The organism is Shewanella indica, assembly GCF_002836975.1.
Lineage (GTDB): Bacteria > Pseudomonadota > Gammaproteobacteria > Enterobacterales > Shewanellaceae > Shewanella > Shewanella indica.
Window position 1 is genome coordinate 1 of the sequence record NZ_NIJK01000012.1, and the last position, 102,942, is coordinate 102,942.

Sequence of the window (102,942 nt, forward strand, 5' to 3'; positions counted from 1 at the left end):
ATGTCGAATGTAGGTTTGGTCATTTGAATATCCTTTTGGGTGTATATTACTCAAATGACACAGATTTATGAACACTACCCAGGATTTACTTTCATCAGATAGGTTTTGGTCTGAGTTTTTTGATGAGACGGTTTCTGATTTTGGGCCTGAGTGTTCTCACGTTGGCTTACTTTATCATCATCTTAGAAAAAATGGTCTGAACCATAACCAAGTTGCGGTTGAAGTATTTTTTAACTGTAACAAGTATGGAGATAGACAATATAGGATACCGGATCTTGTTATTTTTGATAGATGCTTTAATGCACAATTTCAACTCTATGGTGATAGTAGGAAGACTATCAAAAATGACCAGTTCAAGCTACCAAGTTTGGTATCAGTTATTGAGTTCAAGGGCGGAATTGCATTCACTTCAAAGTCTATAAAGGAGCGAGAGAGACTGATTGAAGTTGATGTTGACAAGATGTTGAATCACATAATTCCAGATGTCAAATCTGCCTCGAACTCACTTAGGGGAAATTCCGGGAAATCAGAGCCGATATTTATGTTTGTGGTGACTGATTTTGATGAAAGGCTTGAACCTATTATTTTTAACTTAAGACAGCGAGTAGGTGGTAAAATAGATATTCGCTGGATAGGCGAATATTTATAGTGCGATATATTGGAACTTTGGTCTTTAAGGGAAGTTACTAAACCGTTTGCTGAAAATTTGCTTCCCTGTATTTTAATTTACAGATATAGAGTACTTATCAACCGTTTTTGTAAAAATGGTTTTTGGTGTCTGTCTGGTATATTGAGGGTGTTCAAAATTCTGTGTCACGTTAAAAATCACAGATCGATGTGAGCATCCAGTCGTCCTTCAAAATGGATGGACAGCTGAGATAGCGTTAAATTCCAGTTTTGAATCGGGTGTGACCACCGCTCCTGAGCCTTCAATATACCGGCGTAGAGCAGTTTGAGTAAACTGTTCTCGTTGGCAAAACCACCCTTGGTTTTCGTCAGTTTACGAAACTGACGATGTACGGCCTCAACCGCGTTCGTCGTGTAGATAGCCTTACGCACGTATTCCGGGTACTTAAAATAGGTCGATAACAGCGCCCACTTGTTGCGCCAGGACTTGATGACCACAGGANTTAAAATAGGTCGATAACAGCGCCCACTTGTTGCGCCAGGACTTGATGACCACAGCAAAAAAATACAGGACAGCCATATCTTTTTGATGTTTCACACTGATGCTAAACCCGCGAGGTGATCGCCAGCGTGTCAAAGGATTACCGCAGCCCAAAAACGTGGCTGGGCAGTGAAGATGAAAACGTGCTCAAGCTGCTATCTGAACTCATGGAAACGGTAGCCGAGCTGGCAACCATCTGTGCCAGTCATACCCACAGCACCAGCCCGGCACCGAATGAGGCTGGAGACGGCGAGTGCAGCAGCCGCGCAAAAGGCCAGACTAGACCCAATCACCAAGTAAGCCATAGACAACCCAGTATTTACTCGATACCGGCTCAGCTCCCACCAGGAACCTGAGCCGTTTTTCATATCAGCCCACAGTAAAGCCCCACCCAACAATCAAAACTGACGATGCTGCAGCACAGACGCGGCTGGCTATTCTGGCCACGTAAACCACCACCTACGCAATTCTACGTCACGAAATCCGCACTCTTCCTCACCCTCCTGCGCGGTTTGCACCTCAAAATTTTTTCAGTTTTGAATTTGTTCAGTTTATGGCGCCCCCAAGCGCAGACACTGGGCCGGGGAAAGGATCGAAGATCTGAAAAGATCGCGGTTAATTTCACTGTTTTACAGTTCTACTAGGTTGGATTGACCATGGGTGCAGGCGTAAAAGCCGCAGCAGCACGGGGTTTTGCGTGGATTCCGTGAGGGTATGAGAGAAAGCCAGAAAACGGCGGCCATACTAAAGCAGTTGATCAATAAGACGTTAAAAGGATCCAGAACTGAAAAGGATGGATGTGGCAGCACCAGTAATTTCTCTGCTGCCACTTTGCTGCCATTTCTACTAAATTGGCAAAGAAAAAGGGTTAGCATTTCTGCTAACCCTTTGTTTTATTTGGTGGAGGCGGCGGGACTTGAACCCGCGTCCGAAAAACCTACGCTCAAGGCGCTACATGCTTAGTCTCTCTTTTATTTAACCGGTTGAACTCCGAAAGACAGGATTCCAAACGGTGAGCCTGGTACTGTTTCGCGGTTCACCCCCAGACAAGGTTCCCTCGCTAGCACTATGTAAGGTGACCATCAAATCCACTGCCCATGTGCGAGACCTGTGGTAGATGGCTAGCGGCCTTAAGCTGCTAGAGCGTAGTTATCGTCGTTTGCAACTATAACTGTGCGGCTTTTTACGAGGCCAACCGCCCCTCGGCATGCTCCCGGAGTTTCGCGAATCCCGTCGAATCCAGAATCGCCCCCGTGATGTATCGATTGTAACCCCTTTACCACCTGCTTACCAAGGCTTTAATTAGCAAAGGACAATCACTTGCTGGTTATCCGTACAATTGGCGTGCGAAATAACAGCAAATATCAGTTACTTGCTCTTCATGACCCGGGCTTTTTCGATAGCCCAGTCACGTTGTTTAATATCGTCGCGTTTATCGTGGGCTTTCTTGCCCTTACCCAAGCCTATCTCAACCTTGACCCAGGCCCCTTTACGCCAGTACATGGAGATGGGCACTATGGCGTAACCCTGCCTTTCAACCAAGCCGGCCAGACGGTCCAGTTCACGGCGATTAAGCAGCAGTTTACGCATGCGGGTTGGGTCGCAGACCACATGAGTCGATGCCGCGCTGAGTGGGGTGATATTACAGTTGTGCAGGAAGGCTTCGCCATTTTTCAGCATGACAAAGCTTTCCGACAGATTCACCTTGCCGGCGCGGATGGATTTGACCTCCCATCCCATTAGGGACAGACCGGCCTCGAATTTTTCATCGAAGCGATATTCAAAGGTCGCACGCTTGTTCCGGGCAATGGTTGCCGGAGCGTTTGCGGATTTTTTTGCATTCTTCTTAGCCATAGGCTGGCTATTATACGCAGCAGCAGCCAATTTGGAATTGGGCTGGAAGAATATTTTGAGTTGCGGGCAGTAGCTTAGGGTTTTGTTGCTGGCTTTTTGAGCGCTTACAGAGGTAGAACTCATTGCGATGGAACAAAGGATGCGTTTTTTGACCGGCATGCTAAAATCCGGGTCTGTTTTGAGTCAGCCAAGAGTATCAACCAACGGATGCCACAGATTTCCCGCAGTGTTCTGGTGCGTTACAGTGCGATGCAGATGTACCAGCTAGTCAATGATGTCGAGTCCTATAAAGAGTTTCTCCCTGGTTGCGTTGGCGGCAAGGTGTTGGAGTTTGATGGCAAAACCATGCTGGCGTCGGTAGATATCAGTAAAGCCGGGATCAGCAAGACCTTTACCACCCGTAATCAGGTGGTGGAGGGTAAAAGTATTGAGCTGCAACTGGAGAATGGCCCTTTCAAGCATTTGACCGGTCATTGGTATTTTACCGAGTTGGCAGAAGATGCATGTAAGGTGGAGTTTGAGTTGAATTTTGAGTTCTCCAGCGCCTTGGTGGGTATGGCATTCGGCAAGGTATTCAAAGAGCTGGTTACCTCTATGGTTACGGCTTTTACTCAAAGGGCGAAGGAAGTATACAGTGGCAAGTGAACAGGAAAAATTCAGTGTCGATGTTATTTATGCCTTACCGACACAACAGAAAGTGATCAGTGTTTCCGTGACGCCGGGTACCAGTTTTATCGAGGCTGTGCGTCAGAGTAACATCCAGGCTTTTTTCCCTGAGATTGACTTGGAAACGGTGAAACTCGGCACCTTCAGCCGTCAGGTCAAACACGATGACGAAGTTGAACCCGGGCAGAGAATTGAAATCTATCGTCCTTTGATTGCCGACCCTAAAGAGGTACGCCGTAAGCGTGCCGAGAAGGCCGCGGAGGAAGGGCGGATCAATAAAGTGACCGGCGCCAAAATCAACTGAGTTACTTTGCTGAATCCAAGACATTAAAAAAGCGCCAATAGGCGCTTTTTTAATGTCTTGGATTCAAGTTTAGGCGTAAGCCATTACTTACGGTCCTGTTCGTGTTTATTCATTTTGGTTGGATCCTGCTCTTCAACCAAAGGTTTTTCATCGCCGCGTTGCTGTGGGATCTGCGGCGTCAGCTCAGGGCTGTTGGCCATTGGCAGGCTACTTTGTTCCAGCGGGGTATTGAATTCATTACTCAGTTCGTAATCCCCTGTGACCTTGGCCAATTGATCGCCACTAAAGTGCAGGATCAGTTCTTTATGGGTAATGCTGGCATCACGACCACTCTTGTAATGGTAAACATAGTACCAGGTATCATCCTTGAAGCTGTCCCGCAGTACAGGACGCCCAAGCACAAATTCCACCTGCTCCTTGGTCATGTCGATGCGCAGCTTTTCCACCTGCTGAGGCTCCATATAGTTGCCCTGTGGAATATCAGGCTTGTACACCAGCCAGTCAAAGACACTGCAGGCACTGAGTGAGAGGGTGAGCGCACTAACGCTCAGCAGGGTAAGACTTTGCTTTTTAATTGACATTGAATGTGCTACTTCATGAAAAACTGTCGGCCATAATACCCAAGCCCAGCCCGTGCTGACAAGGGCTATTGACTCGGCGCTTGAGGCTTCGACAACATAAAAGTGACTTGGTTCGTCTCGCTGTTGCAAAATTGTTGTTTTGGCTCAAATTAACCTCTGGAAAATAGAATAAATTAACGGGAGGGTTATTTTAGTCGCTTCGGACAAAATCGGTGCCAGATCGACTAACAAGAAATTTTGAACTCGCTTTACCGGCTTGCAATAAGCCTGCTGCAGCATTGAAAACCATTTGTATTTAAAAGACTTATTTTTAAATACGTTCAAAATTTCGGTTATCAAGGCCTATAAAGCTGGCTATACTGAAACTCCCGTGATAGGCCCAAGTAAAAGCTGCTTTGGGTCATTTAAATCATCCATGCCTTTTATCCCTGTATATAAGTGTGGCAAACAACAGCCTTCTATTGCTATTTGTTAAGGAGTCTCGATGGAACAGGCCGGCATCTTTACCTCAGTGCTCATGTTTTTGCTCGCTGCCGTGGTGTTGGTTCCACTTGGCAAGCGCTTTGGTATAGGCCCCATACTTTCTTACCTTGCCGCCGGTGTACTGCTTGGACCGGGCGGTATTGCTGTGGTTTCCGAGCCGGCAGCTGTGCTTCATTTTGCCGAGCTTGGGGTGATCCTCATGCTGTTTGTCATGGGGCTTGAATTGACTCCTGGCAAACTCTGGGAACTTCGCAGTGCCATATTCGGCCTCGGCAGTGGTCAGTTACTGCTGTCCTGGGCAGTGGTCAGCGCTTTGGCATTCGGTGTCGGGCTTTCCATCGAAGCCGCTATTATTGTTGGCGCAGCGCTATCCCTGTCTTCTACAGCATTTGCGGTGCAATTAATGAATGAGCAGCGACTGCTCACCACACCAGTAGGTCGTGACGCCTTTGGGGTGTTGCTGATGCAGGATCTGGCGGTGATCCCCATGATGCTGCTGATTGCCTATCTGTCGCCAAGCGGCGCCGATCCGGCTCATCATGCCGTGCCCTGGTATTGGACCTGTTTGGCGCTCTTGGGATTTTTGCTGGTGGGGAAATACCTGCTTCCCAAAGTATTGCAGTTGGTGGCGGCCAGTGGGGTGCGCGAAGTGCTGACGGCGTTTTCGTTATTGCTGGTGATGGGCAGCGCGGCGCTAATGGCCTGGCTAGGGCTTTCTGCCGGTATGGGGGCGTTTTTGGCCGGTATCATGCTGGCCAACTCGGGTTATCGCCATCAGCTTGAAACCGATATTGAGCCTTTCAAGGGCTTGCTTTTGGGGCTGTTTTTCATGGCTGTAGGCATGACCATGGATCTGGGCTTACTGCTGAAGGAGCCTTTGGCGTTGTTGGGGATCCTCTTTGGCATGCTGGCGGTGAAGACTTTGGTACTTATGTTGCTTGGGAAGTTTAGACACCATACCTGGCGCAGTGCCATGGTGTTGGGGTTGATCTTGGCCGAAGGCGGTGAATTTGCTTTTGTATTGCTTTCCCAGGCACAGTTGTCAGGGCTTTTATCTGAGAAAATCAGCCAGATGTTGGTATTGGCTATAGGCTTGTCGATGGCGATAACGCCTTATTTGCTGAAGTTGTTCAGGTTGCTTGGCAAACCTGTGGAAGCGAGCCGTTTACCTGATGTGATAGAAGGGTCAGAAAGTGAAGTGGTCATCGCCGGTTTTGGCCGTATGGGGCAGATCACCGGCCGTATTTTGGCATCCTCAGGGATCCCGTTTGTGGCGCTGGATAAAGATGCCCGTCATGTGGACGTGGTGCGCCAATTTGGTGGTGAAGTGTATTTTGGTGATGCCAAGCGGCTCGATATGCTGTTTTCGGCCGGTTTGCCCAAGGCGCGGGTGATCCTGGTAGCGGTCAACAATGTGGAAGATTCATTGCAGATAGTGACTCAGGTGAAGACGCACTTTCCTCATGTGGCCGTGGTCGCCAGGGCCCGTGACCGTAACCATGCCTATCGTTTGATGAGTCTTGGGGTGACGTCGGTATTTCGGGAAACCTTCGGTTCGGCCCTCAGTGCCAGTGAGAGTGTGTTGCAAACACTGGGACTCAGTCAGGTTCAAGCCAATGAGCGGGTGAAGATATTTGCCGAGCACGACAAGGCACAGGTTGAGGCCGGGGCCAAGCACAAGGACGATCTTAAGGCGCTTATTCGCTTGTCCAATAAGGGCAGGGCTGAGCTGGAGTCCTTGATGCGGGCTGATAAAGACAAGGGGCTATAATGGAAGGCACGAACAAGTCCTATGTGCGGTCTGGGGTGGCGTACTGACCGGCAAGCTAAGCTTTACAACAGAGACCACCGCGAGGAATTATTCGTATTTTTAAGCGTGGTCGAGTAAATGATAGTTTGTCTTAAGTTTCTTGCTTGGATGCTTGTTTTAAGTTTTGGGCAGTTTTTATTCGGCTTATGGTGAGTTTAGTTTAGTCAGGTTCTATACCCGATCATTACTATCTCAAGCCTTATTGGGGTGACTGTTTCAAGCGCACGGTTGTAGTTTGGCGTGGATAAAGGGCTGATAGATATTAAAGAGGTACAAAAAATCCGATGACCAGAGGTCATCGGATTTGGACTTTTAACCACTTAGATTTAACGCTTGTCCAGTTCCACGAAGTCGCGGGAAGTCGCACCTGTGTAGAGCTGACGTGGACGGCTGATCTTGTGACCAGGCTGATCCAGCATCTCTTTCCAGTGGGCAATCCAGCCAACAGTACGAGCCAGGGCAAAGATAACGGTAAACATGGAGGTTGGAATACCAATCGCCTTCATGATGATACCTGAGTAGAAGTCGACGTTTGGATAGAGCTTCTTGGAGATGAAGTACTCATCTTCCAGGGCGATACGCTCAAGTTCCATGGCAACATCCAGCAGAGGGTCGTTAACCTTGAGTTCGGCCAGCACTTCGTGACAGGTTTCACGCATCACTTTAGCGCGTGGATCGAAGTTCTTGTAAACCCTGTGACCGAAGCCCATCAGACGGAAAGGATCATCCTTGTCTTTGGCGCGTTCGATAAACTCAGGGATGCGATCCACAGTACCGATTTCTTCCAGCATACGCAGACAAGCTTCGTTGGCACCACCATGGGCAGGACCCCACAGCGAAGCGATACCGGCAGCGATACAGGCAAATGGGTTAGCACCCGAAGAGCCCGCCAGACGCACGGTTGAGGTTGAAGCGTTCTGCTCGTGATCGGCGTGCAGGATAAAGATGCGATCCATGGCACGTTCCACAATCGGGTTCACCTTGTATTCTTCACAAGGTACAGCGAACATCATCGACAGGAAGTTACCGGCATAGCTCAAGTCGTTGCGTGGGTACACGAACGGCTGTCCTATGGAGTACTTGTAGCACATGGCGGCAATGGTTGGCATCTTGGAAACCAGGCGGAATGCTGCAATTTCACGATGACGGGCATCGTTGACATCCAAAGAGTCCTGATAGAAAGAAGACAAAGCGCCTGTCACGCCACAAAGCATGGCCATTGGGTGAGCGTCACGACGGAAGCCTCTGAAAAAGAAGGCCAACTGCTCATGCACCATGGTATGAGTTTTAACTGTGTAGGCGAATTTTTCATACTCTGCCTTACTTGGCAGCTCGCCGTACAACAGCAGGTAACAGAGATCCAGGTAGTCGGATTCTGTCGCCAGTTGATCTATCGGATAGCCACGGTGTAACAATACACCCTGCGCACCATCGATATAGGTAATTGCAGATTCACAGGAGGCCGTCGCGAGAAATCCTGGATCAAAGGTAAAGTAGCCTTTACTGCCGAGTTTACTGATATCGATTACGTCGAAACCAGCAGTTCCTTGTTTCACTGGCAGTTCAATCGAGTCGTTCCCTGGTAATTCCAATTTGGCTTTTAAATCAGCCATACCCCGTTCTCCTTACTTCATTCTTATGTGAGTGCGGCATGTCAAACGGCCATTACTTTACAGCCAATCCAGATCACATTTCAATTTAAATAAGCGTTTAAATTCGTTAGACCATGGTATAGGTAAGACCAATTTCCCTGATAACACCAGCACTTATCCTGTAAAAAGGGCAAAAAAACAAAATTTGGATAATGTGATGTTTGTATTTGACATTTACGACGAGTATACTTGCTGCGGCTCGCAAGAGCTACAAACGGCGGGCTTGGTTAGCATATCACTAATTAACTAATTTTGTGTGTTGTCAACAAGTTAGCTTTTTGTTTCAACCTTCTATTGTGAAACCCTTCTCTGTGACTTCAGTCACAGAACTGTGTAAGAGCAAAATCGGTTCACATAACAAAAAAAATGCTCAATGGAGCTGAGTGAGCAGAACGTGAAAAAGCAAAGACCTGTCCATTTAGATCTGCAGACCATTCGCTTCCCGGCGACTGCAATTGTGTCCATTCTGCACCGGGTATCCGGTGTGATCATGCTGTTCGCTGTTGGTATACTTCTCTGGTTGCTGAACGCCTCGCTGGCGTCGGCCGAGAGTTTCCAAGGCGTACAATCTCTGTTAGACAACTTCGTGGTGAAGTTTATCCTGTGGGGCATTCTGACCGCACTGGCTTATCATTTGCTGGGCGGCTTGCGTCACCTGGTAATGGATACCGGTCGTTGGGAAGAGCTACCTTCGGGTAAGGCATCGGCCAAGGCAGTATTTGTCCTGACCGCAGTGTTTTCTGTATTAGCGGGGATCTGGGTATGGTAACCAATGCAGCGAGTTTTGGACGCAGTGGTGTTCATGACTTCATCCTATTACGCGCAAGTGCCGTCATTCTGGCCGTTTACACTATATTCCTGGTCGGATTTGCAGCTTGCAGTTCACCTCTCACCTACGATGTCTGGCATGGGCTGTTTGCTTCACTGCCGATGAAAGTCTTTACTCTGCTGGCGCTTATTGCGCTGCTTATCCATGCCTGGATCGGTATTTGGCAGGTACTGACTGACTACGTCAAAAACGTAGCACTGCGTGGGGTTTTACAGTTTGTCTTTGTCGTGACCGCCTTTGCTTATCTGGCGTCGGGCATAGTAATAGTGTGGGGTGTTTAAGTGGCTATTCCAGTACGCGAGTTTGACGCTGTCGTGATTGGTGCCGGTGGTGCCGGCATGCGCGCAGCACTGCAGATTTCTCAAGAGGGCAAGAGCTGTGCGCTCCTGTCCAAGGTTTTTCCTACACGTTCTCACACGGTTTCGGCCCAGGGCGGGATCACTGTTGCTCTGGGTAATGCCCACGAGGACAACTGGGAACACCATATGTACGACACGGTAAAAGGTTCCGACTTTATCGGCGACCAGGATGCCATCGAGTACATGTGTCAGACCGGCCCTGAAGCGGTTATCGAGCTGGAGCAGATGGGTCTGCCATTCTCCCGCTTTGAAAACGGCACTATTTATCAGCGTCCTTTCGGCGGTCAATCCAAGAATTTCGGTGGTGAGCAGGCGGCCCGTACCGCGGCTGCGGCTGACCGTACCGGCCACGCGCTGCTACACTGCCTGTATCAGCAGAACGTTAAGAACAAGACTCAGGTATTTTCCGAGTGGTATGCCCTGGATCTGGTTAAAAACGAAGACGGTGCCATCGTAGGTTGTACTGCAATCGAAATTGAAACCGGTGAAATCGTTTACTTCAAAGCCAAGGCCACAGTATTGGCTACCGGCGGTGCCGGTCGTATCTTTGCTTCTACTACCAATGCTCACATCAACACAGGTGATGGTGTTGGTATGGCTGCCCGTGCCGGGGTTCAGCTGCAGGACATGGAAATGTGGCAGTTCCACCCAACCGGGATTGCCGGTGCCGGTGTTCTGGTGACTGAAGGTTGTCGTGGTGAGGGTGGTTACCTGCTCAATAAAGACGGCGAACGCTTCATGGAGCGCTATGCGCCCAACGCCAAAGATCTGGCTTCACGCGACGTGGTTGCCCGTTCCATGATGACAGAGATTCGTGAAGGCCGCGGTTGTGAAGGTCCTATGGGCCCACACCTGAAGCTGAAGCTGGACCATCTGGGCAAAGAAACCCTGGAAGCGCGTCTACCTGGTGTATGTGAACTATCTCGTACCTTTGCTCACATAGATCCCGCCGATGGCCCAATTCCGGTTATCCCAACTTGTCACTATATGATGGGTGGTTTGCCAACCAAGGTATCCGGTCAGGTGATCCATAAGAACGCCGATGGTACTGAAGAAGATATCAAGGGTCTGTTCGCCGTGGGCGAAATTGCTTGTGTATCGGTTCACGGTGCTAACCGTCTGGGTGGTAACTCACTACTCGACTTGGTAGTGTTCGGTCGTGCAGCCGGTCAACATCTGGGTAAAGCGCTGGATGAAACCGCAGATCCCAAAGCTGCGACTGAAGCCGACATTCAGAAGTCTCTTGAGCGTCTGAATCGTTGGGAAAGCAATAAAGACGGTGAAGATCCAGCGGTTATCCGTAAAGATCTGCAGATGTGCATGCAACTGAACTTTTCGGTATTCCGTAGCGGTGATGCCATGGCCGAAGGCCTGAAAGAACTGCAGAAAATTCGTGAGCGTCTGGCCAATGCCAAGCTATCTGACAACTCCAGAGAGTTCAACACTCAGCGTATCGAGTGTTTGGAACTGGATAACCTGATGGCAACAGCTATCGCATCTGCTTACGCAGCCAACTTCCGTACCGAGAGCCGTGGTGCTCACAGCCGTGAAGACTTCCCTGAGCGTGATGATGCCAACTGGCTGTGTCACAGCCTGTTTGACCCAGTCAACGAAACCATGTCCACCCGTGAAGTGAACATGGCGCCCAAGACACGTGAAGCCTTCCCGCCGAAGAAGCGTACCTACTAAGGAGTTGCGAAGATGAAATTGGATATTGCAGTTTATCGCTACAATCCTGATGTAGACACTAAACCCTACATGCAGGATTACAGCCTGGAAGTGGCCGAAGGCACCGATATGATGGTATTGGATGCCCTGCTCAAGCTTAAAGAGCAGGACCCAAGCCTGTCTTTCCGTCGCTCTTGTCGCGAAGGGGTTTGTGGTTCCGACGGCATGAATATGAACGGTAAAAACGGTCTGGCCTGTATCACGCCTGTATCTGCATTCAAGGGCAAGAAGATTGAAATCCGTCCTCTGCCCGGTATGCCTGTGGTGCGTGATTTGGTGGTTGACCTGAGTCAGTTTTACAAGCAATACGAGAAGATCAAGCCGTACCTCATCAATGATGAGAAGAAGCCGGCCCGTGAACATCTGCAGTCACCGGAGGAGCGTGCTCACCTGGATGGTCTGTATGAATGTATCATGTGTGCTTGTTGTTCTACGGCTTGCCCGTCATTCTGGTGGAACCCGGATAAGTTTGTTGGCCCCAGTGGTCTGCTGCATGCCTATCGTTTCTTGATAGACAGCCGTGATACTGCGACCGAGGAGCGTCTGAGCGAGCTGGATGATGCATACAGCGTCTTCCGTTGCCACGGCATTATGAACTGTGTGGATGTTTGTCCGAAAGGCTTGAACCCAACCAAGGCCATCGGACACATCAAGTCCATGTTGCTGAAGCGGGCTGTATAAATGCAAGACGACGAGCTTAATCCAATAATTACATAGGCTCGTGGGGAGTCACTTTCTCTGGGCAGAAAGTGGCTCTTTTGTGTGTAAAGGACTACAAAAGGCCGTAACATCCGGATGTCCCAGGGGCGGCTGAGACCCTGCCAAGGCAGGGAAAATATGGCTAAGCACGTGTATCAAGTTTGAAAGGATAAGAAATGCACCAAGGCAGCATGAAAGCCTGGCTCGAATCATCTCACTTGAGTGGGGCGAACTCGACCTACGTTGAAGAGATGTATGAAGCCTACCAAGAAGACCCCACCTCGGTATCTGACGACTGGCGTGCGGTGTTTGAGCAACTCCCTCCCGTGAACGGTGCCTCTGCTGATGTACCCGAAGCTTCTCACTCCAAGATCCGTGACTATTTTCGCTCCCTCGCACAGGAAGGCCGCAGTAAAGGTACCAGCCGCGTGTCCGATCCTGATGTCGATGCCAAGCAGGTAAAAGTTCTGCAATTGATCAATGCCTACCGTTTCCGTGGTCACCAGAGTGCCAATCTGGACCCGTTGGAACTGTGGAAGCGCGACACAGTTGCCGAATTGGATCCGGCGTTCCACGGCTTGACCAGTGAGGACATGGAGCGGGAATTCAACACAGGTTCTTTTGCTTATGGCGGTGACACCCTGAAATTGGGTGAGCTGGTGAAGGCGCTCAAGGCGACCTATTGCGGCTCTATCGGCGCCGAATATATGCATATCACCGACACCGAAGAGAAACGTTGGATCCAGCAACGTCTCGAACCTTCACTGGGTAAGGGCAGCTATGATAAGGCAGTCAAGACCCGGATCCTTGAAGGATTGAACGCCGCCGAAGGCATGGAAAAGTATTTGGGTGCCAAGTTCCCCGGCGCCAAGCGCTTCTCCCTCGAAGGGGGTGATGCACTGGTGCCTATGATGCGCGAAATTATCTATCGTGCCGGTGAAGCGGGTACCAAAGAGATAGTCGTGGGCATGGCTCACCGAGGCCGTCTTAACGTTTTGGTTAACATTCTGGGCAAGCGTCCTGCCGAACTCTTCGATGAGTTTGCCGGCAAGCATCATGAGACGCTGGGTTCAGGGGACGTTAAGTACCATCAGGGCTTCTCTTCCGATTTTGAAACACCAGGTGGCAATGTTCACCTGGCATTGGCATTTAACCCCTCACATCTGGAAATCGTTAACCCGGTCGTGATGGGCTCGGTGCGCGCCAGACTGGATCGCCGCGGCAGTGAAGATGGCTTGCAGGTAATGCCAATTACCATTCATGGTGACTCGGCCATTGCCGGACAGGGTATTGTGCAAGAGACATTTAACATGTCTCAGACCCGCGGCTTTAAAGTCGGCGGCTCTATCCGCATCGTGGTCAACAACCAGGTGGGATTTACCACCTCCAACCACCAGGATGTGCGTTCTACCGAATACTGTACCGATATCGCCAAAATGGTGCAGGCGCCAATTTTTCATGTTAATGCCGACGATCCTGAGGCCGTAGCTTTTGTCTCTCAGTTGGCCGTGGATTACCGCAACACCTTTAAGCGTGATGTGGTTATCGAATTGGTATGTTATCGCCGTCACGGCCACAACGAGGCCGATGAGCCCAGTGCGACTCAGCCACTGATGTACGCCAAGATCAAGAAGCACCCAACGCCACGTAAGATCTACGCCGACAAGCTGATTGCCGAGAACAGCATTGCGGCCGACGATGTTACCGCCATGATCAATAACTATCGTGATGCCCTGGATCAAGGGGATTGTGTGGTCAAAGAGTGGCGTCCAATGACGCTGCACACTGTGGACTGGACTCCTTATTTGAACCGCGAATGGGATGAGTCGTTTGAATCCGGTATGACGCTGGAGCGTCTGCAGAATCTGGCCGACAAGATAAGCTATGTACCTGAGAGTCATAAGCTGCACTCACGGGTTGCCAAGATATACAACGACCGCGTCGCCATGGCCAAAGGCGAGAAGCTGATGGACTGGGGCTTTGCCGAGACGCTGGCCTATGCCAGCCTCCTCGAGGACAAGCAAAGAGTCAGGATCACCGGGCAGGACTCGGGTCGTGGCACCTTCTTCCATCGCCACGCCGTGCTGCACAACCAGAACGATGGCACGACGTACCTGCCGCTGCGCCATGTGGCGAAAGAGCAGGGCCCTATCGACATCACCGACTCAGTGTTGTCTGAAGCCTCAGTGCTGGCGTTCGAGTACGGTTATGCCACAGCTGAGCCGGGTGGCCTGACTATCTGGGAAGCCCAATTCGGTGACTTTGCCAACTGTGCCCAGGTGGTTATTGACCAGTTCCTGTCATCCGGTGAGCAGAAGTGGGGCCGTCTGTGCGGTTTGACTATGTTGCTGCCACACGGTTATGAAGGTCAGGGGCCTGAGCACTCAAGTGCTCGTCTGGAGCGTTTCTTGCAACTGTGCGCCAACCACAATATGCAGGTTTGTGTGCCTTCGACTCCGGCTCAGGTCTACCACATGCTGCGTCGTCAGGTGGTGCGTCCAATGCGTCGTCCGCTGGTGGTAATGTCTCCCAAGTCGCTGCTGCGTCATCCGCTGGCAGTGTCTTCCATGGATGAGCTGGCCAATGGTCAATTCCAGAACGTTATCGGTGAAATCGATACATTGGATGCCGCCAAGGTCGATCGCGTGGTGTTCTGTAGCGGTAAGGTTTACTACGAGCTGCTGGAACGTCGCCGCAAAGAGAATATCGATAACGTCGCTTTGGTGCGGGTCGAGCAGTTGTATCCCTTCCCACACGAAGAGATGGCAACAGCACTGAAAGACTATCAGCATGTGACCGACTTTGTTTGGTGTCAGGAAGAGCCTCAGAACCAAGGTGCCTGGTATTGCAGCCAGCATCATTTCTGGGCAGCCATTCCAAAAGGTGCCCAGCTCAGCTACGCTGGCCGTGACGCCTCTGCAGCGCCGGCTTGTGGCTATCCTGAGTTGCATACGCATCAGCAGGAATCACTGATCACTAGCGCATTAAAACTGAAGTAATAGAAATTTATACAAAAAGGAAAGCTTTCCATGAGTATCGAAATCAAGGTACCTGTACTGCCCGAATCTGTTGCCGACGCGACTATCGCCACTTGGCACGTTAAGCCTGGTGAGCCGGTTTCCCGTGATCAGAACCTGGTTGATATTGAAACAGATAAAGTGGTGTTGGAAGTTGTAGCACCCGAAGATGGTCAGATCAGCGAACTGCTGTTCCAGGAAGGGGATACCGTCCTGGCCGAACAGGTTATCGCCAACTTCGTCGCCGGCGCTGTTGCCGGTCAGGAAGTGAGCAAAGAACAAGCCGAAGCCGCAGCCCCTAAGGCTGAAGAAGCCGCGGCAGAAAACAACGATGCCCTGAGCCCATCAGTACGTCGCCTGATAGCCGAACACAACCTGGATGCCGCTAAAATCAAGGGCACAGGTGTGGGTGGCCGTATCACCAAAGAAGACGTGGAAGCCTTTGTTAAGTCAGGCTCTGCCAAGCCGGCTGCAGCTGCTGCCACAGCACCTGTGACCCTGGCGGGCGATCGCAGCGAGAAACGCGTACCTATGACGCGTCTGCGCAAGACTATCGCCACTCGTCTGCTGGAAGCCAAGAACTCCACCGCCATGCTGACCACCTTCAACGAGGTCAACATGAAGCCTATCATGGACATCCGTAAGAAGTATCAGGAAGTCTTTGAGAAGAAGCACGGCATCCGTCTTGGCTTTATGTCTTTCTACGTGAAAGCAGTAACCGAAGCGCTGAAGCGTTATCCAGAAGTCAACGCTTCTATCGATGGCAGCGACATCCTTTACCACAACTACTTCGATGTCAGCATCGCCGTTTCCACGCCTCGTGGCCTGGTAACGCCTGTGCTGCGCGACACAGATACCATGAGCCTGGCCGATATCGAGAAAGCGGTTCGCGAACTGGCTATTAAAGGTCGTGACGGCAAGCTGACAGTGGAAGATATGACAGGTGGTAACTTCACTGTGACCAACGGCGGTGTGTTTGGCTCTTTGATGTCGACGCCTATTCTGAACCTGCCACAGAGCGCAATCCTCGGCATGCATGCCATCAAGGACCGCCCAATGGCAGTCAATGGTCAGGTGGAAATCCTGCCCATGATGTACCTTGCTCTCTCATATGACCATCGCATCATTGATGGTCGTGAGTCAGTTGGCTTCCTGGTGACTATTAAGGATCTGCTGGAAGACCCAACTCGTCTGCTGCTGGACTTGTAAGCGCCGCCAGACAATAACCTCGTGACTGGCCCCTCGGGGCCGGTTGGATTTAAAACGTAGTATACGGATAGATCATCATGAATTTGCATGAGTATCAGGCAAAAGCCCTATTTGCCGAATATGGTTTACCAGTGTCAGAAGGCTATGCTTGTGACACAGCTCAGGAAGCTGTTGAAGCAGCCGGTCGCATTGGCGGAAACATGTGGGTAGTCAAGTGCCAGGTGCACGCTGGTGGCCGCGGTAAGGCAGGTGGCGTTAAAGTCACTGGCGACAAAGAAGAGATCAGAGCCTTTGCCGAACATTGGCTGGGCAAGAATCTGGTCACTTATCAGACTGATGAAAAAGGTCAGCCGGTTGCCAAGATCCTGGTTGAAAGCTGCACTGATATCGCCAACGAACTCTATCTGGGTGCCGTTGTCGACCGTGGCACTCGCCGCGTCGTGTTTATGGCTTCTACCGAAGGTGGTGTGGAAATCGAAAAGGTGGCCGAAGAGACCCCTGAGCTGATCCACAAAGCCATTATCGACCCTATCACAGGTCCTCAGCCTTTCCAGGCGCGTGACCTTGGCTTTAAGCTGGGTCTGAACCCAACTCAAATCAAGCAGTTCACCAAGATCTTCATGGGTCTGGCGACCATGTTCCTGGAGCATGACTTTGCCCTGCTGGAGATCAACCCTCTGGTGATCACCACAGAAGGCAACCTGCACTGCCTGGACGGCAAGATTGGCGTAGATGGTAACGCTCTGTTCCGTCAGCCAAAGATCAAAGATATGCATGATCCTTCACAAGACGACCCTCGTGAAGCCCATGCCGCCAAGTTTGAACTGAACTATGTGGCTCTGGACGGTAACGTAGGTTGCATGGTCAACGGTGCCGGCCTGGCCATGGGTACCATGGATATCGTGAACCTGCACGGCGGCAAGCCAGCCAACTTCCTCGACGTAGGTGGCGGTGCGACCAAAGAACGTGTTGCCGAAGCCTTCAAGATCATTCTGTCTGACAGCAATGTGAAGGCGGTTCTGGTGAACATTTTCGGTGGTATCGTGCGTTGTGACATGATCGCTGAAGGTATTATCGGTGCAGTGAAAGAAGTCGGTGTGAAAGTGCCTGTTGTTGTGCGTCTGGAAGGTACCAACGCCGAGCTGGGCTCTAAAGTACTGGCCGAATCAGGTTTGGATATCATTGCTGCGACAAGTCTGACCGACGCTGCTCAGCAAGTAGTTAAAGCTGCGGAGGGCAAATAATGTCTGTTTTAATCAACAAAGATACCAAGGTTATCTGCCAGGGTTTCACCGGTGGTCAGGGTACTTTCCATTCTGAGCAGGCGATTGCCTACGGTACTCAGATGGTCGGCGGTGTGTCTCCTGGTAAAGGCGGCACCACTCACTTGGGCTTGCCAGTATTCAACACAGTGAAAGACGCTGTTGCCGCCACCGGCGCCACTGCATCTGTTATCTATGTTCCTGCGCCTTTCTGTAAAGATGCTATCCTGGAAGCCATAGATGGCGGTATCGAGCTTATCGTTTGTATTACCGAAGGTATTCCGACGCTGGATATGCTGCAGGTAAAAGTGAAGCTGGAAGAAACCGGCGTGCGCATGATAGGTCCTAACTGCCCAGGTGTTATCACCCCCGGCGAATGTAAAATAGGCATCATGCCAGGTCACATCCACAAGCCAGGTAAAGTGGGTATCGTTTCCCGCAGCGGTACTCTGACTTACGAAGCCGTTAAGCAGACTACTGACGAAGGTTTCGGCCAGTCTACCTGTGTGGGCATTGGTGGTGACCCGATCCCTGGTACCAACTTCATCGACGTACTGGAAATGTTCCAGAACGATCCTCAGACCGAGGCCATAGTGATGATAGGTGAAATCGGCGGTACTGCCGAAGAAGAAGCGGCGGCTTACATCAAGGCCAACGTTACCAAGCCAGTGGTCTCTTATATTGCCGGTGTGACTGCGCCAGCAGGTAAGCGTATGGGCCATGCAGGCGCCATCATTGCCGGTGGTAAGGGTACTGCTGCCGACAAGTTCGCCGCTCTGGAAGCAGCGGGCGTGACTACCGTACGCTCGCTGGCCGAAATCGGCAGCGCGCTGCGTGAGAAAACCGGCTGGTAAGCACAGTCGTTAAGCTCACAAAAGGCGCCGCGAGGCGCCTTTTTTATTGGCTGCTGTGATGAAGCTCTGATGCCTCCGGCTGGATATTTGATTGGGAAAAGGTTAGATTGGGGCTTGGCTATTCCTTCGGGGAGTCTTGGTGCATTAATGTGCTAAAAATATAAAAAATTCAAATTGTTATTAATCATCTCTCTTGGGGTTGTCGCTTTGTTGTTATCCGGAGCCGAGTCGTGGGTTGCGCCAAGACAGCCACTGACGCGGGTATCCGAGTCAACTCAGAGGGTTTGATTTAGTGTTAACACCATTTCAGCGCCGTATTGGTTCGCCCGATGCGGCGCTGAAGTGCAATTCGGGGGCGAAAGCGTTCGAAGATCAAGCTGAATTTGTCTGAAACGCCTGTCAGGCGATTTTCAGCGATTGGGTATTGGCGTCAACCCTCAATGGGGGAAGGGATGACCCGATGTGGGGCCGCTCAGGCGGCTTTTCTGAAAAGTAGAGGATTGCTGTGAGTACACAACCTAATATAGTAATTTCTGAAGTGGATATGGATCGCCTGGAGCGTTTGCTGGAGTCATTGCCGGCGAATGCCTTTCCCGGCCATCAAGCACTCGAGGCTGAACTGGAGCGGGCAGAAATCAGGCCATCCAAGGAGATGCCGGATAATGTAGTAACCATGAACTCTGAAGTCCGTTTTCGTATGTCTTCCTCAAATGAAGAGTTCACCTTGCGCCTGGTTTATCCAAAAGATGCCGATGGCAGCGCCGGTAAAATTTCGATTCTGGCACCTGTTGGCGGCGCCTTGTTGGGCTTGGCCCAGGGAGATGAAATCGAATGGCCGGGTCCCGGTGGTGGCATGGTGAAAGTGCGGATTGAAGAGATCATCTATCAACCGGAACGTTCTGGTGATTTTCACCGCTAGGCACCGGAGCCGGTAAGGCTTTGGATGGATATGAGAGTGATAGTTCTTCAGGTCACTCGGAATGTACCAACGACAGGGAAAGGAGATAAAGATGAAGCAGTACTTTGTCCACAATGGTTTTTCTGCCGGCAGCGGTAAATTACCGGCGGATCCACAGTTGATCAGTGAACATGATGCCGACAAGCTGATGCAGTTTGCCGGTCTGGAGCCCAAGCATGTGGGTAATCTGACGCCTCCGGCGCAGTTCGCCGAAGAGGGAGACTGGTTATTCCGGCTTTTCGCCAATAACCGTTTTCTTTGTTATGCGGACCCGATGCTTTTCAGTCATGCCTGCCCAAGGAAGAAGGGTGAGCCTTTGGCTTTGAATTGGTAATTTCAAGATTACCGACAATAAAAAACCAGCGCTTGGCGCTGGTTTTTTTAATTATCACTCTTGGCCGTGATCGCACTTGTCGTTGGTGCAGACGCCATAGAGGTAGAGGCTGTGATTGGTGAGCTTGATATTGTGTCGCATGGCAATTTCATGCTGACGACGCTCGATAAGGTCATCAGAAAACTCGATCACTTTGCCACAGCTCAGGCACACCAGGTGATCATGATGATGTTGGGTGGAGAGTTCAAATACGGCTTTGCCACTTTCGAAGTGGTGGCGGCTGACAATGCCGGCATCGTCAAACTGATTTAATACCCGATAAACAGTAGCCAAACCTATCTCTTCGCCGATATCCAGCAATTTCTTATATAAGTCTTCGGCACTGATATGCTGGTTTTCCGGTTCTTGCATCAGCTCCAGGATTTTGACTCGTGGCAGGGTGATTTTCAAACCCGCTTTCTTCAGCGCTTGATTTCCATCTGTCATGGCTAATCTCTTGATTGCAGAACCCTTGGTATTACACATAGGTTCGTCCGTGGATAATAGACCCCATTATATGTGTACTGTTCTAAAACTTAAACCTCTGATCCGGCTTTTGGTACTTCTGTGGGGTAACTTAGCTATAATCGGCATAATTTTGAATAAAAACAAGCAATTTAAGCATACATTTTGTATGGTTATACCAAGGCATAATTGCGCTGTTGAGTCGCTATTGGCAGGATGGCAGAAAAACAAAAGGATACCAGATGCATCGTCGAATCGTGATTTTAACCGGCGCCGGGATCTCTGCCGAGTCCGGTTTACGTACCTTCAGGGATCAAGATGGCCTGTGGGAAGAACATCATATCGAGGATGTGGCGACTCCTGAAGGTTATGAACGTGACCCTGAGCTGGTTGAACGTTTTTACAATGGTCGTTGGCAACAACTGCATTCGGGCAATATAGAACCCAACGCTGCTCATACGGCGCTCTCTCGCCTTGAGCAAGAGTTTGAGGGGGAGCTGCTTATTGTCACCCAAAACATAGACGATCTGCACGAGAGAGCAGGCTCCAGGCGCTTGCTGCATATGCACGGCGAGCTTTCCAAAGGGCGTTGTCCGCGCTCCCGGCAAACTTTTACATTGCACGAACCCTTCGGGCCTGAGAATACCTGCACTTGCTGTATTCCAGCTCAGCGTTTGCGGCCTCACGTGGTTTGGTTCGGTGAAATGCCTCTGGGAATGGATAGAATTCACGATGCGCTGGATCACTGCGATCTCTTCATTGCCATTGGCACCTCTGGCACAGTCTATCCCGCTGCCGGTTTTGTCGATAGCGCCAATCACCATGGTGCGCTCACCGTTGAGGTCAATCTGATGCCGGCAGACAGACACAGCCAGTTTCAGATCCATTTACAAGGAAAGGCCAGTGAGATGGTAGCGCCACTGGTGGAGCGTATTCTTGCGGGTCAGTCTATCTGTAACCAAACCGGGCATAACTGATGCCTGAGCCACGTACTATCGATGGTAACAGTCGCTTGGCGATCATCATGCGCGGTCTGCCGGGTAGCGGCAAATCCTACTGGGTTCGTCAGTTTATCCAGGAACTATCTGTAGAGCTTGTACAGTGTATTACTGAGAAGGGCCTTTGCTCAACCGACCGTTTCTTTTATCGAAATGAGCGTTATTGTTTCGATGCTGCGCGTTTGGCGGAATTTCATCAACTCAATCTGAGTCGTTTCATCGAGGCATTGGCAACAGGGGTGCCTGTGGTTATCTGTGATAATACCAACATGGCGCTGTGGGAGTTCGCTGCCTATCAAGCGGCTGCGAAGGCCTTGGGTTACCGAGTGCATATTCAGCAGATTGGTGATGTGGGTTGCAAAACACATCTGCATGAATGTGCCGAGCGAAATAAACATGGTGTCAGTCTTAAATCCATTCAAAGAATGGCCAGCCAATTTCAGACAATTTAAAAATAACTTCTTGGCGGGAATTAAAATATCTGGTTTCAGAAATTGCAATATATCGGTATAAAATGGTTCTACTAAAGAAATAGCCGAGTTGACTTTTATTTAAAACAAAGACAGTCGTTAATATTGTTTTTATTTTTAAGGTTATTTTAATAATAATATTAGTGTTAATTTGTTTCCTTGTTATATCTTGTGTCTTTGCTCACTCTTTTATTTTATTTTTGGTCATAATATCTTCACGGGTCAGGATAGACCCATTAATCATTATTATAACTTTCGCTTGAGTTTCGGGAGTCGAGGTTGTTCGCCATAAAACAAAGGCTGAGCAAACAGTATGCCTGTGCTTGGGTAGGAGAGAAAGATGACCATATTTAAAAAGAAAAGAGTTGCTTTGATGGTGATGGCAATACTGCTTGCAGGCTGCAGTGATGGTGATGATGGCCGAGATGGTGCGCCTGGTGAGCCAGGTAAACCGGGGGAACCGGGAAAACCCGGGACGAATCCTCCAGTAACCCAATCGGTTGAAACCCAAGTTAAAGTGATTAATTATACTTTGGGTGAGGGGACAATTACCTACGAGTTTGAAGTGACGGATGAAAATGGTAATTTAATTAATGACCTTACCAATGTTCAGGCCAAAGTGGCTGCTTTGACTGCCAAAGGTTTTATTCTCAATCGGGATGAAAATCCAATTAATAATGTAGAGGACAATGTTCATGTCGGCGGCGCGGTAACTCAGGGAACAGAAGGTGCCAAGTTAACTCAAGTAGATGATGGACATTATATATTTGAAGCGCCGATGGCAGGTGTTAATGCTGCCACTGAAGGCATTGTTTGGCTGCGTGTTGGCGATAATGATGCCATTGCCCGTTCAAAGGCATTGGTTGTCAATAAGCCGGAGGGTCAATTCAGTACTACCACTGAAGCCTGTTATGCCTGTCACGTGGACTACTCCCAGAGCCCACGTCGTCACGCCGGCTATGTGGCTGAAGGCATGGACGGTGAAGTAGATTTTATTGCCGGCTGTTTGGTTTGTCATGGCTCAGTCAGCAAAACAGTGACCAACGATGAGGGATTCTCTATCGGTGGTTATGCCAGCAATACCTTATCCAAGATAGGTCATATCAATCACAGGGAGTTCAGCAAAGACTTCAGCGTGCTCAACTGCAGCAGTTGTCATACAGATGCGCCTATTAACAGCAACTTTACCGGCCCTGGTTGTATCGATTGCCATGGTAAAGAAGGAACCCCGATAGGCGATATAGTGCCTTCAAATGGCCTGGATTTCCGTGAGCTGCATGAGCAGAAGGCCGGGATCACCAAGTTGCAAGCGCTGCGAGCGGCTTACACAGTTGAACTTTCTACTCCTGAATCCGATGGTGCCGGTGGTTGGTGTTCTACCATTAGTGTCAAGGATAAAGAGGGTAATCTGGTCAATATCGGCAACAACTATAATGCCGACCCTGCCGACGCCGGTTATGTTGCCGCCAAGCCGATAGTCTATGCCGGCGCATATCTGCATGCCTATGACAACCATGGCCTGGTGGGCCGCCCGGGCGCCCGTAACTCAGAAACCAAGACGGACAATGCCGATGGTACCCGCACTGTGTGTTATGCGGCGGCCAACATAGCCGCAGGTTATGAGAATGCCGGTTATATGTTCTCGGCGCGGGTGACTTTCTCCAGCGAAGGTTGGCAGGACTATGATGGCAAGGTACGTGGTCAAACTCGCGATCGCATTCGTGCCAATGGTTATGACGGCTCCATGGGGGTCTCCTTCACAGCTTACTCAGATGTCGTCAATCCGGCCGATGGCAGCAAGATCTCCGGCTTTGATCGGCGTCAGGTGGTGGCCGACAGCAGCTGCATTACCTGTCATAACGATGTGACTGCCTTCCACAAGAACGGTGAGTTCGATAACGGTGGTAAGGGTTGTATTGCTTGTCACGGCAACGGAATGGCCCGTACCAGTGCCGATTATGGTGCCGGCTTCGGTCCCATGATCCACAGCTGGCACTGGGGTAAGGGGGCAACCGTCGGTGAAGTGGCTCAGGATGCCGATGGTAACTGGAGTCAGACAGGAAAAGCCAACGGCGCCGCAGCGATTGCACCGGCCAGCAGTTGTGTGGCCTGTCACCAGGATGGCCTGTCGCTGGCCGCTGTGCCCAACCAGTATATTCTGGAGCCCGGCAGCAAGATGACCAGCCCGGTCACCGCAAACTGTTATGCCTGCCACACCAGTGATTCAGCCAAGGCACACATGAGCCAGAACGGCGGTGATATCAGCGTGGATATTCCGGCGGTTGAGTGGTTCAAGCAGCCAAGTGCCGAATCCTGTGCGACTTGTCATGACACAGGCAGAACCTTTGGTATCGATAAGTACCATAAGTTCTAATTAGCGTTTTATTGAGTAAACATTCCCTGCAAGGCTTGGTTTACCTCAAGACAAAGCGGCTCATTTGAGCCGCTTTTTTTGCTGTCCTGAGTAGAGTTGAGGTGTAGCGGGCTCAGCCGTGACTGACGAAGGCGCTGTCATCTTGATTTTGCTTGCTCGTCAGTGCGGCCACTTCCAGCATGGCCCGGCTCAGGCAGCTCAGCTCTTCTGTGCTGATACCATAGGGCGGCATGATATAGATGAGTTTACCAAAGGGGCGGATCCACACGCCGCGGGCAACAAATTCGGCCTGCAGCGCGGCGGTATTGACCTGTCTGTGCATCTCCAGTACGCCGACGGCGCCAAGCACCCGTACTGCTTTGACTTCCGGCAGTGCTGCTGCCGGTGCCAGTTCCTGTTTAAGCTGAGTTTCAATGGCCTTGACCTGAGCTTGCCACTCACCGTTTGCCAGCAGGGCCAGGCTGGCGCGGGCAGCACTACAGGCCAGAGGATTGGCCATAAAGGTTGGCCCATGCATAAATACGCCGGCAGGGGAGCTGTCTATGCCGGCCGCCACTTTATCGCTGCACAGCGTCGCCGCCAGACTGATATAGCCGCCGGTGAGCGCCTTACCGACACACATGATGTCCGGCGCTATGTCGGCGTGTTCGCAGGCAAACAGCTTACCGGTGCGGCCAAAACCTGTGGCGATTTCATCCAGGATCAGCAGTACATCGTACTTGTCGCACAGGGCTCTTGCTGCCTTGAGATAGTCGGCGCTGTAAAACCACATGCCACCGGCACCTTGCATTATGGGTTCGAGGATCAGCGCGGCGGTTTGTTTGCCGTGTTCGGCCAGCATGGCCTCGAGTCCGGCGATGTCATCTGCTTTAGCGGCTTCACCGAAGGGTGTACTCGGCGCCGGGGCAAACAGTTGCCGGGCCACATTGTCACCAAACATGGTGTGCATGCCGCCCTCCGGGTCGCAGACGCTCATGGCGGCGAATGTGTCGCCATGGTAGCCCTGCTTGACCGTCATGATGCGGTTTTTTTCTGTCTTGTTTTGTCCTTGCCAGTATTGCAGTGCCATCTTCAGCGCCACCTCCACCGCAATGGAGCCTGAGTCAGCCAGGAACACCTTGGTCAATGGCTCCGGGGTAATAGTGATGAGTTGGCGACACAGTTCTATGGCGCTCTCATGGGTGATCCCTCCGAACATCACATGGCTCAGGCGTTTGAGTTGCTCTTCCATGGCGCTGAGAATTGCCGGGTGGCTGTAACCATGGACGCAGGCCCACCAGGAACTGGTGCCGTCGATGAGCTCGCGACCATCCTCCAGCGTCAGGCGTACGCCCTTGGCGGCTTTGACCCCATAAACGGGTAGGGTGTGGCTCATGGAAGTGTAGGGATGCCAGATATGCTGACGGTCAAAACGATAATCTATGCTCATATATTAACCAAAGGTAAACCTGTGCAACTGGTTGGCGTTGACAGTGAGAGTGTCGCGGGTATGCTAACGAAAATAATTCAGGCCTTCAAGCAGCCAACTGAACCCGGAGCCCGATGGATTAATCGGCAAAATCGGCTTCAGCAACAAATAGATCAGACTCAGGTAACACAGAATATGTCCAATACAGAGCTGCGCCATGACTGGCGCCGCGAAGAGGTTGAAGCCCTCTTTGCCCTGCCGATGAATGATTTGTTGTTTCGTGCCCACAGCGTGCACAGAACCCATTTCAATCCCAATGAAGTTCAGGTCAGTCGTCTGTTGTCAATCAAGACGGGGGCCTGTCCGGAAGACTGCAAATATTGTCCCCAGAGCGCCCGCTACGACACAGGGTTGGAAAAAGAGCGTCTGCTGGAGATGGAAAAAGTACTGACAGAGGCCAGAAGTGCCAAGGCCGCCGGGGCGACCCGCTTCTGCATGGGAGCCGCTTGGCGTAACCCGCATGAGCGCGATATGCCTTATCTCAAGCAGATGGTGCAGGAGGTTAAATCCCTGGGAATGGAAACCTGTATGACTCTGGGTATGCTCAGCGAAAACCAGGCCAACGAACTGGCCGAAGCCGGGCTGGATTACTACAACCATAACTTGGATACCTCGCCGGAATACTATGGTGACATCATCACCACCCGCACCTATCAGCAGCGGTTGGACACCCTGGCCAATGTGCGCGCCGCCGGTATGAAGGTGTGCTCCGGCGGGATTGTCGGCATGGGCGAGCAGGCCACCGACAGGGCGGGTTTGCTGCAGCAGTTGGCCAATCTGGAGCAACATCCCGACTCTGTGCCTATCAATATGTTGGTCAAGGTGGCCGGTACGCCGCTGGATAGCCTGGACGACCTGGATCCACTGGAGTTTGTGCGCACCATAGCCGTGGCCAGAATCATGATGCCTTTGTCGCGGGTTCGCTTGTCGGCCGGGCGTGAAAATATGACAGATGAGCTGCAGGCCATGTGTTTCTTTGCCGGGGCCAACTCGATTTTCTATGGGTGCAAGCTGTTGACCACCGCCAACCCGGAAGAAAATGACGATATGAGCCTGTTCCGCCGTCTGGGATTGACCCCGGAGCAAGGCAAGGCCGCCACGGTTGAGGAAGAGGGCGCCGAAATAGCCCGCGCCGCGGCCAAGGCAGAGGCTATCAATAACAAGGCTCAGGGACAGTTTTACGACGCCGGAGCCCTGTAACTTGACCTCATTGCTGGACAAAATGGCCCGCCGCCGTGAGGAGCTTGCGCGCGGCGGCTTGCTCAGGGAAAGACGTTGCTTCGCCGCAGCGTCCGGCCGTGAGCGACTATTGCATCCTGTTGCCCAAGCCACAGGCAAACCATTGCTGGATTTTGCCGCCAATGATTATCTGGGCCTGGCCCGTCATCCCAAGGTCATCTCTGCGCTTGCCAAGGGGGCAACTCTCTATGGCTGCGGCAGCGGCGCTTCACCTCTGGTTTCAGGTTACAGCGAGGCGCATCTCAAGCTGGAACAAGGTCTGTGCCGGGCACTCGGTGCAGAAGCGGCGTTACTGTTCAGTTGTGGTTTTGCCGCCAACACTGCGCTGATGAAAACCCTGTTTAGCGCCGAAGATACAGTGATTGCCGACAAATTGGTGCACGCCTCCATGATAGATGGCCTGCGCGACTCAAAGGCCAAAATACGGCGTTTTGCCCATAACGATATGGCGGCCGCCACAACGCTTTTGGCCCGGCATCCCGGTAGCGCAGTGCTCACCGAAACCGTGTTCAGCATGGATGGCGACAGGGCGCCGCTTGGTAAATTGAGTCACTTGTGCCAAGAGCACGGCAGCCCGCTTATTCTCGATGATGCCCACGGCTTCGGCCTATTTGAGTCTTCACCCTTGCCGGTATTTGCCCGCTTGGTGACCTTTGGCAAGGCGCTCGGTGGTCAGGGCGCGGCGATTGTGGGCTCGCAGGAATTGATAGACTATCTGGTGGCCAATGCCCGTGAATACATCTATTCCACCGCGCTGTCACCCGCCTGCTGTATGGGCGTGCACGGGGCTCTGGAACTGATCCAGCAAGAGCCTTTGCTCGAGCGCCTCAACGCCAATATCGCTTTTTTTCGCCGCAGCTGCCAAGCGGCGGGGATCTCCTTGATGCCATCTGAGTCGCCAATTCAACCTCTGTTGGTGGGAGAGAGTGGCAGGTGTATGGCGCTTGCGGCAAGGCTTTTGGAACGCGGCTTCCTGGTGGGGGCGATTCGGCCCCCCACAGTCCCCCAAGGCAGTGCCAGACTGCGTATTACCCTGAGCGCCGAGCACAGGGAGCAGGATATACTGGCCTTGGCCTCGGCACTGGCGGAGCTGATGGCATGAGCAACATGAGTCATGAGCCTCTGGCCAATCATACAGGCCTGGTGCAATCCGTGCCGCTTGGGGATATCGCCGGGCGCTTTTCCAAGGCGGCAAGCGCTTATGAGCGCCACAATAAGGTGCAGCGTCTGACGGCCGAAGCCTTACTTGACTGGAACGATTGCCCACACTCAGGAAAACTGCTGGATATAGGTGCAGGTCCGGGCACGGCTTTTGCCACGCTCGGCCCCCAAAGTGTGACCGCCCTGGATATCGCCAGCGGAATGCTCAAGCAGCTGAAGGGAAACTTCCCCTATTATCAGGCTGTTTGTGGCGATGCCGAGCAGCTTCCCTTTGGCGACAACAGCTTTGATGCGGTTTATTCCAATCTGGCGCTGCAGTGGTGCGGCGATATTCCGGCCGCCTTGGCAGAGATTTTTCGGGTTATGCGCCCGGGCGGCTCGGCGCGCCTTGCCATAGTAGCCCGCGGCAGTTTGCCCGAATTACAGACGCTGGGGCTGCGAGTCAAGGCGTTTGCAGCCGAGGATATGTTGGCGCAAGCGCTGGGCCAGCATCCCTGGCAGAGCTTGCACACGCAAAGCCGCACCTTCCAGTGCCACTTTGCCAATCTCAGGGAATTGCTTTACTCCATCAAGGGGGTCGGCGCTTCAGTCGGCGCCGACAAAAACTCAGGCGCCGGGCTCAAGGGAAAGGGTTTTTGGCATACACTTAACGGGCAGGCCGAGGTCCTTAGAACGGACAAGGGATTGCCGCTGACATACAGGATAGTAATGGTTCAGGCTCGAAAATAACCATTGATGTTTTGGCTGTAGGGGTAGTTCAGCGATGATTTTTTTTGTAACAGGTACAGATACCGACAGTGGCAAGACTCAGGTCGGAGCCGCTCTGCTGCATAAGGCACGAGTCGAGCATGGCTTGAAAACCTTGGGGGTTAAACCTCTGGCCTCGGGTTGCCATAACACTCCTTACGGGCTGAGAAACCCGGACGCCCTGGCCTTGATGGATGAATCCACTCTGAAACTGCAGTACGACAAGGTAAATCCTTTCAGTTTTGAGCCGGCGATTGCCCCTCATATTGCTGCCGCCGATCTCGGCCTGGATATCAGCCCAGATGCGGTACTGGCGGCGCTGGATTTTACCCAGTTTGCCATGGCTGATTTCTGCCTGATAGAAGGGGCCGGCGGTTGGCGTTTGCCTTTGGGGGAGGGGCGTTTCTTATCGGAAGCGGTGCAGGGACTGGCTCTGCCCGTGATTCTGGTGGTCGGAATGAAGCTTGGCTGTCTTAATCATGCGGTGTTGACCCAGGAGGTGATCCGCGCCGATGGACTTGAAATCGCCGGTTGGGTCGCCAACCGCGCCGAAGCCGATATGAGTCGCTTCGATGAAAACCTGGCCAGCCTTAAAGACTTGATGCAGGCGCCGCTGTTGGGAGTGGTGCCGCATCTGGCTAATCCCAGTGCCGAGGCCATGTCTCAGCACCTGGATTTGAGCCCTCTGCTGGCCAAAGCGCATGCTTGAGCCCTGGAGTTAAAAAGCAGCAAGGCCCCGTGGGGCCGAGGTTTTTTTAGCTCAATAGATTGGAAAGATCACTGCCTACAGGTACGGGGATCTCCTGCTCTACACCGCTGAACAGATAAGCTTCCTTATCTCCCAAAAGACTCAGTTTATTGTCCTTAAGCAACAGGGCGCTGCCTTCCTGGATGGCCAGTACCGGCGTCTTGGGATCGACACAAGTAAACTCAAGCAAGCGCTGGGCCCGGGTTTCACCATTATGCCCCGGCGTTTTGTAGTTGCTGTAATGCGGATTGATTTGCAGTGGCAGCAGGCCAAGGGCACTGAATGATGGCGGCTCTATAATAGGCATATCATTGGTGGTACGTATGCTGAGGCCGGCAATATTTGAGCCTGCACTCCAGCCGATATAGGGTTTGCCGGCGGCGACTTCCTCTTTGATCAGATGCAGCAGGTCGTAGCGGTACAACTCATGCAACAGGTGGAAGGTGTTGCCACCGCCAACCAGAATGCCGTCAGCATCGCGAATGGCCTGCTTGGGGTCGCCATGTTGATGGATAGAGGAGATATCCAGCCTCAATGGTGCCAGGCCATTAACCACGGCTTCCAGATAGTTGTCGTAGCTCATGCTGACACCGGCATAAGGGATAAATATCCACTTGCGGGCTTTTTCTGCCATGGGCTCAATATAGGGCAGGGCATGTTCCAGGTAGGGGGTGTCGCCAGCGCGGGAGCTGCTGAGCAGCAGGGTATTTATTGTCATAATCGTCGCTGTCCTTCAGATTGATTTACGTTGCTTGATGGTAACAAAAAGCCTTTACACTCAACAATCGCCACAGGTGCTTTTGGTCGCGTTAAAAAGCCGCACTCGGCAATTGATTAAGTTTGATTTAATCAACTCTACCTAGACTGCTTCCTCTGCGTAGCCGGGGCGTTTAGGCAGAAAGCTAAACAATAATTTACCTTTTTCCTCTTGAATTCCCGCCAAGTGGACATATTATGTCTGCAATGACGCAATTCCGGTACAAGGGTACCTTACAGGAGCTGATATGAAGCGTGTATTTCTATTGATTTTGACTAACCTTGCCATTCTGTTGGTGGCATCGATTGTCATGTCTATTTTGGGTGTCAATACTCAAACCATGGGTGGCTTGCTGGTATTTGCGGCGATCTTCGGTTTTGGTGGCGCCTTTATCAGCTTGGCGATTTCCAAATGGATGGCCAAGAAAACTATGGGTTGTGAGGTGATCACTCAGCCCCGTGATAACACAGAGCGTTGGTTGCTCGAGACCGTAGCCCGTCAGGCGCAGCAGGCCGGGATTAAGATGCCGGAAGTGGCTATTTACCAATCGCCTGAACTGAACGCCTTTGCTACAGGCCCAAGTAAAAACAACTCTCTGGTAGCCGTGAGTACAGGTTTGCTTTACGGTATGAGCGCCGATGAAGTCGAAGCCGTACTGGCGCACGAAGTCAGCCACGTGGCCAACGGTGACATGGTGACACTGACCCTGATCCAGGGCGTGGTGAACACCTTTGTTATCTTCGCCGCCCGCGTGGTTGCCGGTATCGTCAACAACTTTGTTGCCAGCAACGATGAAGAGGGTGAAGGCCTGGGCACTATCGCTTACATGGCTGTGGTATTTGTGCTGGATATGCTGTTTGGTATTCTGGCATCCATTGTGGTGGCATACTTCTCCCGCATTCGTGAGTTCCGCGCCGACGAAGGTGCCGCTCGCCTTGCCGGTAAGAACAAGATGATTGCTGCCCTTGAACGTCTGCGTACCGGGCCGGAAACCGGTGCCATGCCGGCCAATATGTCGGCCTTCGGTATCAATGGCAAGCGTTCAATGACTGAACTCTTTATGAGTCACCCACCGCTTGAAAAGCGTATTGAAGCGCTGAGAAACCGCTAATAATTCAGCGATACTTTCTCTAAAGGAGACCTGTTGGTCTCCTTTTTTATGCGCTTGAAACGCTTATTGATACAGATGTTTATAGGTAAGCAAAATGTAAAATTCCGTAATTAACCGATGGTTACATGATTCAGCGCACATTTTGCTTTTGCGCAAGTTGTTAAAGTGGCGGCGACTCAGAATTAGTTTGCCAATTGGCAAAAGCTTGGCTAAGTTAATCCAAGTCGTGCTATTTACTGATAGTGAGACAAAGGTCATACCTGACATAAGAACCTTTGCTCGACTGTCATCATCGGAGGATATTATTGTGAGCAAGAAACTCTTAAGTGTGTTGTTCGGTGCCGGTTTGGCCGCGCTGGCCATGTCACCATCTGCTTTTGCAGAAGATCAGAAGCTGTCAGATTTCCACGCGGATATGGGTGGCTGTGAAAGCTGTCATGCCGATGGTTCACCTTCAGCTGACGGCGCCTATGAATTTGAACAGTGTCAGAGCTGTCACGGTTCGCTGGCAGAAATGGACGCGGTACACAAGCCACACGATGGTGCTTTGATGTGTGCTGACTGCCACGCTCCCCACGACATGAATGTAGGTCAGAAGCCTACCTGCGATAGCTGCCACGATGATGGCCGTACTTCGGAAAGCACTCTGAAGTAAGCGCATATCGCACGAATGACAACGCCGGCTTGATGCCGGCGTTATTGTTTCTGGCTTGCGCTTATCTCGAGCCCTGTATGGTGAGCCAAGATCTCTGTCAGTCTTTATCCACCGGCGTTGTTGGCAGATATTTATTGCCTGAAAACATAGCAGAAATAATACCGGGCTGACGCTTACGCTCGGCGTGGATCACTGCAACTATGTGCAGCAATATCAAGAGAAGCAACAGATATACGCTGTAGACATGTACTTTCCCTGCCAAGCCCTTGGCGCCCTTAATCGCTGCAGCTTTGTCTGGATTAACGCCTGTGTCATCATAGGGTTTGAGGCTGGCAGGCTCAACACCATCGGCGGCGATATATTCCTGAACCATGCCGCCCAGCGGTGGATAGAAGATGTCAGTACCGGCTCGCACCAAACCTGTCACCATAATCAGGGTCAGCAGACCAAACAGAGCGATGACCGCCAGTTTGCCCGCCGGATTATGGCCGAGATATTGTGGGTTTTCGCCTTTCTTGAGTGCTGCACGATAGCCTGCCAATTCCCCTTTTTTGGGGAGTAGTTTACCAAGACGGGCTTTGATAGGGCCGAATAATCCCCACAGTAATCTGAATGCCAGGTTGATGGCAAAGGCATAACCTATCCAGACGTGCAGTGTCTTTAAGCCGATTTTGGCGTCGAGACCACTGATCCCGAAGTCAGATTTGAACATCATTACCCCGCCGATGGTCATCATCAGCAGCACCAAAAGCAGGTTTATCCAATGAAAAAGGCGAGTAGGAAGATCCCAGGCCTTATAGCGAGACAGGCGCACTTCGCCCGCAGTATTTGTTTGCATATTTGATCCCCCAGATCTGTTTTACCCCTTTATGTTAACGTCTGTAGCGGCGCTTGTTCAGTTAACTCTTATTCATTTTGAGTTTTTGGTAGAGATCTGTGCTTCCATTTCAAGCAGTTGTCTATTTTGATACGCATGTTCCGGCTATGTAGGTTTCGAGTTTTTAGCTGAGGGCAGTCTAGGTTCAATGTGATGCATTGGCAGGGGGGGCCAGATCTGCTCTGTTGACGGAGCCGATGTCGACATGCTGCTGGATTTGGCTATAGTGGAGTCGGCCTTGGGCTATAAAATCCTTAAACAGGCCGCCAAGAGCCGCAGTTGCAAAGTGGTGTTACTGCATTATCCCAAAAGGGTGGAGTATGAATGCCTGTTGTTGTCGTCTGCAGTCAAGACCCATCTTTATCGGATGTTTGGCAAACTGAATGTAAACAATCGAGCCCAGGTGATGGCCTGGGCCCAGCGTCACTTGATGGCCGATGTGGCCGAGAGTTAGGGAAGGTGCGAATAAGTCCTCGCGGCACTCTGGCTTACACAGCAATTGGCGTTCAAGGCATCTGACTGAAGGCATGCCGGGGCCTGTCGAAGTCGGATAACGTAGAGAGCCGGTTGCTGTGAAAGCCCCAAAGGGCGTGGCTTACAGGCCTGCCTGCTGTGTTATGCTTCTTGCAAAGGACTAGGGCCATTTGCTGCGAACCACGCCTTGCATCCAGGCCTGTAAGCCGACGCAGAGCACGCATGGGACTTGTTCGCACCTTCCTTAACCCAGCCAGGCCTTGGCTTTGGCTGGTTCGGTGAGCTTGAGTGACACAGTATCTATTGCCGCCGGTTTGATAGGCAGCAGGCCTGTCATCAGTTCATCACGGCGGAAGAAGTGCAGCTCCAGACTATCGCCGGGCTCATATTGCTGCAGTTCATTTTCAAACAGAGCGCCGACCTGCAAACCATTGGCGGCAATCAACAGGTCTTGAGGCGCGAGCCCGGCGCTGTGAGCCGCGCTGCCGTTGGTCACACTCACAATCCTTAACCCCAGGGCTTCAGCCTTGTAGCGGGCTCCAAAGCCGATTTTTTGCCCTTCAACATCCCCACCGCCCTGATCCTGAGCGCCTTGGGCACTGCGAAGCTGCATCTCGATTCCGAATTGCGCCAGCAGGGGCGCCAGTGGCAACTCTTGGGTATTATCCAGAAAGGCAAATTCTGCGCTGGCATCCCGGCCAAGCAGCTCCTCATAAAGGCGGCGATGAGAGTCATCTTCAGTGCCTATCCCCTGGCTGCCAAAGGCCTGCCACAGCTTTTGCATCAGGTTATCCAGTGTGTATTTTCCCTGGGTTTCCAGTCTCAGAGTCAAGTCCAGATACAGGGCAAACAAAGCTCCCTTGGTGTAATAGCTGACGATGGCGTTGGCGGCGTTTTCATCCTGTTTGTAGAACTTGGTCCAGGCATTGAAGCTCGAATCTGTCAGGCTCTGCAACTGCCTGCCCGGCATGCGATACACCCGGGTCATGGTCTGGGATAACATCTCCAGATATTGCTCATTGGAAATCCTGTTGGCTCTGAGTGTCATCAGGTCATCATAGTAGGAAGTGATACCTTCATAAGCCCACAGCTGACGGGTGTAGCTCTCAGCCTCCAGCGCATAGGGAATAAAGCTGGCAGGCTTAATGCGTTTGACGTTCCAGCTGTGGAAGTATTCGTGACTGCAGAGCGACAGATAAGTGCGGTAATCCTTGTTGACCGGCATCTCCATACTCAGCGGCAGATCCTTGCGGGAGCAGTGCAGGGCGGTGGAGGCTCTGTGTTCCAGTCCTCCAAAGCCATTGCCCAATACCTGGGTCATAAACAGGTAGCGCTCAAACGGCGCTTCACCGAAGAGGCGGATCTGGCTTTCGCAAATAGCCTTGAGATCGTCAAGCAGCCTGGGCATGTGGCAGCGGTGACGCCCGGTCAGTATCACATCATGGCGCACGCCACAGGCTTCAAAGCTGCCGTGGGTAAAGGTGCCCATCTCCACTGGATGGTCGATAAGCTCATCATAGTTGGCGGCGCTGAAACGGCCGAACTGCCACTCTTCACCTTCGGTTCGACTCAGGGTTGTTGCCAGCTGCCAGTTGGCTTCCTCTTTGGGAGGCTGAATTTCCAGCTCCAGCGGCTCAAGCTCTTTGCCGGCCACCGCCAAAAAGACGCTGCTGCCGTTGAAAAAGCCGTGGGTCTGATCCAGGTGGGCGCTGCGCACCGACATATCCCAGGCATAAACCGAGTAGCGCAGATGCAGCGACTCGGCATTGGAATCTATCTGCCAGCGCTGTTTGTCGAGCTGAGTAATGCTGAGCGGACGCTCCTGCTCATCAAAGGCTTTAAGATCTATGATATTGCGACAAAAATCGCGAACCATGTAGCTGCCCGGGATCCAGGATGGCAACCAAAGTTCTTGTCTTGGGGCTGGTGCCTGAATGGTGATTTTGACCTCGAACAGGTGAGCGTGGGGATCTATGGGGCAAATCTGATAACTGATCATCTGATATCCGTGTGAATCGTTGGCGAGTGCCGGGAGCCAAATTGGGTGCTATCCGGCTGAGCATGGCGACAATGCTGCCAAAAAAGCCAGGCTGCGGCAATTACTTGCCGAGTTTTAAATAGCTTGGGGTTCAAATCGCCGTGGCCGATTACATCTCCGGGCCGAATGGTATTATACTGCCAAGAACACAGAGGTTTGGCCCTTGGGCCGAGCCTGAACCGACACACCGGAGTGGCAAAATGGCCGAAGAAACCATATTCAGCAAAATTATCCGCCGTGAAATTCCCACGGACATACTGTATCAGGACGAACTGGTAACCGCCTTTCGGGACATCAATCCCAAGGCGCCCACCCACGTGCTGATAGTGCCCAATCATCTGATCCCCACGGTCAATGACGCCAAGGCCTCTGACGAGCAGGCCATAGGCCGTATGGTGACTGTGGCCGCCAAGCTGGCCACCGAGGCCGGGATCGCCGAGGACGGTTATCGTTTAATCATCAACTGTAATGAACATGGCGGCCAGGAAGTGTTCCACATCCACATGCATCTGCTTGGCGGTAAAGCCTTGGGGCCTATGGTGAGTTCAGCGTCATGAAAGTCAATCCGGAGTTTTTCCCGCTGACGACCCTGGCTACCCGTTTCGTCAACCAGTTGGCCCAGTGCCGCCGCCTCGGGCTCAAGGTGCATGAGGCCAGTGAGCACCATGTACTGATAGAATTGCCTTACAGCACCGAGCTGGTGGGTTACCCTGAAACCGGGGTTATTCATGGTGGGGTTATCACTACTTTGATGGATACTGCCAGTGGCTGTGCCGTGGTTTGTGCCATCAAGGACAAATATGGTTCGCTGGAGATCTCGCCGACTTTGGATCTGCGGGTGGACTATATGAAGCCCGCTGAGCCCCACAAGCCGGTGTATGGTTTTGCCGAGTGTTATAAGTTGTCATCCAGCGTGGCGTTCACCCGGGCCATTGCCTATCAGGACAGCATAGACGACCCCATCGCCCATGCGGTTGGCTCCTTTATGCGGATAAGCCCTGAAATGATAGGGGATACTTTCCGCAAGGCACTGATGGGTGAGGAGACGAAATGACAGATCCCAAGGCATCCCTGGATGTAAAAAGCATAGTTGCCAAAGTGACAGAAACCAATGATTTCAGTCACTTGCTTGAGCATGTGCCCTACGCCCGCTTTATTGGCATGTTGGTTGAACGGTTTGGCGATGAACTGGTGTTTCGTCTGCCGGCCAAAGATGACAACATAGGTAACCCGGTACTGCCGGCCATTCACGGCGGGGTGATAGCCGGGTTTATGGAGATGTCGGCCATCATCCAGCTTATGGTGTTTATGCAAACCAGTAAGGTGCCCAAGGTAGTTGATTTTTCCATCGACTATTTACGTGCCGGTTATCATAAGGACAGCTTCGCCGAGTGCCGAATTACCCGTCAGGGACGGCGAGTGGCCAATGTCAATATCGACTGCTGGCAAACCAACCGCAAGCAGTTGATTGCAACCGCCCGGGCACACTTTTTGATTGATTGAGAATAAGGGATTGGCAGATGAAAAAAGTCTTGGTAATAGCAGCAACCCTGCTGGCTCTGGCAGGCTGCGCCAACCATACGGCCGGGGTGTATGCCAGCTCGACCGGTGAAAGCCGTATCGACAATAGCAGCTTTGCCCGCTCTGTAAGTGTCGGTGATCTTATGGCCAGAGGCGAGGGCGGCTTGCTCAGAGGCACAGCCACCATCAGCAGCAAAGTCGCTACCGATATGCGCATTCAATACAAATTCACCTGGTATGATGCCAGCGGCTATACCCTGGATGATGAAGGCGTGTCCTGGAAGTCGGTTAAGCTGCATGGTAAACAGCAGTTGCAGGTGAGCGCCGTGGCGCCGAATCCGACCGCCAGCCGTTTTGAGATCTATGTGCGCGAGGCCTTTTCAAACTAAAAGTTGCAACCTCGGCACCACTGCCGCCCGAGCCATTATTCCCGTTGAATGCTCAACACTCGGGAGTATTGGAGTGGGCGGTTTTTTTATGCCCTCGGGTACAATTTGGCAACCTGGCTCACTTTTGTTGGTAACTCGTGTATACTGGCCCGCGCCAAGGGGTGTTTACCGCATTGCGGTTGACTGAGATGTCGTATGACGAACCCTTAGAACCTGATCCGGCTAGTACCGGCGTAGGAATGGGCCACAATTCGTGCACTTTCAACTCGCTTTCTTATTGCCGGATCTCAAACTGTGAATATTTGAGGTCCTATGTCCAAGTTTACCGTACCTACTCTGCTTGCCAGCACCATTCAGATGTTGCTGTGGGCACCCGTTCATGCCGCCGATAATCCCGGCGTTGAAAATCAAGATGAGCAACAAGCCATGGAAGTGATAGTCGTCAGCGGCGACTTTCGTGGTCTGACGCTGGAGAAGATGCCCTCCAGCGTGACTGTTATCGACGAGCAGCGCATTGAAGATCAAGGCGCCGAGCATTTCGAAGACATGTTGGGTAACGTAGCCAACTTCAACTGGTCAGGTGCCAGCTCCCGGCCAAGATACTTCCAGATCCGCGGTGTAGGTGAGCAGGAGCAATACCAGGGAGCGCCCAACTCCTCTGTGGGCTTTATTATCGACGATATCGATCTCTCCGGGCTGGGCAGCGTTTCCAGCCTGTACGACCTGCAGCAGTTTGAAGTGCTGCGCGGCCCCCAGGGCACCAGCTATGGCGCCAATGCCCTGGCCGGTCTTATCTATCTCAAGAGCAATGATCCCACAGACGTGTTCGAGCACGGCGCCGAAGTCTCGCTCGGTAATGATAATCTGCAAACCTTTAGCGGCTTCAGCTCCGGCCCAGTGACTGATTCCGGCAAGCTGCTCTATCGTGTGGCGCTGCAGCAACACAAGCAGAACGGTTATCGCGACAACCTGTATCTGGGCCGTGACGATACCAATGAGCGTGATGAATTCAGCGGCCGTATCAAGCTGCGCTGGTACGCCACCGACAAATTGCAGGCGGACTTCACTCTACTGCATGCCGATTTTGACAATGGTTATGATGCCTGGACTTTGGACAATAACGGCTTCGATACCATTACCGATGCGCCGGGCGTCGACAAGCAGCGCACCACGGGATCCAGTCTCAAGCTGAGCTATACCGGCTTTGAGGCTTTTGAGCTGGTGTCCCTGTCAAGCTATGCCGCTACAGATCATCACCACGGTTACGACGGTGACTGGGCCAACCCGGATTACTGGGCCGGGAAAGAGTGCGGCGGCGCACCCTGTGAGTACGATTACACCTGGGATAAACGCGGCGAGCGGCGTACTCTGTCACAGGAGTTCAGATTCAGCTCCAACGAGGCCGGGCGGATTTTCGGCGGCAGCACAGACTGGCTGGCCGGGCTCTATTTTATGGATCTCGATGAGGACAATGATCTCTACTCTGAATCCAACGGCGGGCCGGATGAAGTGCTGACTTCCCGCTACAGCGCCAGTAACTATGCGGTGTTTGCCCAGTTGGACTCAGATCTGGGGGCGGGCTACAGCCTGTCTATCGGTGCTCGTCTCGAGCGACGTGAGAGTGACTACAGCGACAGCAAAGGTGATGCCTTTAGCCCATCGGAAAACATGTGGGGCGGCCATATCGCCCTGTCCAAGGCGCTGGCTGAACACCATGAAGCCTATGCTCGGATAGCCAGGGGCTACAAGGCTGGTGGTTTCAATATGACGCTGCCCCAGGAGCTGGCCGACAAGAAAGAGTTCGATACCGAAATCCTCTACAACTATGAACTGGGGCTGAAATCCAGCTGGGCCGATGGCTTGTTGGATACTCGTCTGGCACTGTTCTTTATGGACAGGGAAGATCAGCAGGTAGCGGCCTCGCTGCAGGATCCTGTCGATCCCCAGCGCTTTATTCTGTTCACCGAAACTATCGATCCCCAGCACTTTATTCTGTTCACCGAAAACGCCGGCAGCTCCAATAACTATGGCGCCGAGCTGGAAGCCAACTGGTATCCCACAGATTCACTGCAGTTCTACACCAGCCTTGGGTATCTGCAGACAGAATACGGTGATTACCTGTATCAGGGTAAATATGGCAACCCTGTGGATCTCAGTGGCCGGGAACTGGCCCACTCGCCGAGATGGACCTATAGTCTCGGCATGACCTGGCGCAATGACATGGGCTGGTTTGCCAACCTCAACAGCAGTGGCAAGAGTGCGTTCTATTACTCAGACAGCAATGACTCCCGCTCTGAAGACTATCAAGTGGTCAACGCCAAGCTGGGCTATGAGGCAGACAAGTGGTCGATTTACCTCTGGGGTCGCAACCTGTTCGATGAAAAATACGGCGTGCGCGGTTTCTACTTCGGCAATGAGCCGGATCAAAACTGGGCCAAGAAGCAATATATCCGCTACGGGGACCCACGCCAGATTGGTGTGACCTTCAAGGTCAAATTTATCTGATGGCATAAGCCGTTGTCGGCCGGGGTGTGTAGCAGTGCCCCGGTTCATTACAGGAGATGTAAAATGAAGTTAACTGCCGAAATCAGCATGTATCCGCTCCACGATGAGTATCTGGAGCCTATTCAATGGTTTATCAAGCGCCTGGACACTTATGCCAACATAGAGAGAACCACCAATGCCATGGCGACACAGGTGTGCGGTGATTATGCCGAGGTGATGGCCATGCTGGCCACTGAGATGCAGGCAGCGCACGAGAAATTTGGCAAGGCGGTGTTTGTCTGTAAATTTATCGGCGGTGAGCTGAACTTGGGCCACAGGGAATAACCCATGAGTGAATTCTCGCACTGGCTCGCCGAGGCCGGCTCTCAGGCCCAGGGAATGGGCGCTTGGGAAGCGGTAGCCGTGGTATTGGCCTTGGCCTATCTGCTGCTGGCCATGAAAGCCAATATCTGGTGTTGGGCGGCAGCCTTTGCCAGCACTGCCATCTACACTGTGCTGTTCTGGAAAGTCGCGCTGCTGATGGAGTCAGTGCTCAACGTCTATTACATGGCGATGGCGTTGTACGGATACTGGCTCTGGCGCCGGGGTGGGGAAAACCATCAAGGAGTGGCTGTGACCTCCTGGCCCTGGCAGCGGCACCTGGTGCTGATTTTGTTGACTGGGTTGGTGTCTCTGTTTGTCGGTCATATGATGGCGACTTTCACTCAGGCAGCCTTTCCCTACCTGGATGCGGCAACCAGCTGTTTTGCTGTGATGACGACTTTTCTGGTGGCGCGCAAAGTGCTGGAAAACTGGCTCTATTGGGTGGTTATCGATCTGGTGTCCATCTATCTCTATTTAAGCAAGGGCTTGATGTTGACCTCACTCTTGTTTGTGCTCTACGTGGGGATGGCGGTAGCCGGATACTTTATCTGGCGCGCCAGAGCCCAGGAATCCCGCGGTCGCGACTCCTCACAGCTTGAAAGCGGCGCGGCATGAAAGGCAAACCGCTGACAGAACTTGAGGCCAGTCTGGGTGAAGGTTTGAGCTGCGAGCTCAACGCCGCCCTCAAGCGGCTACAGTTGTGGCCGCTTGAGGGGGCCAAGCCGCTCACCCTTGGGCTAAGCAACCAAAACTGGCTCTTGCAGGCCGGCAGCGAGTTATTGGTGCTGAGAGTCAATTCCCCGGGCTCAGACCGTATCTGCGACAGAAACAACGAACTGGCATGTTGGCGGGTTGCCGAGAAGGCGAATTTGGCACCAGGGCTGATTTGGGTCAGCGCTGACAAGGGGTTATATCTGAGCCGCTTTATCGAACAAGCGCCGCAAGCCAACTGGCAGCAGTTACTCGCATCCAAAGGCGCGGCCGAGATCGCAAGCGCGGCTCATAATGCCTTTGTTAATCGCAACAGCTTCTCTGGCCTGCCTGAGCGCAAACATGATTCTAAGCATGATTCTAAACATGAGTCTAAACATGAACCTAAACATGAACCTAAACATGAAGTTGGCTCAGGCGCTGTATTGGGAGCCAGGCAAGGAAAATCACCTCAGGCCTTGCTGCTGGAGTTGCTGCTGGGGCTGAGAGCATTGCCGGCCCCCAAGCTCGAAATCAGTGTTGCCGAGCAGTGGCGCATCTATCTGGAGCGGCTCGATGACATGGCACTGAGCCGGGGGCAGCCTTCAAGCTGGCAACAGCGGCTCATGCAACTTCATTCGGCCCAAGGGTTATTCGAGCAGTGCAACACTCGGCTGGAGGCCTGCCTGCTGAGGCTGCAGTATTGTCACAGGGATCTCAATCCTCATAATTTGCTGCTGGCCGAGGATGGACTCAAGTGCGTCGATTTTGAATATGCCTGCGCTTCCCACCCGCTGTTTGAGTTGGCCGGGGTGCTGTCATCCCATCAACTGAGCGCCGATGGGCAACAGTGGCTCATCTATCACTATCTTGAGCAGCATCCGCATTTAACCGGCGATGCTCACCTGGCCGTGGCTGCAGCTGTCGATGTCTACTGGCTGTTTGCCTGCTGCTGGGCCTTGCAGATGGCCTGGGACAATCAGCAGCAGTCTTATCTCGACTGGTTTGATGACTTCTGGCATCTTGTAAAGCATCAATGAGTCAGGCAGGGAAGCTGTCGCCTGGTCTTAGCCAACTTAAAGAATTTAATGGATGAAACGCATTGTTATTGCCCTGGCGCTGCTTATTGCGCTCAGTGCCTGCTCCACCAAGGTCAGCTATTATTTCCTCGATTGGGCCATAGAGTGGCAGCTGGAAGATTATGTCACTCTCGACCGGCAACAGGAGCAGGCGTTTGACGCCATTCTCGACCCTTTTCTCGCCTGGCATCGCCGCCAGGAGCTACCCAGATACAGTGCCCAGTTAAAAACGCTGCAAACCGAGCTTGCCGATGGCACTTTAACGCCACAGAGTTGGCGCCATCATGTGGATACGGCAAGAGATCACTGGTTTCGGCTGTTTGCCCAGGTGTTTGACGATCTTTTGCCCCTTATCGCCTCTTTGAGTGACAAACAGGTCGCCCAGGTGATTGCCAAACTGGAGGCCGATGAGCAGGAGCTGGTGGATGAATACAAGGACAAGAACCAGGAACAACTGATTGAAGATGCGGATGAACGGCTGGAGGAGCTGTTTGCCGATTGGCTGGGGCGTTTGAGTGAGCAGCAAAAGGCCCTGATCCATGAGCACAACAGCCGCCGACTGGCGACCCTGGATATGTGGCTCGAGTATCGTCACGAGTGGCTCCGGCAGTTCAAACAAGCCTTGCTGCAACGCAGTGATTCTGACTTGTTGGCGCAGCGCTTGCGGCTGCTGATGACATCGCCCGATGAGCTCAAGTCAGATGTGCACAAGCAGAAATTGGCGCAGAACACGGAAAACTTCGGCATGCTGTTATTGCAACTGCACCAGAGCCTGAGTGAGCGCCAGCAAAAACACTTCAAGCGTAAGCTGGGCAACTTGATTGACGATCTGGATGAACTGAGTCAGGCATCGCCTTGAGTTGGCACAGCCCTGAGCTTATGAGGCAGACATAGCCCTGAGCTTATGAGGCAGACATAACCCTGAGCTTATGGGGTCGTAAAGCGGGTCTTTGGTCTGTAGAACGGGCATTGGACCATTTGTCCGCGAACCACGCCTTGCATCCAGGCCCGTAAGCGGACGCAGAGCAGGCATGGGACTTGTTTGCAGCTTCCTAAAGTAAAGACTGAAATAAAATCGCTTATTGCCGGGTCAACTGCAACATGACAGGAATACTCCCCGAATAAGGAGGTTTTCATGCAAGCCATCATTCAAACCTATGCGGCATTTTTGAAATCACTGCGACACTTCGATGGCCTGGCACCTTTGGCGCTGCGGCTCTATCTGGCGCCGGTGCTGGTGCAGGCCGGTTACAACAAACTCAGCCACTTCAGTGACACTGCGGCCTGGTTCGGTAATCCGGACTGGGGGCTGGGCTTGCCCATGCCTGAAGTGATGGTGGCGCTGGCCGCCGGGACCGAATTTTTTGGTGGCTTGCTGCTTCTGCTCGGGTTGGCCACTCGGCTGGTGGCTATCCCCATGAGTATTACCATGTTGGTGGCGGCCTTCAGTGTGCACTGGTCCAACGGCTGGCTGGCGATTGCCGATCCCTCATCCTGGCTCGCAAACGACAGGGTGATGGCTTCGGTGGAGAAGCTTGAGCGGGCCAAGGGGATACTGCAGGAGCACGGCAATTACGACTGGCTTACCAGTTCGGGTAACCTGGTGATCCTCAACAACGGCATTGAGTTTGCGGCTACTTATTTCATTATGCTGTTGGTATTGCTGTTTATGGGCGGCGGCCGTTACACCAGTGTGGACTATTTTATTGGCCGTAAATGGCTGCCCAAAACCGCTAACCTCGGCTGATTGTTGCTTAAAACAAGTCGTCCTGCTTTTTTGCCTCTGGCGATCCGGGGCGGATTTGGTATCCTGTGAATTCATTGATATCTCAGCTGAGGATCGCGCATTGGACGCACTTACTCTTCTTCTTACCCGTCAATCATGTCCACGACTGCAGGCTCCGGCGCCGAATGAGGCGCAACTGAAAATTATCCTGGATGCCGCGGCCAGAGTACCGGATCACGGTGGCCTGGCGCCCTGGGAGTTTATTATTGCTACCGGCGAAGGGCTCAATCGCCTGGCGGATATTTTTGTGGCGGCCGCAACAGCAGATGGTGCCGACGAGGGCTTTATCAACAAGGCTGCCGGTATGCCGCTCAGGGCGCCTATGGTGATAACCGTGGTTGCCAAGACCAAAGATCATCCCAAGGTCCCTGAGTTGGAGCAGCAATTGGCAGCCGGCTGCGCCGTGATGGCGATGCAGCAGGCCGCATTTGCCCAGGGGCTTGGCGGAATATGGCGCACTGGTGCCTTTGCCTTTGACTCTACGGTCAATACGGCGTTGGGGCTTGATGGCAGCGATCAGATAGTGGGTTTTCTCTATCTGGGCACCCCTGTGGTTGAAGCGCCGCTCAAAGCCACCAAAGAGGGCAGCGCCTTTGCCCGCTATCTCTGATAGCTGCCGGACACTCAATGGCGGAGAATTTGCCATGAGCTAAGCTCATGGCATCAAGCTATTACATTCAGTTGCCTGTGACCGCAACCCCCACTTCCAGGCGTTCAAACCAGTCGAGAAACTCAGGTATCTGCTCGCCCCTGAATATCCGTCCGTGCTGCGGACATAAATAGTCCAGCTCCAGCTCTCTCACTCTGGCTATCCAGTCCTGTTTGGCGCGGTTGGAGGGCATCCATCTTTGATGAAAAAAGCGCATCTTCTCGGTATGACGGCCAAAGTCATCGACAAACAGCCCGGCATCCGTGTCTTCCAGTGCCGCACCTATATCGCCTGACATAAGTATCTTGCCGACAGGGTCGTAGACATGAAAATTGCCGGAAGCGTGCAGATAATGCGCCGGGATAAACTGCACCTCTACGCCATCAAGCGTCAGCTTGCCGCCTTGATCTTTAATGGCCTGGTATTGGATATGCTCCATCCCGAAATGGCGGATGAAACCTTCCCAAATCCAGGGCGCGTGCAGCTGGGCCAGCTCCAGCGTCTGATCCCACAACCCCAGGGAGGAGATGATATCGGGATCCTGGTGGGAGGCGAATAGATGGGTGAGCTGCTCTATGGGGATGTGACAAACCACATTGGCCAGCATGGGGGCAAATAGCTCTATGCCCCCCGGGTCCATCAGCAAAGCCTGCTCGGCAGTGACCAACATATATTGATTGGTGTCTATGATGCCGTCGGGTTTGTCCGGATCCCGGCCAAAATAGATCCATTTGTGGCTATGGGTTTCCAACAAGAGTTGGCTCTTCATCCCTGTACTCCCTTATTGTTCAAGTAATTGAATCGCCTTATCTACCTGAGTGCGGATCGCGCCGGCAGCAGCATCGACCCGGTTGGCAACATGGTTGAAAGTGGCCTGATCGGCGGGTTTTATCCGGCAGGCTTCGATGCGGCACAGCGAGGCCAGCACTTTAGCGGTTTTCAGCTGCTGGCAGAGCTCTTCCAATTGCAATTCAATGTCCAGGCTCAGGCGTTTGCACTGCTGCTCAAGGGCCGTAAAGTGTTGGCTGTTCTTCTCCAGCGCCGGCATGATGCTGTCGCCATAACGGGCTTTGCGGGCTTTCTCCCTGGCGCGGGCAAATTGCAGCATCGCCTTGCGGACTCTGGTCTGCTCGCTGGTCAGGCGGCTGATGGTCTGCGCCAGATGATTGATTTTCGCGGCTGAGTGGGTGGTGAAATGCGCCAGTTCGTCGATGGAGTGGGTCAGCGCCTTGAAGCCCAGTGCCATGCTGCCGGCACGAATCGATGCCGCCTGGGCATTGCTGGCGATAATATTGATCTCTTTGCAGTGGCCCTGAGTCTTTTCCAGTTCGGCGGCTATGATGGCGGCACGAACATAGAACTGACGCGTTGGTTGACGTTCTGATCCCATAATTCACTGTTTTACAGTCATAATCCTGTTTGAGAGTATAGAAGATAATTCACTTCCCAACCGGCGCGAGCCGATTTTTCCCGTCAATGGATTCAAGCCATAACTCAAGCGCTTGAATTTGCACTTTGTTTAGCTTGAAGAACCGCTTTGAGAATAGATAATTAGTGTTGTAACCATATGAATTAAAAGTTTTATTTTGATTGTCAGCCTAAATCGAATGCTCTAGTATCCGCAACTATCAGAACCAGCCCCTGCTTTATTCGAGTGGGGGCTTTTTAGGTTGTGGCTTTGTCAGTACACAGGCAACAACAGCCGCAGCATTTCAGAGAGGATACCCATTTGGTTTCGCTGTTAGACGATGAACTATTGGACAGGATTGCCGATGCACTTACGGACAAGGGATACATAGTGCTTGAGGATGTGCTGCCGGAGACATTGAGCCGCGCGTTGCTGGATAAGGTTAACCACTCGCCGGTAGAGAGTTTTCGCTGGGCTGAAATCGGCCGTGGCAATGAGCGTGTTCGCGAACAGGAGATACGTTCAGACAGGATCCGCTGGTTGCATGAAGCACAACAACCGGATGCCGACTATTTGGAATACATGGCCTGCTTGCGTCATGGGCTTAACCAGCGCCTGTTTATGGGGCTATTCGATTATGAAAGCCATTACGCCTTTTATCGCCCTGGTACTTTTTACCGTAAACACTTAGATGCGCTGCGGGGCAGTCGCAACCGGATTTTGACCACGGTATTTTTTTTGAACCCCGATTGGCAACAGGGTGATGGCGGTGAGCTGATGCTCTATGAAGAGGACGACGCTTTGCTTGAGCAGATCCCGCCGAGAATGGGCACTCTGGTGATCTTCCTGAGTGAGCGTTTCCCCCATGAAGTACTGCCAACCCATAAAGATCGCGCCAGCATAGCCGGTTGGTTTCGGGTAGCCGGTAGCTATGAACTACCATAAATAACACTACTGGCATGTTGCCTCTGGGCGGTATTTTTGAGCACAAGCTAAATCCAGGGGCATCAGGCTTATGCAGTAGCTTCAGCTAACACTCGGTGAGCGGAGAATCTCTTCATCTACCCAATGGAGCAGTTTTTTGATGGCTTTGGATAGCACTTGGTTCTGGCGCACTATATATCCCAGGCTGGCCGAGGGGAAACTGGGCAGTGGCGTCATGCAGGACTGTAGGTTGAGTTTGGGATGCAGGGCAAAGTCCGGCACTATGGCAATACCGAAACCGGCTTCGGCCCAGTCTATTTGGGCATCCACGCTGCCCACTTCCATGATGCGATATTCCGGTAGTTTGAGCTCGGGAAGCGCCGGGTCAATCAGATCCCGGGTGCGGGTATCATGTCCCAGCAGTATCAAGGTAGGTGCTTCCTGCGGGCTTGGGACTTTACCCTTCTGCCAGGTCTTGAGATCATTGCCCAAGGCGTACCATTTTACTTGTTTTAGCTCGGTAAAATGCAGCGGCTGACTCTCTTTTTGCGCCATAACAAAGCCGAGATCGGCCTTGGCACTTTTTACCAGGTCTGCTGCCTGGGAGGAGGTGGTGTTCAGCAACGTCAGGTCGATGCCGGGGAATTCGGTTTTGAACGACTGAAAAGGGCCTATCAGCAGCCATCTGGAAATGATATCGCTGGCGGCTATGGTCATGGTGCCCTGGCACAGATCATTGATGGCGTTGAGATCGGCCTGGCAGCTTTGCAGCTCCATCAGGGTGTTGTGTGCACTCCTTAACAAGCGCTCACCGGCTTGGGTCAGCCGAAATGGATTACGCTCAATCAGCTTTACCCGGGTGGTTTGCTCCAACTGCTTGATATGCAAGCTGACATTGGGTTGAGTCATATGCAGCTCATTGGCTGCCTTGCCGAAGTGTTCCAGGCGGGCCAGGGTGACAAAGGTCTTAAGCCAATGGAGTTCGAGCATAGCAGCCTCTTTAAGGGTTTTTTAAACGGTACTTTTGACGTTTGAGGGGCAGGCGCTTTATGGTTGGCGGCTTGGTCATGGCAATTGCCCACTATCTTCGATTCCGATGCAAAATATCCTGATATGGATTTCTTATCAAGCTTATAATGATTATTAATTTTTCTTATTCATGCCGTGGTCATAGGATAGACAGGTTTTTGTTTAGGAGAACTGGAAATGTCGTCTATTGTTGTAGTTGGTGCAAACTGGGGTGATGAAGGTAAAGGCCGTATCGTGGACTATCTGGCAGATAGCGCGGCGGCGAGTATACGTTTTCAGGGCGGCAACAATGCCGGCCACACAGTTGTGAATGACTTTGGTACATTCAAACTGCATCAACTGCCTAGCGGCGTATTCAATCCAAGTTGTTTGGCGGTATTGGGTCCCGGCATGGTGATAAGCCCGGCGCCACTTTCCGAAGAGATTGCCGAGGTAAAAGCCGCCGGCGTCAATGTCAATCTGTGCATTTCCGACCGGGCGACTCTGTGCCTGCCAATCCACGCCATTGAAGATACTCTGGAAGAAGAGCGTCTCGGTGACGGCGCTTATGGTTCTACCCGCCAGGGCATTGCCCCGGCTTACGGTGACCGGGTAATGAAAAAAGGCATTCTGGTGGGTTGGTTGAAGCAGCCTGAAGTACTGCGTGAACGTATCCAGTTTATGCTGGACTGGAAACTGCCGCAGCTTAAGGCGCTGTATCCCTCTTTTGAATTTTCGCAAACCGCAGAAGAGATGACCGCCTGGTTGCTGGAAGTGTCCGCACCTTGGCGTGATGCCATCTGCAACGTGAGTGAGCCGCTGAAAGCGCTGCAGGCAAAAGATCAAAACCTGCTTTTTGAAGCCCAGTTGGGCGCGGGTCGTGATCTTGTTTACGGTGAATACCCTTGGACCACTTCTTCTAACGTGACCGCTGCTTATGCCGGTCTTGGCAGTGGTTTACCGGCACTGCGCCCCGAGCGGGTGATTGCGGTAGCCAAGTCCTTCAGCTCCTCCGTTGGAACCGGCACCTTGATCACCGCCATGGAAGAGCAGGACAACTTCCGCGAAGCCGCCAATGAGTACGGCGCGGTAACCGGGCGTCCCCGTGATATGGGCTATTTCGATGCTGTGGCCACCCGCAACGGTGTCGAGCTGCAGGCGGCGACCGAAGTGGCGCTGACCAAGCTGGATTGTTTGAGTGGGATGCAGGATCTGAAAATCTGCATCGATTATCAGGGCGATCACAGCGAAAACCCGATTTGGCCACAAACCTCTGCTTTGGCGCCTGTTTATGAGCAGATGGAAGGCTGGAGCGAAGACATCACGGCTTGCCGCACCTTTGAGAGCCTGCCACTGGCGGCACAAAAGTACGTGCAGCGGGTTGAAGAGCTGATGGGTGTTCCGGTGAAAATGATCTCTGTTGGCCCAGAGCGGGCGCAGATGATCCTGCGTTAACAAGGTTGCCTGTTTATGCCCAAGTCTCTCCGTGTGTGACATAGTTAAGGGAGGCTTGGGCATCATAGTATTTGTTAATTGACCTAGCTTTATTTGGGTCATTGTGCTTTCTTTGCTGTTAGCTATTTCCCCTCCGCATTGCAATTTATTGCCGTGCCCTTTGAACTGACCTGCTGTTATCATTGGCTTTGATTTTTACAGTCGTTTTGAAAGAAACCATTTGTTAACATTTAATCTGGTTTAATGATTTATTCATGTTAGTCTGGTATTTAAACAAGCGTTAAATCATTATCTTGCATTATTAGGGAGGCAAATCATGGGACTGGAAGCATGCTTGACCGGAGAACATGTGATCCTCGAACCTTTGAGTCAGGATCATCTGCCGGCGCTGTCGTTGGCGGTTGCCGATGGTGAGTTGTGGCGCTTGTGGTACACCAACGTGCCGCATCCGGATGAGATGAAGGACTATATCCAGCAGGCTTTGGACAGTGAGCAGCGCGGTGAAGCCTTGGCCTTTGCAGTACGTAGCCGAGACAGCGGTGCAATTGTTGGTTGTACCCGCATTTGCAACTGGGATCAGGCTAACCGACGGCTGGAGATTGGGTATACCTGGTATGCCAAGAGTGTGCAGCGCAGCGCCATCAATACCGAAACCAAGCTGTTGTTGCTGGAGTACGCCTTTGAGACTCTGGATGTGATGGCGGTGGAGTTCAGAACCCATTTTCACAACCAGGCTTCGCGGGAGGCCATCACCCGCCTGGGGGCCAAGCAAGATGGCATCTTACGCAATCACAGACTGCTCAAGGACGGCAGCGTCAGGGATACAGTGGTTTATTCCATCATTGACAGCGAATGGCCAGAGGTGAAGCAAGGCCTCAAGGACAGGCTGGCATTTTACAGTGATCAGTACCGTGTCGAACTCGCACAGTGAGTAAGCGCCACTTAGGACAATATTGAATCGAAGGGAAACCATTCATGCTAAAGCAAGTTATTCGGGCACAGTCACAGGATGCCGAGATTATCTCACCGCTGTTTGATGAGTATCGTCAGTTTTATGGTTATCCCAGCGAGCCCGAACTGGCGTTAAGCTTTATCAGCCAAAGGCTTAAGCGGGATGAATCCGTGATATTTTATCTGCCGGATGAGCAAAACCAGGCTTTGGGGTTTGTGCAGCTCTATCCCGGCTTTTCTTCGCTGCGGGCGGCGCAGCTGCTGATCCTCAATGATATTTATGTTACTCAACATGCCAGGTGTGTCGGCATAGGTCGTGCGCTGCTCGATGCCGCGCTGAATTATGCCAAAGCACAGGGCATTGATGAATTGATCCTCGAAACCCTGCGTAATAACGTCAGGGCGCAGGCGCTCTATGAGTCCATTGGTTTTGTCCGGGACAATGAATTTTTCCATTACAGTCTGACTCTAAAACCTTGAAATTCATCAGGCACTAAAGTAGCTTGCCTTCATCGATATCAAGAGGATCACCAAGATGTCCCCAAAAACTGCTTTGTCTGTCGTCGCTGTTATCGGCTTTTTTTCCAGTGCCAATGTGCTCGCCGGCCCCGCCGAGGAGGCCTTTAGCGCCGAGTTGCAACAATGCGCCGCCTATTATCAGATAAGTTCTGAAGCCATCGGGGCAATGAATGCACCTCAGATGGCCGCCGTTGGAGATAGACTCAAGCAATCTGCCAAGGATGCCGAAGCTTTAGCCGCCCAGTACAGTTCGGCGCAAGATGCCGAGAAAGGCGTGGCAGCAGCCCGTGCCGAAATGCTGGAAACCATGGGTAACAGCAAGAGTTTGGGCGGTTTGATGAGCCAATACAAAGACAGCTGTAAAACCATCTTGGCCGAGCCGCAAAAGCGCCTCGACTACTGGATAATGGCTAACATGTGATGCAATAAAATGCGGCCGCCGCCTGTCTCTTTGTCCAAGGAAGGGAGGCAATATGCTTTTGAGTCTGTTACTGGCCGCTTTTATCATCTTGCTCGCGCTCGCGATTGAGTCCTGGCCCAGGATCCGCTCCTATGCCCGCGAACGCCGGCAAGGCGGCCTGTGGTCACTGGAAAACCATAGCCGCGCCAGCGGCCGTGAACAGCAAGGATGCTTTGCGGATCTCAGTTTCACACCTTTCCTGCTTACTGCCAGTCTGGCCTTGATAGCCTGCGCATTTGAGTTGATGCCGGAAACTTATGTATTTGGTTTAATACTCTTTATTGTTCTCAACCTACTACTCTTGATGGTCTGGCATCTCTATGCCAGACTGCTTGGCGGGCAAAAAAGTGGCCAGAGCCTCTTGCCGCCGCTGCTTTACGGCCTCGCGGCCCTGTTTGCCTGGATGGGGGCTATGCCGTAAGTCAGGCCCTAAGCCCTATTCCAAGGCAAGAATTCATGAGCCCGGCCCGAATTACACCAAGAGGCGTTGCATCGGCCTCAAGCTGTTTGAGGGCATCACAGCATTGGTTCTCGGACGCTGAAATGTCAGCTTACAATTAGCTTGCGGCCCGGCGCTGGAATTTGGCATTAAATAGGGAACTTGCACCTTTATCCAAGGTTCAAAGCTGCAGACAATAACAAGGAGTGGTTGAGCGCCTGTCGCAATACCCACCAAGAGCAATGATAAAGCTTCAACAACTTTGCAAAACCTATCAGATGGGCGACGCCTGTGTGCGTGCGCTCGATGAAGTCAGTTTCGACATTCAAGCCAATGAATTTGTGGCCATCATGGGGCCTTCAGGTTCAGGCAAGTCGACGCTGATGAATATCATCGGCTGCCTGGATAAACCCAGCAGTGGCAGTTACCTGCTCAATGGCGAAGAGGTGGGACAACTGGATGACGATGCCTTGTCTGCGGTGCGTAACCGCCAGATAGGTTTCGTATTCCAAAGTTTTCACCTCTTGCCGAGACTCACGGCGCTGCAAAATGTGATGCTGCCGCTGCGATACAGCCCAGAAGGGCAGGGCGATGAAACCCACGCCATAGAATTGCTGAGGCGTGTCGGACTGGGAGAGCGACTGGATCACAGGCCCAACCAACTCTCCGGCGGTCAGCGTCAGCGGGTGGCGATAGCTCGCTCCCTGGTCAATCGCCCGGCCATTTTACTGGCCGATGAGCCCACCGGGGCGCTGGACAGCAAGACTTCGCTTGAGATCATGGCGCTGTTTACCGAGCTGCATGCCGCAGGGCAAACCATCATTCTGGTGACCCACGAAGAGGAAGTGGCCGCTTACGCCCAGCGGGTTATCCGTATGCGTGATGGTTGCCTGCAGAGTGACAGGAGGGCTAATGCGGCCTGATTCTCTTTTACTTTTGAGCCTGGCGGTCTCTGGCCTGACTTTTTCAAGCTTGGCTGTTTCAGAAATCGCGATACCGGCGGCGGCCGGCTCGTCTTCTTCGATAGTTTCTCCATTGGAGCCTTTAACGGACAAGGGAGCGGACGCCAAGTTGCGGCCTGCCGCGCAGCTGCTACTGACAGGTAAAGTCAGTTCCGCCAAGTCGCAGACCTTCAGCGTCCCCAAGGCCGGTGATGCCTGGCGCTATCAAATTCAGTGGATGTTACCCGAGGGCTCTTTGGTCTCTCCCGGGCAAGTGGTGGTGGTGTTTGACAAGAGTCAGGTGGCCAACCAGATAGAACAGTTGGAAGCCAGCATGCTCAGGGTGTCGGCGCAGGAGCAAAGCCAGACCATAGAGCTCAAATCCAAGGTATTGCAAGCCAGGTTCGAGCTGAAAAAGCAGTTACTGGAGCAGGAAAAGGCGCAACTGGTGGCGGCCGTGCCGGCAGATTTTATCGCGGCCAAGGAATACGCCGACAATCAGTTTAAGCTGCTGCAGCTAAATGCCGAGGTGACCAAGGCCAAGCAGGCACTGGCCGAAGCTCTGGATACCGAGAAGGCGACTCTGGCACAGCTGAAGATTGATAAGGAAAAGGCGGCGCTCGAGTTGGCCCAGGCCTTCAAGGACTTGGACAGCCTGGAGCTGAAAGCCGAAATCGCCGGCCCTTTGCTGCTTGGACGGGAGCCTTGGAGCAATAAAAAATTCGAGGTGGGAGATACGGTGCAAGTGGGGCGACAAATCGCCACTGTGCCTGCCATGGAAGATCTGGAAGTGATCGCCTGGGTCAATGAGGTGGATGTGGATCGCCTGAAACCCGGGCAAGCCGTTACCATGCGTCTGGATGCGGAAATTGAGCGCGCCTTTCCCGGACAAATTGCCAGTATCGGTCGCCAGGCCATCAATCTACCGGCCTGGGGCCGCAGTAACTGGTTTGAAGTGGGGATCCGTTTCAAGGCGCCTGAGGATATCGCCATGATCCCCGGCATGAGTGTACTGGTGGAAACCGGAGGCAAACATGAAGCGCTTTAGTTTGGCCTGGCTGGCACTGCTTGCGCTGAGCGCCTGCAGTGATGGGGTGAGCACTCAGGTAGTGCAGGGGCCTTTGAGTCAAAAAATAGAAGTCACCGGCGAGCTGGTGGCGGCCGATACCGTGTCTTTAATGCCGCCTGTGATGCGGCGGATCTGGCAATACCAGGTCAAGCAGCTGGCGCCGGAAGGCAGCGAGGTGGAAAGTGGCGAGATGGTGGCTCAGTTGGATACCTCGGAACTGACTCAAAGGCTGTCGGTCAAATCGGCCGAGCTTGAGGCTACGGTGCAGGACTTGCAGACCTCCAAGCTGCGTAATGCCAAGAAGATGGAGGAGCTCAAGTTGCAACTGGCTGAGGCCAAAATGGGTTTGGACAAGGCCGAGCGTAAGTTTGCCCTTTCTGATGACACTGTTGCGGCGCTGGATAAAGAAAAGTACCAGCGTGACGCGGTGATCGCCCGTGACAAGGTGGCTCTGGTGCAGCAGCAACTGGTGCTGGAGGCCCAGAGCGCCCGGCAACGGGAAGCCATGCTCGACGGAGACAGGCAGAAGTTCGCCGCCGAAGTGGCGGCGCTGAAAAAGGGTATCGCCTCGATGACCTTGGTGGCGCCCCGTGCCGGTATGGTGGTTTATGGCAACGATCCTCAGGGCAACAAGCTCAAAGAGGGCCAATCTGTGTTTGCCGGTGATGTGGTGTTGTCCATTCCTGATCTCGACAGCATGCAGGTCAATATGGCGATCCCTGAGGTAGAAGCCCGCAGAGTCAAACTGGGCCAGCAACTCAAAATCCGTCTGGATGCCAATCCTGATAAAGTATTTACTGGGAAAATCAAAGAGTTGGGTGCAGTTTTTCGTAACAAAAGCCAGGAGGTTCCTCTGGTGGTGTTCGATGCGGTTGCCAGCATAGACGAGCCGGATACCGAGTTGATGCGCCCGGGAATGACCGCCAAGATCAGCATAGAAATTGCCGATGACAGCCAGCGGACTCTGGTGGCTCAGGATGCGGTGCATTATGAGGCCGGTCATCCTTATGTGCTGCTGGACGGGTTCTTGGGGGCTCGCAAACAGTCGGTGCGGGTCGGTGCCATGGGGGGCGATCAGGTTGAAATACTCTCCGGCTTGCAAGTGGGCGATGAGGTATTGCTGCCATGAAGAATCATTCGCTAATCACCTTTGCCTTGATAATGCAGGCCTTGATAGCCTTGGCCTTGAGTGGCTGCCAACCGAGCAGTAATGATGGTGTGCTCACCATGACAGTCAGTCGTGGCGAGTTTCAGGTTAATATCCCCGCCAGCGGTGAGCTGGAAGCGGCGCATTCCACTCCCGTGGTGGTGCCCACGGGGTTACGTGGGCCTCAGTCCCTGGCCTGGATCCAGAACAACTTTACCCAGGTCAAGGCCGGTGATGTGGTGGCCAGGCTCGATGATACAAGGGAGTCGTTTCGTTTGCAGATGGAAGCCTTCGACTTTGAGCGCCTGGCGCAGGATGCCAAGATCCAGACAGAGAAAGATCTCACCTTGAGCCAGAGTTTGACTTTGGGAAGCAAGGTCACAGGTAATGAGCGGCAGTTGGCCGAGCGCTTTTTCAGTGCGGATGAGCGGGTTTACACCAAAATCGATATCATAGATCAGATGCGCAACAAGGAATATCTGGATGCCAAGCTGGATTATTTCCAGTGGGGCGGCACTCAGCACCAGGCGCAGGCCGATGCCGAGCAGGCGCTTATCAAGCTGAAACAGAAAGGCCATCAGGCCAAGATTGACAGGTATCAGGGCAATCTGACACAGATGGAGATTATCGCGCCGCACGACGGGCTGTTTGTCTATCAGGCAGGCTGGGATGGCGCCTTTCCCGTGGTGGGGGACATGATCTGGTCTGGATTCCCCATAGGCATATTGCCGGATACTTCCGTGATGCAGGCAAGAGTCTATGTGCTTGAATCGGAAGCTGTGGGGCTGGCCATCGGCAAGCAGGCCACAGTGACTCTGGATGCCTATCCTGAGAGGCCTTTTAGCGGCACTGTGACCCAGGTCGATGCGCTGGCCAAGCCCAAAGACAGAGATAGCCCGGTGAACTATTTCCAGTTCACCATCAGTCTGGAGCAAACTCTGCCGGCCATTATGCAGCCGGGAAGGCAAGTGAATGCCAAGGTGCAGGTGCTGGATCTCAATGATGTATTGACTGTGCCCAATCAGGCCCTGTTTCAAAAAGACAGCCGCTACTGGGTGTATCTTAAGCAGGGCGGCGGCTTTGTGCGCCAGGATGTGACTCCGGGGCACAGATCCCTTAACCGCACTGAAATTACCGCCGGGCTCAATCCCGGTGATGTGATTGCCCTGACAACCCCACCCAAGAGGAGTCAGCTATGAGTCCGGTAATAGGGTTATGGCAAGGATTTATCCAGGCGTTCGATGAGATGCGCCACCACAAACTGCGTACCGCCTTGACACTGCTGGGGATGATATTCGGTGTCGGCGCCGTTATAGCCATGCTCAGCGTCGGTGAAGGTGCCGAGCGTGAAGCCTTGAAGATGATTGAATCCATGGGGGTTCGCAATCTGGTGGTCAATAGCCGCAGCAATGACGGCGAGGCGCTGAAATCGATTCGTGAACACAGTGTCGGCCTGAGCCTGCGTGATATCGACAGTGCCAGAGATACCTTGCCTTTTATCCAGGATTGGGGCGCCGCCAAGGAAGTAAAGGCCTTCAGCCTGTTTTCCGCCGAAGGGCGCAGCGATGCCAGTGTGATGGGGGTGACTCCCAGCTATTTTGGGCTGACGTCGCTCAAGCTCAATGAAGGGCAGATTTTTACCGAGCAGGATGAGGTCTACTACCGCCAGGTCGCCGTGTTGGGGCCAGAGGCGGCTCGCAGCCTGTTTCCCAAAGGCGATGCCCTTGGCAAGCACATCAAGATTAACCATCAATGGTTTACCGTGGTGGGTATCTTGGCCGATGCCAATCGCGGTAAGTCTAAAATCCAGGGCGTCAAGCTTGGGGGCGAGCGCAATCAGGTGTTTATTCCGCTGTCGAGCGCCCTGAAAAAGATGCAGTTCAAGGCGCTTGAAGATGAGCTGGACATGATCAAGCTGTCGCTCAGGGAAGAGGTTGAGCCTTCGCTGGCGGCCAAGAGCCTGAATCATCTGTTGCAGCGCCGTCATGGCGGTGAGAAGGACTATGACATAGTGGTGCCGGCCGACCTTCTGGCCCAACATCAGAAGACGCAACAGATCTTCAATATCGTCATGGCCTGTGTCGCCGGGATCTCGCTTCTGGTGGGCGGGATTGGCATTATGAACATTATGCTGGCCACCATTTTGGAGCGTACCGCCGAGATAGGTTTGCTGCGGGCGCTGGGGGCCAGGCGCAAGGATATCGCCCGGCAGTTTTTGATTGAAAGTATCGCTATTTCTGCTACCGGCGGTCTGTTTGGCATAGTTGTGGGGCTGGGACTGGCGCTGCTTATTTCAACAGCGGCCGGTTGGCCTGTGGCTTGGTCTCCCTTTGCGATACTGCTGGCGCTTGGGGTTTGTATGAGTATCGGGGTCGGCTTCGGCCTCTATCCGGCGCAGAAGGCGGCCAAACTGGATCCCATAATTGCCTTGCAACGGGACTGACAGAGGTTTCTTTCTTCGCTGTCAGAGGTTTTGGCGCCATGGACGGCGCTCGCAAGGGCGTGTTCTGCAAAAGCGGCAAAGGTTAGACAGGCGCTTTATTGTCATTGTGTCGATGTTCCTCTGGATAGAAACTGTCGGCACGCAGGTTCTGCCTACAACTGTGCTGATCTGTTTGATCTTGTGATTAAATATAGGAACCTAATTCTTTCAAGGAAAGCGGGCAGGTCATTTCATGGATGCTTTGCAACAACACAGAGCCCAGGCCAAGCAGCAACTCTATCTATGGCATTCGCAACATCTTGTCTCGGGGACGGCGTGGCGCAAAGCCTTGGGATTGCTGCCATCACCAGGGGCCAAGCAGAGTCTGAGCTTTTTTAACCCTCTGCTGCTGGGGTGTGCTGCCCTCTGTTTTGCTTCGGCGCTTATCTGCTTTATTGCCTACAACTGGGCCGCTTTGCCGCGCATGGGCAAGTTGGTGTTATTGGAAACCGGCTTGCTGGGCTGTTTGTTGCTGGCCTTTGCGTTGAGCCGATGGTTAAAGCCCCCCCTTGCCGACAAGGCACGAGGCGCTTTGCCCTGGCTCCTGTTTGTGGCCTGTGTGTTTGTCGGCGTCTTGCTGGCCTTTATCGGCCAGAGCTATCAGCAAGGGGCCGACAACTGGCAGTTGTTTGCCGTGTGGGCACTGCTTATTCTGCCCTGGGTGGTATTTTTGAAACTGGAAGCCGGTTATCTGCTGCTTATCTTGCTGTTGAACCTGACCCTGTACTTGTTATTGCAGATAACCTCATTGCCGTTTGCAGACCTGTTTAGCTTGCTGGGGGATGACAGGCTCGCCATCCCTTGGTCACTGTTTGCGCTTAATTGGCTGCTGCATCAATGCCTGCTTCGTTTTGCGCTGACAGACAAGCAAGGCATCCCCCTCAGCGAGGTAACCAGCGGGCTGCTCGGTTGGGGCTTTTTGTTGCTGGCGAGTTGTTGGACACTGTTCGACTCCTTGAGCAAAGAGCAGTTTATTGCTGTGGTTCTCTACGGGGTGGTTGCCGCAGCGCTGATACGGGGCTATCACACAAGGCGTAAACTCTACGGCATGGCGCTCGGGCTTTTCGGCACGGCAGCGTTATTTGATCTCTGGTTGCTGCGTTTGCTCTCTGAAGTGTTTGACGGTGATGCCGTGGTACTGCTGTTTGCCCTGATGACGCTTTGCGTGCTGCTCAGTGCCTCAGTCGCCGCCTTGCTGCTAAAGCGCTTGCAGGCTGACTATCTGGCCGCGGTACCGGAGCAACAGGCCCAAAAACACAAAGATGCGACTGCCAACACAGAGCCCAGGGAGGATGAGCAAATCGTCCCTAATGCGGGCAGCCTTTTCTGGCAACGGCTGCAGCAGGCAGGTATTGTCTCGGGGGATGTGGCACAAGAGACTCCAGAGTTGCAAAGTCCCTGGTATCTCAAGGCGATGCTTATCCTGTTTGGCTGGTTAGCCGGGATCTGTTTGCTGGGTTTCATCGGCACCGGCCTGGCGTTATTGTTGGACGATATTCAGCCTGGGTTGCTGCTGTGCCTGGCGCTGGCGGCATCTGCAGTGGCCTTTGGTTTGAGCCGAGGTCAAAGTGGACTGTTTATCTCTCAGTTTGCCTTGAGCTTTGCCGTGGCCGCCTTAGTGCTCTATGGCATCGCCTTTGATGAGCTGCTGTTTGAAGTGGCTTCCTGGCGCTGGTGGTTGATGCTGGCTCTGGCGGCCTCGCTTCATTGGTATCTGCTGCCACCTTATTTGACCCGGTCCAGTTGCGCGCTGCTGGCATTATTGGCCTTGATTGCGCTGCTGCAGACACTTTTATTATTACCCTTGGTGACGCCGGCACTGCTACTGGGCTTTGTGCTGCTCTGGCGCCATGAGGCCGACTGGGGCAAGGCGCCGCTTCGCTGGCGCTCCCTTGCCATGGCCATGACCTTGGCGCTGCTCTTTTGTCAAACGCCGCAATTGGTTTGGCTGGAAGGCGTCTGGGAGTTAAAGGATCCCGGTATGAGCCCGGCTATGTTGCAGGGCGCGCAATGGTTACTTGAAGCTTTGCTGCTGTGGCAACTTTGGCGTCTTTTCGGCAGTCGAATGAACGCAATCCGGCATCAATTGGATGGGCGTTCGCAGATGCTGTTGCTACTGGGACTGCTGTCGGCCTTGGTTTGGTTTTGGTGGATCCCCGGGCTTATCGCCGGCGCATTGGTGGCGGTTTTCGGCTTTGTGCTGGCCGAGCGCTTGCTGCTCTGGCTCGGGGTACTGGCGATGCCGGTTTACTGCGGTTATTACTATTACTCGTTGCAGCAAACCTTGTTGGAAAAATCCTTGCTGCTGATGCTGCTTGGCGTGAGCCTGCTACTGCTTTGGTTTGCGCTGAAGCCTTTGAGCGACAGGCCTGAGTGGCTGGCGGCGCAGAATGGGGGGGAGCAGTGATGAAACCCAAATTGACGCCCAAAATCATGGGGTTGTGCCTCGTGTGGGGTATGCTTTGTTTGCTAATCATCAACATTTCCGTGTGGCAGAAAGAGCAACTCTGGCAGCACGGGGAGCCCATCTTGCTTGAGCTTGCACCTGTGGATCCCCGTTCGCTGATGCAGGGGGATTATATGCAACTCGACTATAAATTGGCCCGGCAATTGGCCAATGAGCTGCGCGCAAAAGGGCTGTTTCAGGACAATATGCAGGGCTGGCTCAGAGTGAGTCTCGATGAGCAACAGCGCGCCGCTTTTTTGGCGCTGGAGAGTGACCCAGAGGCTCCTTTGTTGCAGCAGCAAAGACGCTTGCCGTTTAAAGTCCGTCAGGGAGATGTGCAATTGGCGAGCCAGGCTTTTTTCTTTGAGGAGGGCCAGGCGGAGCATTTCAGTCAGGGACGTTATGGTGAGCTGAGATTGGGCACTGACGGGGAGCTGATGTTAGTGGGCCTGCGTGACGGCCAACTTAAACCGCTTTGAACCTAAGAGTGGTAAGGCCGTGTTCATTAGACCACTAGAGTGACTTAGGTTTTTTTACGTTTTCCTCCAAGCTAACTCATTGATAAGACTAATTAACTAGCACTAAAGTTTGATAAATATTTTACATATTGCAACCTTGTTGTAACTTATGGCCTTTATAGTGGCTGCTTCTCCGGATGCGGAGATGTGGAAATAACATTACTTATTGATAAATAAGAAAATCACTATAATCAGGATATATTTCAGGGGTCAATATGTTAACCAAGGCAAGTCTGCTTGCCCTGGCCGTGGGCAGTATTGCTGCCCAGGCTCAGGCGAGTGAGCAAGTGATCATTTCCGAATACGTTGAAGGTTCAGGCAATAATAAGGCCATCGAACTCTTTAACGCCGGCAGCCAAGCTGTCGATCTCAGCCAGTATCAGCTGGATATCTTCTTCAATGGCAGTAGCAGCGCAGGCAGTAGCATTGCCCTGAGCGGCATGCTGGCCGCCGGTGGCACTCATGTATTGGCCGACAATGATGCCGACGCTGCAATCCTGGCGTTGGCGCAGCAAACCAGCAGCGCCAGTTTCTTCAACGGTGATGACGCCCTGGTGCTGAGCCGTAATGGTGAGGTGGTCGACAGTCTGGGCCAGGTTGGGGTGGATCCAGGCTCCGAGTGGGGCAGCGGTGATGTTTCCACTCAAAACAATACCATAAGGCGTAAGCTGGACAACTTGAGTGCGGATCTCGACCCCTTCGATGCGGTCGACCTCAGTGGTTGGGACGGCTTTGCCATTGATAATATCGACGATTTGGGGGCCTTTGGCGGTAATGCCGGCGAGCCGGGTGAACCGACAGATCCCGGTAATGGCGCCCTGGTTTGCGGCGATGCGGCTACACCCATTCATGCATTGCAGGGTAGCGGCGAGGCCAGTCCATTGGCTGGTGAAACCCTGGAAGTGGAAGCAATAGTCACCAGTAACCAGGAAGCGGGTCTCAAGGGATTGTTCCTGCAGATGGCCGATGCCGAGGCGGATGCCGATCCTTTAACCTCGGAAGGGGTGTTCCTGTACACAGGCAATAGCGCCAGTGGTTATCAGGCAGGAGACCGAATTCGGGTGCGGGCTCAGGTCACTGAATATCAAGGCTTGACCGAACTGACCAATGTCAGTGCCAAGGCCTTGTGTGCCACATCACAACCTCTGCCGAGTGCAGCCAGAGTGAGCCTGCCGGTCAATGACAGCAGTGCACTTGAAGCCTTCGAAGGCATGCTGGTCAGCTTTGAGCAGCATCTTACGGTCAATGAAGTCTACAACCTTGGCCGTTATGGTGAGGTGTTGTTGGGTTCAAGCCGTCACTTTATCGGTACTCAGGTAGCCAATCCCGGCGCCGATGCCTTGGCGGTTACGGCAGCCAATGCCCTGGATTCCATAGTGCTTGACGATGGCCTGACGGCACAAAACCCGGATCCTGTTATCTATCCGGCCCCGGGTCTGAGCGCTGCTAACCCGCTCAGAGTCGGTGATACTGTTACAAACCTCACCGCGGTGATGCATTACGGCTTTGGCATTTATCGTTTGATGCCGGTCGATACCGTCAACTTTGTTGCCGCTAATCCCAGAGCATCCGAGCCTGAGTTGAATCGTCTCGATGCCTTGACAGTTGCCAGTTTCAACGTGCTCAACTATTTTAACGGCGATGGCCAGGGCGGCGGTTTCCCCACCTCCCGTGGCGCCGATACTCAAGCGGAGTTTGAGCGCCAACGAGCCAAGATAATCGCGGCGATGAAAACCATTAACGCCGATGTCTTCGGTTTGATGGAAATCGAGAACGATGGTTTCGACAGTAACTCGGCAATTGCCGATCTGGCCCGCGGTCTCAACGACGCCATTGGCACTGACAGCTATCGCTATCTGGCGCCACAGGTTAATCGCATTGGCAACGATGAGATAAGCGTCGGTATTCTGTATCGTCAGGACAGAGTCACCCCGGAAGGGGTGGCGGCGATTCTGGACAGCAGTAATTCGGCGCTGGATGACAATGGTCAGGTGCTGTTCAACGATGGCAAGAACCGTCCCATGCTGACCCAGAAGTTTAGCGTCAACGACAGTGAGGATAACTTTGTGGTGGCGGTCAACCACCTCAAGTCCAAGGGCAGTGATTGTAATGCGCTGGGCGATCCCGACATGAACGACGGCCAGGGTAACTGTAATTTGACCCGAACCCGCGCTGCCATGGCGATAGGCCAGTTCCTGCAGGCAGAATATCAGGATGACAAGGTACTGGTGATAGGGGATCTCAACGCCTATGCCAAGGAAGATCCACTGACAACCCTGGCCAATGCCGGTTACGCCGAGTTGTTTGGCGAGCTTGGTAAACCTTCAGCATACTCCTATGTGTTCTCAGGTGAGTCGGGACAGTTAGATCATGCACTGGCCAATGAAGCCATGCTGACCAATGTTCGTGATGTGACCGATTGGCATATCAATACCGATGAACCCAGAGTGCTGGACTATAACACTGAGTTCAAGACGCCGGAGCAACTGCAAAGTTTCTACAGCAACGATGCCTTCCGTTCATCGGATCACGACCCTGTGATCATCGCCCTGGACTTTGCCGTGGCCAATCAGGCACCGGTTGCCGAGTTCTCAGTGCAGCAAAATGGTGCTGCGGTGGCGCTCTCTAGCACGTCGAGTGATAGCGACGGTGAGTTGGTGAGCCAGGAGTGGGATCTGGGTGACGGTACTCAAGCCTTTGGCGAGCAGGTGAGCCATGAATACCAGCAAAGCGGCGTCTACCTCATCACTCTGACTGTGACTGACGACAAAGGTGCCCAGCAGAGTGTCAGCCGTGAGGTGACCGTTGAGATAGCCCCTGAGCCGACCGAGCTTGTGGCGGTTATCCGCCATCTGGATCTTTGGTTGCTGCAGGTGTTTATCTCCGAGAGCTATGATCCTGACGGTTATATCAAAAAGCAGCAGTGGCGCTTCAACGATGGGCGAAGATTCAACGGCCCGGTTGCCATGCGTATTGGCGGTCGTGCCAATGAAGTGACCTTGACCGTGACCGACAATGATAAACAAAAGGCCAGCACCAGCCTGAGTTTTTAACCGCTTAAGATGAAAAACGCCCGCAGCAGCGGGCGTTTTTGTTGGTGAATTCAAAGGTTGAGGATACGTTGACCTTAGTCCTTGTCAGTGCTAATCGAATAAGTTCTTCATCGCGTGGTTGATTTCCGGGTAGTTGAATTCGAAACCATCGGCCTGGGCATGAACCGGTAATACAAACTGGCCTTCGGTCAGCAGGGTCGACATTTCACCCATTGCCAGTTGCAGCGCCAATGCCGGTGCCGGCAGACAAGCGGGGCGGTGCAGCGCTTTGCCGAGAGCCTTGCTGAAGTCGCGATTGCTGACAGGCTGCGGCGCGGTGGCATTGTATATGCCGCGGCAGGCTTCATTTTCCAGCAGAAATTCAATAAGGCGCAGCAAGTCTTCGCGCATGATCCAGCTCATTCCCTGACGACCATGGCCAATCGGGCCGCCCAGGCCCAGTTTGAAGGCCGGCAGCATCTTGGCCAAGGCGCCGCCATCTTTGCCAAGTACTATGCCGATGCGAAAGATACAGACCCGAGTGAGATCGGCAACCGCCAGGGCTTTTTGCTCCCATTGGGCACAGACCCTGTGGCTGAACTCATCATGGGGCGTGGCGTTTTCGTCTATGGGCTCCGGCCCCTGACGGCCGTAAAAACCCACCGCCGAGGCGCTGAGAAAAACTTGGGGTTTCTTTTGGCTGTTGCGGACAAGCCTAGCCAACTGCTCTGTGATGTCCCAGCGGCTGTGGCAGATCCGCTGTTTCTGCTTATCGCTCCAGCGTTTAGAAACTATGGGTTCACCGGCGAGGTTGATGATGGCATCTATCTCCTCAAGCAGTCCTGGTGTTTGCAGCGAATCTATGTACCGGGTCTGTGCCAGCGCCAGCTTTTGCTCTGCCGCCGCGGGGTTGCGGCTCAAAATAGTCAGCCTATGACGTTTTGCCAGGCGCTGCGCCAGTTCTGAACCGACAAATCCGGTTGCACCTGTGAGCAAAATATTCATGCCTTCTCCCTGACTTATTGAATGTTTCTCCAGAGTATAGACTGGCTTACGCCGGTTTACGGTAGTTCAGCTGCAGTGAAACCGAGTCGGCGTACCTCAAGGCGTGAGGCTTGTCGATTTCAACGCTGGCGTACTCTACCCATTCATGTTCGCTGGCTATTTCCAGCACTTTACCAGTGAGGTGCTCCAGCAAGGAGAAACGGTTGTCCTCCACCAGGTTAATGATCGCCTTGGTGATGGTGCGATAATTGAGCGCGTGCTCCATATCATCACTCCTGCGCGCCTTGTCGGCGCAGTAATGGATGCAAACATTGATGATCACATCCTGACGGTTGTTGATTTCCTCTTCCTTGATACCGATAAAAGTGCGCAGGCGCAGGTTTTTAATGCGTATAATAGCTAGTTCGGGTTTCATCATGTCACTACTTTTTGTTGTTGATGCAACGGCTGATTGTGACAGAGAACAACAAGGAATTTCAATTATGTCATCAGCCTACCGTCCGTCCATGGCGCTGAAAGGATTCGCTATCATGGCTTGCCTGGTCATAGTACTGGCTGGAATTAAGGCCGCCAGCGCCATAGTGGTGCCCTTTGTGTTGTCGGCTTTTATTGCGGTTATCTGCAGCCCGGCGATCAATGCCTTGAGCCGTTATCGCGTGCCCCGCGCCCTGGCTGTATTTGTGCTGGTGGCGATTATTTTGTTGCTCGGGCTCTGGCTGGCTTCTGTAGTGGGCAGTTCCATCAATGAGTTTTCCCAGCAATTGCCGCAATACCGCTCACAGCTGGTGGAGCAATTTGCCTGGATATTGGACAAGCTCAAGGAGCTGAATATCCATATCTCCAAAGACAAGGTGTTGACCTATTTGGACCCCGGCATGGCCTTGTCTTTGACCACCAATACGCTCTCCGGCGTGGGCAATGTGATGGCCAACCTGTTTCTGATAGTGCTCACCATAGTCTTTATGCTGTTTGAGGCACAATCTTTGCCGCGTAAGGTGCATCTGGCGCTGGATGACCCTGATATGCGTTTGTCCCAGATTGAGCGTTTCTTGCAATCGGTGAACCAATATATGGTGATCAAGACCCTGGTCAGCCTGGCAACCGGTATTATTGTCGGTGTCGGTCTGGCACTGATGGGGGTGGATTATGCGCTGCTCTGGGGCGTAGTGGCCTTTTTGTTTAACTATATTCCCAATATCGGCTCTATCATCGCCGCCATTCCTGCTGTACTGCTGGCCTTTGTGCAGCTGGGCACCGCGGGTACCGGTGGGGTTGCCGCCCTGTATCTGGCGACCAACATGGTGATGGGCAATCTGGTAGAGCCCAGATTTATGGGACGTGGCCTCGGGTTATCTACTCTGGTGGTTTTCCTGTCGTTGATCTTCTGGGGCTGGCTCCTGGGCTCGGTCGGCATGTTGCTGTCCGTGCCGCTTACCATGATAGTCAAGATAGCTCTGGAATCGAGCCAGAGTGGCAACTGGTTGGCAATCTTGCTCTCGGACGAGGCCAGTATTGCCGTGCGGGAAAATGCCGATAATGAAGCGGCAGCCGATGCCGAATAAAGGCAGAAATAAGAAGTTGAGGATTTCATGCAGTTATTTTTGGAAGCCATCACCGACCTGACTCCAGGCGATGAGTGTGGCCGTTTGTTTCATGGTCGCGGCGGCCGTTATCCAGGCAGCGAGCACTTATGCCTGGATTGGTTTGAGCCTGTGGTGTTGCTGACCGCCTTTAAACCCCTGACGCCGGAAGAGCTGGCCTTGGTTACCGAGCGTCTGCAATTACGCTGGCAAGCTTTGGGATTGGCACTGAATCTGGTCTATCAATACCGCGCCGCCGGGCAGACCCGCACCGAGCTCATTGCCGGCGAGATCCCCGAGCCACATCTGGCCAGCGAGCTTGGTTGCCGTTATCAGTTGCATCTGCTGCGTGGCCAGAATCATGGTTTATTTCTGGATATGCGAAACGGCCGCGAGTGGGTGATGGCCAACAGTGCTCAGCGGAAAGTACTGAATCTGTTTGCCTATACCTGTGCATTTTCGGTGGCGGCCCTCAAGGGCGGCGCCGATGAGGTGGTCAATATGGATATGAGTAAAGGGGCGCTGGCCATCGGCAAGCAAAACCATTTGCTCAATGGCCTTACTGCCGGTGCCCGCTTTCTGGGGCATGATATCTTCAAGTCCTGGGGTAAACTTAAAAAACTCGGGCCCTATGACTTGCTGATTGTCGATCCGCCCAGCAATCAAAAGGGCAGCTTTGTGGCAACCAAAGACTATCTGCGATTGCTGCGTCATCTGCCGCAACTCTTGAACCCGGGGGCCGAGCTGTTGCTCTGTCTCAATGCACCTGAGCTGGACAGAGCTTTTTTACAGAACCAGGTCAGTGACGCCGCACCAGAACTTGAGTTTGTTAAACAGCTGGATAACCCCCCGGCCTTTGCAGACCGGGATCCTGACAGGGCATTGAAGGTGTTGCTGTATCGCTATGAGGGAGAACCGGGCTCTAACACTCAATAACCGAGCCGTTCAGAGATCAGGGATTGGCCGCCTTCTTCCAACAGGGCGGCTATGCCTTCGGCATCAAAACTGCTCAAGCAGGATACCTGGTGCAGTAGCCTGTCCTGGACATCCAAGGGCATCTGCATCCTTTCCATAAACATGCGCATTCCCAATATATCGCCACTGGCCAGCAGGGTGGCGAGGGTTCGTGCTTCAAAGTCGACAATATGATTCATGGCGTCGTCCTCTTGCTGATTTACGGGCCGGGGAGGCCTCCTTTAAGCAATAGCAGTTGCAGCGCCCGCCGCTAGACCCAATGTGTTTAAAAAATTTCGCCTCAGAACCCAGGGGCATAAAAAACTGAAAGTCTTTCAGTGCTTCCTACATAACTGGTGGGTATCTGAGCTTTTGAAGGTGGTTTTACCAGTTTGGGGTAACGAAAGTGAAAGTTTTCTGTAACTCCTTCTCTAGCCCTGTTATACTGTCGCCGCCTTAGGGGAAACACCTAAGGCTCCGAAAAGCCGGAATCGGGCATAAAGTGTCGTCGGAACCTGAACTTAACAGGAATCCAAGAAAAAGATACGCCCTGTACCCTACAGAATAGACTGGAGTTGTTATGGAAATTCATGAGTACCAAGATGCTTACTACCAACTGCAGGATGAAGTGATTGAATCACTTCCGGTAGAGAAAGACGAAGAAGCGTTTTTGGATTAGGCCTCAGCCAGGCAGCTCAAATCTTGAAAAAGCGGCAACCTCAGGGTTGCCGCTTTTTTTTGTTGCCATTGAATGATGGATGAGTCATTCGAGGGTGGAGCCGGGGTAATAATGCTCGACAAGCTGGGTCAATATCCGCTGCTGTTGAGCAAGCTTTTGTCTTTGTGCCTGGCGCAGCAAGCCTTTGAGTGCATGATACTGAGGCTTGATTTCAATACCCTGGCTCTCGCTCAAGTGCGTGAAGCGACTGACCACTTCCGTCACGCTGAAATCCTCGGCGAATATATCCAACTGTTGCGAGTGCATCAGCCAGCGAATACCTTGATAGACACCTATGTGAGGCAGGGAGTGATGATCTTCGTCACTGAAGAACTCGCTGTGAAATATAAGTTGTTGAGACGGCAGCGCCGACAAATGTTTGGCCAGCGCCAGATTTCGCTGTTTGTGGTAGTCATTGCGGCCAAGTCCGGGGGTGGTGGCCTGGTTACTTATCGCCATGTACAGGGGTTTGCCTGTTAGCTGGCCCTGAGTGAGTGCCTGCTCGAGCTCATTTGCATAAGTCGGGCTGTCGTACCAGAGACTGGCATCCAGCACCAGGTAAGCATTGAACATAGGCTGTTGTCGGCGCAGCGCCTCCAGTGCCAACAAGCCCCCAAAAGAGTGACCGATAAGCACAGTAGGGCCGGGTTGCCCAAGTCTGGCATTCAGCCAGGGGTTAAGTTCCTGGTCGAGAAAGTCGAGAAAAGCGCCGGCATTGCCCGATTGCTGATAAAGCGGCCCTGCGGGTCTACCACCGGGTAGTGTTTCCAGTTTCACCGGAGTGAAGTCCCGAATACGGTTACGGTTGATGATGCCAACTATGACGCCTTCAGGTATCGCAGGATTAACCCCCGAAGCCAGATAATCCAGCATGGGCGCAAGATGCTCAAACTGCTGCTCGGCATCCAGGATCACATAACGGGCAAAGCTCTCGCTGTGCCTGGCGTCCCAGTGTTTGGGAAGGCGCAGTAATACTTCCCGCGATTCCCCTAATATGTTGGAGTTCAGCGTCAGTCGCTGTTGTTTCCCGGCGGCTTCTTTGTCCAGGCTTTGGGCGCTGCAGCCTACCAGCAGGCCGAACAATATCGTCAGAGAGATAAACAGTGATTTTTTCATGGAAATTTTTACTCGGTAAAGGTGACATTTTCAGCTTGAAATTCAGCCCTGATGGGCTTTTGAGTGGCCTGGCTCACATTCGCATCATTACATTGTAAATGATAACCAATATCATTCCTATATTATAGGGATTATGCTACTTTTTCGCGCCATGGAACCAGGGGCTTTACCTGGATTTACCCAAAAGCAACAAGCTAAAAGGCGCAATCGTCGCCGCGATAATCGGGGGAATAGAATGAAACTGGATAAGTGCCGCAAACTGCTTACCTTGAGCCTGCTCGCCATGGCTGTCAGTGGTTATACCCAGGCTGATGAAGGTGAAATGGAGCATATGGTCGTTACCGCCAGTGCCAAGGATCAGCAACTCAGTACTGCACCTGCCTCAATCTCGGTGATCGATGCCGAAGCGATTAAGCTGATGCCGGTCAAAGATCTGGGGGATGTGCTGAGAAACAGCGTCGGCGTCAATGTGGTGACCAACGACTCGGGCCGAAACAGCATCTTTATCCGTGGTATGGATGAAGACTATGTACTGATGTTGATCAACGGCAAGCGGGTTTCTTCTTCCAATGGTCTGTGGCGCGGTGGTAACTTTGACTTGACCGCTATCCCCATCGACGCTATCTCCCGGGTGGAGATTGTTCGCGGCCCCATGTCGGCTCTCTATGGTTCAGATGCGGTTGGCGGGGTCATCAACGTGATTACCAAGGCGCCAGATGATGACTGGCAACTGGTACTCGACAGCGAGTACAGTTGGATGCAGGACGGCGAGGGCGGCGATCGCAGTCGTACCAACCTGTTTGGCTCGGGCAAACTCACAGATAATCTGGGGCTGATGTTCACCGCAGAGGTGGCCGAGCAGGACGCCTGGCTGATGCCCGAACTGACCCCGAATCAGGACACCATAGAAGAGCGCAAGACTCGCAAGCTCTATGGCTCGCTCACTTGGCAGTTGGCAGACAATCAATCGCTGGACTTGGATTATCAATACGATAATGACAAGGTGCCATTGACCACCTTTGCCGCCAATTCAACACGCGAGCAGAAGATAGAGCGCAACACCTTTGCTCTGACTCACAGAGGCGAGTGGAGCTGGGGTGGCACTGAGCTTTTGGCCAACCTTGAAAAGTCGGATATCTACGACTACAACAGCCGCTATTCGCTGCAGCCCCCTTTGGGACGCGACATCGAAGAGAAAAATACTACCTTCAGAGGCTCGGCCTTCTTTAACCTGTGGCAGCAGGACTGGACAGTCGGCGCCGAGTACTTTGATACTGAAGTCGACGATCCTGTGCAATATCCGCTTACCGGTGGTGACAGTGTTGAACAATACTCGCTGTTTATTCAGGATCAGTTCGATTTCCTGGATGATTTCACCCTGACCCTCGGCGGCCGCTACGAAGACAACGAAAAGTACGGTAGCCATTTCAGCCCCAGGGCATATCTGGTTTACCGTGCCTCTGATGCACTGGTGCTTAAAGGCGGTGTTGGCACGGCATTCAGGGCGCCGGCACTGTTTGAATCATCTCCGACTTTCTCTTCAGTCAGTTGCCGCGGCGCTTGTACTGTAGTGGGCAATACGGATCTTGAGCCCGAAACCAGTGTCAACTATGAGCTGGCAGCCTTATGGAGTCAGCCTTCCTACGAGCTGTCAGCAACCCTGTTTCATAACAAGGTGGAAGATCTGATCACTGTTTCGGCTTGGGATGGCTCCAGCCCAACCCGTACTTACTACAACGAGTCCAAGGTAACTTTGCAAGGGGTAGAGTTGACCGCCAGCGTGGATATCACAGCAGATCTCGGCCTCAAGGCAAACTACAGTTATCTCGATACCGAGACAGGTGACGGTGATGAACTCACTGGTCGTCCTCGCCAGAGTGCCAATGTGCAACTGGATTGGTATCTCACCGACGATTGGCAGCTGTATGTTGCCGGTAACTATTTCGGTTCATATCTGGATAGCAGAGCCGTGCGTCAGGATGGCTACAGCCGCTTCGATATCGGCAGCAGTTATCGGCTAAACGATCACCTGAAACTACGTGCCGGGGTTACCAACTTTACCGATGAGCAACCGGCAGAGGAAGACACCAACAGTGATATGATACTGCAAGGGCGCGCCTTCTTTGTCGGTGTCAGTTTGAGCCTCTGAATACCTTGAATTATAAAAGATACTCACTATCACAGGTCTTTTAGTTAAAGCCATTATATTACGGCTGTAACTTTAAGCGGACATGAGTTTGCTGCTTGGGTGTTAATTACTTTGTACTGGTCTCATTGTGGTAACAATTCGGGTTTGCTGTTCATTCATACGGATATGATCTGGTAGGGATAGGTGTTTTTTAGCTAATTCAAGAGAGATTGTCAGCCATATGTTTATTTCACCAAGGTGTTTTGTTGAGTTGGCTCAAAATGATGCCGTTATAGAGTCAACAAAAGGGTGAGTAGGTTAGGCTTAAACTTATAGCAGGAAACGTATTATACTCTGGCGCCGCATTGACGACGGACAGATAGAATGACAGAGAATCGCGATTTACATTGGATGCAATTGGCCATGGAGATGGCGCAAAAGGCGGAAGCTCTCGGTGAAGTACCGGTCGGAGCTGTGTTGGTTAAAGATGACCAGCTTATTGCCTGCGGCTGGAACCAACCTATTGCCGCCAATGATCCCTGTGCCCACGCGGAAATTCTCTGTCTCAGGCAGGCAGGCGGTCAACTGGAAAACTACCGTCTGTTGGATACAACCCTCTATGTGACGCTGGAGCCTTGCGCCATGTGCGCCGGTGCCATGGTACATGCCAGGGTGGGGAGATTGGTATACGGGGCTGCCGATCTTAAAACTGGCGCGGCTGGTTCAGTATTGGATCTGGTGCGTCATCCCCTGTTCAATCACAAGTTGGCCGTTAGCGGCGGGGTGATGGAACAGGAGTGCAGCGAACAGTTGAGTGCGTTTTTCAGGCGCCGCAGACAAGAGCAAAAAGCGTTGAGGCAAGCAAGAAAGCTTAATCCGCCTGCTGCAGAAAACTGAAGAAGAGTTTGTGACGGTTGAGAATACGCTTGTGACGGGTTTTAACCAGGCTACGACGACGGGCCATTGCATTATTAATAGTCTTTCTTTTCATAAGCTTACCTTGAGGTGTGTTCGTAATTTTTTTGCAGCATTGACAAGCTAACAGCTTATTTAAGCTTGCGCCAGCCCCAAATGGCGCGTTGTGTATAATAGCCAGACTGTTTGACGCGAAAATGAGTGGTCTGCAGGGTTTTCAGTCGGGCTGGGCGCCACTGAGCTCGGTTGCTTCCTCGCTCTGTCGTTGCACCTCAGCCTGGGTTTCTTGCTGGGCCTGTTCTTTAGCCAGCATTTCCTGCTTGGCTTGATTGTCTATCCACACCAGGGTGTCGTAGTAACGGCGGATACTGTCTACATAGTGCACCGCCTCGTTACCTCTGGCATAGCCATAGCGGGTGTGCTGGTAGTATTTGCGCTTTTGCAGCAAGGGTAATACCTGCTTGAGATCTTTCCAGGCGCTGGGATTAAGGCCTCTGGCCTGTGCCAGCTTACGGGCATCCTCCACATGGCCATAGCCTATGTTATATGAGGCGAGGGCAAACCACATCCGCTCCTCCTCAGGAATAGACTCAGGCAGGCGTACCAAAATGTCGCTCAGATAGCGGGCACCGCCACGGATGCTCTGCTCGGGATCGAGGCGATTCTCCACTCCCAACTGTTTGGCGGTTGCCAGGGTCAGCATCATCATACCGCGCACGCCGGTCGGTGAGCGGGCCCTGGGGTTCCAGTGCGACTCCTGATAACTGGTGGCGGCCAGCTTGCGCCAGTCGAGTTCACCGGCATAAGTTTCAAACAGATGGCGGTACTTGGGCAGCTTGCTGTCCACTGCACGGATAAAGGCGCGGGTGTCGACATAGTCGAAACGTTTGACATGGCCGAAGTACTTTTCCACCAGGTGTTCCAGCGTGCCATCTCTTTGTTCCTGATGCCAGAAACGCAGCAGTTGGCTCATCAGTTGATCGCTGCCTCTGGGTGGCAAAAGCCAGACTACAGCCTGCTGGCGCTCCAGCACCTGGCCGGATCTCAGCTCAGGCATAAAACGGCGATTGATATTGATGCTGGTGGAGTCAGAGATGGTATAGCTGAGTTCGCCGCTGGCTATCATGCTCAGTAGCTCTTCATTATCTTTATCTGCGACCTGTTGCCACTCCAGGTTGGGATTATCTGTCTTGAGTCGGTTGAGGGTTTCCACAAACGACGAGTCGGCTATTACAGTGACTGGCGCATCCAGGGCGTTGAGATCTCTGGGGACAGGGGTGCCGGCGCGGTAGACCATCACCTGATTGACCCGATAAAGCGGCGGTCCGAGGCGAAATTGCTGTCTGCGACTGCGGGTATCCGACAGCCCGGCGGCAATCAAATCAATTTCGTTTTGCTTCAGCGCCTGGTAAAGCTCACTGATATTGCCGTAGGGCTTCATTTCCAGCGGCTTGCCGAGAAAGTCGGCAAAACGCGCCGCCATCTCATAGTCAAACCCAGTGTTTCCTTGAGTAGAGGAGACAAATATTTGTGGGCCATAAAGGGTACCCACCCTGAGCTCTTTGATTTCTTTCACCGCCGGGCTTACCTGAGCTTCATCCACGACAGCTTGCCGGCAGCCGGCCAGCAAGATGATCAGGGTGAGAGTCGCGGTAATTCGTTTCATTATCTATCGGTAAAAGCCTTTAGTCTGTGGTTTGCTGCCGGGATAGGGCTTATCCCTTATATCTGATATGTTTGTAAACAAATTCAATGAATTGTGTATTGGTTTTCAGCGCTGTTTCCTGCTGATTTAGTCAGAGGTTTTACGCCGGAGGGTATATTACCCCATAGGATTACTTTATATCACAGGAAACACTGTTTTGAGCAAAGTCTGAGGTGATTTGTAGGGCGCATTTACCTATAATAGCGCCACCTCTGACCCTGTAATTATAAATAATAAGGTGATAAGACGTGATGGAGATCATCCGCGGAGCCCCCGCACTCTCGGCATTCAGAGTGCAAAAGCTGATGCAGGCCTGTGAAGCCGCTCAGCTTCCGGTAAAGCAAATCTATGCCGAATACGTTCATTTGGCTTATTTGAACGAAGCGCTCACCCCCGATGACCAAGCGCAGTTGAGTAAGATTCTCACCTACGGTCCGGCCATCGAATCCCACGAACCCCAAGGCACTCTCCTTTTTGTTACTCCCCGTCCCGGTACTATTTCTCCCTGGTCTTCCAAAGCCACCGACATTGCCCACAACTGCGGCCTCAAGCAGGTAAAACGTCTGGAGCGCGGTCTGGCTTACTATGTGGAATCCGATACTCTGAGCGGCGAACAGCTCAAGAGCCTCAAGGCGCTGCTGCACGACCGCATGATGGAAGTGGTTCTGGACAGCTTTGAAGCGGCCGATATGCTGTTTGCCCGCACTGAGCCCAAGCCTTTTGTCAGCGTCAACATTCTCGGCGAAGGCCGCCGGGCGCTGGAAATCGCCAACCGCGAAATGGGCCTGGCGCTGGCCGATGATGAAATCGACTACCTGGTCACCAATTTCCTGCGCCTTGAGCGCAACCCCAACGACATTGAACTTATGATGTTCGCCCAGGCGAACTCAGAGCACTGTCGTCACAAGATCTTCAACGCCGACTGGACCATTGACGGCGAAGTTCAGCCCAAGTCGCTGTTCAAGATGATCAAGAATACCTATGAGAAGACCCCGGACTATGTGTTGTCGGCCTATAAAGACAACGCCGCGGTAATGACAGGTTTTGAAGCCGGGCGTTTCTTCCCCGACAGTGACGGCGTTTATCGCTATCACACAGAGCCGATGCATATTCTGATGAAGGTGGAGACCCACAACCACCCGACCGCCATCAGTCCTTATCCTGGTGCTGCCACAGGCTCGGGCGGTGAAATCCGTGACGAAGGCGCTACCGGCCGCGGCTCCAAGCCCAAGGCGGGTTTGACCGGCTTCAGCGTATCCAACCTCAAGATCCCGGGCTTTGTGCAGCCTTGGGAAGGGGACTACGGCAAGCCGGACCGGATTGTGACCGCTTTTGACATCATGATCGACGGTCCTCTTGGCGGCGCCGCTTTCAACAACGAATTCGGTCGTCCGGCCCTGTTGGGTTACTTCCGCACCTATGAGCAGCAGGTTTGCAGCCACAACGGTGTCGAGGTGCGCGGTTATCACAAGCCTATTATGCTGGCCGGCGGCCTTGGCAACATTCGTGAAGAGCACGTACAGAAAGGGGAGATCTCCTTAGGCGCCAAGCTGATTGTACTGGGTGGTCCGGCGATGAACATTGGCCTTGGCGGCGGCGCGGCTTCCTCCATGGCGTCCGGCCAGTCCAGTGAAGATCTGGACTTTGCCTCGGTGCAGCGGGAAAACCCGGAAATGGAGCGCCGCTGTCAGGAGGTTATCGACCGCTGCTGGCAGATGGGCGATGCCAATCCAATCCAGTTTATTCACGATGTGGGCGCCGGTGGTTTGTCCAACGCCTTCCCTGAGCTGGTCAGCGATGCCGGTCGCGGCGGTAAGTTTGAGCTGCGTAATGTACCTTCCGATGAGCCAGGCATGAGCCCGCTGGAGATCTGGTGTAACGAATCCCAGGAGCGTTATGTGCTGTCTGTGGCAGCCGAAAACATCGATACCTTCGCCGCCATTTGTGAGCGCGAGCGTGCGCCATTTGCCGTGGTGGGCGAGGCGGTTGCCGAGCAGCACCTGAGCCTGAGCGACGAGCACTTTGACAACAAGCCTATCGACTTGCCACTGGAAGTTTTGCTGGGCAAGCCGCCGAAGATGAGCCGTGATGTAGTGAGTCAAAAGGCGCAGTCTGCGGCGCTGGATGAAGCGTCCATCGATCTGGCACAAGCCGTTAAGCGGGTGCTGACTCTGCCAACCGTTGCCGACAAGAGCTTCTTGATCACCATAGGCGATCGCACGGTAACCGGCTTGGTGAACCGCGATCAGATGGTCGGCCCCTGGCAGGTACCTGTGGCGGATTGCGCCGTTACCGCCTCCTCGTTCGACAGTTATGTGGGCGAAGCCATGTCCATGGGTGAGCGCACTCCGCTGGCCTTGCTGGATTTTGGTGCCTCGGCGCGGATGGCCGTGGCCGAATCCTTGCTGAACATGGCCGGTGCCGATATCGGCTCACTGAAGCGCATTAAGCTTTCGGCCAACTGGATGTCTGCAGCCGGTCACCCGGGTGAAGATGCCGGCCTCTATGAGGCGGTCAAGGCTGTGGGCGAAGAGCTGTGCCCTGAGCTTGAACTGACCATCCCTGTGGGCAAAGACTCGATGTCGATGAAGACCGCCTGGGAAGACAAGGGCGAGCAGAAGGCGGTTACCGCACCTATGTCGCTGATCATCACCGCCTTCGGTGCGGTGCGCGACATTCGCAATACCGTGACTCCTGAGCTGCGTACCGACAAAGGCGAAACCGTATTGCTGCTGGCCGATCTGGTCAAGGGCAAGACTCGTCTGGGCGGTTCCTGCCTGGCGCAGGTGTTCGGTGAACTGGGGGATATTGCGCCGGATCTGGATCAGGCAGCCGTATTGAAAGGTTTCTTCGAGGTGACTCAGCAGTTGGTGGCCGAGCGAAGTTTGCTGGCTTACCACGACAAGAGTGACGGCGGTCTGTTCACCACCTTGGTGGAAATGGCCTTCGCCGGTCACACTGGCCTGAAGGTGGATATTTCTGCGCTGGCCGGCAGCGCCCTGGCGCGCCTGTTCAACGAAGAGTTGGGCGCCGTGCTGCAGGTGAGCAAAGATCAAGCCGTCGAGATTATCAAGGCTTACACTGATGCCGGTGTGGATTGTCATCCGATAGCAGAGCTGAGTGACGATGGCCGCATCCGTATCCAGGATCAAGGTGCTGAAATTTATAGTGCTTCACGTACCGAGCTGCGTAAGCTCTGGTCTGAAACCACCTATAGAATGCAGGCGCTCAGGGACAACCCTGAGTGTGCCCGTGAAGAGTTTGACCTCAAGCTGGATGAAACCGATCCCGGCCTCACGGTCAACTTAAGCTTTGATCCGGCAGAAGATGTTGCCGCGCCTTATATCCTCAAGGGCGCAGCGCCCAAGATGGCGATTTTGCGTGAGCAAGGGGTCAACTCGCATATTGAGATGGCAGCCGCCTTCGAGCGTGCCGGTTTTGAAAGCCGCGATGTGCATATGTCGGATATCCTCAGTGGCCGTATCAGCCTGGAAGAGTTTCAGGGGCTGGTGGCCTGTGGTGGCTTCTCCTACGGTGATGTATTGGGCGCCGGTGAAGGTTGGGCCAAGTCTATCCTGTTCAACAGCCGTGCCCGTGAGGACTTCAGCCGCTTCTTCGAGCGTGCCGACAGCTTTGCCCTGGGTGTTTGTAATGGTTGCCAGATGCTCTCCAACCTCAAGGAGATCATTCCGGGTACCGAGCATTGGCCGCACTTTGTCCGTAACCGCTCTGAACGCTTTGAAGCGCGTTTCAGCCTGGTGGAAGTGCAGCAAAGCCCATCGCTGTTCTTCAGCGGTATGGCCGGCTCCAGAATGCCGATTGCCGTTTCCCACGGGGAAGGGCGTGCCGAGTTTGCTTCAGCTGCCACCATGGCAGCAGCCGAGCAGAGCGGTACTGTGGCGCTGCGTTATGTCAACGGTAAAGGTGAGGTGGCCAGCTTGTATCCACAGAACCCCAACGGCTCACCCAACGGCTTATCCGGGATCTGTAGCCTGGATGGCAAAGTCACCATCATGATGCCCCACCCTGAGCGGGTATTCCGCACAGTCGCCAACTCCTGGCATCCGGAAAACTGGGGCGAAGATAGCCCTTGGATGAGAATGTTCCGTAACGCCAGAGTGAAGTTGGGATAAGGTTAAAAATCATCCCATAAAGGGTAAAAAAAGGCGGGTATTTATAACCCGCCTTTTTTATTTGACTTTTTTCCTACAGGAAAAGCTTCATATCATCAATAGCTTGCACTTTGTTCAATATATTCTTATGTGTTGAAGTGTCAAAATGTACGCTTTACAGCGCTTAGTAGGCTAAAGCCGGTCTAAGACGGCAATCTCTTTTCATTGGTTCCTGTTATGAAAAAGCCCCATAGGTAACCCTATGGGGCCGTTTTGCGCTAACAAAACTTCAAGACAAGCCTCTATTCAACTGTGATCAGTACACCAATTGAGACTTATAAAGTTCAGCAAAAACAGGCTTGTACCAGTTAACCAGACGTTCGAAAAATTTTTTCATAGCAATATCTCCACACAAAGTTCAATCATTGTGCGCGGAGGAAGGTCTGCAGATATCGATATCGACCGACCTGAGCGTCTCCTTAACACAGGCTATATAGTAGTCAATTATATCGAGCTTATCAAGCGAGAAATAATACATAATAAGATTAGTAAAACTAATGCCTTATTTGGTTGTGTTTTTTAGTTATTTTATTTTTATTATTTTTTACCAATTAAAACAATTAGTTGACGTTATGTTTGTTTGGGTTTTAATTTTTATCGTTAGCATATTTAACTTGCAGATTTGTTGAAAAGTTTATTTTGCCAGGTTTTTGTTTAAATTTTTCTGAAACTGCCAAAAAGTGAGGTTATGTTGTATTGTTGTAAAGTCTCTAGCATATTGCTTATGGCTTGTCAAGCTGTTTTCTTGGTGCCTGTGTCCCTTACCGCAAAACCCAGCTAAAGGCCGGAGTTTGATTGATTTGCGTCAAATTCAAGTGGTATAAAATCAGGGCAAATCTTAGCTGAACTAATAGCGCAAGTGACTGATATTAAATAATTTGCAAATATTAGAACACTGGCAAATGCTGATGCTGATCGCATAAGTCTGCAAAAGCGTGATTCGCCTCTCGCTCTGGCTGGAAAAAGCCGATTTTTGAGCCTTTGGAAGGCAAGGGAGAGGCAAGGCGAATCATTTGGGTGGTTTATCCGGGTTTCCGGGTAGATAAGAAATTAATGAACTAAGCTATCCAACTCACCTCCCGCTGTCTTTGATGGGGATCTAAAGGCAGTGGGTGGAGCACCATGTAAGGAGTCACAAATGATAGTTGAAGAAGTCGTTGAGCTATCGCGCTTTCAATTTGCGCTGACAGCCATGTATCACTTCTTGTTTGTTCCTTTGACTTTGGGTCTTGCCTTTCTGCTGGCAATCATGGAATCACTTTATGTGATGACTGATAAGCAGATCTACAAGGACATGACCAAATTCTGGGGCAAGCTTTTTGGTATTAACTTTGCCCTGGGGGTTACCACAGGTCTGGCAATGGAGTTCCAGTTTGGTACCAACTGGTCTTATTACTCACACTATGTGGGTGACATTTTTGGTGCTCCTCTCGCCATCGAGGGTTTGATGGCATTCTTCCTGGAATCCACTTTCGTGGGTATGTTCTTCTTCGGTTGGGACAGATTCTCCAAGCGTCAACACCTGGCAGTAACCTGGTTGGTGGCCTTGGGAAGTAACTTGTCTGCGCTGTGGATCCTGGTTGCCAACGGCTGGATGCAAAACCCTGTGGGTAGCGTGTTCAACTATGAAACCATGCGCATGGAAATGACCAGTTTCGCAGACGTGGTACTCAACCCTGTTGCACAGGTTAAATTTGTCCACACTGTGGCCTCCGGTTATGTGGCTGGTGCCATGTTTGTTCTGGCTATCAGTGCCTACTACATCCTCAAGAAGCGTGACTTACCTTTTGCCCGCCGTTCTTTCGCTATTGCAGCTAGCTTCGGTATGGCTTCTATTCTGTCCGTTATCGTTCTGGGTGACGAATCCGGCTACAAGGTTGGTGAAGCTCAGCGGGTCAAGCTGGCCGCAATCGAAGCTGAATGGCATACAGAACCTGCTCCAGCAGCCTTTACTGCCGTTGGTTTCCCTAATCAGGAAACTATGCATACCGACTATGCCATCAAGATCCCATACGCCATGGGTATTATCGCCACTCGCTCTATTGATGAAGAAGTGACAGGTATCAAGGATCTGGTTGCGGAACACGAAGTTCGTATCCGTAACGGTATGAAGGCTTATGCTTTGCTTGAGCAGCTGCGTGCCGCCAAAGCCGACCCTGCTATTGAAGAAGACCCTGCGGTTCGCGCAGCCTTTGAAGAGCAGAAAGTTGATCTAGGTTATGGCCTGCTGCTGAAGCGTTACACAGACAAAGTGGTTGATGCCACCGAAGAACAGATTAAGGCTGCCGCGCTGGATTCTATCCCAAGTGTTGCACCACTGTTCTGGAGTTTCCGTATCATGGTTGCCCTGGGTGTTGTGATGTTAGTGGTGTTTGCTGCCGCATTCTGGCAGAGCACTCGTCACCAGATTGAAGAGAAGAAGTGGGTCCTCAAGGCCGCGCTTTACAGCTTACCTCTGCCTTGGATTGCCATCGAGTGTGGTTGGTTTGTAGCTGAGTATGGTCGCCAGCCTTGGACTATTTCAGAAGTGTTGCCGACCTTTGTGTCTGCATCCAGTCTGACCGTGAGTGATCTCTGGTTCAGTATCATCAGCATTACTCTGTTCTACACTGTGCTGCTGGTTATCGAACTCTTCCTGATGTTCAAGTTTGCGCGCCTGGGTCCCAGCAGTCTCAAGACCGGCCGTTATCACTTTGAAAAACTAGAAGCCTGAGCAGAGGGATTTCATTATGTTTGATTATGAAATAGTAAGATTTGTCTGGTGGTTGTTGGTTGGCGTTTTGCTTATTGGCTTCGCTGTGACCGATGGCTTTGATATGGGGGTTGGTGCCTTGTTGCCAATCCTCGGTAAAGACGACACTGAACGTCGGATCATGATTAACACGGTTGCTCCTCATTGGGATGGTAACCAAGTATGGTTGATTACCGGTGCCGGTGCTTTGTTCGCCGCCTGGCCAACTGTGTACGCCGTATCATTCTCCGGCTTTTATGTCGCCATGATCTTAGTGTTATTGGCGCTGTATCTGCGTCCTGTGGGTTTTGACTATCGCTCCAAGATAGAAGACCCACGCTGGCGCAAGAGCTGGGATTGGGCCTTGTTTGTCGCCGGTTTTGTACCGCCACTGATCATAGGTGTTGCCTTTGGTAACCTGCTGCAAGGTGTTCCGTTCAGCTTTGATGAATATATGCGTGCCCATTATGATGGCGGCCTGCTGGGTCTGCTTAATGGCTTTGGCTTGCTGGCCGGTCTGGTCAGTGCCTGTATGTTCATGATGCAGGGTGCTTGCTGGCTGCAGATGAAGACAGAAGGTGAGCTACGCAATCGCGCCGCTGCTGCCGCTCAGTTAACTGCTGTGCTGCTGATCGTGTTGTTCGGGGCTGCCGGTGTTTGGCTGGCTACCGGCATCGACGGTTATGTGGTGACTTCGGCTCTGGATACTAACGCCGTATCTGACCCAACACAGAAGACAGTTGAAGTGGTTGCCGGTGCCTGGTTGGCCAATTACGACAAGTATCCATTGACTATGTTGTTCCCGGCACTGGGCCTGTTGGCACCTGCCTTGGTACTGCTGACCAGCCGTTTCGGCCGTAGTGGTTTTGCCTTCCTGTTCAGCTCACTGGCCATTGCCGGTATTATCCTGACTTGCGGCGCAGCTATGTTCCCATTCGTGATGCCTTCATCACAGGATCCTAACGTCAGCCTGACCATGTGGGATGCCACTGCCAGTCAGATGGCACTGAACGTTATGACTTGGGTGGCAATTATCTTTGTTCCTATTGTGCTTAGTTATACTTGTTGGACCTACTTCAAGATGTATGGTCGCTTGAATCGCAAGCACATTGAAAACAACAGCGCATCACTGTACTAAGGAGCCTGAATTATGTGGTATTTCACTTGGATACTCGGCATTTTATTGGCTTGTTCTTTCGGCATCATCAATGCTCTCTGGCTGGAAAATACAGAGAACATGGATAGAGATACTGAAGATAAGTGATAGCTTGAGTTAAACTCAAAGGCCTCCGCTCTGCGGGGGCTTTTGTCTTTTTAAGGGGGCTATGGTGGCAAATGATAAGCTTGAGTCGAGAGGGCCGCAGCAGGTCAGCGAAACCGAGGCAGTCGAGCTGATCAAAAACTGGCTCAAGCAAGACAGGATGCGGATGCAGGCACTTGAGTGTGTTGCAAACCTTGGGCCTATTGATGCCTGGCTGGCGGCGGGGTTTGTTCGTAACCTGGTGTGGGACAAGTTGCACGGCACTGTATCCAGGCTCAGCGATATAGATGTGATCTACTATGAGCCAAACGACACCTCGGAAGTCACCGACAAGGCCTATGAGGCCAAGTTGGTCGCCGCGCTCGACTTACCTTGGTCGGTAAAGAACCAAGCCAGGATGCACCTTAAAAACAATCATCAGCCCTATGTTTCAGTGTCTGATGCCATGAGTTACTGGCCTGAGCAGCAAACGGCCCTGGCTGTCAGGTTGAGAGCAGGGGAGTTGCAACTGCTTAATCTATTCCCGCTAGGCCCTTTGCTGGCGTTGGAACTCAGCCCTAATCCTAAGAGCACTCCCGGAGTATTCGAGAGTCGGCTCAAGGCCAAGAATTGGTTGGCAGACTATCCGTTATTAAAGACTCCGTTATTAAAGACTCCGTTATTAAAAACTCCATTACTCGAAACATTGTTCTAGGCTCACACACTCAAACGCCTGTGGCTCCATTATTTTCGTTGAATCCCTCCTCACTTGAACAATTGGCTTGCCGTTATTGCAGATGAATATCTTCTGTCGAGTGGCCTCCATTTTTGATTTCTGTTCTCAAATATTCGTTGAACTCTCCGACATGTTTTAGTTGAAAATACCGCTTAAATAGTATTTTTCAGCATTTATATCTGACACCAGTTGTTAAGTTTTGGTTGCTTTTCGCTTGGGCGCGTCTGTTCGAAAAATGTACTTTTATTTCACTTTAGGGATAGTGAAGTTTTGAGCTGGCTCACTTAATTTAAAGGTGCAATATCAATAAATCTTTAGTTTGTGTGATCTGTTTCGCGCTTGTGCTATCTCAAACTGGGTATCACTCGAAACGCTTGATGCAGATCAAAAATGTGAAGGGTTAAATCTGGCAGTGTGGCCTCAGTTGTTATGGATGTAATAAAAAACAAAGCGCTGTGTTGTCGCTACGGAGTGAGATGATGAAAAAAAATATCGTATCAGGATTGATTGCCGCCGCCCTTTTTTCTACTGTTGCTGCCCCTGCACTGGCCCACAAGGCCGGTGACTTTATCGTTCGTGCCGGTGCTGTTGTAGTCGCCCCGGATGAATCCAGCCAAAATGTTGTTACCCCGGATCTGGGAAACCTTGGCACCTTTAGTGTGGACAATAACACCCAGTTGGGTCTGAACTTTGGTTATATGCTGACAGATAACTTTGGTATCGAACTGCTGGCCGCGACCCCATTCAGCCATGATGTTTCTCTCGGAGAGCTGGGCAAGATTGCTGAAACCAAACACCTGCCACCTACCTTGGTAGCCCAGTACTATTTCGGTAATGCCGAGTCCAAGCTGCGTCCTTACGTGGGTGTCGGTGTTAACTATACCAACTTCTTCGACAATGAATTTACCAATGATGTCGGTGGCAAACTCTCGGATCTGAGTATGAGTAACTCCTGGGGCTGGGCCGCACAAGTGGGTCTGGATTACCAAATCAATGATAATTGGTTGGTGAACGCTTCAGTTTGGTATGCCGAGATCAGTACTGATGTTAAGTTCAACTATCACTATGGCACCAGCAATAGTGAAGTTGCTGCTGTGACTATCGAAACCGATATCGATCCTTGGGTCTATATGGTCAGCATAGGTTACACTTTCTAACGTCTTCCAAGCCCAAGCTCCCAACCCAAGAGCTCTCAACCATAAAAAAGGCGCCTCCGGCGCCTTTTTTATGGTAAACAATGAGAAGTTTATTTTATCTCTATTGCCCTCTGCGTTTCTTCACCTTCCAGTGGCGGGTATTGTAGATAAACTCAGGCAGTAGTTTGGTGAGCCAGGCAACCGTCGCCCAGCGTTTGGTGACATAGACCCGGCGTTTGCCTTTTTGCAGGGCGCGGATGATTTGCCCGGCTACCACATCTACGGGTGATAACCACAGCTTACTTTGTTGCAGCGCGGCTTTATCCAGCAATCCCAATTGAATATCCGTAATGGTGATCGGTAGCTTAAGCCTTTGGGCATGCATGGACAACCCCTCGAGATAGTTCATTCCAAAGGCTTTGGAGGCATGAAAAGCCACGCTGGGGCCACCGCGAAGACCGGCAATGGAGTTGATGGCCGCAAGCTGACCATAACCTTGCTCGCGAAATAGCCTGAAAGCTGTATTGCAGACGGCGGCAAAGCCACGGACATTGACACTGATGATCTCATCTTCAAGCTGCCAGGGCAGATCCGGATGATAGGAGTTGAGCCCGGTATTGACCAACACCAGATGTGCGCCCCCCAACTGTTGCCAAATCTGTTCCAGCTCGGCTATCAAGGTTTGCGGTTTATCTATGTCCAGGCCAAACACTTGAGCCTCGGTTGCCAGGGTGGCGGCAAACTCTTTCAATGAGTCGGGATCCTGTGCCAGCAATGCCAGTTTAGTGCCTTCATCGGCCAGGCGGCGGGCTATTTCACGGCTGAGGAGTGAGCTGGCGCCCACAATAATCGCAGTTGCTTGTGTCATAAGGATATTTGAACTCAAAAATGGAGTCCTATGATAGGATTATCCTCACAGGTTCTCAATGATTAAACTTGGATGTATAGACATCTAGAAGTCTTTGTGTATGATTAGGAGCTAGCAATGAAAATGACAGGCAACTGGCTGCGCATGCCAATGATGGCGGCTGTAGCAGGAATGATGGCACTCACAGGTTGTGCAACCCCGAATGCCACAGTCGAAATTGATGGCGATGTCTGGTACCGCGAGCGTATTGCGCTGCCACCGGAAGCCGTATTGACGGTTCAGGTTCAGGACGTTTCCAAAGCGGATGCTCCGGCAGAAGTGCTGGCGGTTATTCAGCGCGACAGCGTAACCAGCCCAACGCCTTTTAAGTTTATTCTTGCCCGGGATCAGTTCCAGAGTGGCCACAGCTACAGTGTCAGCGCCAGGATCACCCTCAAGGATGACTTACTCTTTATCAATACCCAGGCCTATCCTGTCAATATCGACAAGGTTGAGCCGGTATCAATCATGGTGCAAAAGGTAGGGCGCTAACAGGAATAACGAGCCAAGCGCCTTGCCCTGAAAGTTCAGGAGAGACGCTTTATGCCCGTAAGAATACCCGATAACCTGCCTGCCGCCGGTGTGCTTGAGTCGGAGAACATTTTTGTTATGTCCGAGAGCCGGGCGGCGATGCAGGATATACGGCCGATGAAGGTGTTGATCCTCAATCTGATGCCCAACAAGATTGAGACAGAAACCCAGTTGCTGCGGCTGTTGGGCAACACTCCGTTGCAGGTGGATATCGATCTGCTCAGGATCCACGACAAAGAGTCGAAACATACGCCGAGCGATCACCTCAATACCTTTTACCGTGACTTTGAAGATGTGCGCCATCGCAACTATGATGGCCTGATCATCACTGGCGCCCCCCTGGGGCAGCTGGATTTCGAGGAGGTTACCTACTGGGATCATATCCGCGAGATTATCGATTGGTCACAGGAGCATGTCACCTCGGTACTGTTTCTCTGCTGGGCGGCCCACGCCGGTTTTTATCACCTGTATCAACTCGAGCGTAAGATCCTCGCTGAAAAATGCTCCGGGGTTTATCAGCATAGGCGTATTCGCGCCCACGTGCCCTTGCTGCGCGGCTTTGATGATGAGTTTTATGCTCCGCACTCCCGTTATGCCCAGATGGATGTGGACGAGCTTAAGGCACATCCCGAACTGACTGTCCTGGCCGAGTCAGACCAAGCCGGTGCCTATCTGGTGATCAGTAAGGATAATCGCAACCTGTTTGTGATGGGGCATCCGGAGTATCGCAAGTCGACCCTTAAAGATGAGTACCAAAGAGATCTGGCGGCCGGGTTGGCACCCAAGATCCCGCAAAACTATTTCCGCAACGATGACCCAGAGGCTGAAGCGATTGCCCGTTGGTATAGTCACGGTAGTCTGTTGGTGAGTAACTGGCTCAACTATTATGTCTATCAGTTGACCCCTTATGACTTATCGGATCTCAGTGCTATTACGCCCTGGGAACAGAGTGGTTGAGCTGTAACATCAAATGTTTTGTTGGCGGGAGTCGCAGTCTTGTGGCTCCTGTCAGGGCTTAGCTCATATCAAGCCAGATGGCGTCAGCCTCTACTGCTTATGCTTCCTTAAACTGATATTTCCTTCTCTAATATTTTCTAAGCTGTAGTGTTTTGGCTTTCTTTCAGGGCACACGCTGTCATCCTGCTGTAAATCCTCCCTGACAAAAATACCTATAAACAGAGCCCGTATTAGACTAATTATTACTTGCCTTACGTTCGCGTAAACGTCAAAGTGGCAACAACAGAGTGCAAATTTGCTGCACCTTACACCGCTGGCCTGCAGTTGGGCCGGTGTTTGGGTGCCCAACAAGGGAGTCAACAATGAGTCGTCCTCAGGATATTGTTATCGTCGCCGCCAAACGAACCGCCATGGGCGGTTTTCAGGGCTGTCTTTCCACTGTGCCTTCTCCTCAGCTGGCGGCTTCCAGCATCAAGGCCTTGATGGAAACCACAGGTGTGAAGGGCGAACAGGTCGATGAAGTGCTGATGGGATGTGTATTGCCGGCCGGTCTGGGGCAGGCGCCTGCCAGACAGGCGGTTTTGGGGGCAGGTTTGCCCCAGTCTGTTGGCGCAACCACAGTCAACAAAGTGTGCGGCTCAGGGATGAAAACCGTGATGCTGGCGCACGATCTTATCAAGGCCGGCAGTGCCAATATCGTGATTGCCGGTGGTATGGAGAGCATGAGTCAGGCGCCATATTTGCTGGATAAGGCTCGCGGCGGCATGCGCATGGGGCACGGCAAGGTGCTGGATCATATGTTCCTCGATGGGCTGGAAGATGCCTATACAGGGGGCGCCATGGGAACCTTCGCCCAGAAAACCGCCGACGATTTTGGCCTGACCCGTGAAGCCATGGACGCCTTTGCCCTGAGCTCACTGGAAAAAGCCAATGCGGCCATTACCTCAGGTGCCTTCAAGGAGGAGATAGTCCCGGTAACCGTAAGCAGCCGCCGCGGCGATACTCTGATTGATACCGATGAGCAGCCCGGCAATGCCCGCCCTGACAAGATCCCGGCGCTACGTCCCGCTTTTGCCAAAGACGGCACCATTACCGCCGCCAATTCCAGTTCGATTTCCGACGGTGCCGCCAGTTTGATGCTGATGAGCCGTGAGCAGGCTGAAAACCTGGGGCTGGCAGTGATGGCTACCATCAAGGGCCATACTACCCATTCCCAAGAGCCGGCCATGTTTACTACGGCGCCTGTGGGTGCCATGCAAAAACTGTTGGCACAGACCGGCTGGAGTAAGGATGAGGTCGACCTTTTCGAAATCAACGAAGCCTTCGCCATGGTGACCATGTTGGCCATCAGCGAGTTGGGGCTGGATGCCGCCAAGGTTAACGTCAATGGCGGTGCCTGTGCGCTTGGTCATCCGATAGGTTGCTCCGGCGCCCGTCTGTTGGTTACTCTCATTCATGCGCTCAAGGCCCGAGGCCTCAAGCGTGGTATGGCATCGCTGTGCATAGGTGGTGGTGAAGCCACAGCTATGGCGATTGAGATCTGATATCCCGTCGGCCGCGACAGCGGCCGGCAACAAATTAAAGTAATCAACAAGACAGGACACGGCGCCATCAAAAAGCAGCCACAAGAGCTGTAGGTGCGTCGTCCCACTACCTACAAGGAATTCTTATGAGCACACAAGTCAAGCACTACATAGATGGCGAATTCGTCAACGGTTCCGGCAGCAAGCAGATCAATGTTACCAATCCGGCCAATAATGAAACCATCGCCTTTATCAACTGTGCGACCCAGCCGGAAGTTGAGCGCGCCATCGCCAGCGCCAAGGAAGCCTTCAAGAGCTGGAAGGAAGTGGCCGTTTCCGAACGTGCTCGGGTTATGCTGCGCTATCAACACCTTTTGAAAGAACACCATGACGAGCTGGCCACCATTTTGGCCCAGGAAACGGGTAAAACCTTTGAAGATGCCAAGGGTGATGTCTGGCGCGGCATTGAAGTGGCCGAGCATGCCTGCAACATCGCCTCCTTGCTGATGGGTGAAACGGTTGAGAACGTGGCCCGCAGCATAGATACCTACTCCTACACTCAGCCGCTGGGTGTCTGCGCCGGGATTACGCCATTCAACTTCCCGGCGATGATCCCGCTGTGGATGTTCCCGCTGGCTATCGCCTGCGGCAACACCTTCGTCCTCAAGCCGTCCGAGCAGGACCCAATGACGCCGCAGCGTCTGGTGGAGTTGTTTGAACAGGCCGGGGCTCCCAAGGGCGTGCTGCAGCTGGTTCATGGTGATAAAACGGCGGTTGATGTACTGCTGTCTCACCCGGATATCAAGGCGATTTCCTTTGTGGGCTCTGTGGGCGTGGGTCAGTACATCTACAAGACAGGCACTGATAACCTCAAGCGGGTGCAGGCCTTTGCCGGTGCCAAGAACCACTGCGTGATCATGCCTGATGCCAACAAGCAGCAAGTGATCAATAACCTGGTGGGCGCCTCGGTTGGCGCTGCCGGTCAACGCTGTATGGCGCTGTCGGTCGCTGTGTTTGTCGGCGCCGCCAAAGAGTGGATCCCTGAGCTGAAAGAAGCCCTGTCCAAGGTGCGTCCCGGTCTTTGGGATGACAAGGAAGCCGGTTACGGCCCACTCATCAGCCCGGCCGCCAAAGAGCGTGTGCTCAAGCTTATCGCCGAGGGCAAGGCCGAAGGCGCCGAGTGTCTGCTTGATGGTTCCGACTGCACTGTACCCGGTTATGAGTCAGGCAACTGGGTCGGCCCGACCATGTTCGACAAGGTAACAACGGACATGAGCATCTACAAGGAAGAGATCTTCGGCCCTGTGCTCTGCTGTATGGAAGCCGAGTCGCTGGAAGATGCCATTGAGCTGGTTAACGCCAGTCCTTACGGCAACGGCACCTCTATCTTTACTGCCAGCGGCGCCGCGGCGCGTAAGTACCAGCATGAAATCGAAGTGGGTCAGGTGGGTATCAACGTGCCCATTCCAGTGCCGCTGCCATTTTTCTCTTTCACGGGTTGGAAGGGTAGCTTCTACGGCGATCAGCACGCTTACGGCAAGCAGGCGGTGCGTTTCTACACAGAGACCAAGACCATCACCAGCCGTTGGTTCGAGTCTGATATCGCCTCTGGTCCCAACATGACTATCGCCCTCAAGTAACAGTGTGAGCCCAAGGGCACCGGCAATGGCCGGTGCCCCTTTTTAATCGCAACAGTAAATAACAAGAGATCCGGCATCACCGGATCACCGCAAGACGCAGAGATCTGCGCACAGGAGTCAAGCATGGATTTCAATCTCAACGAAGATCAGCGCCAATTCGCCGAGCTGGCCCGTCAGTTTGCCGCCGATGAACTGGCCCCATTTGCCGCCAAATGGGATGAGGAGCATCACTTTCCCAAAGACGTGATCCAAAGAGCCGGGGAGCTGGGATTCTGTTCACTCTATTCTCCCGAGTCGGAAGGCGGCATGGGCCTGTCGCGTCTGGATGCCTCGATTATTTTTGAAGAGCTGGCCAAGGGCTGCACTGCCACCACAGCCATGCTGACCATTCACAACATGGCCACCTGGATGGTGACGACCTGGGGCCAGCAAAGTCTGCGGGCCGAGTGGTCTGAAGCGCTGACCACAGGCAGCAAGCTGGCTTCTTACTGCCTGACCGAGCCGGGTTCAGGCAGTGACGCCGCTTCACTTGCCACCCGCGCCGAGCGCGACGGCGATGAGTATGTGATTAACGGCTCCAAGATGTTTATCTCGGGCGCCGGCGCCACCGAGCTTTTGGTGGTGATGTGCCGCACCGGCGAGGCCGGCCCCAAGGGCATTTCGGCCATTGCCATCCCGGCAGATGCCAAGGGCGTTATCTACGGCAAGGCCGAGGACAAGATGGGCTGGAACGCCCAGCCAACCAGACTCATTACTTTTGAAAACGTGCGGGTGCCGGTCAATCATCTGTTGGGTGAGGAAGGCCAGGGCTTTACCTTCGCCATGAAGGGCCTGGATGGCGGCCGCATCAATATCGCCACCTGCTCTGTGGGTACTGCTCAGGCTGCGCTTGAGCGCGCCACCGAATATATGCATGAGCGCAAGCAGTTCGGCAAACCACTGGCCGCCTTCCAGGCGCTGCAGTTCAAGCTGGCCGACATGGCCACAGAACTGGTCGCCGCGCGGCAGATGGTGCGTCTGGCGGCATTTAAGCTGGACAGCGGCGATCCCGAAGCCACGGCTTATTGCGCCATGGCCAAGCGTTTTGCCACAGACATAGGGTTTGCCGTGTGTGACAGCGCGCTGCAAATTCACGGCGGTTACGGCTACATCCGCGAATACCCGCTGGAGCGACATTTCCGTGATGTACGGGTACACCAGATCCTGGAAGGAACCAATGAGATTATGCGCCTTATCATCGCCCGCCGCCTGCTGGATGAGCATGCCGGCGAGATCCTCTAAGGCCACACCCATTTAACCGAATTGCAAGGAGTCATTCATGTCTTTTTTGATTGAGCATATCGAAGGCCATACGGCTGTTCTGACCATCAACAATCCACCGGCCAACACCTGGACGGCCGAGAGCCTCAATGAACTGCGTCTCAAGGTGGAAGAGCTCAACAATGATCCCGATATCTATGCCTTGGTACTGACAGGGGAAGGGGAGAAATTCTTCTCGGCCGGCGCCGATCTTAAGCTGTTTGCCGACGGTGATAAAGGCAATGCCGCCACCATGGCACGCTGTTTTGGCGAAGCATTTGAAACCCTGAGCGCCTTTCGTGGTGTGTCTATTGCCGCCATTAACGGCTATGCCATGGGCGGCGGTTTGGAAGTGGCACTGGCCTGTGATATCCGTATCGCCGAAGAGCAGGCGCAGCTGGCATTACCCGAGGCCACAGTCGGCCTGCTGCCTTGTGCCGGCGGCACCCAGAATCTGACCGCTCTGGTCGGTGAGGGCTGGGCCAAGCGGATGATTCTTTGCGGTGAGCGAATCGATGCCGCCAAGGCCCGTGAGATTGGCCTGGTCGAAGAGGTCGTTGGTAAGGGCGAGGCCCTGAGCGCCGCCATTGCGCTGGCGACCAAGGCCGCCAAGCAGAGCCCATCTAGCGTGACCGTTTGCAAGCAGTTGATCCAGGCTGGACGTAATATGCCAAGAGCTCAGGCACTGCCGCTGGAGCGTGAGCTGTTTGTGGCTCTGTTTGACACCCAAGATCAGAAAGAAGGGGTCAATGCCTTCCTGGAGAAGCGCGCAGCCAACTGGAAAAACGCATAAGGAGGCGCTGATATGAGTCATGAAGTGGTATTTCAGACCCTGGGAACCGCCAGCGGCAAGTTGATTGGTGTGGCCACACTTACTGTAGAAAAAGCACTCAATGCACTGAACCTCAACATGGTGCGTTTGCTGGCCAAGCAGTTGGCTGCCTGGAAACAGGATGAACAGATTGCCTGCGTGATCCTCGACGGCAGCGGCGACAAGGCCTTTTGCGCCGGTGGTGATGTGCGGGCGCTGTATCAGGCGCAGCAGGCCAATCCCGGCAGTTACACCCAGGAAGCCCGGGTGTTTTTCGAAGAGGAGTATCGGCTCGACTTTCAGCTGCATACCTTCGGTAAGCCTGTATTGGTTTGGGGCGACGGCATAGTGATGGGTGGCGGTCTGGGGCTGATGATAGGTGCCAGCCACAGAGTGTTGACCGAGCGTTCGCGCATCGCCATGCCCGAGGTCACCATAGGCCTATACCCGGATGTCGGCGGCAGCTATTTTCTCGGCCGCATGCCGGGTAAAACAGGGCTGTTTCTCGGCCTGACCGCCTACAATATGAATGCGGCCGATGCCCGTTATACCGGCATTGGCAATCATTTTCTGGCCTCAACGGATAAAGAGCGCATGCTCGATGCCATGGCGACGGTGAACTGGGGCAATAACACCAGTCTCAACCAGCAGAAGCTGCATGATCTGCTCAATGAACTGGAAACCCAGAGTGAAGAGCGTCCCGGCAGCAGTCGCTTGAAGGGCCATCAGGCTCAGATTGATGAGCTGATGACCGGGGATATGGCGGAAATTCTCGCCAAGATGCAGACCTTGGAAACCGAAGAGGGCTGGTTGCAGCGTGCCCGTGACACCATGCTGAGCGGTAGCCCGCTGAGCTGGGCGCTGGCCTACGAGCAGTCAAGGCTTGGGACCGATATGAGCCTGGCGGATTGTTTCCGCTTCGAGCTGGGTCTCAGCCTCAACTGCTGCGCCATAGGTGATTTTTGTGAGGGTGTCAGGGCGCTGCTTATCGACAAGGACCGTAATCCCAACTGGCGTTACGGCAAGGGCAAGATAGCACCGCAAGAAGCGGTATCTGCCTTGCTCGAGTCGCCATTTGAACATGAACACCCATTGGCCGATCTGTAACAGATGTCGGCAAACAAGATTCCAACAGGGAGAGCAAACAGATGACAACAGTGGCTTTTATTGGTTTGGGCAACATGGGTGGGCCGATGGCGGTCAACCTGATCAAGGCCGGGATGACTGTTCGGGTATTCGATCTGGTGCCGGCGGCGATGCAGAGCCTGGCAGAGCAGGGGGCTATAACTGCCCAGAGCGCCTGTGGCGCAGCGGCGGGTGCCGATGTGGTGGTAACCATGTTGCCGGCCGGCAAGCATGTGCGTAGCCTGTACCTCGGCAGCGAGCAGCAGCAAGGGCTGCTGGATGTTGTGGCCGAGGGAACCTTGCTTATCGATTCATCGACCATAGATGCCGACAGCGCCCGCACTGTGGCGGCTGCATCGGCCGCCAAAGGGCTTGAGTTTGTTGATGCGCCGGTTTCCGGTGGCACCGCCGGGGCCGCAGCCGGTACGCTGACCTTTATCTGCGGCGGCAGCGATGCAGGTTTTGCCAAGGCCAAACCCGTTCTCGAGTGTATGGGCGCCAATATTTTCCATGCAGGCAGTGCCGGAGCCGGTCAGGTTGCCAAAATCTGCAATAACATGCTGTTGTCTGTCTTGATGGTGGGTACCAGCGAGGCGCTGAGTCTGGGGATAGATAATGGTTTGGATCCCAAGGTGCTGTCAGATATCATGAAAGTTTCGAGCGGCGGCAACTGGACCTTGGAGAAATACAACCCCTGTCCCGGGGTGATGCCAAGCGTGCCATCGTCCAATGACTATCAGGGCGGGTTTATGGTGGATCTTATGGTTAAGGACCTCGGCTTGTCCCAGGAAGCAGCGCTGTCCAGCCAGTCGAGCACCCCCATGGGCGCACTGGCGCGCAGCCTCTATGTCAATCATGCCCGCAAGGGTAATGGTCGTCGCGATTTTTCCAGTATTTTTGAACAATTCAAGCAAGAGAAATAAGGATAACCCAATGGATGTAAAAGGTAAGGTAGTCGCCATCACAGGTGGAGCCGGTGGACTGGGTCTGGCGATGGCGCAGGAGCTGGCCGCAGCCGGTGCCCGTCTGGCGCTGATCGATGTGGATCAGGACCGTCTGGAGCAAGCCTGTGCTCTGCTGGGCGAGACCGAAGTGCAGGGTTATGCGGTGGACATCACAGATGAAGAAGATGTGATGGCAACCTTTCAGTACATTCTGGAAGATTTTGGTCAGCTAAATGTGCTGGTAAACAACGCGGGTATTTTGCGTGACGGCATGTTGATTAAAGCCAAAGAGGGCCAGGTGACAGACCGTATGTCGCTGGAGCAGTTCCAGTCGGTTATCAATGTAAACCTGAGCGGCAGTTTCCTCTGTGGCCGAGAAGCCGCCGCTGCCATGATAAGCTCTGGTCAGGAAGGGGTGATTATCAATATCTCCAGCCTGGCTCGGGCCGGCAATGTGGGGCAGAGCAACTATGCCGCCTCCAAGGCAGGTGTCGCTGCTATGGCGGTGGGCTGGGCCAAAGAGCTGGCGCGCTACAAGATCCGGGCCGCTGCTGTTGCACCCGGGGTTATCGCCACCGAAATGACCGCCGCCATGAAACCGGAAGCGCTGGAGCGCCTGGAGAAAATGGTACCGGTCGGCCGTCTGGGTGATGCCGCTGAAATCGCCTCGACAGTCAAATTCATCATTGAAAACGACTATGTCAATGGCCGGGTATTTGAAATTGACGGCGGTATCCGCCTGTAATTCAATGCCTTGAGATCAAGGCCAAAATAGATATCATCCCTGTTCTTTACTGGGTTTCAAACAAAGGCAGGGATGATGTTTTCTTCCTCCACCAGGCAGCTTGTTTGTTAATTTTCTTTTGCCATGATGCGCTGCAGCTCTATGTGAACGATGGCGATAAGTTGGTGAATATCTTCTCTGAACTTATGTACTTCTATGAGGATTTGGCCGGTGAGCGGGATGAAACCGGCGAACGCGCCAGGGTCTTGCAAAAGTTATCATTCTGCAATGGTGAGGCGTAGATACTTGTCCGCTTTGTATTACAGACGTTGACAATTCTTGTCTCGGATTGAACAATCCCCCCTAATAAAAGTTAAAAGTACCAGAGGTATCGACACTCACCCATGCATTGGTTGGAGAAACAGATTAAGCGCCTGCTTTTGTTGGTGGGAATTGCGGGTGTCATGGTAATCTATTTCGGATTCTTCTATCTGCTTCTCAGCGGTCGCTCTACTGAACCCATCACCTGGTACTATTTGCTTTCACCTTGGATCTGCATCTTTTTTGGATTATCCAGTTTGCAGCAGTACAGGGTGTTGCAGTGGTTCTGCGCCAAATTTAAATAACAACACAAGACTTAAGTTGTAGTAGTTTCAATCTGCCTGAGGGTGGGTGTTGGGGGAAACGAAACCATGATTTTCAATCCCGGAAAGCAAATTTTGGCCGTAGCGCTGATGGTGCTAGTGCTGCAGGGGTGCGGTCAACCTGCGCAGGAGCAACAAGCGCCTGCCGACAATGAGCAGAGGATTAGCGCCGCTTATGGCAGCTGGGTCTCGCCTTTGGGGGCCGCCGAAGTCTACGGCAGTGCTTCGGCAATAGGTGAGCTGCAGAGTGTCGGTGATGCGATTTATTTCTCGGAATCCAGCCCGGCCGAAGGCGGCAAGGTGGGGATAAAGCGTCTTGAAAAAGATGGCAGCATTACCAGTGTGGTGGCACCGGCCTTTGGTATCGGCAGTCGCGTTCATGAGTATGGCGGTGGCGATTTTCTTGGTATAGGTCAGAGCCTGTTTGTCACCAAGGGGCAGGATCAGCTGTTTTACCGGATAGCGCCGAATCAGGAGGCGCTGGCTCTGACTCCCAATGGCACCCGTCACGGGGAATGTATCTCTTACCCCAAGGGCTCACGGATTATTTGTGTTCGGGAAGATCATCGCCAACCGGGTGAGCCTAAGGCCAGTTTGGTGACCATTAACCTGAATTTCTCCGGAGAAGGGGATATCTTTGTCGATGGGCACGACTTTATCAGTTCTCCGGCAATCAATGCCGACAATACTCAGCTTGCCTGGATCACCTGGGAACATCCCAACATGCCTTGGGATAATACTCAGTTGTGGCTTGGGGATCTCAATCGCAAGGGGCAGTTGACTAACATTCGCCAAATCGCACCCGAGCGCAAGGGCGCACTGATGCAACCCCTGTTTAGCCCAAACGGCGTGCTCTACTTTATTGCCGACTATGACAACTGGTGGAACCTCTATCGACTTGATGCCAAAGGCGATATTGAACAGGTTACCCAACTCAAGGCTGAAATCGGCGGCCCTGCCTGGAAGTTGGGGCAGCACGCTTACGCCTTTGAAAATGAAAATACCCTGATAGCCAGTTTCAACAAGGAAGGGGATGCCGGATTGCTGCGACTGGATCTGCAGACCGGGGTTATTGAAGTGCTGGCTGCCGACTTTGCCGATATCAAACAGGTGGTGCAGGGGGCCGACGGGGTTTATTTCGTTGGCAGTAGACCTACGCCAGAGCGCGGCATCTATAAGGTTTCCGGCCGCGGCACAGAACTTGTGTATGCACCTAAAATTTGTGGTCTGGATCCCAGATACATCTCCCGCGCCGTCAATGTTGAGTTTACCACCAAGGGGGGAGACAAGGCTCACGGCTATTTTTATCCGCCGGTAAATGGTGATTACCAACCTCTGCCGGATACCCGGCCGCCTCTTTTGATGATGTTGCATGGTGGACCGACCGCTAGCGCAAATAGGGCATACGACAGCGCCATTCAATACTGGACCAGCCGCGGCTTTGCCGTGTTTGAGCTCAATTATCGCGGCAGTACCGGCTTTGGCCGCCAATATCGCCAGAGCCTCTATGGCAACTGGGGCAAGGCAGATGTTGAGGATGCTGTCTGGGCTGCAGGTTTTTTAGTTGACCAAGGCTGGGTCAATGCTGAGAAATTGGCTATCCGCGGCGGTAGTGCCGGTGGCTTGAGCGTGCTTTCAGCCTTGGCTTTCCATGATAAGTTCAAGGCCGGGGTGAGCTATTTCGGGATCAGTGATATCGAGGTGCTGGGCAAGGAAACCCATAAGTTTGAGTCAAGATACCTGGATCAACTGATAGGCCCTTACCCGGAAATGAAGGCAGTGTATCGTGAACGCTCGCCCCTCTACCACCTGCAGGGTTTCAACGAACCTTTGCTGCTGTTGCAAGGACTCGAAGATAAGGTGGTGCCACCGAGTCAGTCGCAGCATATCTACAAGGCGCTGAAAGACAAGGGGGTGCCCACAGCATTTATCGGCATAGAGGGAGAAGGACATGGCTTCCGCCAGCCTCACAACAAGATACTGGCGTTGGAATCAGAGCTGGTGTTCTATGGTATGGTGTTTGATTTCACCCCGGCGGGCACACTACCGGCACTGAAGCTGGACAATGCCGCAGCCTTGGCGCGGCCCGGACAACAAGTTGAGTGATAGCTTCAGGCCTGTTTGGTTTCGCTGGACAGGCCATCTATGATGGCGCATTCAGACTGATTGCCGCCGCGGCACTGGGATACCAGTTCGCTCAGTTGGGCATGCAGCGACGCCAGTCTGGCCATCTTGTCTTCCAACGCCTGCAGGTGCCCTTTGGCCAGACGTTTGACATCCTCGGCGCAGCGCTTGGGATTGTGTTTCAGTTGCAACAGATCCCGGCATTCATCCAAGGTAAAGCCCAGCTCGCGGCAGTGCTGTAAAAACTTGAGCGCCTCGATTTCAGCGGTCCGATACTCACGATACCCATTGTCGCCTCTGTGGGCCTCAACCAAGCCTATGTCATGGTAATAGCGGATACTCTTGATACTCAGACCAGTTGCCTTGGCCACTTCGCCTATTTTCATCGCTAAACTCCTGCCCTGTTGGGACTTTTGTGGGCTATTTTGTCGCGCCGCAAGCGCATTGTTGAGAGTCAGAGCACCTTTTCGCTTATGGATAATTATCCGGACTTGACTCTCCCGTTACGGGAGACTTTAACCTTTATCTCAGTGTTGAGCCAGCCTCGCTTGCGAGGGGCACAGATGGGAGTTTCCAATGGACCAGATACAATTCACCATAGCGAATATGAAGTGCGGCGGCTGCGCCCGCAAGATAAAGGCCCTGTTCGCCGATGATACCGGCGTAGAAGCCGCTACCGAGGTGGCAGATAAGTCGTTGACGCTGACATTCGCCCCGGGCGCTGAGCTTACCCCCGCCGCGGCGTTGGCGAAACTGAAAGACGCAGGTTATGACGCCGAGCAGGCCGAGATTGCTGCTCCCGGCGCCAGTGACAGCGCGCAAGAGCCCAGCCCTGAACCTAGCCCTGAAGCCCCTGGCCGCTTTAGTTTCCATGTTGCCGATATGAATTGCGGCCACTGTGAGAGTAAGCTTCGCAAGGCGCTGGCTGATGAGCTTGAGGTAGAAGTCGACCTTAAAGACAAACAACTGCGGCTGAAAAGTCACAAGAGCGCGGCCGAACTGGCCGAATTGATAACAGGTGCAGGCTTTACCCCGCAAGCGCTTGCGCCTGGCAATACAAGTGAGCCGGAACACTTCCGCTTTTATGTTGGCGATATGACCTGTGGCCATTGTGAGGCCAGTATTCGTAAGGCGCTCAGTGATGAAGCTGAGGTGACGGTCAATCTGAACCAGAAACAGCTTGCACTGAAAAGCCATAAAACCGCCGCTGAGTTGACCGAACTGTTAAAGGCCGCCGGGTTTACCGCCGAGCCTTGGCGCGATGAGCATGCCGAGGCTGATACCGAGACTGAGATTGAGACAGAAGCTCAGGCTGACGCTTCGAAACTGGCAGTGGCTGCAACTACAACTGAAGCTGAAACTGGCAAGCATGCCGATAAAGCCGTCAAGCAGAAGGCCGCCACGGCTTATCCTGCCAGCCCCACACTACTGTTTGTGCCGGATATGAGCTGCGCCAGCTGCGTGGCCAAGATAGAAAAAGCCTTTGCCGCCAAAGAGGTCGAGGCCAGAGTCAACTTGGCCGACAAGCAGGTGAGCGTAGCCGCAGGGTTGCCAGTGGCTGAAGCCGTTGCGCTGCTGCTCTCGGCCGGGTATCGCGCCGAGCCGATAACCGACGCCGCCAGTGCCATGGCCGACAAGGCCGAGCATGATGCCAGGGAATATCGCACCCGGATAAGGCAGGCCATTGCCGGTCTTGGGCTGGGGATCCCCTTGATGATCTGGGGCCTGGCCGGTGGTGACATGATGATCCACGATAGCCAAAGCCAACTTATCTGGGGCGCCATGGGGCTGTTGACCTTGTTGCTGCTGGTCACCACCGGGGGGCACTTCTTNTGGCCGGTGGTGACATGATGATCCACGATAGCCAAAGCCAACTTATCTGGGGCGCCATGGGGCTGTTGACCTTGTTGCTGCTGGTCACCACCGGGGGGCACTTCTTCAGTGGTATGTGGCGCTCACTCAAGGCCAAGAGTGCCAACATGGATACGCTGATCGCCCTGGGTACGGGCACGGCCTGGCTTTACTCCATGCTGGTGGTGCTTATTCCCGGCTTTTTCCCCGACGGCACCCGTCATGTGTACTTTGAGGCCAGTGTGATGATCCTCGGCTTGATTAACCTTGGGCACGCATTGGAGCTGAGAGCCCGCGGCAAGACCAGTGAAGCGGTGCAGAAGCTTATTGGCCTGCAGAGCAATACGGCTATCAAGATCACCGAAAACGGCGATGAAACCGTGGCCATAGCGGCGCTGGTGGTGGGTGACAAGCTGAGACTGCGCCCGGGTGACAGAGTGGCGCTAGATGGTGAAGTGCTTTCAGGCAATTCGTTGCTCGATGAGTCCATGCTCACAGGCGAACCCATTCCTGTGGCTAAATCCGTGGGCGACAGTCTGAGCGCCGGCACAGTCAATGGTAACGGCAGCCTTATTTACCAAGTTACTGCCGGGCCTGCCGATACCCGCCTGGCGAAGATTATTGCCCTGGTTCAGGAGGCCCAGACCTCCAAGATGCCTATAGGGCGATTGACAGACAAGATAGCCGCCGTGTTTGTGCCTGTGGTGGTGGTGATTGCGCTGCTGGCGGCCATCATCTGGTATTTTGCCGGTCCTGAGCCCGCGCTGTCCCATGCGCTGGTGGTGCTGACCAGTGTACTGATTATCGCCTGTCCCTGCGCCTTGGGGCTGGCGACGCCTATGTCCATCATGGTATCTGTCGGCCGCGCCGCTTCCATGGGGGTGTTGGTGAAAAACGGTGAGGCGCTGCAAACCGCCAGCAAGGTCAGCTGTGTGGTGCTGGATAAAACCGGCACCATCACAGAAGGTAAGCCCGCCGTCACCCAGGTGGATATTTTTGATGATGCCTTTGATGAGCGCGAGCTGCTGCGTGCCGTGGCGAGCCTTGAGCAACACTCGGGTCACCCCTTGGCGGCGGCGCTGCTGGATGCCGCCAAAGCCAAAGAGGTTGTGCTGAGTGAGCCGCAGGGGTTTGACTATCGCCAGGGGCAAGGGCTGCTGGGTCAGTTTGAAGGCCGGCAGTGGGCGGTCGGCAACAGCAAGCTAATGGACGCACTGGGCATTAGGCTGACCGAGGCGCACCAGGCAAGACTGGAGCAGGGGGCGGCGCTTGGACACACCCAGGTGCTGGTGGCTCGAGATAATCAACTGCTGGCGTTGGTGGGGATCAGTGACCCAATCAAAGCCGATGCCAAAGAAGCCATGGCCGCGCTCAAGGCTCAGGGCAAGCGCTTGGTATTGCTCAGTGGTGATAACCAGGTCACCGCTGAAGCCGTGGCGCGTCAGGTGGGGATAGAGGAAGTCATCGCCGGGGTGTTGCCGGATGAAAAGCAATCCTGGGTCAGTAAGTTTCAAGCGCAGGGTGAAGTGGTGGCCATGGTCGGTGATGGGATCAATGACGCCCCGGCGCTGATGGCCGCCGATGTCGGCATTGCCATGGGCTCGGGCACAGAGATTGCCATAGAGAGCGCCGACCTGACCTTGCTTAACCCAAGGCTGGGCAGCTTGGCCGGGGCATTTGCCCTGTCGCGGGCGACGCTTGGCAATATCAAGCAGAACCTTTTCGGCGCCTTTATCTACAACACTCTGGGGATCCCTATTGCTGCCGGGGTGCTGTACCCGCTGACAGGGATCTTGCTGAGCCCTGTGGTGGCCGGCGCGGCAATGGCGCTGTCTTCATTGACTGTGGTGACCAACGCCAATCGCTTGCGGCGTCAGTCTTTGGATTAAGCTTTTTCAGCGTTCGAGCCGGGGAAATTGCCCCGGCTTTTTCTTGTTTTATCGCCTTGTTTTTCCTGTTTAAATAAGGGGCTTGCCTTTGCTTAGCAATAATGCCTGCCGAAAAGAGAGCCTGCGGTCACGGCCTTAGCCAGTTAGAGCCTTTAGTCTATAAGAGCCTTTGGTCAATATAAGCTTGGGGCTGGATATCGCGGGCCAAGCGAGTCACAGCAAGGACAACAGGGAATAAGAAAAGGAATGGGAAAGGAGAAAAGAAATGGGGAAGGAGCTGGAAAATGCAATCCAGAAAATTCACCGCGGCAGCTAAGCTGAGTCTGCTAGGCGGCGCCTTACTGCTTAGCGCCGTCTCTGTACCTGCTCAGGCGGGCTGCGGCGTGAAAAGCACTCAGTGCATAGTGATCAAGGGCGACAGCCAAAAGACCCTGGAGTGTGAAATCACGGTTTGTGCCAATGTGCACTCATTTCTCAGTCGCTGGCAGTTGGCCGATGGCACCATGCTGAGCACGGATTACACCGAGGACAGCGAGAGCGTCACTATCAATGGTGAGCCGGGATATGCCTTGCCGGCGGATATTTTGCGCGCTGAACTTGGCTGTTACAGCACTTTTGCAACAAACAAGGCGGAAACTACCTTGGTGTGTGGCCGCGATCTGGATTTTTAATCTGCTTACAGAAGATTTTTAAAGTCTTTTATAAACAGCTGGTTGCACTGCTTTATCTCGCTGGCTGCCCGCGAGTTTGGTTGATAATTCACGCAGGAATGTTATAGTGCCCGGCTTTATTTACCCGGCCAATCATAGGCCTTGGGCTCTTGGACGCGGCTTTACATGGCCCGGTCCCGCATCTGGATATTTTGGAATCATACAGTGATAACGACAGCTAACATCACCATGCAGTTTGGCGCCAAGCCGCTGTTTGAAAACATCTCGGTTAAATTCGGCGAAGGCAACAGATACGGCCTTATCGGCGCCAATGGCTGCGGAAAGTCTACTTTTATGAAGATCCTTTCCGGTGAGTTGGAGCCAACCTCGGGTAATGTTTCGCTGGATCCCAACGAGCGTCTGGGTAAGCTGAATCAGGATCAGTTCGCCTATGAAGAGCACAGCGTTATCGACACAGTGATCATGGGCCACAAAGAGCTGTGGGCGGTGAAGCAGGAGCGCGATCGCATCTATTCCTTACCGGAAATGAGCGAAGAAGACGGCATTAAAGTGGCCGATCTTGAGATGCAGTTTGCCGAAATGGACGGTTATACCGCAGAAAGCCGCGCCGGTGAGCTGCTGCTCGGGGTGGGTATTCCGCTGGAGCAACATTTTGGCCCTATGAGTGAAGTGGCACCGGGTTGGAAACTCAGGGTGCTGCTGGCACAGGCCTTGTTCTCTGATCCCGATGTATTGCTGCTCGACGAACCGACCAACAACTTGGATATCGATACCATTCGCTGGCTGCAGGAGATGCTTAACCAGCGTAACAGCACCATGATCATTATTTCCCACGACAGATACTTCCTCAACTCTGTCTGTACCCATATGGCGGATCTGGACTACGGTGAGCTGCGGGTCTATCCGGGCAACTATGATGAATACATGACAGCCGCCTCTCAGGCTCGTGAGCGCCTGGTGGCTGAAAACGCCAAGAAGAAGGCGCAGATTGCCGAGCTGCAAACCTTCGTGGCGCGCTTCTCTGCCAACGCTTCCAAGGCCAAGCAGGCCACGTCCCGTGCCCGTCAAATCGACAAGATCAAGCTGGATGAGATCAAGGCCTCCAGCCGGGTTAACCCCTACATTCGCTTCGAACAGGAGAAGAAACTGTTCCGTAACGCTTTGATTGTTGAAAACATGAGCAATGGTTACGATGAGCTGCTGTTCAAGGATGTGAACTTTATCGCCGAAGTGGGCGAGCGTATTGCGATTCTGGGTGAAAACGGTGTGGGTAAGACCACCTTGCTGCGTACACTGATCCATGAGTTGCCACAAAAGAGCGGTACCATTCAGTGGTCTGAAAACTATCGTATCGGCTACTACGCCCAGGATCATGCCAGCGACTTTGAAAATGATATGAACCTGTTCGACTGGATGGGTCAGTGGCGTCTGGAAGGTGATGACGATCAGGCGGTGCGTTCAGTGCTGGGCCGTATGCTGTTCAGCGCCGACGACATCAAGAAATCTGTCAAGGTACTGTCCGGTGGTGAGCAGGGTCGTATGCTGTTTGGCAAGCTGATGCTGCAAAAGCCCAATATTCTGGTGATGGACGAACCAACCAACCACCTGGATATGGAATCGATAGAGTCGCTGAACAACGCTCTCGAGCTCTATGAAGGCACCTTGCTGTTTGTCAGCCATGACCGCGCCTTCGTGTCATCTCTGGCCAACCGTATCATAGAGATAAGCGCTGATGGCGTGAGCGACTTCAAGGGCACTTATGATGAGTTCCTGGCCAGCAAAGGCATTGAAGCCTAAGTCTTTTATGGCAGGCTTGGTGTAACACCCAGTGAAAAAATCACAATAAACAAGGCCGGTTCATTGAACCGGCCTTGCTGTTTTTAAAGGCTTGGATCAGAGGCGCGCTGACCTATTCTTCGGTAGTGTTCATAAATCTGTGTCATTTGAGTAATATACACCCAAAAGGATATTCAAATGACCAAACCTACATTCGACAT

The 102,942-nt window shown here is 53.0% G+C and carries 94 protein-coding genes, 1 other RNA gene, 1 pseudogene and 1 riboswitch; of the genes and pseudogenes, 76 read left to right on the plus strand and 20 right to left on the minus strand.

Annotation, left to right across the window (positions count from 1 at the left end):
* Positions 1–67: 67 nt before the first annotated feature.
* Positions 68–649: a hypothetical protein gene (locus tag CX650_RS03100; RefSeq protein WP_101095007.1), complete on the plus strand. Its 582-nt coding sequence runs from the start codon at positions 68–70 to the stop codon at positions 647–649.
* Positions 650–825: 176 nt separating this feature from the next.
* Here CX650_RS03100 and CX650_RS03105 read toward each other — a convergent pair.
* Positions 826–1,128, minus strand: a pseudogene (locus CX650_RS03105) (transposase); the annotation flags it as partial.
* A 129-nt stretch (positions 1,129–1,257) separates the two neighbouring features.
* Here CX650_RS03105 and CX650_RS03110 point away from each other — a divergent pair.
* Positions 1,258–1,524 carry a hypothetical protein gene (locus tag CX650_RS03110; RefSeq protein ID WP_189484310.1) on the plus strand — a complete coding sequence of 89 codons (267 nt, stop codon included), beginning with the start codon at positions 1,258–1,260 and terminating at the stop codon, positions 1,522–1,524.
* A 542-nt stretch (positions 1,525–2,066) separates the two neighbouring features.
* Here CX650_RS03110 and ssrA read toward each other — a convergent pair.
* Together ssrA and smpB are read right to left on the minus strand one after the other, a co-directional pair.
* Positions 2,067–2,421: a transfer-messenger RNA gene (gene ssrA / locus CX650_RS03115) on the minus strand.
* A gap of 115 nt (positions 2,422–2,536) precedes the next feature.
* Complete coding sequence (gene smpB / locus CX650_RS03120) at positions 2,537–3,022, minus strand: SsrA-binding protein SmpB (RefSeq protein ID WP_025009743.1); 486 nt, start codon at positions 3,020–3,022, stop codon at positions 2,537–2,539.
* Positions 3,023–3,229: 207 nt separating this feature from the next.
* Here smpB and CX650_RS03125 point away from each other — a divergent pair, with 207 nt between their 5' ends.
* Positions 3,230–3,667 carry an SRPBCC family protein gene (locus tag CX650_RS03125; RefSeq protein WP_039032716.1) on the plus strand — a complete coding sequence of 146 codons (438 nt, stop codon included), beginning with the start codon at positions 3,230–3,232 and terminating at the stop codon, positions 3,665–3,667.
* Positions 3,657–3,992: an RnfH family protein gene (locus tag CX650_RS03130; RefSeq protein ID WP_039032717.1), complete on the plus strand. Its 336-nt coding sequence runs from the start codon at positions 3,657–3,659 to the stop codon at positions 3,990–3,992. Before CX650_RS03125 ends, CX650_RS03130 begins: the two co-directional genes overlap by 11 nt.
* Positions 3,993–4,075: 83 nt before the next feature.
* Here CX650_RS03130 and CX650_RS03135 read toward each other — a convergent pair whose 3' ends face one another.
* Complete coding sequence (locus tag CX650_RS03135; RefSeq protein ID WP_039032718.1) at positions 4,076–4,573, minus strand: outer membrane protein assembly factor BamE; 498 nt, start codon at positions 4,571–4,573, stop codon at positions 4,076–4,078.
* A 484-nt stretch (positions 4,574–5,057) separates the two neighbouring features.
* Between CX650_RS03135 and CX650_RS03140 the strand changes: the two genes are divergently transcribed.
* The gene (locus CX650_RS03140) at positions 5,058–6,827 is read left to right on the plus strand and encodes a monovalent cation:proton antiporter-2 (CPA2) family protein (RefSeq protein WP_039032719.1); all 1,770 of its coding nucleotides are present in this window, start codon (positions 5,058–5,060) and stop codon (positions 6,825–6,827) included.
* Between the two features lie 365 nt (positions 6,828–7,192).
* Here the strand turns inward: CX650_RS03140 and CX650_RS03145 are convergent, their stop codons facing one another.
* Positions 7,193–8,479: a citrate synthase gene (locus CX650_RS03145; RefSeq protein ID WP_101052927.1), complete on the minus strand. Its 1,287-nt coding sequence runs from the start codon at positions 8,477–8,479 to the stop codon at positions 7,193–7,195.
* A gap of 412 nt (positions 8,480–8,891) precedes the next feature.
* On the opposite strand from CX650_RS03145, the gene sdhC reads away from it, so the two are divergent.
* The 10 genes from sdhC to CX650_RS03195 all read left to right on the plus strand — a co-directional run bounded on the left by sdhC (position 8,892) and on the right by CX650_RS03195 (position 19,767).
* Complete coding sequence (sdhC, locus tag CX650_RS03150; protein WP_025011017.1) at positions 8,892–9,287, plus strand: succinate dehydrogenase cytochrome b556 subunit; 396 nt, start codon at positions 8,892–8,894, stop codon at positions 9,285–9,287.
* The gene (sdhD, locus tag CX650_RS03155; RefSeq protein WP_025011016.1) at positions 9,281–9,628 is read left to right on the plus strand and encodes a succinate dehydrogenase, hydrophobic membrane anchor protein; all 348 of its coding nucleotides are present in this window, start codon (positions 9,281–9,283) and stop codon (positions 9,626–9,628) included. Before sdhC ends, sdhD begins: the two co-directional genes overlap by 7 nt.
* Positions 9,629–11,395, plus strand: a complete 1,767-nt coding sequence (gene sdhA / locus CX650_RS03160; protein WP_071477404.1) for a succinate dehydrogenase flavoprotein subunit — start codon at positions 9,629–9,631, stop codon at positions 11,393–11,395.
* A gap of 12 nt (positions 11,396–11,407) precedes the next feature.
* Entirely contained in the window at positions 11,408–12,115 is a 708-nt protein-coding gene (locus CX650_RS03165; RefSeq protein ID WP_039032724.1) for a succinate dehydrogenase iron-sulfur subunit, read from the plus strand.
* Positions 12,116–12,309: 194 nt separating this feature from the next.
* Positions 12,310–15,132 (plus strand): 2-oxoglutarate dehydrogenase E1 component, encoded by a 2,823-nt coding sequence (sucA, locus tag CX650_RS03170; RefSeq protein WP_101095008.1) that lies wholly within the window; start codon positions 12,310–12,312, stop codon positions 15,130–15,132.
* Positions 15,133–15,162: 30 nt separating this feature from the next.
* The gene (odhB, locus tag CX650_RS03175; RefSeq protein WP_039032726.1) at positions 15,163–16,359 is read left to right on the plus strand and encodes a 2-oxoglutarate dehydrogenase complex dihydrolipoyllysine-residue succinyltransferase; all 1,197 of its coding nucleotides are present in this window, start codon (positions 15,163–15,165) and stop codon (positions 16,357–16,359) included.
* A 77-nt stretch (positions 16,360–16,436) separates the two neighbouring features.
* Positions 16,437–17,603, plus strand: a complete 1,167-nt coding sequence (sucC, locus tag CX650_RS03180; protein WP_039032727.1) for an ADP-forming succinate--CoA ligase subunit beta — start codon at positions 16,437–16,439, stop codon at positions 17,601–17,603.
* Complete coding sequence (sucD, locus tag CX650_RS03185) at positions 17,603–18,475, plus strand: succinate--CoA ligase subunit alpha (protein WP_025011011.1); 873 nt, start codon at positions 17,603–17,605, stop codon at positions 18,473–18,475. Before sucC ends, sucD begins: the two co-directional genes overlap by 1 nt.
* A gap of 505 nt (positions 18,476–18,980) precedes the next feature.
* On the plus strand, positions 18,981–19,394 hold the full coding sequence (rnk, locus tag CX650_RS03190) for a nucleoside diphosphate kinase regulator (protein WP_039032728.1): 414 nt from the start codon (positions 18,981–18,983) through the stop codon (positions 19,392–19,394).
* 91 nt (positions 19,395–19,485) lie between these two features.
* On the plus strand, positions 19,486–19,767 hold the full coding sequence (locus CX650_RS03195) for a hypothetical protein (protein ID WP_039032729.1): 282 nt from the start codon (positions 19,486–19,488) through the stop codon (positions 19,765–19,767).
* Positions 19,768–19,821: 54 nt separating this feature from the next.
* Here CX650_RS03195 and fur read toward each other — a convergent pair whose 3' ends face one another.
* Complete coding sequence (fur, locus tag CX650_RS03200; RefSeq protein WP_025011008.1) at positions 19,822–20,253, minus strand: ferric iron uptake transcriptional regulator; 432 nt, start codon at positions 20,251–20,253, stop codon at positions 19,822–19,824.
* A 260-nt stretch (positions 20,254–20,513) separates the two neighbouring features.
* Here fur and cobB point away from each other — a divergent pair, with 260 nt between their 5' ends.
* From cobB to CX650_RS03215, 3 genes are all read left to right on the plus strand, one after another.
* Positions 20,514–21,248, plus strand: coding sequence for a Sir2 family NAD+-dependent deacetylase (gene cobB / locus CX650_RS03205; RefSeq protein WP_039032730.1), 735 nt, complete (start codon positions 20,514–20,516; stop codon positions 21,246–21,248).
* Entirely contained in the window at positions 21,248–21,721 is a 474-nt protein-coding gene (locus CX650_RS03210) for an AAA family ATPase (protein WP_101095009.1), read from the plus strand. Before cobB ends, CX650_RS03210 begins: the two co-directional genes overlap by 1 nt.
* Positions 21,722–22,079: 358 nt before the next feature.
* On the plus strand, positions 22,080–24,113 hold the full coding sequence (locus CX650_RS03215; protein WP_101095010.1) for a multiheme c-type cytochrome: 2,034 nt from the start codon (positions 22,080–22,082) through the stop codon (positions 24,111–24,113).
* 112 nt (positions 24,114–24,225) lie between these two features.
* On the opposite strand, the gene bioA is transcribed toward CX650_RS03215, so the two are convergent.
* Positions 24,226–25,542 carry an adenosylmethionine--8-amino-7-oxononanoate transaminase gene (gene bioA, locus CX650_RS03220; protein ID WP_101095011.1) on the minus strand — a complete coding sequence of 439 codons (1,317 nt, stop codon included), beginning with the start codon at positions 25,540–25,542 and terminating at the stop codon, positions 24,226–24,228.
* A 174-nt stretch (positions 25,543–25,716) separates the two neighbouring features.
* Between bioA and bioB the strand changes: the two genes are divergently transcribed.
* The 4 genes from bioB to bioD are packed head-to-tail and all read left to right on the plus strand — an operon-like array spanning position 25,717 to position 29,437.
* Entirely contained in the window at positions 25,717–26,781 is a 1,065-nt protein-coding gene (gene bioB / locus CX650_RS03225; RefSeq protein WP_044735865.1) for a biotin synthase BioB, read from the plus strand.
* Position 26,782: 1 nt separating this feature from the next.
* On the plus strand, positions 26,783–27,922 hold the full coding sequence (locus CX650_RS03230) for an aminotransferase class I/II-fold pyridoxal phosphate-dependent enzyme (RefSeq protein WP_101095012.1): 1,140 nt from the start codon (positions 26,783–26,785) through the stop codon (positions 27,920–27,922).
* Positions 27,919–28,710 (plus strand): methyltransferase domain-containing protein, encoded by a 792-nt coding sequence (locus CX650_RS03235; RefSeq protein ID WP_101095013.1) that lies wholly within the window; start codon positions 27,919–27,921, stop codon positions 28,708–28,710. The genes CX650_RS03230 and CX650_RS03235 overlap by 4 nt, the downstream gene beginning before the upstream one ends.
* Positions 28,711–28,747: 37 nt before the next feature.
* The gene (bioD, locus tag CX650_RS03240) at positions 28,748–29,437 is read left to right on the plus strand and encodes a dethiobiotin synthase (RefSeq protein WP_101095045.1); all 690 of its coding nucleotides are present in this window, start codon (positions 28,748–28,750) and stop codon (positions 29,435–29,437) included.
* A gap of 46 nt (positions 29,438–29,483) precedes the next feature.
* Here bioD and pepE read toward each other — a convergent pair whose 3' ends face one another.
* The gene (pepE, locus tag CX650_RS03245; protein ID WP_039032736.1) at positions 29,484–30,194 is read right to left on the minus strand and encodes a dipeptidase PepE; all 711 of its coding nucleotides are present in this window, start codon (positions 30,192–30,194) and stop codon (positions 29,484–29,486) included.
* Positions 30,195–30,480: 286 nt separating this feature from the next.
* On the opposite strand from pepE, the gene htpX reads away from it, so the two are divergent.
* Both htpX and cctA read left to right on the plus strand, forming a co-directional pair.
* Complete coding sequence (gene htpX / locus CX650_RS03250) at positions 30,481–31,344, plus strand: protease HtpX (RefSeq protein WP_071475976.1); 864 nt, start codon at positions 30,481–30,483, stop codon at positions 31,342–31,344.
* 307 nt (positions 31,345–31,651) lie between these two features.
* Positions 31,652–31,999, plus strand: a complete 348-nt coding sequence (gene cctA, locus CX650_RS03255) for a tetraheme c-type cytochrome CctA (protein ID WP_039032738.1) — start codon at positions 31,652–31,654, stop codon at positions 31,997–31,999.
* A gap of 97 nt (positions 32,000–32,096) precedes the next feature.
* Here the strand turns inward: cctA and CX650_RS03260 are convergent, their stop codons facing one another.
* On the minus strand, positions 32,097–32,837 hold the full coding sequence (locus CX650_RS03260) for a cytochrome b/b6 domain-containing protein (RefSeq protein WP_101052954.1): 741 nt from the start codon (positions 32,835–32,837) through the stop codon (positions 32,097–32,099).
* A 244-nt stretch (positions 32,838–33,081) separates the two neighbouring features.
* Here CX650_RS03260 and CX650_RS03265 point away from each other — a divergent pair, with 244 nt between their 5' ends.
* Positions 33,082–33,330, plus strand: coding sequence for a helix-turn-helix domain-containing protein (locus tag CX650_RS03265; protein WP_101095014.1), 249 nt, complete (start codon positions 33,082–33,084; stop codon positions 33,328–33,330).
* A gap of 264 nt (positions 33,331–33,594) precedes the next feature.
* Here CX650_RS03265 and CX650_RS03270 read toward each other — a convergent pair whose 3' ends face one another.
* Positions 33,595–35,349 carry a M61 family metallopeptidase gene (locus tag CX650_RS03270; RefSeq protein ID WP_101095015.1) on the minus strand — a complete coding sequence of 585 codons (1,755 nt, stop codon included), beginning with the start codon at positions 35,347–35,349 and terminating at the stop codon, positions 33,595–33,597.
* Positions 35,350–35,588: 239 nt separating this feature from the next.
* Between CX650_RS03270 and hinT the strand changes: the two genes are divergently transcribed.
* The 11 genes from hinT to CX650_RS03325 all read left to right on the plus strand — a co-directional run bounded on the left by hinT (position 35,589) and on the right by CX650_RS03325 (position 44,331).
* Positions 35,589–35,945, plus strand: coding sequence for a purine nucleoside phosphoramidase (hinT, locus tag CX650_RS03275; protein WP_101052958.1), 357 nt, complete (start codon positions 35,589–35,591; stop codon positions 35,943–35,945).
* A complete protein-coding gene (locus CX650_RS03280) occupies positions 35,942–36,442 on the plus strand; it encodes a PaaI family thioesterase (RefSeq protein ID WP_028780462.1) in 501 nt (166 codons plus the stop codon). The genes hinT and CX650_RS03280 overlap by 4 nt, the downstream gene beginning before the upstream one ends.
* Positions 36,439–36,891: a PaaI family thioesterase gene (locus CX650_RS03285; protein ID WP_039032743.1), complete on the plus strand. Its 453-nt coding sequence runs from the start codon at positions 36,439–36,441 to the stop codon at positions 36,889–36,891. Before CX650_RS03280 ends, CX650_RS03285 begins: the two co-directional genes overlap by 4 nt.
* A gap of 17 nt (positions 36,892–36,908) precedes the next feature.
* Positions 36,909–37,298 carry a YcfL family putative periplasmic lipoprotein gene (locus CX650_RS03290; RefSeq protein ID WP_093983145.1) on the plus strand — a complete coding sequence of 130 codons (390 nt, stop codon included), beginning with the start codon at positions 36,909–36,911 and terminating at the stop codon, positions 37,296–37,298.
* A 147-nt stretch (positions 37,299–37,445) separates the two neighbouring features.
* Positions 37,446–37,555, plus strand: a riboswitch (TPP riboswitch).
* A 55-nt stretch (positions 37,556–37,610) separates the two neighbouring features.
* The gene (locus CX650_RS03295; RefSeq protein WP_101095016.1) at positions 37,611–39,803 is read left to right on the plus strand and encodes a TonB-dependent receptor; all 2,193 of its coding nucleotides are present in this window, start codon (positions 37,611–37,613) and stop codon (positions 39,801–39,803) included.
* A gap of 63 nt (positions 39,804–39,866) precedes the next feature.
* Positions 39,867–40,127, plus strand: coding sequence for a hypothetical protein (locus CX650_RS03300; protein WP_025887126.1), 261 nt, complete (start codon positions 39,867–39,869; stop codon positions 40,125–40,127).
* 3 nt (positions 40,128–40,130) lie between these two features.
* Entirely contained in the window at positions 40,131–40,781 is a 651-nt protein-coding gene (pnuC, locus tag CX650_RS03305) for a nicotinamide riboside transporter PnuC (RefSeq protein ID WP_101095017.1), read from the plus strand.
* Positions 40,778–41,896, plus strand: coding sequence for a phosphotransferase (locus CX650_RS03310; RefSeq protein ID WP_101095018.1), 1,119 nt, complete (start codon positions 40,778–40,780; stop codon positions 41,894–41,896). The genes pnuC and CX650_RS03310 overlap by 4 nt, the downstream gene beginning before the upstream one ends.
* Positions 41,897–41,948: 52 nt before the next feature.
* Positions 41,949–42,794, plus strand: coding sequence for a DUF6279 family lipoprotein (locus CX650_RS03315; protein ID WP_101095019.1), 846 nt, complete (start codon positions 41,949–41,951; stop codon positions 42,792–42,794).
* 276 nt (positions 42,795–43,070) lie between these two features.
* The gene (locus CX650_RS03320) at positions 43,071–43,682 is read left to right on the plus strand and encodes an HvfX family Cu-binding RiPP maturation protein (RefSeq protein ID WP_100142410.1); all 612 of its coding nucleotides are present in this window, start codon (positions 43,071–43,073) and stop codon (positions 43,680–43,682) included.
* A gap of 100 nt (positions 43,683–43,782) precedes the next feature.
* Complete coding sequence (locus tag CX650_RS03325) at positions 43,783–44,331, plus strand: NAD(P)H nitroreductase (protein WP_025887130.1); 549 nt, start codon at positions 43,783–43,785, stop codon at positions 44,329–44,331.
* Positions 44,332–44,398: 67 nt separating this feature from the next.
* Here CX650_RS03325 and CX650_RS03330 read toward each other — a convergent pair whose 3' ends face one another.
* Together CX650_RS03330 and CX650_RS03335 are read right to left on the minus strand one after the other, a co-directional pair.
* Entirely contained in the window at positions 44,399–45,139 is a 741-nt protein-coding gene (locus CX650_RS03330) for an oxygen-binding di-iron domain-containing protein (protein WP_101095020.1), read from the minus strand.
* A 12-nt stretch (positions 45,140–45,151) separates the two neighbouring features.
* A complete protein-coding gene (locus tag CX650_RS03335) occupies positions 45,152–45,760 on the minus strand; it encodes a hypothetical protein (protein WP_039032749.1) in 609 nt (202 codons plus the stop codon).
* A gap of 339 nt (positions 45,761–46,099) precedes the next feature.
* Here CX650_RS03335 and CX650_RS03340 point away from each other — a divergent pair, with 339 nt between their 5' ends.
* Complete coding sequence (locus tag CX650_RS03340) at positions 46,100–46,723, plus strand: 2OG-Fe(II) oxygenase (protein ID WP_101095021.1); 624 nt, start codon at positions 46,100–46,102, stop codon at positions 46,721–46,723.
* Between the two features lie 81 nt (positions 46,724–46,804).
* Here CX650_RS03340 and CX650_RS03345 read toward each other — a convergent pair whose 3' ends face one another.
* Complete coding sequence (locus tag CX650_RS03345; RefSeq protein WP_039032751.1) at positions 46,805–47,692, minus strand: LysR family transcriptional regulator; 888 nt, start codon at positions 47,690–47,692, stop codon at positions 46,805–46,807.
* A gap of 216 nt (positions 47,693–47,908) precedes the next feature.
* Here CX650_RS03345 and CX650_RS03350 point away from each other — a divergent pair, with 216 nt between their 5' ends.
* The 13 genes from CX650_RS03350 to CX650_RS03410 all read left to right on the plus strand — a co-directional run bounded on the left by CX650_RS03350 (position 47,909) and on the right by CX650_RS03410 (position 63,190).
* Positions 47,909–49,165 (plus strand): adenylosuccinate synthetase, encoded by a 1,257-nt coding sequence (locus CX650_RS03350; protein WP_039032752.1) that lies wholly within the window; start codon positions 47,909–47,911, stop codon positions 49,163–49,165.
* A gap of 316 nt (positions 49,166–49,481) precedes the next feature.
* Entirely contained in the window at positions 49,482–50,096 is a 615-nt protein-coding gene (locus CX650_RS03355) for a GNAT family N-acetyltransferase (protein WP_101095022.1), read from the plus strand.
* A 44-nt stretch (positions 50,097–50,140) separates the two neighbouring features.
* Positions 50,141–50,596: a GNAT family N-acetyltransferase gene (locus CX650_RS03360; protein WP_071475971.1), complete on the plus strand. Its 456-nt coding sequence runs from the start codon at positions 50,141–50,143 to the stop codon at positions 50,594–50,596.
* Between the two features lie 55 nt (positions 50,597–50,651).
* The gene (locus CX650_RS03365; protein WP_101095023.1) at positions 50,652–51,056 is read left to right on the plus strand and encodes a hypothetical protein; all 405 of its coding nucleotides are present in this window, start codon (positions 50,652–50,654) and stop codon (positions 51,054–51,056) included.
* 52 nt (positions 51,057–51,108) lie between these two features.
* Positions 51,109–51,516, plus strand: coding sequence for a hypothetical protein (locus tag CX650_RS03370; RefSeq protein ID WP_101095024.1), 408 nt, complete (start codon positions 51,109–51,111; stop codon positions 51,514–51,516).
* A gap of 260 nt (positions 51,517–51,776) precedes the next feature.
* The gene (locus CX650_RS03375) at positions 51,777–52,457 is read left to right on the plus strand and encodes an ABC transporter ATP-binding protein (protein WP_025887136.1); all 681 of its coding nucleotides are present in this window, start codon (positions 51,777–51,779) and stop codon (positions 52,455–52,457) included.
* Positions 52,447–53,523 (plus strand): HlyD family secretion protein, encoded by a 1,077-nt coding sequence (locus CX650_RS03380; RefSeq protein WP_101095025.1) that lies wholly within the window; start codon positions 52,447–52,449, stop codon positions 53,521–53,523. Before CX650_RS03375 ends, CX650_RS03380 begins: the two co-directional genes overlap by 11 nt.
* Positions 53,510–54,673, plus strand: a complete 1,164-nt coding sequence (locus CX650_RS03385; RefSeq protein ID WP_101095026.1) for an efflux RND transporter periplasmic adaptor subunit — start codon at positions 53,510–53,512, stop codon at positions 54,671–54,673. The genes CX650_RS03380 and CX650_RS03385 overlap by 14 nt, the downstream gene beginning before the upstream one ends.
* Positions 54,670–55,890, plus strand: a complete 1,221-nt coding sequence (locus tag CX650_RS03390) for an efflux RND transporter periplasmic adaptor subunit (protein WP_101095027.1) — start codon at positions 54,670–54,672, stop codon at positions 55,888–55,890. The genes CX650_RS03385 and CX650_RS03390 overlap by 4 nt, the downstream gene beginning before the upstream one ends.
* A complete protein-coding gene (locus CX650_RS03395; protein ID WP_101095028.1) occupies positions 55,887–57,134 on the plus strand; it encodes an ABC transporter permease in 1,248 nt (415 codons plus the stop codon). The genes CX650_RS03390 and CX650_RS03395 overlap by 4 nt, the downstream gene beginning before the upstream one ends.
* A 232-nt stretch (positions 57,135–57,366) precedes the next feature.
* Entirely contained in the window at positions 57,367–59,580 is a 2,214-nt protein-coding gene (locus CX650_RS03400) for a DUF2157 domain-containing protein (RefSeq protein ID WP_101095029.1), read from the plus strand.
* Entirely contained in the window at positions 59,580–60,098 is a 519-nt protein-coding gene (locus CX650_RS03405; protein WP_208622102.1) for a GDYXXLXY domain-containing protein, read from the plus strand. Before CX650_RS03400 ends, CX650_RS03405 begins: the two co-directional genes overlap by 1 nt.
* A 254-nt stretch (positions 60,099–60,352) precedes the next feature.
* Positions 60,353–63,190: an ExeM/NucH family extracellular endonuclease gene (locus tag CX650_RS03410; protein ID WP_101095030.1), complete on the plus strand. Its 2,838-nt coding sequence runs from the start codon at positions 60,353–60,355 to the stop codon at positions 63,188–63,190.
* Positions 63,191–63,280: 90 nt separating this feature from the next.
* Here CX650_RS03410 and CX650_RS03415 read toward each other — a convergent pair whose 3' ends face one another.
* Both CX650_RS03415 and folX read right to left on the minus strand, forming a co-directional pair.
* Positions 63,281–64,174 (minus strand): TIGR01777 family oxidoreductase, encoded by an 894-nt coding sequence (locus tag CX650_RS03415; RefSeq protein WP_039032761.1) that lies wholly within the window; start codon positions 64,172–64,174, stop codon positions 63,281–63,283.
* Between the two features lie 46 nt (positions 64,175–64,220).
* On the minus strand, positions 64,221–64,589 hold the full coding sequence (folX, locus tag CX650_RS03420; RefSeq protein ID WP_039032879.1) for a dihydroneopterin triphosphate 2'-epimerase: 369 nt from the start codon (positions 64,587–64,589) through the stop codon (positions 64,221–64,223).
* Between the two features lie 67 nt (positions 64,590–64,656).
* Here folX and CX650_RS03425 point away from each other — a divergent pair, with 67 nt between their 5' ends.
* A complete protein-coding gene (locus tag CX650_RS03425; RefSeq protein ID WP_101095031.1) occupies positions 64,657–65,736 on the plus strand; it encodes an AI-2E family transporter in 1,080 nt (359 codons plus the stop codon).
* A gap of 27 nt (positions 65,737–65,763) precedes the next feature.
* On the plus strand, positions 65,764–66,690 hold the full coding sequence (locus CX650_RS03430) for a class I SAM-dependent methyltransferase (protein WP_101095032.1): 927 nt from the start codon (positions 65,764–65,766) through the stop codon (positions 66,688–66,690).
* Here CX650_RS03430 and CX650_RS03435 read toward each other — a convergent pair.
* Together CX650_RS03435 and CX650_RS03440 are read right to left on the minus strand one after the other, a co-directional pair.
* On the minus strand, positions 66,684–66,908 hold the full coding sequence (locus tag CX650_RS03435) for a hypothetical protein (RefSeq protein ID WP_071475964.1): 225 nt from the start codon (positions 66,906–66,908) through the stop codon (positions 66,684–66,686). The genes CX650_RS03430 and CX650_RS03435 overlap by 7 nt on opposite strands.
* A 563-nt stretch (positions 66,909–67,471) precedes the next feature.
* Entirely contained in the window at positions 67,472–68,542 is a 1,071-nt protein-coding gene (locus tag CX650_RS03440; RefSeq protein ID WP_101095033.1) for an alpha/beta hydrolase, read from the minus strand.
* 235 nt (positions 68,543–68,777) lie between these two features.
* Here CX650_RS03440 and CX650_RS03445 point away from each other — a divergent pair, with 235 nt between their 5' ends.
* Positions 68,778–70,691 (plus strand): TonB-dependent receptor domain-containing protein, encoded by a 1,914-nt coding sequence (locus tag CX650_RS03445; protein ID WP_167388623.1) that lies wholly within the window; start codon positions 68,778–68,780, stop codon positions 70,689–70,691.
* 363 nt (positions 70,692–71,054) lie between these two features.
* The gene (gene tadA / locus CX650_RS03450; protein ID WP_039032766.1) at positions 71,055–71,567 is read left to right on the plus strand and encodes a tRNA adenosine(34) deaminase TadA; all 513 of its coding nucleotides are present in this window, start codon (positions 71,055–71,057) and stop codon (positions 71,565–71,567) included.
* 235 nt (positions 71,568–71,802) lie between these two features.
* On the opposite strand, the gene mltF is transcribed toward tadA, so the two are convergent.
* Positions 71,803–73,251: a membrane-bound lytic murein transglycosylase MltF gene (gene mltF / locus CX650_RS03455; protein ID WP_101095035.1), complete on the minus strand. Its 1,449-nt coding sequence runs from the start codon at positions 73,249–73,251 to the stop codon at positions 71,803–71,805.
* Positions 73,252–73,541: 290 nt separating this feature from the next.
* Here mltF and purL point away from each other — a divergent pair, with 290 nt between their 5' ends.
* The 6 genes from purL (at position 73,542) to ompW (ending at position 83,326) form a co-directional block, all read left to right on the plus strand.
* Positions 73,542–77,423, plus strand: coding sequence for a phosphoribosylformylglycinamidine synthase (gene purL, locus CX650_RS03460; RefSeq protein ID WP_101095036.1), 3,882 nt, complete (start codon positions 73,542–73,544; stop codon positions 77,421–77,423).
* 1,177 nt (positions 77,424–78,600) lie between these two features.
* Positions 78,601–80,175: a cytochrome ubiquinol oxidase subunit I gene (locus tag CX650_RS03465; protein ID WP_101053013.1), complete on the plus strand. Its 1,575-nt coding sequence runs from the start codon at positions 78,601–78,603 to the stop codon at positions 80,173–80,175.
* Between the two features lie 16 nt (positions 80,176–80,191).
* Positions 80,192–81,331 carry a cytochrome d ubiquinol oxidase subunit II gene (gene cydB, locus CX650_RS03470; RefSeq protein WP_101095037.1) on the plus strand — a complete coding sequence of 380 codons (1,140 nt, stop codon included), beginning with the start codon at positions 80,192–80,194 and terminating at the stop codon, positions 81,329–81,331.
* A gap of 12 nt (positions 81,332–81,343) precedes the next feature.
* The gene (gene cydX / locus CX650_RS03475) at positions 81,344–81,457 is read left to right on the plus strand and encodes a cytochrome bd-I oxidase subunit CydX (RefSeq protein WP_039032771.1); all 114 of its coding nucleotides are present in this window, start codon (positions 81,344–81,346) and stop codon (positions 81,455–81,457) included.
* A gap of 61 nt (positions 81,458–81,518) precedes the next feature.
* A complete protein-coding gene (locus tag CX650_RS03480; RefSeq protein ID WP_101095038.1) occupies positions 81,519–82,148 on the plus strand; it encodes a nucleotidyltransferase family protein in 630 nt (209 codons plus the stop codon).
* Positions 82,149–82,645: 497 nt separating this feature from the next.
* Positions 82,646–83,326, plus strand: coding sequence for an outer membrane protein OmpW (gene ompW / locus CX650_RS03485; protein ID WP_071475960.1), 681 nt, complete (start codon positions 82,646–82,648; stop codon positions 83,324–83,326).
* A gap of 100 nt (positions 83,327–83,426) precedes the next feature.
* On the opposite strand, the gene CX650_RS03490 is transcribed toward ompW, so the two are convergent.
* The gene (locus CX650_RS03490; protein WP_101095039.1) at positions 83,427–84,173 is read right to left on the minus strand and encodes an SDR family NAD(P)-dependent oxidoreductase; all 747 of its coding nucleotides are present in this window, start codon (positions 84,171–84,173) and stop codon (positions 83,427–83,429) included.
* Positions 84,174–84,290: 117 nt separating this feature from the next.
* Between CX650_RS03490 and CX650_RS03495 the strand changes: the two genes are divergently transcribed.
* The 12 genes from CX650_RS03495 (at position 84,291) to CX650_RS03545 (ending at position 96,516) form a co-directional block, all read left to right on the plus strand.
* Positions 84,291–84,704 (plus strand): YbaY family lipoprotein, encoded by a 414-nt coding sequence (locus CX650_RS03495; RefSeq protein WP_039032774.1) that lies wholly within the window; start codon positions 84,291–84,293, stop codon positions 84,702–84,704.
* A gap of 51 nt (positions 84,705–84,755) precedes the next feature.
* A complete protein-coding gene (gene metA / locus CX650_RS03500; RefSeq protein ID WP_093982681.1) occupies positions 84,756–85,700 on the plus strand; it encodes a homoserine O-acetyltransferase MetA in 945 nt (314 codons plus the stop codon).
* A 362-nt stretch (positions 85,701–86,062) separates the two neighbouring features.
* Positions 86,063–87,244 (plus strand): thiolase family protein, encoded by a 1,182-nt coding sequence (locus CX650_RS03505; protein WP_101095040.1) that lies wholly within the window; start codon positions 86,063–86,065, stop codon positions 87,242–87,244.
* Positions 87,245–87,369: 125 nt separating this feature from the next.
* Entirely contained in the window at positions 87,370–88,863 is a 1,494-nt protein-coding gene (locus CX650_RS03510; RefSeq protein ID WP_025009786.1) for a CoA-acylating methylmalonate-semialdehyde dehydrogenase, read from the plus strand.
* 123 nt (positions 88,864–88,986) lie between these two features.
* Positions 88,987–90,144, plus strand: coding sequence for an acyl-CoA dehydrogenase family protein (locus tag CX650_RS03515; protein WP_025009787.1), 1,158 nt, complete (start codon positions 88,987–88,989; stop codon positions 90,142–90,144).
* A gap of 37 nt (positions 90,145–90,181) precedes the next feature.
* Complete coding sequence (locus CX650_RS03520; protein ID WP_039032778.1) at positions 90,182–90,955, plus strand: enoyl-CoA hydratase; 774 nt, start codon at positions 90,182–90,184, stop codon at positions 90,953–90,955.
* A 12-nt stretch (positions 90,956–90,967) separates the two neighbouring features.
* Complete coding sequence (locus CX650_RS03525; RefSeq protein WP_101095041.1) at positions 90,968–92,080, plus strand: enoyl-CoA hydratase/isomerase family protein; 1,113 nt, start codon at positions 90,968–90,970, stop codon at positions 92,078–92,080.
* Between the two features lie 41 nt (positions 92,081–92,121).
* Positions 92,122–93,021: a 3-hydroxyisobutyrate dehydrogenase gene (gene mmsB / locus CX650_RS03530; protein ID WP_025886569.1), complete on the plus strand. Its 900-nt coding sequence runs from the start codon at positions 92,122–92,124 to the stop codon at positions 93,019–93,021.
* A 10-nt stretch (positions 93,022–93,031) separates the two neighbouring features.
* Complete coding sequence (locus CX650_RS03535; RefSeq protein ID WP_039032781.1) at positions 93,032–93,787, plus strand: SDR family oxidoreductase; 756 nt, start codon at positions 93,032–93,034, stop codon at positions 93,785–93,787.
* Positions 93,788–93,891: 104 nt separating this feature from the next.
* Positions 93,892–94,068 carry a hypothetical protein gene (locus CX650_RS19980; protein WP_157822986.1) on the plus strand — a complete coding sequence of 59 codons (177 nt, stop codon included), beginning with the start codon at positions 93,892–93,894 and terminating at the stop codon, positions 94,066–94,068.
* 102 nt (positions 94,069–94,170) lie between these two features.
* Positions 94,171–94,392 carry a hypothetical protein gene (locus CX650_RS20290; RefSeq protein WP_039032782.1) on the plus strand — a complete coding sequence of 74 codons (222 nt, stop codon included), beginning with the start codon at positions 94,171–94,173 and terminating at the stop codon, positions 94,390–94,392.
* Between the two features lie 66 nt (positions 94,393–94,458).
* Positions 94,459–96,516, plus strand: coding sequence for a S9 family peptidase (locus tag CX650_RS03545; protein ID WP_373297530.1), 2,058 nt, complete (start codon positions 94,459–94,461; stop codon positions 96,514–96,516).
* A gap of 5 nt (positions 96,517–96,521) precedes the next feature.
* On the opposite strand, the gene CX650_RS03550 is transcribed toward CX650_RS03545, so the two are convergent.
* Positions 96,522–96,920 carry a MerR family DNA-binding protein gene (locus tag CX650_RS03550; protein ID WP_101053036.1) on the minus strand — a complete coding sequence of 133 codons (399 nt, stop codon included), beginning with the start codon at positions 96,918–96,920 and terminating at the stop codon, positions 96,522–96,524.
* Positions 96,921–97,110: 190 nt separating this feature from the next.
* Here CX650_RS03550 and CX650_RS03555 point away from each other — a divergent pair, with 190 nt between their 5' ends.
* The 4 genes from CX650_RS03555 to CX650_RS03570 all read left to right on the plus strand — a co-directional run bounded on the left by CX650_RS03555 (position 97,111) and on the right by CX650_RS03570 (position 102,742).
* Positions 97,111–98,385: a cation transporter gene (locus CX650_RS03555; RefSeq protein WP_101095042.1), complete on the plus strand. Its 1,275-nt coding sequence runs from the start codon at positions 97,111–97,113 to the stop codon at positions 98,383–98,385.
* Complete coding sequence (locus CX650_RS03560; RefSeq protein ID WP_101095043.1) at positions 98,382–100,274, plus strand: copper-translocating P-type ATPase; 1,893 nt, start codon at positions 98,382–98,384, stop codon at positions 100,272–100,274. Before CX650_RS03555 ends, CX650_RS03560 begins: the two co-directional genes overlap by 4 nt.
* A 284-nt stretch (positions 100,275–100,558) precedes the next feature.
* The gene (locus CX650_RS03565) at positions 100,559–100,945 is read left to right on the plus strand and encodes a hypothetical protein (RefSeq protein WP_101095044.1); all 387 of its coding nucleotides are present in this window, start codon (positions 100,559–100,561) and stop codon (positions 100,943–100,945) included.
* Between the two features lie 204 nt (positions 100,946–101,149).
* Entirely contained in the window at positions 101,150–102,742 is a 1,593-nt protein-coding gene (locus tag CX650_RS03570; RefSeq protein WP_083399767.1) for an ABC-F family ATPase, read from the plus strand.
* Positions 102,743–102,942 lie beyond the last annotated feature (200 nt).

Excerpts from the sequence above, each read along its gene's own strand:
- CX650_RS03100 (WP_101095007.1), top strand. The coding sequence starts at position 68 with ATGAACACTACCCAGGATTTACTTTCATCAGATAGGTTTTGGTCTGAG.
- smpB (WP_025009743.1), bottom strand. The coding sequence starts at position 3,022 with ATGGCTAAGAAGAATGCAAAAAAATCCGCAAACGCTCCGGCAACCATT.
- CX650_RS03125 (WP_039032716.1), top strand. The coding sequence starts at position 3,230 with ATGCCACAGATTTCCCGCAGTGTTCTGGTGCGTTACAGTGCGATGCAG.
- CX650_RS03135 (WP_039032718.1), bottom strand. The coding sequence starts at position 4,573 with ATGTCAATTAAAAAGCAAAGTCTTACCCTGCTGAGCGTTAGTGCGCTC.
- CX650_RS03140 (WP_039032719.1), top strand. The coding sequence starts at position 5,058 with ATGGAACAGGCCGGCATCTTTACCTCAGTGCTCATGTTTTTGCTCGCT.
- CX650_RS03145 (WP_101052927.1), bottom strand. The coding sequence starts at position 8,479 with ATGGCTGATTTAAAAGCCAAATTGGAATTACCAGGGAACGACTCGATT.
- sdhC (WP_025011017.1), top strand. The coding sequence starts at position 8,892 with ATGGAGCTGAGTGAGCAGAACGTGAAAAAGCAAAGACCTGTCCATTTA.
- sdhD (WP_025011016.1), top strand. The coding sequence starts at position 9,281 with ATGGTAACCAATGCAGCGAGTTTTGGACGCAGTGGTGTTCATGACTTC.
- CX650_RS03165 (WP_039032724.1), top strand. The coding sequence starts at position 11,408 with ATGAAATTGGATATTGCAGTTTATCGCTACAATCCTGATGTAGACACT.
- sucA (WP_101095008.1), top strand. The coding sequence starts at position 12,310 with ATGCACCAAGGCAGCATGAAAGCCTGGCTCGAATCATCTCACTTGAGT.
- odhB (WP_039032726.1), top strand. The coding sequence starts at position 15,163 with ATGAGTATCGAAATCAAGGTACCTGTACTGCCCGAATCTGTTGCCGAC.
- sucC (WP_039032727.1), top strand. The coding sequence starts at position 16,437 with ATGAATTTGCATGAGTATCAGGCAAAAGCCCTATTTGCCGAATATGGT.
- sucD (WP_025011011.1), top strand. The coding sequence starts at position 17,603 with ATGTCTGTTTTAATCAACAAAGATACCAAGGTTATCTGCCAGGGTTTC.
- CX650_RS03195 (WP_039032729.1), top strand. The coding sequence starts at position 19,486 with ATGAAGCAGTACTTTGTCCACAATGGTTTTTCTGCCGGCAGCGGTAAA.
- fur (WP_025011008.1), bottom strand. The coding sequence starts at position 20,253 with ATGACAGATGGAAATCAAGCGCTGAAGAAAGCGGGTTTGAAAATCACC.
- cobB (WP_039032730.1), top strand. The coding sequence starts at position 20,514 with ATGCATCGTCGAATCGTGATTTTAACCGGCGCCGGGATCTCTGCCGAG.
- CX650_RS03210 (WP_101095009.1), top strand. The coding sequence starts at position 21,248 with ATGCCTGAGCCACGTACTATCGATGGTAACAGTCGCTTGGCGATCATC.
- CX650_RS03215 (WP_101095010.1), top strand. The coding sequence starts at position 22,080 with ATGACCATATTTAAAAAGAAAAGAGTTGCTTTGATGGTGATGGCAATA.
- bioA (WP_101095011.1), bottom strand. The coding sequence starts at position 25,542 with ATGAGCATAGATTATCGTTTTGACCGTCAGCATATCTGGCATCCCTAC.
- bioB (WP_044735865.1), top strand. The coding sequence starts at position 25,717 with ATGTCCAATACAGAGCTGCGCCATGACTGGCGCCGCGAAGAGGTTGAA.
- CX650_RS03235 (WP_101095013.1), top strand. The coding sequence starts at position 27,919 with ATGAGCAACATGAGTCATGAGCCTCTGGCCAATCATACAGGCCTGGTG.
- pepE (WP_039032736.1), bottom strand. The coding sequence starts at position 30,194 with ATGACAATAAATACCCTGCTGCTCAGCAGCTCCCGCGCTGGCGACACC.
- htpX (WP_071475976.1), top strand. The coding sequence starts at position 30,481 with ATGAAGCGTGTATTTCTATTGATTTTGACTAACCTTGCCATTCTGTTG.
- CX650_RS03260 (WP_101052954.1), bottom strand. The coding sequence starts at position 32,837 with ATGCAAACAAATACTGCGGGCGAAGTGCGCCTGTCTCGCTATAAGGCC.
- CX650_RS03265 (WP_101095014.1), top strand. The coding sequence starts at position 33,082 with ATGCTGCTGGATTTGGCTATAGTGGAGTCGGCCTTGGGCTATAAAATC.
- CX650_RS03270 (WP_101095015.1), bottom strand. The coding sequence starts at position 35,349 with ATGATCAGTTATCAGATTTGCCCCATAGATCCCCACGCTCACCTGTTC.
- hinT (WP_101052958.1), top strand. The coding sequence starts at position 35,589 with ATGGCCGAAGAAACCATATTCAGCAAAATTATCCGCCGTGAAATTCCC.
- CX650_RS03280 (WP_028780462.1), top strand. The coding sequence starts at position 35,942 with ATGAAAGTCAATCCGGAGTTTTTCCCGCTGACGACCCTGGCTACCCGT.
- CX650_RS03285 (WP_039032743.1), top strand. The coding sequence starts at position 36,439 with ATGACAGATCCCAAGGCATCCCTGGATGTAAAAAGCATAGTTGCCAAA.
- CX650_RS03290 (WP_093983145.1), top strand. The coding sequence starts at position 36,909 with ATGAAAAAAGTCTTGGTAATAGCAGCAACCCTGCTGGCTCTGGCAGGC.
- CX650_RS03295 (WP_101095016.1), top strand. The coding sequence starts at position 37,611 with ATGTCCAAGTTTACCGTACCTACTCTGCTTGCCAGCACCATTCAGATG.
- CX650_RS03300 (WP_025887126.1), top strand. The coding sequence starts at position 39,867 with ATGAAGTTAACTGCCGAAATCAGCATGTATCCGCTCCACGATGAGTAT.
- pnuC (WP_101095017.1), top strand. The coding sequence starts at position 40,131 with ATGAGTGAATTCTCGCACTGGCTCGCCGAGGCCGGCTCTCAGGCCCAG.
- CX650_RS03310 (WP_101095018.1), top strand. The coding sequence starts at position 40,778 with ATGAAAGGCAAACCGCTGACAGAACTTGAGGCCAGTCTGGGTGAAGGT.
- CX650_RS03315 (WP_101095019.1), top strand. The coding sequence starts at position 41,949 with ATGAAACGCATTGTTATTGCCCTGGCGCTGCTTATTGCGCTCAGTGCC.
- CX650_RS03320 (WP_100142410.1), top strand. The coding sequence starts at position 43,071 with ATGCAAGCCATCATTCAAACCTATGCGGCATTTTTGAAATCACTGCGA.
- CX650_RS03330 (WP_101095020.1), bottom strand. The coding sequence starts at position 45,139 with ATGAAGAGCCAACTCTTGTTGGAAACCCATAGCCACAAATGGATCTAT.
- CX650_RS03335 (WP_039032749.1), bottom strand. The coding sequence starts at position 45,760 with ATGGGATCAGAACGTCAACCAACGCGTCAGTTCTATGTTCGTGCCGCC.
- CX650_RS03345 (WP_039032751.1), bottom strand. The coding sequence starts at position 47,692 with ATGCTCGAACTCCATTGGCTTAAGACCTTTGTCACCCTGGCCCGCCTG.
- CX650_RS03350 (WP_039032752.1), top strand. The coding sequence starts at position 47,909 with ATGTCGTCTATTGTTGTAGTTGGTGCAAACTGGGGTGATGAAGGTAAA.
- CX650_RS03355 (WP_101095022.1), top strand. The coding sequence starts at position 49,482 with ATGGGACTGGAAGCATGCTTGACCGGAGAACATGTGATCCTCGAACCT.
- CX650_RS03360 (WP_071475971.1), top strand. The coding sequence starts at position 50,141 with ATGCTAAAGCAAGTTATTCGGGCACAGTCACAGGATGCCGAGATTATC.
- CX650_RS03365 (WP_101095023.1), top strand. The coding sequence starts at position 50,652 with ATGTCCCCAAAAACTGCTTTGTCTGTCGTCGCTGTTATCGGCTTTTTT.
- CX650_RS03370 (WP_101095024.1), top strand. The coding sequence starts at position 51,109 with ATGCTTTTGAGTCTGTTACTGGCCGCTTTTATCATCTTGCTCGCGCTC.
- CX650_RS03375 (WP_025887136.1), top strand. The coding sequence starts at position 51,777 with ATGATAAAGCTTCAACAACTTTGCAAAACCTATCAGATGGGCGACGCC.
- CX650_RS03380 (WP_101095025.1), top strand. The coding sequence starts at position 52,447 with ATGCGGCCTGATTCTCTTTTACTTTTGAGCCTGGCGGTCTCTGGCCTG.
- CX650_RS03385 (WP_101095026.1), top strand. The coding sequence starts at position 53,510 with ATGAAGCGCTTTAGTTTGGCCTGGCTGGCACTGCTTGCGCTGAGCGCC.
- CX650_RS03390 (WP_101095027.1), top strand. The coding sequence starts at position 54,670 with ATGAAGAATCATTCGCTAATCACCTTTGCCTTGATAATGCAGGCCTTG.
- CX650_RS03395 (WP_101095028.1), top strand. The coding sequence starts at position 55,887 with ATGAGTCCGGTAATAGGGTTATGGCAAGGATTTATCCAGGCGTTCGAT.
- CX650_RS03400 (WP_101095029.1), top strand. The coding sequence starts at position 57,367 with ATGGATGCTTTGCAACAACACAGAGCCCAGGCCAAGCAGCAACTCTAT.
- CX650_RS03405 (WP_208622102.1), top strand. The coding sequence starts at position 59,580 with ATGAAACCCAAATTGACGCCCAAAATCATGGGGTTGTGCCTCGTGTGG.
- CX650_RS03410 (WP_101095030.1), top strand. The coding sequence starts at position 60,353 with ATGTTAACCAAGGCAAGTCTGCTTGCCCTGGCCGTGGGCAGTATTGCT.
- CX650_RS03415 (WP_039032761.1), bottom strand. The coding sequence starts at position 64,174 with ATGAATATTTTGCTCACAGGTGCAACCGGATTTGTCGGTTCAGAACTG.
- folX (WP_039032879.1), bottom strand. The coding sequence starts at position 64,589 with ATGAAACCCGAACTAGCTATTATACGCATTAAAAACCTGCGCCTGCGC.
- CX650_RS03425 (WP_101095031.1), top strand. The coding sequence starts at position 64,657 with ATGTCATCAGCCTACCGTCCGTCCATGGCGCTGAAAGGATTCGCTATC.
- CX650_RS03430 (WP_101095032.1), top strand. The coding sequence starts at position 65,764 with ATGCAGTTATTTTTGGAAGCCATCACCGACCTGACTCCAGGCGATGAG.
- CX650_RS03435 (WP_071475964.1), bottom strand. The coding sequence starts at position 66,908 with ATGAATCATATTGTCGACTTTGAAGCACGAACCCTCGCCACCCTGCTG.
- CX650_RS03440 (WP_101095033.1), bottom strand. The coding sequence starts at position 68,542 with ATGAAAAAATCACTGTTTATCTCTCTGACGATATTGTTCGGCCTGCTG.
- CX650_RS03445 (WP_167388623.1), top strand. The coding sequence starts at position 68,778 with ATGAAACTGGATAAGTGCCGCAAACTGCTTACCTTGAGCCTGCTCGCC.
- tadA (WP_039032766.1), top strand. The coding sequence starts at position 71,055 with ATGACAGAGAATCGCGATTTACATTGGATGCAATTGGCCATGGAGATG.
- mltF (WP_101095035.1), bottom strand. The coding sequence starts at position 73,251 with ATGAAACGAATTACCGCGACTCTCACCCTGATCATCTTGCTGGCCGGC.
- purL (WP_101095036.1), top strand. The coding sequence starts at position 73,542 with ATGGAGATCATCCGCGGAGCCCCCGCACTCTCGGCATTCAGAGTGCAA.
- CX650_RS03465 (WP_101053013.1), top strand. The coding sequence starts at position 78,601 with ATGATAGTTGAAGAAGTCGTTGAGCTATCGCGCTTTCAATTTGCGCTG.
- cydB (WP_101095037.1), top strand. The coding sequence starts at position 80,192 with ATGTTTGATTATGAAATAGTAAGATTTGTCTGGTGGTTGTTGGTTGGC.
- cydX (WP_039032771.1), top strand. The coding sequence starts at position 81,344 with ATGTGGTATTTCACTTGGATACTCGGCATTTTATTGGCTTGTTCTTTC.
- CX650_RS03480 (WP_101095038.1), top strand. The coding sequence starts at position 81,519 with ATGGTGGCAAATGATAAGCTTGAGTCGAGAGGGCCGCAGCAGGTCAGC.
- ompW (WP_071475960.1), top strand. The coding sequence starts at position 82,646 with ATGATGAAAAAAAATATCGTATCAGGATTGATTGCCGCCGCCCTTTTT.
- CX650_RS03490 (WP_101095039.1), bottom strand. The coding sequence starts at position 84,173 with ATGACACAAGCAACTGCGATTATTGTGGGCGCCAGCTCACTCCTCAGC.
- CX650_RS03495 (WP_039032774.1), top strand. The coding sequence starts at position 84,291 with ATGAAAATGACAGGCAACTGGCTGCGCATGCCAATGATGGCGGCTGTA.
- metA (WP_093982681.1), top strand. The coding sequence starts at position 84,756 with ATGCCCGTAAGAATACCCGATAACCTGCCTGCCGCCGGTGTGCTTGAG.
- CX650_RS03505 (WP_101095040.1), top strand. The coding sequence starts at position 86,063 with ATGAGTCGTCCTCAGGATATTGTTATCGTCGCCGCCAAACGAACCGCC.
- CX650_RS03510 (WP_025009786.1), top strand. The coding sequence starts at position 87,370 with ATGAGCACACAAGTCAAGCACTACATAGATGGCGAATTCGTCAACGGT.
- CX650_RS03515 (WP_025009787.1), top strand. The coding sequence starts at position 88,987 with ATGGATTTCAATCTCAACGAAGATCAGCGCCAATTCGCCGAGCTGGCC.
- CX650_RS03520 (WP_039032778.1), top strand. The coding sequence starts at position 90,182 with ATGTCTTTTTTGATTGAGCATATCGAAGGCCATACGGCTGTTCTGACC.
- CX650_RS03525 (WP_101095041.1), top strand. The coding sequence starts at position 90,968 with ATGAGTCATGAAGTGGTATTTCAGACCCTGGGAACCGCCAGCGGCAAG.
- mmsB (WP_025886569.1), top strand. The coding sequence starts at position 92,122 with ATGACAACAGTGGCTTTTATTGGTTTGGGCAACATGGGTGGGCCGATG.
- CX650_RS03535 (WP_039032781.1), top strand. The coding sequence starts at position 93,032 with ATGGATGTAAAAGGTAAGGTAGTCGCCATCACAGGTGGAGCCGGTGGA.
- CX650_RS20290 (WP_039032782.1), top strand. The coding sequence starts at position 94,171 with ATGCATTGGTTGGAGAAACAGATTAAGCGCCTGCTTTTGTTGGTGGGA.
- CX650_RS03545 (WP_373297530.1), top strand. The coding sequence starts at position 94,459 with ATGATTTTCAATCCCGGAAAGCAAATTTTGGCCGTAGCGCTGATGGTG.
- CX650_RS03550 (WP_101053036.1), bottom strand. The coding sequence starts at position 96,920 with ATGAAAATAGGCGAAGTGGCCAAGGCAACTGGTCTGAGTATCAAGAGT.
- CX650_RS03560 (WP_101095043.1), top strand. The coding sequence starts at position 98,382 with ATGATGATCCACGATAGCCAAAGCCAACTTATCTGGGGCGCCATGGGG.
- CX650_RS03565 (WP_101095044.1), top strand. The coding sequence starts at position 100,559 with ATGCAATCCAGAAAATTCACCGCGGCAGCTAAGCTGAGTCTGCTAGGC.